This window comes from Janthinobacterium sp. FT14W (genome assembly GCF_009208755.1).
Taxonomy (GTDB): Bacteria; Pseudomonadota; Gammaproteobacteria; order Burkholderiales; family Burkholderiaceae_D; genus Janthinobacterium; species Janthinobacterium violaceinigrum.
In genome coordinates, this window is the sequence record NZ_WFLL01000006.1 from 57672 (window position 1) to 173014 (window position 115343).

At 62.6% G+C, this 115343-nt stretch carries 97 protein-coding genes, 4 tRNA genes and 1 pseudogene (2 of these 102 cut by a window edge); 64 read left to right on the top strand and 38 right to left on the bottom strand.

Annotation, left to right across the window (positions count from 1 at the left end; genetic code table 11):
* The 26 genes from GCN74_RS06365 to tatC form a co-directional block, all read left to right on the top strand.
* Positions 1-1813: the 3' end of a glutamate synthase-related protein gene (locus tag GCN74_RS06365; RefSeq protein ID WP_152255877.1), read on the top strand. The gene continues 2888 nt to the left of window position 1, outside the view; only the last 1813 of its 4701 coding nucleotides appear in the window; its start codon lies beyond the left edge, outside the window; it ends in the stop codon at positions 1811-1813.
* Positions 1814-1892: 79 nt separating this feature from the next.
* Positions 1893-3356, top strand: a complete 1464-nt coding sequence (locus GCN74_RS06370; protein ID WP_152255878.1) for a glutamate synthase subunit beta — start codon at positions 1893-1895, stop codon at positions 3354-3356.
* 259 nt (positions 3357-3615) lie between these two features.
* Positions 3616-4425 (top strand): ABC transporter ATP-binding protein, encoded by an 810-nt coding sequence (locus tag GCN74_RS06375; protein ID WP_086137632.1) that lies wholly within the window; start codon positions 3616-3618, stop codon positions 4423-4425.
* Positions 4422-5204 (top strand): lipid asymmetry maintenance ABC transporter permease subunit MlaE, encoded by a 783-nt coding sequence (gene mlaE, locus GCN74_RS06380; RefSeq protein WP_152255879.1) that lies wholly within the window; start codon positions 4422-4424, stop codon positions 5202-5204. Before GCN74_RS06375 ends, mlaE begins: the two co-directional genes overlap by 4 nt.
* A gap of 79 nt (positions 5205-5283) precedes the next feature.
* Positions 5284-5754 (top strand): outer membrane lipid asymmetry maintenance protein MlaD, encoded by a 471-nt coding sequence (gene mlaD, locus GCN74_RS06385; RefSeq protein ID WP_070219660.1) that lies wholly within the window; start codon positions 5284-5286, stop codon positions 5752-5754.
* A complete protein-coding gene (locus GCN74_RS06390) occupies positions 5751-6635 on the top strand; it encodes a VacJ family lipoprotein (protein ID WP_152255880.1) in 885 nt (294 codons plus the stop codon). The genes mlaD and GCN74_RS06390 overlap by 4 nt, the downstream gene beginning before the upstream one ends.
* 72 nt (positions 6636-6707) lie before the next feature.
* A complete protein-coding gene (locus GCN74_RS06395) occupies positions 6708-7343 on the top strand; it encodes a phospholipid-binding protein MlaC (protein WP_152255881.1) in 636 nt (211 codons plus the stop codon).
* Positions 7344-7395: 52 nt separating this feature from the next.
* Positions 7396-7743, top strand: a complete 348-nt coding sequence (locus tag GCN74_RS06400; RefSeq protein ID WP_152255882.1) for a lipid asymmetry maintenance protein MlaB — start codon at positions 7396-7398, stop codon at positions 7741-7743.
* Positions 7744-7953: 210 nt separating this feature from the next.
* Positions 7954-8871 carry an ABC transporter ATP-binding protein gene (locus tag GCN74_RS06405; protein WP_152255883.1) on the top strand — a complete coding sequence of 306 codons (918 nt, stop codon included), beginning with the start codon at positions 7954-7956 and terminating at the stop codon, positions 8869-8871.
* A complete protein-coding gene (locus GCN74_RS06410) occupies positions 8868-9629 on the top strand; it encodes an ABC transporter permease (protein WP_152255884.1) in 762 nt (253 codons plus the stop codon). Before GCN74_RS06405 ends, GCN74_RS06410 begins: the two co-directional genes overlap by 4 nt.
* Before the next feature lie 58 nt (positions 9630-9687).
* Positions 9688-9924 carry a BolA family protein gene (locus tag GCN74_RS06415; RefSeq protein ID WP_034753824.1) on the top strand — a complete coding sequence of 79 codons (237 nt, stop codon included), beginning with the start codon at positions 9688-9690 and terminating at the stop codon, positions 9922-9924.
* Between the two features lie 4 nt (positions 9925-9928).
* On the top strand, positions 9929-11179 hold the full coding sequence (gene murA / locus GCN74_RS06420; RefSeq protein WP_070257789.1) for a UDP-N-acetylglucosamine 1-carboxyvinyltransferase: 1251 nt from the start codon (positions 9929-9931) through the stop codon (positions 11177-11179).
* 21 nt (positions 11180-11200) lie between these two features.
* Entirely contained in the window at positions 11201-11881 is a 681-nt protein-coding gene (gene hisG / locus GCN74_RS06425) for an ATP phosphoribosyltransferase (RefSeq protein ID WP_035823105.1), read from the top strand.
* Positions 11882-11906: 25 nt separating this feature from the next.
* Positions 11907-13232 carry a histidinol dehydrogenase gene (gene hisD, locus GCN74_RS06430; protein WP_152255885.1) on the top strand — a complete coding sequence of 442 codons (1326 nt, stop codon included), beginning with the start codon at positions 11907-11909 and terminating at the stop codon, positions 13230-13232.
* Entirely contained in the window at positions 13229-14194 is a 966-nt protein-coding gene (locus tag GCN74_RS06435; RefSeq protein WP_413541529.1) for a DNA-methyltransferase, read from the top strand. Before hisD ends, GCN74_RS06435 begins: the two co-directional genes overlap by 4 nt.
* 33 nt (positions 14195-14227) lie before the next feature.
* The gene (gene hisC, locus GCN74_RS06440; protein WP_152255886.1) at positions 14228-15322 is read left to right on the top strand and encodes a histidinol-phosphate transaminase; all 1095 of its coding nucleotides are present in this window, start codon (positions 14228-14230) and stop codon (positions 15320-15322) included.
* A gap of 19 nt (positions 15323-15341) precedes the next feature.
* Positions 15342-15932 (top strand): imidazoleglycerol-phosphate dehydratase HisB, encoded by a 591-nt coding sequence (gene hisB / locus GCN74_RS06445; protein WP_010402123.1) that lies wholly within the window; start codon positions 15342-15344, stop codon positions 15930-15932.
* A 35-nt stretch (positions 15933-15967) separates the two neighbouring features.
* A complete protein-coding gene (hisH, locus tag GCN74_RS06450) occupies positions 15968-16606 on the top strand; it encodes an imidazole glycerol phosphate synthase subunit HisH (protein ID WP_152255887.1) in 639 nt (212 codons plus the stop codon).
* A gap of 55 nt (positions 16607-16661) precedes the next feature.
* Positions 16662-17435 carry a 1-(5-phosphoribosyl)-5-[(5-phosphoribosylamino)methylideneamino]imidazole-4-carboxamide isomerase gene (gene hisA, locus GCN74_RS06455; RefSeq protein WP_152255888.1) on the top strand — a complete coding sequence of 258 codons (774 nt, stop codon included), beginning with the start codon at positions 16662-16664 and terminating at the stop codon, positions 17433-17435.
* Between the two features lie 60 nt (positions 17436-17495).
* Entirely contained in the window at positions 17496-18257 is a 762-nt protein-coding gene (gene hisF, locus GCN74_RS06460) for an imidazole glycerol phosphate synthase subunit HisF (protein ID WP_152255889.1), read from the top strand.
* 34 nt (positions 18258-18291) lie between these two features.
* Entirely contained in the window at positions 18292-18726 is a 435-nt protein-coding gene (gene hisI, locus GCN74_RS06465; protein WP_152255890.1) for a phosphoribosyl-AMP cyclohydrolase, read from the top strand.
* Positions 18723-19094, top strand: a complete 372-nt coding sequence (locus GCN74_RS06470) for a phosphoribosyl-ATP diphosphatase (RefSeq protein ID WP_076569447.1) — start codon at positions 18723-18725, stop codon at positions 19092-19094. Before hisI ends, GCN74_RS06470 begins: the two co-directional genes overlap by 4 nt.
* A 16-nt stretch (positions 19095-19110) precedes the next feature.
* A complete protein-coding gene (locus GCN74_RS06475) occupies positions 19111-19482 on the top strand; it encodes a histidine triad nucleotide-binding protein (protein WP_152255891.1) in 372 nt (123 codons plus the stop codon).
* 80 nt (positions 19483-19562) lie between these two features.
* Positions 19563-19799 (top strand): Sec-independent protein translocase subunit TatA, encoded by a 237-nt coding sequence (gene tatA / locus GCN74_RS06480; RefSeq protein WP_152255892.1) that lies wholly within the window; start codon positions 19563-19565, stop codon positions 19797-19799.
* A 48-nt stretch (positions 19800-19847) separates the two neighbouring features.
* A complete protein-coding gene (tatB, locus tag GCN74_RS06485; protein WP_152255893.1) occupies positions 19848-20381 on the top strand; it encodes a Sec-independent protein translocase protein TatB in 534 nt (177 codons plus the stop codon).
* The gene (gene tatC, locus GCN74_RS06490) at positions 20378-21133 is read left to right on the top strand and encodes a twin-arginine translocase subunit TatC (protein WP_152255894.1); all 756 of its coding nucleotides are present in this window, start codon (positions 20378-20380) and stop codon (positions 21131-21133) included. The genes tatB and tatC overlap by 4 nt, the downstream gene beginning before the upstream one ends.
* 84 nt (positions 21134-21217) lie before the next feature.
* Here tatC and GCN74_RS06495 read toward each other — a convergent pair whose 3' ends face one another.
* From GCN74_RS06495 to GCN74_RS06515, 5 genes are all read right to left on the bottom strand, one after another.
* Positions 21218-21718 (bottom strand): hypothetical protein, encoded by a 501-nt coding sequence (locus tag GCN74_RS06495; protein WP_152255895.1) that lies wholly within the window; start codon positions 21716-21718, stop codon positions 21218-21220.
* Between the two features lie 171 nt (positions 21719-21889).
* Entirely contained in the window at positions 21890-23749 is a 1860-nt protein-coding gene (locus GCN74_RS06500) for a DUF885 domain-containing protein (RefSeq protein WP_152255975.1), read from the bottom strand.
* Positions 23750-23916: 167 nt separating this feature from the next.
* On the bottom strand, positions 23917-24405 hold the full coding sequence (locus GCN74_RS06505) for a hypothetical protein (RefSeq protein ID WP_152255896.1): 489 nt from the start codon (positions 24403-24405) through the stop codon (positions 23917-23919).
* A gap of 55 nt (positions 24406-24460) precedes the next feature.
* The gene (locus tag GCN74_RS06510) at positions 24461-28642 is read right to left on the bottom strand and encodes a DEAD/DEAH box helicase (RefSeq protein ID WP_152255897.1); all 4182 of its coding nucleotides are present in this window, start codon (positions 28640-28642) and stop codon (positions 24461-24463) included.
* Positions 28639-30582, bottom strand: a complete 1944-nt coding sequence (locus GCN74_RS06515; protein ID WP_152255898.1) for a prolyl oligopeptidase family serine peptidase — start codon at positions 30580-30582, stop codon at positions 28639-28641. The genes GCN74_RS06510 and GCN74_RS06515 overlap by 4 nt, the downstream gene beginning before the upstream one ends.
* A gap of 201 nt (positions 30583-30783) precedes the next feature.
* Between GCN74_RS06515 and hemE the strand changes: the two genes are divergently transcribed.
* Both hemE and GCN74_RS06525 read left to right on the top strand, forming a co-directional pair.
* Positions 30784-31869 carry a uroporphyrinogen decarboxylase gene (hemE, locus tag GCN74_RS06520; RefSeq protein ID WP_152255899.1) on the top strand — a complete coding sequence of 362 codons (1086 nt, stop codon included), beginning with the start codon at positions 30784-30786 and terminating at the stop codon, positions 31867-31869.
* A gap of 841 nt (positions 31870-32710) precedes the next feature.
* Positions 32711-34762 (top strand): primosomal protein N', encoded by a 2052-nt coding sequence (locus tag GCN74_RS06525; RefSeq protein ID WP_152255900.1) that lies wholly within the window; start codon positions 32711-32713, stop codon positions 34760-34762.
* A gap of 14 nt (positions 34763-34776) precedes the next feature.
* Here GCN74_RS06525 and GCN74_RS06530 read toward each other — a convergent pair whose 3' ends face one another.
* On the bottom strand, positions 34777-35667 hold the full coding sequence (locus tag GCN74_RS06530; protein ID WP_152255901.1) for an ArgP/LysG family DNA-binding transcriptional regulator: 891 nt from the start codon (positions 35665-35667) through the stop codon (positions 34777-34779).
* Positions 35668-35796: 129 nt separating this feature from the next.
* Between GCN74_RS06530 and GCN74_RS06535 the strand changes: the two genes are divergently transcribed.
* The gene (locus tag GCN74_RS06535; RefSeq protein ID WP_152255902.1) at positions 35797-37245 is read left to right on the top strand and encodes a dihydrolipoyl dehydrogenase; all 1449 of its coding nucleotides are present in this window, start codon (positions 35797-35799) and stop codon (positions 37243-37245) included.
* A 165-nt stretch (positions 37246-37410) separates the two neighbouring features.
* Positions 37411-38532 carry an HD-GYP domain-containing protein gene (locus tag GCN74_RS06540; RefSeq protein WP_226938905.1) on the top strand — a complete coding sequence of 374 codons (1122 nt, stop codon included), beginning with the start codon at positions 37411-37413 and terminating at the stop codon, positions 38530-38532.
* A gap of 113 nt (positions 38533-38645) precedes the next feature.
* Here the strand turns inward: GCN74_RS06540 and GCN74_RS06545 are convergent, their stop codons facing one another.
* Positions 38646-39131, bottom strand: a complete 486-nt coding sequence (locus GCN74_RS06545) for an SRPBCC family protein (RefSeq protein ID WP_152255903.1) — start codon at positions 39129-39131, stop codon at positions 38646-38648.
* A 209-nt stretch (positions 39132-39340) separates the two neighbouring features.
* Between GCN74_RS06545 and GCN74_RS06550 the strand changes: the two genes are divergently transcribed.
* The gene (locus tag GCN74_RS06550; protein WP_152255904.1) at positions 39341-41401 is read left to right on the top strand and encodes a UvrD-helicase domain-containing protein; all 2061 of its coding nucleotides are present in this window, start codon (positions 39341-39343) and stop codon (positions 41399-41401) included.
* A gap of 7 nt (positions 41402-41408) precedes the next feature.
* Here GCN74_RS06550 and GCN74_RS06555 read toward each other — a convergent pair whose 3' ends face one another.
* Positions 41409-41870 (bottom strand): addiction module antidote protein, encoded by a 462-nt coding sequence (locus tag GCN74_RS06555; protein ID WP_152255905.1) that lies wholly within the window; start codon positions 41868-41870, stop codon positions 41409-41411.
* A gap of 158 nt (positions 41871-42028) precedes the next feature.
* Here GCN74_RS06555 and GCN74_RS06560 point away from each other — a divergent pair, with 158 nt between their 5' ends.
* From GCN74_RS06560 to ahpF, 17 genes are all read left to right on the top strand, one after another.
* Complete coding sequence (locus tag GCN74_RS06560) at positions 42029-42247, top strand: SlyX family protein (RefSeq protein WP_070290273.1); 219 nt, start codon at positions 42029-42031, stop codon at positions 42245-42247.
* 169 nt (positions 42248-42416) lie between these two features.
* A complete protein-coding gene (locus tag GCN74_RS06565) occupies positions 42417-44561 on the top strand; it encodes a M3 family metallopeptidase (RefSeq protein ID WP_152255977.1) in 2145 nt (714 codons plus the stop codon).
* A 227-nt stretch (positions 44562-44788) separates the two neighbouring features.
* The gene (locus tag GCN74_RS06570; RefSeq protein ID WP_152255906.1) at positions 44789-46942 is read left to right on the top strand and encodes a M3 family metallopeptidase; all 2154 of its coding nucleotides are present in this window, start codon (positions 44789-44791) and stop codon (positions 46940-46942) included.
* A gap of 109 nt (positions 46943-47051) precedes the next feature.
* A complete protein-coding gene (locus GCN74_RS06575) occupies positions 47052-47264 on the top strand; it encodes a VF530 family DNA-binding protein (protein WP_152255907.1) in 213 nt (70 codons plus the stop codon).
* Positions 47265-47276: 12 nt separating this feature from the next.
* The gene (locus tag GCN74_RS06580) at positions 47277-47555 is read left to right on the top strand and encodes a DUF4404 family protein (RefSeq protein WP_152255908.1); all 279 of its coding nucleotides are present in this window, start codon (positions 47277-47279) and stop codon (positions 47553-47555) included.
* A 240-nt stretch (positions 47556-47795) separates the two neighbouring features.
* Positions 47796-50051 (top strand): YgiQ family radical SAM protein, encoded by a 2256-nt coding sequence (locus GCN74_RS06585; RefSeq protein WP_226938915.1) that lies wholly within the window; start codon positions 47796-47798, stop codon positions 50049-50051.
* A gap of 136 nt (positions 50052-50187) precedes the next feature.
* Positions 50188-51069: an EamA family transporter gene (locus GCN74_RS06590; protein ID WP_152255910.1), complete on the top strand. Its 882-nt coding sequence runs from the start codon at positions 50188-50190 to the stop codon at positions 51067-51069.
* Between the two features lie 208 nt (positions 51070-51277).
* On the top strand, positions 51278-52237 hold the full coding sequence (locus tag GCN74_RS06595) for a sugar ABC transporter substrate-binding protein (RefSeq protein ID WP_152255911.1): 960 nt from the start codon (positions 51278-51280) through the stop codon (positions 52235-52237).
* Between the two features lie 84 nt (positions 52238-52321).
* On the top strand, positions 52322-53875 hold the full coding sequence (locus GCN74_RS06600) for a sugar ABC transporter ATP-binding protein (RefSeq protein WP_152255912.1): 1554 nt from the start codon (positions 52322-52324) through the stop codon (positions 53873-53875).
* Between the two features lie 18 nt (positions 53876-53893).
* Positions 53894-54865, top strand: a complete 972-nt coding sequence (locus GCN74_RS06605) for an ABC transporter permease (protein ID WP_152255913.1) — start codon at positions 53894-53896, stop codon at positions 54863-54865.
* A 14-nt stretch (positions 54866-54879) separates the two neighbouring features.
* Positions 54880-55938 carry a LacI family DNA-binding transcriptional regulator gene (locus tag GCN74_RS06610; protein WP_152255914.1) on the top strand — a complete coding sequence of 353 codons (1059 nt, stop codon included), beginning with the start codon at positions 54880-54882 and terminating at the stop codon, positions 55936-55938.
* Entirely contained in the window at positions 55935-56843 is a 909-nt protein-coding gene (gene rbsK / locus GCN74_RS06615; RefSeq protein ID WP_152255915.1) for a ribokinase, read from the top strand. Before GCN74_RS06610 ends, rbsK begins: the two co-directional genes overlap by 4 nt.
* Positions 56844-56847: 4 nt before the next feature.
* Positions 56848-57240 carry a D-ribose pyranase gene (gene rbsD, locus GCN74_RS06620; protein ID WP_152255916.1) on the top strand — a complete coding sequence of 131 codons (393 nt, stop codon included), beginning with the start codon at positions 56848-56850 and terminating at the stop codon, positions 57238-57240.
* 194 nt (positions 57241-57434) lie between these two features.
* On the top strand, positions 57435-60227 hold the full coding sequence (locus GCN74_RS06625) for an EAL domain-containing protein (protein ID WP_226938907.1): 2793 nt from the start codon (positions 57435-57437) through the stop codon (positions 60225-60227).
* A 169-nt stretch (positions 60228-60396) separates the two neighbouring features.
* The gene (locus GCN74_RS06630; RefSeq protein WP_152255918.1) at positions 60397-60786 is read left to right on the top strand and encodes a DUF3597 domain-containing protein; all 390 of its coding nucleotides are present in this window, start codon (positions 60397-60399) and stop codon (positions 60784-60786) included.
* Positions 60787-60974: 188 nt separating this feature from the next.
* Positions 60975-61538 (top strand): alkyl hydroperoxide reductase subunit C, encoded by a 564-nt coding sequence (gene ahpC, locus GCN74_RS06635; protein WP_077398190.1) that lies wholly within the window; start codon positions 60975-60977, stop codon positions 61536-61538.
* 98 nt (positions 61539-61636) lie between these two features.
* Positions 61637-63232 (top strand): alkyl hydroperoxide reductase subunit F, encoded by a 1596-nt coding sequence (ahpF, locus tag GCN74_RS06640; protein ID WP_152255919.1) that lies wholly within the window; start codon positions 61637-61639, stop codon positions 63230-63232.
* A 67-nt stretch (positions 63233-63299) separates the two neighbouring features.
* Here the strand turns inward: ahpF and GCN74_RS06645 are convergent, their stop codons facing one another.
* The 8 genes from GCN74_RS06645 to GCN74_RS06680 form a co-directional block, all read right to left on the bottom strand.
* Positions 63300-63638, bottom strand: a complete 339-nt coding sequence (locus GCN74_RS06645) for a CzcE family metal-binding protein (RefSeq protein ID WP_152255920.1) — start codon at positions 63636-63638, stop codon at positions 63300-63302.
* 128 nt (positions 63639-63766) lie between these two features.
* On the bottom strand, positions 63767-64393 hold the full coding sequence (locus GCN74_RS06650) for an ATP-binding cassette domain-containing protein (protein WP_152255921.1): 627 nt from the start codon (positions 64391-64393) through the stop codon (positions 63767-63769).
* Positions 64384-65487 carry a hypothetical protein gene (locus GCN74_RS06655; protein ID WP_226938908.1) on the bottom strand — a complete coding sequence of 368 codons (1104 nt, stop codon included), beginning with the start codon at positions 65485-65487 and terminating at the stop codon, positions 64384-64386. The genes GCN74_RS06650 and GCN74_RS06655 overlap by 10 nt, the downstream gene beginning before the upstream one ends.
* Positions 65488-65646: 159 nt before the next feature.
* Positions 65647-65723, bottom strand: a tRNA-Asp gene (locus GCN74_RS06660).
* Between the two features lie 56 nt (positions 65724-65779).
* A tRNA-Val gene (locus GCN74_RS06665) sits at positions 65780-65855 on the bottom strand.
* A 231-nt stretch (positions 65856-66086) separates the two neighbouring features.
* Positions 66087-66163: transfer RNA gene (locus GCN74_RS06670), tRNA-Asp, on the bottom strand.
* Between the two features lie 54 nt (positions 66164-66217).
* Positions 66218-66293 (bottom strand) — tRNA-Val (locus GCN74_RS06675).
* 99 nt (positions 66294-66392) lie between these two features.
* Complete coding sequence (locus tag GCN74_RS06680; RefSeq protein ID WP_152255922.1) at positions 66393-68552, bottom strand: S9 family peptidase; 2160 nt, start codon at positions 68550-68552, stop codon at positions 66393-66395.
* Positions 68553-68737: 185 nt separating this feature from the next.
* On the opposite strand from GCN74_RS06680, the gene dinB reads away from it, so the two are divergent.
* Both dinB and GCN74_RS06690 read left to right on the top strand, forming a co-directional pair.
* Positions 68738-69922: a DNA polymerase IV gene (dinB, locus tag GCN74_RS06685; protein WP_152255923.1), complete on the top strand. Its 1185-nt coding sequence runs from the start codon at positions 68738-68740 to the stop codon at positions 69920-69922.
* A 118-nt stretch (positions 69923-70040) separates the two neighbouring features.
* Positions 70041-70937: a recombination-associated protein RdgC gene (locus GCN74_RS06690; RefSeq protein WP_152255924.1), complete on the top strand. Its 897-nt coding sequence runs from the start codon at positions 70041-70043 to the stop codon at positions 70935-70937.
* Positions 70938-71085: 148 nt separating this feature from the next.
* On the opposite strand, the gene GCN74_RS06695 is transcribed toward GCN74_RS06690, so the two are convergent.
* Positions 71086-73731, bottom strand: coding sequence for a TonB-dependent receptor (locus tag GCN74_RS06695; RefSeq protein WP_226938909.1), 2646 nt, complete (start codon positions 73729-73731; stop codon positions 71086-71088).
* Positions 73732-74338: 607 nt separating this feature from the next.
* The gene (locus GCN74_RS06700) at positions 74339-74824 is read right to left on the bottom strand and encodes an asparaginase domain-containing protein (RefSeq protein ID WP_034781194.1); all 486 of its coding nucleotides are present in this window, start codon (positions 74822-74824) and stop codon (positions 74339-74341) included.
* 176 nt (positions 74825-75000) lie between these two features.
* Here GCN74_RS06700 and GCN74_RS06705 point away from each other — a divergent pair, with 176 nt between their 5' ends.
* Positions 75001-75774 (top strand): L-asparaginase, encoded by a 774-nt coding sequence (locus GCN74_RS06705; RefSeq protein WP_152255926.1) that lies wholly within the window; start codon positions 75001-75003, stop codon positions 75772-75774.
* Here GCN74_RS06705 and GCN74_RS06710 read toward each other — a convergent pair.
* Positions 75762-76775 carry a D-2-hydroxyacid dehydrogenase family protein gene (locus tag GCN74_RS06710; protein WP_152255927.1) on the bottom strand — a complete coding sequence of 338 codons (1014 nt, stop codon included), beginning with the start codon at positions 76773-76775 and terminating at the stop codon, positions 75762-75764. The genes GCN74_RS06705 and GCN74_RS06710 overlap by 13 nt on opposite strands.
* Before the next feature lie 328 nt (positions 76776-77103).
* Between GCN74_RS06710 and GCN74_RS06715 the strand changes: the two genes are divergently transcribed.
* Entirely contained in the window at positions 77104-78975 is a 1872-nt protein-coding gene (locus GCN74_RS06715) for a phosphoenolpyruvate carboxykinase (GTP) (protein ID WP_152255928.1), read from the top strand.
* A gap of 211 nt (positions 78976-79186) precedes the next feature.
* Here the strand turns inward: GCN74_RS06715 and GCN74_RS06720 are convergent, their stop codons facing one another.
* From GCN74_RS06720 to uvrA, 3 genes are all read right to left on the bottom strand, one after another.
* Entirely contained in the window at positions 79187-80365 is a 1179-nt protein-coding gene (locus tag GCN74_RS06720; protein WP_152255929.1) for a hypothetical protein, read from the bottom strand.
* Between the two features lie 414 nt (positions 80366-80779).
* Complete coding sequence (locus tag GCN74_RS06725) at positions 80780-81994, bottom strand: hypothetical protein (protein ID WP_152255930.1); 1215 nt, start codon at positions 81992-81994, stop codon at positions 80780-80782.
* Positions 81995-82062: 68 nt separating this feature from the next.
* Positions 82063-84912 (bottom strand): excinuclease ABC subunit UvrA, encoded by a 2850-nt coding sequence (gene uvrA / locus GCN74_RS06730; RefSeq protein WP_152255931.1) that lies wholly within the window; start codon positions 84910-84912, stop codon positions 82063-82065.
* 392 nt (positions 84913-85304) lie between these two features.
* On the opposite strand from uvrA, the gene ssb reads away from it, so the two are divergent.
* Positions 85305-85814 (top strand): single-stranded DNA-binding protein, encoded by a 510-nt coding sequence (gene ssb / locus GCN74_RS06735; RefSeq protein WP_152255932.1) that lies wholly within the window; start codon positions 85305-85307, stop codon positions 85812-85814.
* 140 nt (positions 85815-85954) lie between these two features.
* Complete coding sequence (locus GCN74_RS06740; RefSeq protein WP_152255933.1) at positions 85955-87688, top strand: Ig-like domain-containing protein; 1734 nt, start codon at positions 85955-85957, stop codon at positions 87686-87688.
* Between the two features lie 100 nt (positions 87689-87788).
* Here the strand turns inward: GCN74_RS06740 and GCN74_RS06745 are convergent, their stop codons facing one another.
* The 3 genes and pseudogenes from GCN74_RS06745 to GCN74_RS06755 all read right to left on the bottom strand — a co-directional run.
* Complete coding sequence (locus GCN74_RS06745; RefSeq protein ID WP_226938910.1) at positions 87789-88205, bottom strand: hypothetical protein; 417 nt, start codon at positions 88203-88205, stop codon at positions 87789-87791.
* A gap of 181 nt (positions 88206-88386) precedes the next feature.
* A complete protein-coding gene (locus GCN74_RS06750; protein WP_226938911.1) occupies positions 88387-88716 on the bottom strand; it encodes a hypothetical protein in 330 nt (109 codons plus the stop codon).
* A gap of 62 nt (positions 88717-88778) precedes the next feature.
* Positions 88779-88913 (bottom strand): annotated as a pseudogene (locus tag GCN74_RS06755) (ABC transporter ATP-binding protein); the annotation flags it as partial.
* 278 nt (positions 88914-89191) lie between these two features.
* Here GCN74_RS06755 and GCN74_RS06760 point away from each other — a divergent pair.
* The gene (locus GCN74_RS06760; RefSeq protein ID WP_152255934.1) at positions 89192-89680 is read left to right on the top strand and encodes a GNAT family N-acetyltransferase; all 489 of its coding nucleotides are present in this window, start codon (positions 89192-89194) and stop codon (positions 89678-89680) included.
* 6 nt (positions 89681-89686) lie between these two features.
* Here the strand turns inward: GCN74_RS06760 and GCN74_RS06765 are convergent, their stop codons facing one another.
* Positions 89687-90535, bottom strand: a complete 849-nt coding sequence (locus GCN74_RS06765; protein WP_152255935.1) for a hypothetical protein — start codon at positions 90533-90535, stop codon at positions 89687-89689.
* A gap of 177 nt (positions 90536-90712) precedes the next feature.
* Between GCN74_RS06765 and GCN74_RS06770 the strand changes: the two genes are divergently transcribed.
* Both GCN74_RS06770 and GCN74_RS06775 read left to right on the top strand, forming a co-directional pair.
* Positions 90713-91285: a GNAT family N-acetyltransferase gene (locus GCN74_RS06770; RefSeq protein WP_152255936.1), complete on the top strand. Its 573-nt coding sequence runs from the start codon at positions 90713-90715 to the stop codon at positions 91283-91285.
* The gene (locus GCN74_RS06775; protein ID WP_152255937.1) at positions 91282-92019 is read left to right on the top strand and encodes a metallophosphoesterase family protein; all 738 of its coding nucleotides are present in this window, start codon (positions 91282-91284) and stop codon (positions 92017-92019) included. Before GCN74_RS06770 ends, GCN74_RS06775 begins: the two co-directional genes overlap by 4 nt.
* On the opposite strand, the gene GCN74_RS06780 is transcribed toward GCN74_RS06775, so the two are convergent.
* The 5 genes from GCN74_RS06780 to GCN74_RS06800 all read right to left on the bottom strand — a co-directional run bounded on the left by GCN74_RS06780 (position 92020) and on the right by GCN74_RS06800 (position 100642).
* Positions 92020-93363: a sigma-54-dependent transcriptional regulator gene (locus GCN74_RS06780; protein ID WP_152255938.1), complete on the bottom strand. Its 1344-nt coding sequence runs from the start codon at positions 93361-93363 to the stop codon at positions 92020-92022.
* Entirely contained in the window at positions 93356-95263 is a 1908-nt protein-coding gene (locus GCN74_RS06785) for a sensor histidine kinase (protein ID WP_152255939.1), read from the bottom strand. Before GCN74_RS06785 ends, GCN74_RS06780 begins: the two co-directional genes overlap by 8 nt.
* Before the next feature lie 246 nt (positions 95264-95509).
* Positions 95510-96502: a porin gene (locus GCN74_RS06790; RefSeq protein WP_152255940.1), complete on the bottom strand. Its 993-nt coding sequence runs from the start codon at positions 96500-96502 to the stop codon at positions 95510-95512.
* A gap of 106 nt (positions 96503-96608) precedes the next feature.
* Positions 96609-97922 (bottom strand): dicarboxylate/amino acid:cation symporter, encoded by a 1314-nt coding sequence (locus GCN74_RS06795; RefSeq protein WP_152255941.1) that lies wholly within the window; start codon positions 97920-97922, stop codon positions 96609-96611.
* Between the two features lie 386 nt (positions 97923-98308).
* Entirely contained in the window at positions 98309-100642 is a 2334-nt protein-coding gene (locus GCN74_RS06800) for a catecholate siderophore receptor Fiu (RefSeq protein WP_152255942.1), read from the bottom strand.
* Between the two features lie 292 nt (positions 100643-100934).
* On the opposite strand from GCN74_RS06800, the gene nudC reads away from it, so the two are divergent.
* Together nudC and folE are read left to right on the top strand one after the other, a co-directional pair.
* Positions 100935-101771 (top strand): NAD(+) diphosphatase, encoded by an 837-nt coding sequence (gene nudC / locus GCN74_RS06805; protein ID WP_152255943.1) that lies wholly within the window; start codon positions 100935-100937, stop codon positions 101769-101771.
* A gap of 77 nt (positions 101772-101848) precedes the next feature.
* Positions 101849-102415, top strand: coding sequence for a GTP cyclohydrolase I FolE (folE, locus tag GCN74_RS06810; RefSeq protein WP_034754386.1), 567 nt, complete (start codon positions 101849-101851; stop codon positions 102413-102415).
* A gap of 46 nt (positions 102416-102461) precedes the next feature.
* On the opposite strand, the gene GCN74_RS06815 is transcribed toward folE, so the two are convergent.
* Positions 102462-103280, bottom strand: coding sequence for an AraC family transcriptional regulator (locus GCN74_RS06815; protein ID WP_152255980.1), 819 nt, complete (start codon positions 103278-103280; stop codon positions 102462-102464).
* Positions 103281-103470: 190 nt separating this feature from the next.
* Between GCN74_RS06815 and GCN74_RS06820 the strand changes: the two genes are divergently transcribed.
* Entirely contained in the window at positions 103471-103908 is a 438-nt protein-coding gene (locus GCN74_RS06820) for a hypothetical protein (protein WP_152255944.1), read from the top strand.
* Here GCN74_RS06820 and GCN74_RS06825 read toward each other — a convergent pair.
* The gene (locus GCN74_RS06825; protein WP_152255945.1) at positions 103902-104267 is read right to left on the bottom strand and encodes a hypothetical protein; all 366 of its coding nucleotides are present in this window, start codon (positions 104265-104267) and stop codon (positions 103902-103904) included. The two genes, GCN74_RS06820 and GCN74_RS06825, sit on opposite strands and share 7 nt — an antisense overlap.
* Before the next feature lie 73 nt (positions 104268-104340).
* A complete protein-coding gene (locus tag GCN74_RS06830; protein WP_226938913.1) occupies positions 104341-104769 on the bottom strand; it encodes an EamA family transporter in 429 nt (142 codons plus the stop codon).
* Positions 104770-105056: 287 nt separating this feature from the next.
* Between GCN74_RS06830 and GCN74_RS06835 the strand changes: the two genes are divergently transcribed.
* A complete protein-coding gene (locus GCN74_RS06835; RefSeq protein ID WP_152255946.1) occupies positions 105057-106703 on the top strand; it encodes a methyl-accepting chemotaxis protein in 1647 nt (548 codons plus the stop codon).
* 16 nt (positions 106704-106719) lie between these two features.
* Here the strand turns inward: GCN74_RS06835 and GCN74_RS06840 are convergent, their stop codons facing one another.
* Complete coding sequence (locus tag GCN74_RS06840) at positions 106720-107145, bottom strand: hypothetical protein (RefSeq protein WP_152255947.1); 426 nt, start codon at positions 107143-107145, stop codon at positions 106720-106722.
* Positions 107146-107346: 201 nt separating this feature from the next.
* Here GCN74_RS06840 and GCN74_RS06845 point away from each other — a divergent pair, with 201 nt between their 5' ends.
* The gene (locus tag GCN74_RS06845) at positions 107347-108045 is read left to right on the top strand and encodes a glutathione binding-like protein (RefSeq protein ID WP_152255948.1); all 699 of its coding nucleotides are present in this window, start codon (positions 107347-107349) and stop codon (positions 108043-108045) included.
* Positions 108046-108060: 15 nt separating this feature from the next.
* Here GCN74_RS06845 and uraH read toward each other — a convergent pair whose 3' ends face one another.
* Positions 108061-108471, bottom strand: coding sequence for a hydroxyisourate hydrolase (uraH, locus tag GCN74_RS06850; RefSeq protein WP_152255949.1), 411 nt, complete (start codon positions 108469-108471; stop codon positions 108061-108063).
* A gap of 138 nt (positions 108472-108609) precedes the next feature.
* On the opposite strand from uraH, the gene GCN74_RS06855 reads away from it, so the two are divergent.
* Both GCN74_RS06855 and GCN74_RS06860 read left to right on the top strand, forming a co-directional pair.
* Positions 108610-109320: a heavy metal response regulator transcription factor gene (locus GCN74_RS06855; protein WP_152255950.1), complete on the top strand. Its 711-nt coding sequence runs from the start codon at positions 108610-108612 to the stop codon at positions 109318-109320.
* Positions 109317-110732: a heavy metal sensor histidine kinase gene (locus GCN74_RS06860; RefSeq protein WP_152255951.1), complete on the top strand. Its 1416-nt coding sequence runs from the start codon at positions 109317-109319 to the stop codon at positions 110730-110732. The genes GCN74_RS06855 and GCN74_RS06860 overlap by 4 nt, the downstream gene beginning before the upstream one ends.
* A gap of 132 nt (positions 110733-110864) precedes the next feature.
* Here the strand turns inward: GCN74_RS06860 and GCN74_RS06865 are convergent, their stop codons facing one another.
* Positions 110865-114203, bottom strand: coding sequence for a DEAD/DEAH box helicase (locus GCN74_RS06865; protein ID WP_226938914.1), 3339 nt, complete (start codon positions 114201-114203; stop codon positions 110865-110867).
* Between the two features lie 174 nt (positions 114204-114377).
* Positions 114378-115343, bottom strand: partial view of a methyl-accepting chemotaxis protein gene (locus GCN74_RS06870; RefSeq protein WP_152255953.1) — the 3' portion only. Its footprint extends 744 nt past the window's final position; 966 of the gene's 1710 nt are visible here — the last part of the coding sequence; its start codon lies beyond the right edge, outside the window; its stop codon occupies positions 114378-114380.

Here is a 115343-nt window from a genome sequence, read left to right on the forward strand (position 1 = left end):
TTCCATGCGTTCGCGCATCAAGCAGGTGGCGTCGGGACGTTTCGGCGTCACGGCCGCCTACCTGAACTCGGCCGACCAGATCCAGATCAAGATGGCGCAGGGCGCGAAACCGGGCGAAGGTGGCCAGTTGCCGGGCCATAAGGTGTCCGAGTACATCGCCAGCCTGCGCTTTTCCGTGCCGGGCGTGGGCCTGATTTCGCCGCCGCCGCACCATGACATTTATTCGATCGAAGACCTGGCGCAGCTGATCCATGACTTGAAGAACGCCAACCCGCGCGCGTCGATTTCCGTGAAACTGGTGTCGGAAGTGGGCATCGGCACGGTGGCGGCCGGCGTCACCAAGGCCAAGGCCGACCACGTGGTGGTCGCCGGCCACGATGGCGGCACGGGCGCCTCGCCTTTGTCGTCCGTGAAACATGCGGGCACGCCGTGGGAGCTGGGCCTGGCCGAAACGCAACAAACGCTGGTCTTGAACGGCTTGCGCAGCCGCATCCGCGTGCAGGCCGACGGCCAGATGAAGACGGGCCGCGACGTGGTCATCGCCGCCCTGCTGGGCGCCGACGAGATCGGTTTCGCCACGGCGCCGCTGGTGGTCGAAGGCTGCATCATGATGCGCAAATGCCACTTGAACACCTGCCCGGTGGGCGTGGCCACGCAAGATCCCGTGCTGCGCGCCAAGTTCTCGGGCAAGCCCGAGTATGTCGTCAATTATTTCTTCTTCGTCGCCGAAGAAGCCCGTCAATTGATGGCGCAGCTGGGCATCCGCACGTATGACGAGCTGATCGGTCGCGTCGACCTGCTGGACAAATCGAAGGCGATTTCGCACTGGAAGGCGCAGGGACTGGACTTCTCGGCCATCTTCCACAAGCCGGAAACCCCGGATGGCCAGGCCTGCCGCCACGTGGAATTCCAGGACCATGCGCTGGAAAAGGCGCTGGACCACAAGCTGATCGCGCAAGCGCGCGCGGCGCTGGAGAAGGGCGAGCGCGTCTCCTTCATCTCGCCCGTGCGCAACCTGAACCGCACGGTGGGCACCATGCTGTCCGGCGAAGTGGCGAAGAAATACGGCCATGCCGGCTTGCCGGACGACACCATCCACATCCAGCTGCAAGGCACGGCGGGCCAGTCGGCCTGCGCTTTCCTGGCGCACGGCATCACGATCGACCTGGTGGGCGAGGGCAACGATTACGTGGGTAAAGGCTTGTCGGGCGGGCGCATCATCGTGCGGCCGAATACGGAATTCCGTGGCTGGGCCGTGGACAACATCATCATCGGCAACACGGTGCTGTACGGCGCCATCGCCGGCGAAGCCTTCTTCAATGGCGTGGCCGGTGAACGCTTTGCCGTGCGCAACTCGGGCGCCACCACGGTGGTCGAGGGCCTGGGCGACCATGGCTGCGAATACATGACGGGCGGCACGGTCGTGGTCCTGGGTAACACGGGACGCAACTTTGCGGCCGGCATGTCGGGCGGCATCGCCTATGTGTACGACCCGGCGGGCGACTTTGCCAGCAAGTGCAACACGGCCATGGTCAGCCTGGACAAGGTCGTGTCCGCAGCGGAACAGCATGTCGACCGCGATGCCTGGCATACGCAGCACCGCGACGGCGTGCCGGAAGCGGATGAAGTCATCCTCAAGCGCCTGATCGAGCGTCACTTCAAGCACACGGGCAGCACGCGCGCCCGCGTCCTGCTCGACGACTGGGCCGCGGCGCGCGGCAAGTTCGTGAAAGTCTTCCCGAACGAATACAAGCGCGCGCTGATCGAGATGGCTGCCGATGCGGCCATGGAAGTGCAAGCCGTCGCCGCCTGAGCCAGCCAAACTCATTGCCAAAAATGTGACACGGGAGCGGCTTGGCCGCTCCCCGCCAGCCAAATACAAAGGAAACATCGTGGGTAAAATTACCGGCTTCATGGAATTCAAGCGCCAGGACGAGCACTATCTGGAGCCTGCCGCGCGTCTGAAGAACTACAAGGAATTCGTGCTGCACCTGTCGGACGCGCAAGCGACCGTGCAAGGCGCGCGCTGCATGGATTGCGGCATTCCCTTCTGCACCACGGGTTGTCCCGTGAATAACATCATTCCCGACTGGAATGACCTCGTGTACCGCGGCGCCTACCGCGAAGCGCTCGATATCTTGCATTCGACGAATAACTTCCCGGAATTTACGGGCCGCATCTGCCCGGCGCCGTGCGAATCGGCCTGTACCCTGGGCATCCACGAAGATCCCGTCGGCATCAAGTCCATCGAGCACAAGATCATCGACATGGGCTGGGAGCACGGCTGGGTCACGCCGCAGCCGGCAGGATTCAGCACGGGCAAGAAAGTGGCCATCGTCGGTTCCGGCCCTGCCGGCCTGGCGGCGGCGCAGCAGCTGGCGCGCGCCGGCCATGCTGTCACCGTGTTCGAGAAGAGCGACCGGGTCGGTGGCTTGTTGCGTTACGGCATCCCTGACTTCAAGATGGAAAAGTCGCACATCGACCTGCGCGTGAAACAGATGGAAGCGGAAGGCGTGGTGTTCCGCACCAGCGTGCTGGTCGGCAAGGATTTCCCGGCCAATGTGAACAACTGGGCCAAGGAAACCATTTTCCCGGAAGACCTGGAAAAAGAATTCGACGCCGTCATCATGGCCGGCGGCGCCGAGCAGCCGCGCGACTTGCCCGTGCCGGGCCGCGAACTGAAAGGCGTGCATTTCGCCATGGATTTCCTGCCGCTGCAAAACAAGGTCAACGCGGGCGACAAGCTCAAGGACCAGATCAAGGCCACGGGCAAGCACGTGGTGGTGATCGGCGGCGGCGACACGGGTTCCGACTGCGTGGGCACCTCGAACCGCCATGGCGCCGCCTCGGTGGCCCAGTTCGAACTGATGCCGCAGCCGCCGGAGCAGGAAAACAAGCCGCTGGTGTGGCCGTACTGGCCGACCAAGCTGCGCACCTCGTCCTCGCACGAGGAAGGCTGCGAGCGCGACTGGGCCGTGGCCACCAAGCGTTTCGAAGGCAAGGGCGGCAAGGTGGAAAAGCTGATCGCCTGCCGGGTCGAATGGAAAGACGGCAAGATGAGCGAAGTGCCGAACTCGGAATTCGAGATGAAGGCCGACCTGGTCTTCCTGGCCATGGGCTTTGTTTCCCCAGTGCAACAAGTGCTGGAAGCCTTCGGCGTCGATACGGATGCGCGCGGCAACGTCAAGGCGAGCACGGATGGCGCCGGCTGCTACCAGACCTCGGTGGCCAAGGTGTTTGCGGCCGGCGACATGCGCCGCGGCCAGTCGCTGGTGGTGTGGGCCATCCGCGAAGGGCGCCAGTGCGCGCGCGCCGTCGATGAGTTCCTGATGGGGGCATCCCTGCTGCCACGCTAAAAAACGAGCAATTGTTCGTTTTTTTCCAGGGCCACGGCGCGGATCGCGCCGTGGCCTTTGTTATTTTTATCCGCCAGGTCAACGGCCGTGCAAGTCATCGGAGGGGGCGGCGATGCGCAGGCCAAATTTCTAATACAATATCTGACTTTCGATTCATTAGTGTTGTATTCTTCCCCTTTCCGGGGCTGTCCCAAGGGGTGTCTCAGCAGAGGTTGGCGTTTCTGCACTACAATACGCCATTAAAATAGTGAGCTTCGTCGTGCCAAATCTTGTTGAAATCCGTGATTTACACTTTGCCTATGGAGAACGTTCGATTTTATCGGGCCTTCAAATGGATTTCCCACGTGGAAAAGTTGTGGCCGTCATGGGTGGCTCCGGCAGTGGCAAGACGACCGTATTGCGCTTGATCGGCGGGCAGTTGCGCCCCAGTTCCGGCTCCGTGAATGTCGACGGCCAGATCGTGCATACGCTGGGGACCGACCAGTTATATCAGTTGCGCCGCAAGATGGGCATGCTGTTCCAGCACGGCGCCCTGTTTACGGACTTGACGGCGTTTGAAAACGTGGCGTTTCCCCTGCGCGAACACACGGACTTGAATGAAGAGCTGATCCGCACCCTGGTGCTGATGAAGCTGCACGCCGTGGGCTTGCGCAACGCGGCGCAATTGAAGCCGGCCGAGATTTCGGGCGGCATGGGCCGCCGCGTCGCGCTGGCGCGCGCCATCGCGCTCGACCCCGAACTGATCATGTACGACGAGCCGTTCGCCGGCCTGGACCCGATTTCCATGGGCGTGACGGCCAATTTGATCCGCAATCTGAACGATGCGCTGGGCTCCACGTCTATCCTGGTATCGCACGATGTGAAGGAGTGTTTCGCCATCGCTGATTATGTCTATTTTCTGTCATCGGGCAAGATTGTGGCGCACGGCACGCCGGCCGAGATGGCCGTGTCGACGCATCCGTACGTCAAGCAGTTCGTCAATGCCGAGGCAGATGGCCCCGTGCCGTTCCATTATCCGGGCAAATCGCTGGCCGACGACCTGGGCTTGCACGCGGGAGCGGGCCGATGATCGCGCGTTTCCTGGCGGCGATCGGAGCATGGTTGCGCAATGCGGTACAAGACCTCGGCTTTGCCGTGCGTTCGTTTTTCATCATCATCGCCTCCTCGGGCGGCCTGTGGCGCCGTCCGCGCCTGGTGATCGAGCAACTGTTTTTTATCGGTAATCGCTCCCTGGTGATTACCGCCGTTTCCGGCCTGTTCGTCGGCATGGTGCTGGGCTTGCAAGGGTATTACACCCTGACCACGTATGGCGCCGAGCAGTCGCTGGGCTTGCTGGTGGCGCTGTCGCTGACGCGCGAACTGGGCCCGGTGGTCACGGCGCTGCTGTTTGCGGGCCGCGCCGGCACGTCGCTGACGGCGGAAATCGGCTTGATGAAGGCGGGCGAGCAATTGTCGGCCATGGAAATGATGGCCGTGAACCCGATCCAGCGCGTGCTGGCGCCCCGTTTCTGGGCCGGCGTGATCGCCATGCCGATCCTCGGCGCCATTTTTACCGCTGTCGGCATCATCGGCAGCTACCTGGTGGGCGTGGTGCTGATCGGCGTCGACGAAGGCTCGTTCTGGTCGCAGATGCAAGGCGGCGTGGATGTCTGGAAAGAAGTGGGCAACGGCACCATCAAGAGCCTGGTGTTCGGCATTGCGGTGACCTTCATCGCGCTGTTCCAGGGTTACCAGGCACAGCCGACGCCGGAAGACGTGTCCGGCGCGACCACGCGCACGGTGGTGATTTCGTCGTTGATGGTGTGGTGGCTCGATTTCATGATGACGGCGTTGATGTTTAGCAAGTAGTTGCCGATCAACGACAAACAGCGGGCCTGGGCAGGATGTTGCGCAGGCGGCAACAAGTAAAAATTATTTAGGATTGTTTATGCAACGTAAATCTTTGGATGTCTGGGTCGGCTTGTTCGTCTTGCTGGGTGTGGCGGCATTGATGTTTCTGGCGCTCAAGGCCGGCAATATGAGCTCGCTGTCTTTCAGCAAGACGTATACCATTACGGCCAAGTTCGACAATATTGGCGGCCTCAAGCCGCAGGCGCCCGTCAAGGGCGCCGGCGTGGTGGTGGGGCGCGTGGCGGAGATCCGCTTTGATGACAAGACGTATCAGGCGCTGGTGAAACTCGACATCGAAGATGGCTACAAATTTCCGAAAGACAGCTCGGCCAAGATTTTGACGGCCGGTTTGCTGGGTGAGCAATATATCGGCCTGGAAGCAGGCGGCGATCTGGCGAACCTGGCAGAGGGCGACAAGATCGCCCGTACTCAATCGGCCACAGTGCTGGAAGACCTGATCAATCAGTTCATCTACAGCAAGGCAGCGGAAGGAAAGGACAGCAAATGAGCGAGTCGACCATGAAATCCCAAGGCAGCCTGGCGCGTATCGGCCTGGCCCTGGCCATTGCCGCCAGCGTGAGCGCCTGCGCCACCGGCACCAATCCGCGCGACCCGCTGGAAGGGTATAACCGCGCCATGTTCAAGTTCAACGACACCGTCGACCAGGTGGCCCTGAAGCCGGCCGCCACGGCCTACAAGACGGTCACGCCGTCGTTCGTGCAAACGGGCGTGGGCAACTTCTTCGGCAACTTGTCCGATGTGTGGAGCGCCGTGAACAACTTGCTGCAAGGCAAGGGTGAAGCGGGCTTGCAAGACGTCGTGCGCGTCAGCATGAACTCGACCTTCGGCCTCCTCGGCCTGATCGACATCGCGTCGCAGGCGGGCATTCCCAAGCATAACGAAGACTTTGGCCAGACCCTGGGCTGGTATGGCGTGCAGCCCGGTCCCTACCTGATGCTGCCGCTGCTGGGTCCATCGACCGTGCGCGACACGGTGGCCCTGCCGCTCGACATCACGGGCGACCCATGGCGCTACAAGGAGCCTGTCTCGGTGCGCAATATCGGCACGGTGACGCGCGTGGTCGACAAGCGCGCCGCGCTGCTCGACGCCACCAATCTGATGGAAGCGGCCGCGCTGGACCGCTATGAATTCATCCGCGACGGCTTCCTGCAGGCGCGCGAAAGCAAGGTCTTCGATGGCGATACGAGCCGCCGCGACCGGAAAGTGCCAAAAAACGACACCAGCGATTACGAGCCGGAGTACGATGCGGCACCGCAGGCGGCCCCTGCGGAAACGCCGCCAGCCACGACAGCGGCCGTTGTTGCGCCCGCGGACCTCGTAACATCTGGTAGCAATACCGTTGCATCCGAGGCCAAGCCTCAGGAGTAAACTGCGGTAAAGAAACACCACGGCTGCGACCGACGCCAGCCGGTGCTTAGCAACACCATGAAAGGTAGAACCATGAAATTGATGAAACAACTGCTGGCGATGGCCACCATCGCCTTTGCCGCCGCCGCCCAGGCCGCCCCCGCTGTCGAAGCGCCGGACGTCCTGGTCAAACGCATCAGCCAGGACGTGATCGACACGGCCAAGAACGACAAGGCCATCCAGGCTGGCGATATCAAGCGCGTCACCGAATTGGTGGAAAGCAAGATCTTGCCGTACGTGGATTTCCAGCGCATGACGGCGCTGGCCGCCGGCCGCTTCTGGCGCGACGCCACGCCGGACCAGCAAAAGCAGCTGTCCAGCGAATTCCGCACCCTGCTGATCTACACGTACTCGGGCGCCTTGTCGCAGATCAAGAACGAAACCGTGGAATTCAAGCCCTTGCGCGCCGATCCGGCCGACACGGAAGTGGAAGTGCGTTCGCAAGTGAACGTGGCGCGCGGCGAACCCGTGCCCCTGAACTACCGCGTGGCGAAAACCCCGACCGGCTGGAAGATCTATGACATCAACGTGCTGGGCGCGTGGCTGGTGGAAACGTACAAAAGCAGCTTTGCCAGCGAGATCAGCAAGGGCGGCATCGATGGCCTGATCAAGACCTTGCAAGCGAAAAACAAGGCCCTGGCCAGCCGTCCCGCTGCCAAAGCCAAATAATCGGCTATCATATAGCTCCTGACCCAGCTCCAGACCAGCGCAGCCCGACGCCATGCCCGACTCTCTCGACACCTTGCAGTCCCTGACTTCCCTGACCGTGCACAATGCCACCTCGGCGTTGGAGCAGGGTCTGGACGCCATCCGCTCGGGTCAGACGAAGTTCGACCTGCGCAACGTCAAGGCTGTCGATTCGGCCGCCGTTTCCGTCATGCTGACGTGGCAACGCGCCGCGCAGGAAGCGGGCGGCGTGCTGGAGCTGAAAAACCTGCCGGACAACCTGAAAAACCTCACCAAGCTGTATGGCGTCTGCTCGCTCGTCTCGAGCACCCTGACGGCCGAGGACTGCGGCAGCGCCGGCGGCCACGCCGAACGCAGCCCGTCCGACCTGCATCATCATTGATCCTGTCCCACTCCCCGCATCAGCAGTAGCTTTCAAGCCGGCAGGCCAGCAGCGCCGCCGGATTGATCTCCAAGTGTTCCACGAAGTTTCCAACTATAATTGACTGTTGCGCCACCCTCTGCGGAAGGGGCGCCCTGCACCGGCCAGCCGGCCTGCATTGCACCGGCAACTGGCGCATCACACCAGACGCATTACACTTGAAACAAGCACATGACCGCAATTCAAATAACGAATGTAGAAAAGAGCTATAAATCGCTCAAGGCGCTGGGCGGCGTGTCGCTGGCCATCGAGGAAGGCGAGTTTTTCGGCCTGCTCGGCCCCAACGGCGCCGGCAAGACCACGCTCATTTCCATCATCGCCGGCCTGATACGCCCCGACGCGGGCACCGTCAAGATCCACGGCCACGACGTGGTCGGCGACTTCCGCAATGCGCGCCGCAACCTGGGCGTGGTGCCGCAGGAGCTGGTGTTCGACCCGTTCTTCACCGTGCGCGAAACCCTGCGCCTGCAGTCCGGCTATTTCGGCCTGCCGAATAACGACAAGTGGATCGACGAGGTCATGGAAAACCTGGACCTCACGGGCAAGGCCGACACGAATATGCGCGCCCTGTCCGGCGGCATGAAGCGCCGCGTGCTGGTGGCCCAGGCGCTGGTGCACAAGCCGCCCGTCATCGTGCTCGATGAGCCGACTGCCGGCGTCGACGTGGAACTGCGCCAGACCTTGTGGAAGTTCATCTCGCGCCTGAACCGCGAAGGGGGCCACACGGTCGTGCTGACCACCCACTACCTGGAAGAGGCACAGGCCATGTGCCAGCGCGTGGCCATGCTCAAGACGGGCAAGGTGGTGGCGCTCGACACCATGTCGGCCCTGATCCGCCGCATCGCCGGCTCGCAGCTGCAGGTGCACCTCAAGTACGGCAGCTTGCCGGCCGACCTGCAGCACCTGGTGCTGCACCCGGAAGAACAGCAGGCGCCGAACAAGTTCAGCCTGCGCGTCAACGAATACAGCGAAGTCGAGAAAATCCTCGCCCGCCTGCGCGAAGCGGGCGTCGAGATCGATGAAATGCAATTGCAACAAGCCGACCTGGAAGATATCTTCTTGCAGATCATGGATAAAGGTACCGTATGATTTCGACAGGATTCCGCACCCTCGTCTACAAAGAGACGCTGCGCTTCTGGAAAGTGGCGACGCAAACCGTGGCCGCGCCCGTGCTCACGTCGATGCTGTACCTGCTGGTGTTCGGCCATGTGCTCGACGGCCGCGTGGAACCGAGCCCCGGCGTCAGCTACACGGCCTTTCTGATTCCCGGCCTGGTGATGATGAGCGTGCTGCAAAACGCGTTTGCCAATTCCTCGTCCTCGCTGATCCAGTCCAAGATCACGGGCAACCTGGTGTTCGTGCTGCTCACGCCCCTGTCACACTGGGAAATCTTCTCGGCGTATGTACTCGCTTCCGTCGCGCGCGGCCTGGCCGTGGGCTTTGGCGTGTTTGCCATCACCTGCTGGTTCGCCAAGCTGTCGTTTGTTGCGCCCCTGTGGATCGTCGTCTTCGCCTTCCTGGGCGCCGCCATGCTGGGCACCATGGGCCTGATCGCCGGCATCTGGGCCGAGAAATTCGACCAGCTGGCCGCCTTCCAGAATTTCCTGATCATGCCGGCCACCTTCCTGTCGGGCGTGTTCTATTCGATCCACTCGCTGCCGCCGTTCTGGCAGTCGGTATCGCACCTGAACCCCTTCTTCTACATGATCGACGGCTTCCGCTACGGCTTCTTCGGTGTGTCCGACGTCAGCCCCTGGCTCAGTCTTTCCATCGTCGCCGGCTTCCTCGTGATCCTGGCGCTGGCGTCGATCCGCCTGCTGAAAAGCGGCTATCGTTTGCGACACTAATTGCGCCGTTGACTGCGGCACATCACATCACTACATTATTCAATATCAAGGACTTATCGTGACCACCACTCCAGAACTGATCCACGGCTATCTGTCGGCCGGCCTCGAATGCACGCACCTCGAAGTGGAGGGCGACGGCCAGCACTTCCAGGCCGTGATCGTCTCGCCCGCCTTTGCCGGCAAGCGCCTGATCCAGCGTCACCAGATCGTCTACGCGGCGCTGGGCGACCGCATGCGCGAAGAAATCCACGCGCTGTCGATGAAAACCCTGACACCTGAAGAATTCCAAGGATAAGCACATGGACAAGCTCCTCATCAACGGCGGCAACCGCCTGAACGGCGACATCGCCATCTCCGGCGCGAAGAACGCCGCCCTGCCCATCCTGTGCGCGGGCCTGCTGACCGCGGGCGACCTGGACCTGACCAACGTGCCGCACCTGCACGACGTGGCCACCATGCTGAAACTGCTGGGCCAGACGGGCCTGAAAGTGCAGCAGGACGGCGACCGCGTGGTCCTCAACGGCAGCGCCATCGACACCCTGGAAGCGCCGTATGAACTGGTGAAAACCATGCGCGCCTCGATCCTCGTGCTGGGCCCCATGCTGGCGCGCTTCGGCGAAGCCAAGGTGTCGCTGCCGGGCGGCTGCGCCATCGGTTCGCGTCCTGTCGACCAGCACATCAAGGGCCTCGAAGCGCTGGGCGCCGAGATCCGCATCGAAGCAGGCTACATCTACGCCAAGTGCGCCAAGCTGAAAGGCGCGCGCATCGTCACCGACATGATCACCGTCACCGGCACCGAGAACCTGCTGATGGCAGCGACCCTGGCCGAAGGCGAGACCATCCTGGAAAACGCCGCCTGCGAACCGGAAGTGACCGATCTGGCGCACCTGCTGGTGGCCATGGGCGCGAAGATCGACGGCATCGGCACCAGCCGCCTGGTCATCCAGGGCGTCGACGCGCTGCACGGCGCTTCGCACGCGGTGATCGCCGACCGCATCGAAACGGGCACCTTCCTGTGCGCCGTGGCAGCCACCGGCGGCGACATCACCCTGCGCAACGTGCGCACCGATATCCTCGATGCGGCCCTCGACAAGCTGCGCGCCATGGGCCTGACGATGACCTTCGGCGCAGACTGGATCCGCGCCGAGATGTCGGCCCGTCCGAACCCCGTCAGCTTCCGCACCACGGAATACCCGGGCTTTCCGACCGACATGCAGGCGCAGTTCATGGCCGTAAACACCATCGCCAATGGCGCCAGCCGCGTCACCGAGACGATTTTCGAGAACCGCTTCATGCACGTGCAGGAAATGAACCGCCTGGGCGCCGACATCACCATCGAGGGCAACACGGCCATCATCGCCGGCGTCAAGCAGCTGCGCGGCGCGCCCGTGATGGCGACCGACCTGCGCGCCTCGGCGTCGCTGGTGATCGCGGCCCTGGCCGCCGATGGCGAAACCCTGATCGACCGCATCTATCACCTCGACCGCGGCTACGACCGCATGGAAGTGAAGTTGTCGGCCGTCGGCGCGAACATCGTGCGCATCAAGTAAAAACAAGAAAAAGGAACGAGCATGAACGGATCGAACAACGGTGACAGCTCCCAGCTGATTCTGGCGCTGTCGAAGGGCCGCATTTTCGAGGACACCATGCCGCTGCTGGAAGCGGCTGGCATCAAGGTGCTGGAAAACCCGGAGACGTCGCGCAAGCTGATTTTGGCCACCAACGATCCGAACGTGCGCGTCATCATCGTGCGCGCCAGCGACGTGCCGACCTACGTGCAGTACGGCGCGGCCGATTTCGGCGTGGCGGGCAAGGACGTCCTGCTGGAGCATGGCGGCGAAGGCCTGTACCAGCCGATCGACCTGAATATCGCTTCCTGCCGCATGTCGGTGGCGGTGCAGGCCGGCTTCGACTATGAAAAGGCCGTGCACCAGGGCGCCCGCTTGCGCGTGGCCACCAAGTTCGTGCACACGGCGCGCGAGCATTTCGCCGCCAAGGGCGTGCACGTCGACTTGATCAAGCTGTATGGCTCGATGGAGCTGGCGCCTTTGGTCGGCCTGTCCGACGCCATCGTCGACCTGGTCAGCACGGGCAGCACCCTGCGCGCGAACAACCTCGTCGAGGTCGAGCACATCATGGAAATTTCCTCGCGCCTGGTGGTCAACCAGGCTGCGCTCAAGCTCAAGCGCGAGCGCTTGCAGCCGATTATCGAGGCGTTCGAACGCGCCTCGCAAACTGCTTCGCAAGCCTAGACATTCAAGTAGCAGAAAGCCGATTATGCCGATACAGATACGCAAGCTCGATTCAAGCCAGGATGGTTTCCAACAATCGCTCGATACGCTGCTGGCGTTCGAGGCGGGCACCGATGCAGCGATTGAAGCGTCGGTCGCCAACATCCTGGCCGATGTGAAAACGCGCGGCGACGCCGCGGTACTGGAATACACGAACCGTTTCGACCGCATCCCGCATGGCGGCGCGGCGGAAATGGCGGCCTTCGATATTTCGCAAGCCGAATTGCAGGCGGCCTTGAACGGCTTGCCGTCGGCCCAGCGCGAAGCGCTGCAGATCGCCGCCCAGCGCATCCGCGCCTTCCACGAACGCCAGCGCGAAGAATTGCGCGGCTTTACCTACACCGAGCCCGATGGCACGGTGCTGGGCCAGAAGATCACGCCGCTCGACCGGGTCGGCATCTACGTCCCGGGCGGCAAGGCAGCCTATCCTTCCTCCGTGCTGATGAACGCCATTCCCGCGCATGTGGCGGGCGTGGGCGAAATCACCATGGTGGTGCCGACGCCCGATGGCGTGAAAAACCAGATGGTGCTGGCCGCCGCGGCCATCGCCGGCGTGACGCGCGTGATCACCATCGGCGGCGCGCAAGCCGTCGGCGCCCTGGCCTACGGCACGCAGACGATTGCCGCCGTCGACAAGATCGTCGGTCCCGGCAACGCCTATGTGGCCGCCGCCAAGCGCCGCGTGTTCGGCATCGTCGGCATCGACATGATCGCCGGACCGTCGGAAATCCTCGTGCTGTGCGACGGCACGACGGACCCGGACTGGGTCGCCATGGACCTGTTTTCGCAGGCCGAGCACGACGAACTGGCGCAGGCCATCCTGCTGTGCCCTGACGCCGGCTACATCGCGCAAGTCGAGGAGAGCATCGCCAAGCTGCTGCCGACGATGCCGCGCCAGGCCACCATCAGCACGTCGCTGCAGGACAGGGGCGCGCTGATCAAGGTGCGCAGCATGGCGGAGGCGTGCGAGATCGCCAATGCCATCGCGGCCGAACACCTGGAAATCTCGGCGGAAAACCCGCAGCAGTGGGCCGAGCAGATCCGCCATGCGGGCGCCATGTTCCTGGGCCGCTTCTCGTCCGAATCGCTGGGCGACTATTGCTGCGGTCCCAATCACGTGCTGCCAACGTCGCGCACGGCGCGTTTCTCGTCGCCGCTGGGCGTGTATGACTTCCAGAAGCGCTCGTCCATCATTCACGTCAGCGAAGCGGGCGCGCAAACCCTGGGCCGCGTCGCCGCCACCCTGGCGTATGGCGAAGGCTTGCAGGCGCACGCGCGCAGCGCCGAACTGCGCTTGAAGCCGCAGCCATGACGAATATGGCGGAGCAGCCGGACTGGGTCAACCGGGTCTATTGCGAAGACGCGCTGGCGGGGCTGGCGCGCATTCCCGATGGCTCGGTGGACCTGATCCTGACGGACCCGCCGTACAACCTGGGCAAGGATTACGGCAACGCCTCGGACCAGCAGTCGGTGGCCGACTACCTGCGCTGGACGGAGCAGTGGATCGATGCGGCGCTGCCCAAGCTGAAAGCCAACGGCAGCCTGTATATCTTCCTGACCTGGCGCTATTCGCCGGAGATCTTCGTCATGCTGAAACAGCGCATGGCGATGATGAATGAAATCATCTGGGACCGCCGCGTGCCGTCCATGGGCGGCAGCGTGCGCAGCTTTTCATCGGTGCACGACACCATCGGCTTCTTCGTCAAGCGCAAGGATTACTACTTCGACCTTGACGCGGTGCGCATCGCCTACGACGCGGCCACCAAGAAAGCCCGTTCGCGCTCGATCTTCATCGGCGCCAAATGGCTGGAAGTGGGCTACAACCCGAAAGACTTGTGGAGCGTCTCGCGCCTGCACAAGGAACACCCGGAACGGGCCGACCACCCGACGCAAAAGCCGCTGGAAATCATCGAGCGCATGGTCAAGGCCTCGTGCCCGCCCGGCGGCGTGGTGCTCGACCTGTTCATGGGCAGCGGCACCACGGCGCTGGCGGCGAAGCGCTGCGGGCGCGATTTCGTCGGCTTTGAACTGAATCCCGATTACTGCGCCATCATCGAACAGCGATTGACGGCGCTCGCGCAGGAGCTGGCCGAACCGGCCGTGCCGACGCCCGTGAAAAAGGCGCCGGCCAAGCGCCGCGCGGCAGCCGCCGCGCCCAAGGCCGCCAAGGCGGCCAGCAAGAAACCGGCCGTGGCGAAAAAGCCGCCCGCCGTGAAAAAAGCGCCGGCCCGCAAGGCGCGCAGCGCCGCCGTGCCGGAAGACGTCGTCATTTAGTCTCCATCTAATTCCATCAGGAGTGTTTGCAGCATGTCTTTCCTCGATCAGTTAATCAGCAACACCGTGCGGCCCGATGTGCAGGCCGTTAAAAGCTACCAGGTAGCCGATGCCAGCGGTTACATCAAACTCGATGCGATGGAAAACCCGTATCCGCTGCCGCAGCGGCTGCGCGAGGAGCTGGGCGCGCGCCTGGCCGGCGTGGCGCTGAACCGCTATCCGCCGTCCTACGCCAGCCTGCAACAAGCCATCTGCGCCAAGCTGGGCGTGCCCGCCGGCTACGATGTCATGCTGGGCAACGGCTCCGACGAACTGATCTCCATCCTGGCCATGGCCTGCGCCACCCAGGAAGCGGGCAAGCGCGCCGTGCTGCTGGCGCCCGTGCCCGCCTTCGTCATGTATGCGCGCTCGGCGCAGTTTGCGGGCATGGACTTCGTCGGCGTGCCCCTGCAGGCCGACTTCAGCCTGGACATGCCGGCCATGCTGGCGGCCATCGAACAGCACCGCCCGGCGCTGGTGTTCCTCGCGTATCCGAACAACCCGACGGGCAACCTGTTTGCCAGCGCCGACATCGAGCGCATCCTCGCGGCCCTGGGCGACACGGGCATCGCCGTCGTCGACGAAGCGTATGAACCGTTCGCGCAGCACAGCTTCATGGGCCGCCTGCCCGAATTCGAGAACCTGGTGGTGATGCGCACCGTGTCGAAACTGGGCCTGGCCGGCATTCGCCTCGGCTATATGTCGGCCGCGCCGGCCCTGCTGGCGCAATTTGAAAAAGTGCGCCCGCCCTACAACGTCAATGTGCTGACGCAGGCGGCAGCCGAATTCGCGCTCGAGCACCTCGACGTGCTCAATGCCCAGGCGGACTTGCTCAACAGCGCGCGCGATGCGCTGGCGCTGCGCCTGGCAGAACTGCCGGGCGTGACCGTGTTTCCATCGAAGGCAAATTTTCTTCTGATTCGTGTGGCTGATTCCGACGATGTTTGCGCAAAACTGCTTGCCCACAGGGTTTTAATTAAAAATATGAGTAAAATGCATGCTGCGCTGGTCAATTGCCTGCGCATCAGCGTCAGCACCCCGGAAGACAATTCCCTTTTTTACGATGCCTTCAAGGCATCCCTCGTTTAGCCTACCGCCAGAGCCTCCCATGAACCGCACCGCAGAAATCACGCGCAACACCAATGAGACGCAAGTTCGCGTCGCCCTCAACCTGGACGGCACCGGCCAGCAAAAGCTCAATACGGGCGTGCCCTTCCTCGACCATATGCTGGACCAGATCGCCCGCCATGGCTTGATCGACCTCGATATCGAAGCGACGGGCGACGTGCATATCGACAACCACCATACGGTGGAAGACGTGGGCATCACCCTGGGCATGGCCGTGGCCAAGGCCATCGGCGACAAGAAGGGCATCCGCCGCTACGGCCACGCGTATGTGCCGCTGGACGAGGCGCTGTCGCGCGTGGTGCTCGATTTCTCGGGCCGCCCGGGCATCGAATACCACATCCCGTTTACGCGCGCCATGATCGCCGGCTTCGACGTCGACCTGACCCTGGAATTTTTCCGCGGCTTCGTCAACCATGCGGGCGTGACATTGCATATCGATAACTTGCGCGGCACGAATGCCCACCATCAGTGCGAAACCGTGTTCAAGGCCTTTGGCCGCGCGCTGCGCATGGCTGCCGAGCTCGACGAGCGCGCGGCCGGCATCATTCCATCGACCAAGGGCAGCCTGTAAGCGCCCGCGATACATTGCAGATTCCGAGATCAAACATGAATAAAATTGTGGTGGTGGATTACGGCATGGGCAACCTGCGCTCGGTAGCGCAGGCCCTGCGCGCCGTGGCGCCCGAAGCCGACGTGTGCATTTCCGGCGTGCCGGCCGACATCGACGGCGCCGACCGCATCGTCTTGCCGGGCCAGGGCGCCATGCCCGACTGCATGCGCAGCCTGCGCGAATCGGGCGTGCTCGAAGCGCTGCTGCGCGCGGCCGACAGCAAGCCCGTGCTGGGCGTGTGCATCGGTGAGCAAATGCTGTTTGAAGGCAGCGAAGAGGGCGATGCGGCCGGTCTGGGCTTGCTGCCAGGCAAAGTCGTGCGTTTCCAGCTCGACGGCCAGGTGCAGGAAGACGGGTCGCGCTTCAAGGTGCCGCAAATGGGCTGGAACCAAGTACGGCAAACGGCGTCCCATGTCATGTGGGACGGCATCGCCGACCATGCGTATTTTTACTTTGTGCACAGCTATTTTGCTCAACCTCAAGAGGCGGCGCACACGGTGGGCGAGACTATCTATGGCGCGCCGTTTGCGTGCGCCGTCGCCCGTGATAATATTTTCGCGACACAGTTTCACCCTGAGAAAAGCGCTGCCGCTGGCTTGCAGCTGTACAAGAACTTCGTTCACTGGCAACCTTGACGTTCACTTTCCGGCTTTTTTTCGCTCCTCACACTCACTCTAGACCACACTGACCATGCTGCTTATTCCCGCCATCGACCTGAAAGACGGTCACTGCGTACGCCTGAAACAAGGCGATATGGAACTTGCCACCGTATTTTCCGAAGACCCGGCCGAAATGGCCCGCCATTGGCTGACGCAAGGCGCGCGCCGGCTGCATCTGGTCGACCTGAACGGCGCCTTTGCCGGCAAGCCGAAGAACGAAGGTGCCGTGAAAGCCATCCTGAAAGCCGTGCAGGATTTCGCCGTGGACAACGACATCGAGGAAATCCCCGTGCAACTGGGCGGCGGCATCCGCGACCTCGACACCATCGAGCGCTATCTCGACGCGGGCATCACCTACATCATCATCGGCACGGCGGCCGTGAAAAGCCCCGGTTTCCTGCACGACGCCTGCAGCGCCTTCCCGGGCCACATCATCGTCGGCCTCGATGCCAAGGATGGCAAAGTGGCAACGGATGGCTGGAGCAAGATGTCGGGCCACGAAGTGATCGACCTGGCGAAGAAATTCGAGGCGTATGGCGTCGAGTCGATCATCTACACGGACATCGGCCGCGACGGCATGATGGGCGGCATCAATATCGAGGCCACCGTCAAGCTGGCGCAAGCCGTCAAGATCCCCGTCATCGCCTCGGGCGGCCTGCACAACATCGGCGACGTGGAAGCGCTGTGCGCCGTCCAGGCCGAAGGCATCGAAGGCGTGATCTGCGGCCGTTCCATCTATGAAGGCACGATCGACCTGGCGCAGGCGCAGGAACGCGCCGACGAACTGACCGACGCCGCCGTTTAAGCCTGTCCGGCCCGGGCGTGCGCGTGCATGCCCGGGACTGGCAACAATCTGGATACCATCATGCTTGCAAAACGTATCATCCCCTGCCTCGACGTGACCAATGGTCGCGTCGTCAAAGGCGTCAATTTCACGGAATTGCGCGACGCCGGCGACCCGGTGGAAATCGCCCGCCGTTATGACGAGCAGGGCGCCGATGAAATCACTTTCCTTGACATTACCGCTTCGAGCGACAACCGCGGCCTGATCTTCGACATCATCGAAGCGGTGGCGTCGCAAGTGTTCATTCCGCTGACCGTGGGCGGCGGCGTGCGCGTGGTGGAAGACGTGCGCCGGCTGCTCAACGCGGGCGCCGACAAGGTCAGCATCAACACCTCGGCCGTGACGAACCCGCAGCTGGTGTTCGAGGCATCGCAAAAGCACGGCTCGCAATGCATCGTCGTGGCCATCGACGCCAAGCAGGTGTCGCCTGGCAAGTGGGAAGTGTTTACCCACGGCGGGCGCAACGCCACGGGCCTGGACGCCTTCGAATGGGCGCGTAAAATGGAAAGCCTGGGCGCAGGAGAAATCTTGCTCACCAGTATGGACCGCGACGGTACCAAGGTGGGCTTCGACCTGGGCCTGACGCGCGGCGTGTCCGATGCCGTCAGCATTCCCGTGATCGCATCGGGCGGCGTGGGCGGCTTGCAAGACCTGGTCGACGGCATCAAGGTGGGCCGCGCGGATGCCGTGCTGGCCGCCAGCATCTTCCACTATGGCCAGCACACGGTGCAGGAAGCCAAGCGTTTCATGGCGCAGCAGGGCATTCCCATGCGCCTGGCGTAACGACAAGCAGTCAATACAGGCAGGATAGAAGAACATGCAAAACGGAACCATCGTAGCAAGCAATGCCAAGTGGCTGAAAAAGGTCAAATGGGACGAACACGGCCTGGTGCCAGTGATCGCGCAGGAAGCGGGTACTAACGACGTGCTGATGTTCGCCTGGATGAACCGCGACGCGCTGGCGCGCACGGTGGAACTGGGCGAAGCCGTGTACTGGAGCCGTTCGCGCAAGAAACTGTGGCACAAGGGCGAAGAGTCTGGCCACACGCAAAAGGTGCTGGAAATCCGCCTCGATTGCGATGAAGACGTGGTCTTGCTGAAAATCGAGCAAGCGGGCGGCATCGCCTGCCATACGGGCCGCCATTCGTGCTTCTTCCAGAAGTTCGAAGGCGACGAAAAAACGGGCGAATGGCAAGTCACCGACCCCGTGCTGAAAGACCCTGACACGATTTACGCGGAAACCAAGAAATGAGTGAAACTTTAAAGCGCCTGGCCGCCGTGATCGAATCGCGCAAGCTGGCCAATGGCGGCGACCCCGCCACCTCCTATGTCGCGCGCCTGTTTGCCAAGGGCGATGACGCCATTTTGAAAAAAATCGGCGAAGAAGCGACGGAAACGGTAATGGCCGCCAAGGATGCGCGCCGCGACAACGACCCGTCGAAGGTCCTGTACGAATGCGCGGACCTGTGGTTTCACTCGCTGGTGATGCTGGCGCAATTCGACCTGACGCCGCAGCAGGTGCTCGACGAGCTGGCGCGCCGCGAAGGCCTGTCCGGCCTGGAAGAAAAGGCGGCGCGCAAGGATGAGCTGCGCGATGCCGGCGAAGCCGACAAACACTGACCTGACCGGAGAACGCGTGGATAACTGTATTTTCTGCAAGATTGCTGCAAAACAAATTCCTTCTTCCATCGTGTATGAAGACGACGACTTGCTGGCCTTCAAGGACATCAATCCGGCCGCCCCCGTGCACCTGCTGTTGATTCCGAAGCAGCACGTAGCCAGCCTGTCCGACTGCGACGATAGCCATACGGAAATGCTGGGCAAGCTGCTGCGCCTGGCGCCGAAGCTCGCGGCCGAATTCGGCTGCGCCGTCAGCCACGACGCCGATGGCGTGCCCTCGGGCGGCTTCAAGACCATGATCAACAGCGGCCCGAACGGCGGGCAAGAGGTGTATCACCTGCACATGCACGTGTACGGCGGCCCCCGCCCCTGGCGCGGCCAGCACTGATTTCGCCGTGCGCCGGGTTCGCGTGTATACTACCGGCATTGGTTGACGCTATTCGGGCACCGTCCCGCAAGGAGAATGTGATGGGTTCATTGAGTATTTGGCACTGGCTGATCGTCCTGGTCATTGTGATGCTGGTTTTCGGCACCAAGAAACTGGGCAATATCGGCGGTGATATCGGCAAGGCCGTCAAAGGCTTCAAGGATGGCGTCAAGGGCGACGATGACGCCGCGGCAGCCAACACCCCTCCTGCTGCGCCATCGCAAGTGGCCGACAAAAGCACCATCGACGTCGAGACGAAAGAGAAAAACAAGTCCTGATAGCGTGGCGGGGCGCTTGCCTCGTCCGGTAACAGCCCTTGTCCGCTTATGATCGATCTCGGTCTCTCTAAAATCGCCATCATCGGCGTGGTTGCGTTGATAGTCATCGGCCCTGAAAAGTTGCCGAGAGTGGCGCGCATGGCCGGTACCCTGTATGGCCGCGCGCAACGCTATCTGAACCAGGTGAAATCCGAAGTCTCGCGCGAAATCGAGCTGGAAGAGCTGAAAAACCTGCAGAAGGAAGTGCAGGATGCGGCCCATTCCGTAAAGCAAAGCGTGGAAAAATCCATGCATGGCGTGGAAAACTCGATTTCCGGCAACCTGGCCGAGGTGGAAAACGCCTGGCGCGGCGATTCAAGCTCGTATGACGGGCATCACGACGCCCATGAAGCCATGCTGCGCGCCACCAACGACGACCTGGCCCGCAAGGCGCGCGAATTCCGCCGCAAAAAGCTGGTGCGCAATTCCGCCATCCCCGGCTGGTACAAGCAGCGCCATGGCGGCAAGCTGCACGTGCAGTCGGCGGCGGCCCGCGTGGCGCGCTTCCGTCCGCGTGCCAGTTCCTCCTCCTTTTACTCATGAGTAGCAAATCCCCGGTGGAAGAAACCTTTATCTCGCATCTGGTCGAGCTGCGCAACCGCCTGGTCAAGGCCTCGATCGGCTTTGCCATTGTCTGCGGCATCCTATTTTACTGGCCCGGTGCTTCGCACATCTACGATTTCATCGCCGCGCCCATGCTCGCTTCGCTGCCTGTCGGCTCCAAGCTGATCGCCACGGGCGTGGTGTCGCCGTTCCTGATCCCCATGAAGGTGACCTTGCTGCTGGGCTTTATCGTCTCCCTGCCGTGGGTGCTGTACCAGATGTGGGCGTTTATCGCGCCCGGCCTGTACACGCATGAAAAGCGCCTGATCGCGCCGCTCGTCATCTCTTCGTCGCTGCTGTTCATGGCGGGCGTGGCCTTCTGCTATTTCTTTGTCTTTGGCCGCGTGTTTCACTTCATTAGCAATTTCGCCCCTTCCTCGATCGCCGTCACGCCCGATATCGAAAACTACCTCGATTTCGTCATGTCGATGTGCCTGGCCTTTGGCGCCACCTTCGAAGTGCCCGTGGTGGTGGTGATCCTGGTGCGCATGGGCCTCGTTTCCGTCGCCAAGCTCAAGGAAGTGCGCCCCTACGTGATCGTCGGCGCCTTCGTCATTGCCGCCATCGTCACGCCGCCGGACGTGGTCAGCCAGTTCTCGCTGGCCGTCCCCATGTGGCTGCTGTTCGAACTGGGCTTGCTGGTGGCGCCCGTCTTTGTCAGGGCGACGCAGGCACCGGAAGAAGCATCCTAGACGGCAAGCCGGTACGCAGGCAAAAGCCACTGTCCTTCTTCGGGAGCAGCGGCTTTTTTTATGGCGGGCCATGTTGGCGAGCGCTCACTGCAGCATCAGTTTGCTGAGGATGCCCAGGTTCAGCAGGATCAGGGTGCTCATCATCCAGTAGACGTGTTTCATGTCCGCCCCGTGGCGCAAGTCCAGGCGCTCGAGGCGGGCGTCGAATTTCTGGTCCAGGGTATCGATCCTGGCGTCGAATTTTTGCTCCAGCAGATCGATCCGGGTGTCGAATTTCTGTTCCAGCGCATCGATCTTCGTGTCGAGCTTCAACTCCAGCGCATCGATCCGGGTGTCAAGTTTGAGCTCCAGTGCATCTATTTTCATATCCAGGGCATGCGTCCTGGTATCGACCTTTTGCGTCACCAGATTGATTTCCCCCAGCAGATTGCGCTCCAGCGCCGCCAGTTCGCCGTGCACGACGACGGCCGAGCCCAGCACCTCGCCCAAGGCCGCCGCATGGGCTTCGGCCTGCGGCGTGGGGACGCCAGCAGAGGCGAGGCGTTTGGCGTAATCGAGGGTGTCGAACTGGATGGGCATATGCATGGACGCTCCTGATTCCAAGCCTAGCAGAAAAATCGGCAATTGCCAGTGAGGAGAGCGGTGGCGCCTGCCTTCATGCCAGCTTAGGACATGGCGGGCGGGGCGCTTTGCGGCGGCGCAAGCGCATGCAAAAAGGGCGCCGCGGCGCCCTTTGCAAGCTGAGGATGCGTGCCCTTAATTCATCAATTCCTTGATGACTTTCACGGGCGCGCTGCCGTAGCTGAGGAATTGCTCATGGAAATCCTTCAGCACGAACTTGCTGCCCAGCGCCTGCTTGCGCTGTTCGCGCAAGTCCATGATTTCGCTGTAGCCGCTGAAATAGCTGGTCAGTTGCACCGAGCTCAGCTGCACGCGGCGCCATTTTTCCGTCGCTTCACGCTGGGTCTGGAAGGCCTGGCGCGTCAGCAGGTCCAGCGCCTGGGCTTCCGTCATGCCCAGCACGTGCACGCTGTAATCGAGGATGGTGTTGGTGACGCTGCGCAAGTTCCACTTCGAGTACATCAGCCACATTTCCGGCGCATTGTTGCCATAGCCCGATTCGAGCATCATGCGCTCGCCATACACGGCCCAGCCTTCGATCATGGCGCCGTTGCCGAAGATGGACTTGATCAGCGACGGCGACTTGTTGGCGTACACGAGCTGCGTGTAATGGCCGGGAATGGCTTCGTGGATATTCAGGATCTGCAAGATCCAGTGGTTGTACTCGCGCAAGCTGCTTTCCGCCTGCTCCGGCGTTTCGCCGTCGAGCGGCGTCACGTTGTAATAGGTGCGGTCCTGCGGGCGATACGGGCCGGGCGCCTCGATGCTGGCGCCAGCCACGCCGCGCTGGTAGGCGGGCGTTTCACGCACGACCAGGGGTTTTTTCGGGTCCATCGTCAGCAGGTTGTGGCTGGTCACCCATTCCTGCAATTCCGGGATCTGGCGGCGGATTTCCGGCACGAAATCGGCGGGCGCCACATGGTTGCTCGACAGCTTGTCGATCACCATGCCGATCTTCGCCGTGCGGTCCGCCGGCTTGGCCGTGGCGCCCATGGTTTTCACCCACAGTTCGTCGGACAGGCTATCCATGTGTTCGAGCAGCTTTTCGCGTGCGGCCAGGGCTTTCTGGTACATCTGCTCGGCGCTCACGCTGGCCTGGATATCGTAGGCAAATTTCTGTTCATACAGTTCCTTGCCGATGCGGAAGGAGCGCGCGTTGCCGTTCTGCGCCAGCGCGGCGTCCTGTTCCGTCAGCCAGGCGGCATAGCCTTGCACGGCCGTGCGGGCCGCGGCGATGCGGGCCGTGTACAGCTGTTTTTCCACCGGCGTCAGGATGGAAGCCTGTGCCGTCTTGTTCAGGTCGTCAAGCACGCTGAGCACGCCGGCGCTCTGGGCGATGGCCAGCTGCGTGTGTTCGCGCGTGGGTTGATGGATGCTGGCGCGCGCGGCCGCATAGTATTGCGGCACGGTGGCGATGCGCTTGAGCAAGGTACGCAGGCGCTGCGGCTGCGCCGCGTATTCCGTGTTCAGGATGAAGTCGATGGAGCCGGCCACGTTGTACTGGGCGGGATTCCATTCGAATTCGCGGAAGGTGGTCAGATACCAGCGGTCCGATTGCAGTTTATTCGTCAGCAAGGCCAGGTCGGTGCGTTGCTTGTCGGACATCTTGCTCGCATTCAGCTTGCCGAACTTGCCCAGCCATTCTTCGATGAAGGCCAGCTGTTTCTGGCGGCTGGCCGCGTCGGGGATGCTCAGGTTGGCGGCGCCGTCGTACTTGCCGACGGCAATCGCGCCTTCCGGGTCCAGGCGCCACAGGGCCGTGAGGAACTGGCCGCTCAGGTTATTCATCGCGCGGTCGCTGCTGTTCTCGCTGGCGACGGCTGCTGCCGTGGCTGCCGTCGCGGCCGTGACGACAGCCGCTTTCTTGGCGCCGGTTTTTTTCTTGCTGCTGCTGGTGCCGGCCTTGCCATTTTTCTGCGGCTTCTTGGCGGCGCTGGCCGGGGTCAGGGTAAAGGCCAGCATCAATGCGGCGAGCGCAATTTTATTTTTTGTCAGCATAGTTTATCTCTTGAATATTTTGCTATTTGTTCGAATCAGAAAATAATGAACTGATAATATAAGTAACAAACAACTATTGAAAGGTGGGCTTTGCTTGCCAGGGCGGCCAAAGATTAGCATTAATTGCTGCGTTTGCGCAGTTTTTTGCCCCCTTGCCAACCCCGCTAGACGACGATGGCGCTGCCGCGCAGCATCTCTTGGTGATGCACATTCAGCGCCGCCACGGCATCTTTGCCGCGCGCCATGCCGGTGGCGTGGATTTCCGTTTCCTGCGTGTAGCGCTGGCTGACTCTGACCGTGTAGGACTGGAACAGCCAGCTCCAGAAGTTCGTTTCATAGACGGCTTCATCCATGTCGCGCCATTTGACGCCCGTCAGTTTCTTTTTCCACGGCAAGATGCCGGATGCCAGCCACACGCCTGCCTCGTCGTAGTACAGCTGATAGCTGCGGATGGTCAGCAGGCGGTAGCCGACGATCAGGGCCGAGCCGATCAGCACCACGAAGGCGGCGCGCGCGTTGTACTTGAAGGCCAGCGGCAGGGCGGCAAAGAAGAGCAGCACGGCAATGATGAACGTGCTGACATAGGCGGTCCAGGATTTGCCGCACAAAAAGGTGGCGCGCTGGCCGGCGCTGGTGGCGATGTAATCGGTCATGGCGTGGGAGATAAACAGGGAAAAAGGATCATCGCATGGAACGCGGCTTCCCCGTTCATTTTTTCAATCCCTCCTGCAGCATGCCCAGCATGTCGCTGGCCGACATGCGCGCGGCCGCGTCGCTGCCTTCCAACAGACTGTCGGCCAGGTCGCGCTTGTGCTGGTGCAGTTCGACGATGCCTTCCTCGATCGTATGTTTCGCCACCAGGCGATAGATGGTGACGGGGCGCAATTGCCCCATGCGGTGGGCGCGGTCCGAGGCCTGGTCTTCCACGGCCGGGTTCCACCACGGGTCCATGTGGATCACGTAGTCGGCCGCCGTCAGGTTGATGCCCATGCCGCCCGCTTTCAGGCTGATCAGGAAGACGTCGCCTTCGCCCGCCTGGAAGGCGTCCACGCGGCGCTTGCGCTCCTGCATGGGCGTGGCGCCGTCGAGATACTGGTACGTCACGCCATGCTGCTCCAGGTGCTGGCGGATCAGGGTCAGGTGGTCGACGAACTGGCTGAAGACGAGCACCTTGTGGCGGTTTTCCAGCAAGCCCGACAGCAGTTGCGCGAAGGCGGCCAGCTTGCTGCTGGCCAGGCCCAGCTCGGGCGCCACCAGCTGCGGGTTGCAGCAGGCGCGCCGCAGCTTCATGATTTCCGCCAGGATCTGGATGGCCTTTTTCGACGCGGGCCCTTCCACCATGGCCAGCTTTTCCAGCGCTTCGCGGCGCAAGGATTCGTACAGCGCCGTTTCCTGCGGCGACAGCTCCACTTCCAGCACGATTTCCGTGCGCGACGGCAATTCCGACAGCACTTGCGTCTTCGTGCGGCGCAGGATGAACGGTGCGATCAGGCGGCGCAAGCGCAGGCGCGCGCCGGCCGCCGCCCGCTTGTCCTGGTCTTTCTCGATTGGCCCCGCAAAGCGCAGGTTGAACTGGTCGAGCGTGCCCAGCAAGCCGGGGTTGATGAAGCGGAACAGGTTCCACAATTCACCCAGGTGGTTTTCCAGCGGCGTGCCGCTGGCCACCATGCGGAAGTCCCCTTGCAGGGCCATCACGGCTTGCGAGCGCTTGGTGGCGCCATTCTTGATGGCTTGCGCTTCGTCGAGCACGATGGTATGCCAGTGCACGCCGGCAAACAGGGCCGCTTCCTGCTGCAGCAAGCCATAGCTGGCCACCACCACGTCGAAGGGCTGCAGGGTATCCAGCATGTCGGCGCGGTCGCCGCTGCCGAACAGTTTCACGTTCAAGGTGGGGGCGAAGCGCTTGGCTTCGCTGATCCAGTTCAGGCACACGGAGGTGGGCGCGACGACGAGGGTGGGGCCGTTCGGCGCGCGCGCCAGGATCAGCGCCAGCGCCTGCAAGGTTTTACCTAAGCCCATGTCGTCGGCCAGGCAGGCGCCCACGCCCCAGTGCGCCAGGCGCGCCAGCCACTCGTAGCCGGCCAGCTGGTAGTCGCGCAAGTCCGCCTGCAGGGTGCTGGGCAGCTGCTCCTGAAAATCGTCGAGGGCGCGCAGGCGCAGCAAGTGTTCGCGCCACAATTTGTCGGCGTTCACCCCGCCCGCGTCGTTGGCCAGCTCTTCCAGCGCGAAGGCGGCCAGCGGGTGGATGTGCACGCCATCGGCATGCGCCTCGCCATACGCGGCCAGCTCCGACAGGCGGCGGTGCAATTCGTCGCTGAGGGCGAGGAACTGGTTGTCGCCCAGGGCCACGAAGCGGCTTTTATTGTTCTGCATCAAATCGAGCAGGGCGCGCAAATCCATCACCTTGCCTTCATCGATCTGCACGTCGCCGCTGGCGGCAAACCAGTCCTTGTCGCTCTTGATATTCAGGCGCATCTGGCCGCTGTCGATGCGTTTCGACACGCGCATGGTTTCGCCTTCGGGCCAGGCCAGGACCATGCCGGCCGGGTCCAGCGCCTGCAATTCCACCAGCAGCTGCAGCGCCAGCGATGGCTGACCCAGCAGCCACTCGCCATGCTCTTCTTCCGCCTCTTCCAGCACCAGGCAGCGCCCGATGAGCTGGCGCTGCGCTTCGCGTTCCCCGTTCAGGTCGCGCCGCGCTTGCACGGCCCGGCCCGCCACGTCGGCAAACACGCTCTCGGCGCCGCTGCCCGGCGCGTAATAGGCGCCATTGTCGCGCAGCGGGCGCACCAGAATCTGCATTTTGAGACCCTGCTGGTAGGGCAGCAGGTGCACGTGCAGGCGGTGGTCGGCCGTGATGGCTTCCGCGTCCCCGGTGCCGCCGCCGATGTCCGATTGCACGGTGACCATGGACGAGATGGCGCCGATGGCCTGCATCACCTGTTTTTCCGCATGCAGCGGCACGGACAGGCCCAGGCCCACGATGGCGCCGATGCGCCGGTGCTCGTCGAGGATGTGCACCACGCGCAGGCGCGTCGGCGTCTCGCGCTGCACCACCACATTGCTGCCGCTGTCGGGCAGCGGCGGCTGCATGCCCAGCCACAACTGCCCTTCGTGCGACTTGATCAGCAGTTCAGGCGCGCCGGCGATCAGTTCCACGCGCGTGTCGGGGTGGTCGAGCCAGAACACGAGCGGGTGGCCCACCAGCAGCACGGCGGCCTTGTCCAGTTCCACTTCATAGCGGGGCGCCGACGAATAATACTGTTTGAAGGGCGCGATGCTGCCCGCCGCGCGCGCGTCCTGCGGCGTGAGGAAATCGATGTCGCCCGCCTCTTCGGCCAGGCGTTTCAAGCCCATGGCGCGGCCCTTGCTCCAGCCGCCCCGCGCGTCGCGTTTCTGCTCGCGCACTTCCACGGCCGTCAGGCCGAAGCGCGGGTCGAACGCCACCAGCCACACGAGGCGCGAGACGCCGCCGATGGCTTCGGCGGGTGCGTTCTGCTGCAGGTTGATCAGGGCGCTCAGCTGGCGCTGCCACGCTTCCTGGCGCTCGAACCACGGCGCCATGTCCGTCAGGCCGTGTAGCGCCCGCTTGGCCGTCGCATAGCGCTCCTGCTGCGGCTCGCTCATCAGGCCCAGCAAGCCGGCCGCCTGCGCGGCAATCAGGTCGTAGCCGGCCGCGTCCGCCTGCTGCACCAGCGATCGCAGCTGGTCCTTGCGTTCGCTCAATTGCGGTAGCGCCAGCCAGTAGTACAGCAAGGCCTGGAACAGCTGCGCCTGCAGTCCCGTTTCCCAGCTGCGCGTGGGGATGCTTTCCGCCTGCAGCACGCCGGCGCGCACCAGGCGCAGGGTGTTGAGCTGCTGGTAGACGATGCTGTCGTGATTCGGTTGCGCATGCAGCGCGATATCGAGGTAGGCTTCCGCATTTTTCAGCAGCTTGGCGTCGTTGCTGCGCAGCAGGGCCAGCACATACAAATGGCCGCCGATGCCCGTAAAGCACAGCTTGCGCTTGCCCGCTTCCTTGCGCAGCCCCTTCAGGGCCGTCTCGAAGCCCGCCACGGCGTGCGCATGTTCGCCGCGCAACAGGGCGATGCTGCTGTCGATAAACAGCACCTGCGGCCCCTGCTGGCCCGCCAGGTAGCGGGCTGCTGCGTCGAGTTCGCCGCACAGCAGGGCATCCTCGGCCAGGGCCAGCGGCAGGGCCGCGCCGATCTGGTCGCCGGCCGCCGCCTGGCGCGCATGGTGGGCGCGCGCGTACGTGCGGATGGCGTGCGCCGTGGCCGGCTCGCGGGGCGTATTGCTCAGCAGCACGGCGAGTATGTCGTCCTGCAATTGCGGCATGACGAAGGACAACATTTCCGACTCGAACGGGCGGCCGAAAATCTCGATCAGCGGATGCAGCTGCTGCGCTTCATAGCAGGCCATGCAGGCGGCCAGGATGGCGGCCACGTGGCGCACCTCGTCGTTGCGCAAGAGGGCGATGCGCAGGCGCGCCACGCCTTGCCGGTAGCTGCGCAATTCCACATAGCCATCCCAGTTGCGCCGCACGGGATTGATCAGCTCGATGGCCTGGCACAGGTCGCGAAACACCAGGTGCTCGATGGCGGCGCGCATGGCGGGCCAGCGTAGCTTCGCCTCGCAGGCAAAGCCGCGTCCCACGATCTCCGACGCCAGTGCCAGACGCGTCAGGCGCTGCAGCATGTGCGTCACCACCAGCAGGGAAAACGGCGTGCCGTCCGGCTCGACGATATTGGCGCGCTGCAAGTGTTCGTACACGGCATGCTTGCCCACCGGCTCGCCCGTGATCGCCAGCAAGGCCAGGATCATCTGCTCGTGCTGCTCCAGTGCGGCGAATTCGTCGAGCAGGTGCCGGTCGGCGTGCGCGTCGCTCATGCAGGCAGATTATCGATATGCACGGGCGGCTCGCCGGCCGCCACGGGCAGGCCGAACACGCGCTGGTAGAAATACAGTTCCGCGTCCAGGGTGCGCGCGATGTTTTCCGCCTTGCGGAAGCCGTGTCCCTCGCCTTCCAGCGGCACGTAGGCAACAGGCACGCCGCGCGCCTGCAGGGCGTCGACCATCAGCTGCGACTGCTGCGGCGGCACCACCTTGTCGTCGAGGCCCTGGAAGAAGATCATCGGGCGCGACAGTTTATCCGTGTGGTGGATGGGCGACCGTTCGCGGTACAGCGCTTCGGCTTGCGGCTGCGAGGCGATCAGGTAGTCGGTGTAGCGCGATTCGAACTTGTGCGAATCGTTGTCCAGGCCCTTCAGGTCGGACACGCCGTAATAGCTGGCGCCCGCCTTGAAGACGTCGTGGAAGGTCAGGGCGCACAGGGTCGTCAGGCCGCCCGCGCTGCCGCCGCGGACGATCAGGCGCTCGGGGTCGGCCAGGCCGTTGGCGGCCAGGTAGCGCGCGCCCGCGATGCAGTCTTCCACGTCGACGATGCCCCACTGGCCGCGCAGCGCGTCGCGGTATTCGCGGCCGAAACCGCTGCTGCCGCCATAGTTGACGTCGAGCACGCCGATGCCGCGGCTGGTCCAGTACTGCGTCGCCAGTTTCAAGGTATTGCTGGCCATGCTGGTGGGGCCGCCATGGCTGATGACGATGACGGGCGGCAAGGTGCCGGCCGGCGCCTGCACGTCATCGTTTTTCGGCGCATAAAAGAAGGCGTGGGCTGTGCGGCCATTGCTGCTGGCAAAACTCAAGCTGCGGGGCACGGACAGGTAAGCGAGCGCGGGCAACTGTCCGATCGACTGCGCCAGCACTTCCAGTTCATGGTTAGCCAAATCGATGCGCGCCAGTTCCAGTGCGATGGTGGGGCTGCCGCCCAGCAAGGCCACGAAGCCGGGGCCCACGCGCAGTTCGCGGATTTCCTGGTACGGGTGCGGTATCGGCTCCAGCTTGGCCGTGGCCACGTTCAATTGCGCCAGGTAGCTGATGCCGGCCTGGATATACGTGCAGACGATCTCGTCGCTGGACAGGAAACCGTACATGCTGCCGCCGAAAGTCCAGTGCGGCGTGGCAAATTCCGCTTCCATCGGGCACAGCGCCTCGATGTCGGCGCCGTGCAGGCGGTACAGATTCCACCAGCCGCTGCTGTCGGAAACGAAGTGCAGCAAGCCGCTGGGCGACCATTCCGGCTGGCAAATCGATTCGCGCGCGCCGCCGGCGATCAGGCGGGGCGAACCCAGGCTGCCGTCCGGGTGCACGTCGGCCAGCCACAGTTCCGTGCCTTGCCATGGCAGGCGCGGGTGATCCCAGCTGACCCAGGCCAGCTGGCTGCCGTCCGGCGACAAGCGGGGCGCCGCATAAAAATCGTGGCCCCGCGCCAGCACCGTTTCGCGCCCGTCGAAGCCGACGGCCGCCAGGCTGTTTTCCGGATGGGCATGGCCTTCGTCCGGATGCTGCTCGCGCACGGCGATCAGGCGGGAACGGGCCGCATCGACGACGAAGTCCGCATGGCGCGTGTTGCCGCCCGTGGTGAACGCTGCGGGCGCGCCGTCGCCGGCCACGCGGTACAGGCGGTTATCGGCGAAATGCGAGAAGTACACGGTATCGCCGGCAATCGCATACGCGCCGCCGCCGTATTCGTGCACGCGGGTGCGCACATTGAACGGCGCCGGCGTCAGTTCATCGACGCGCGCGCCGCGCTGGCGCAGCAGGGTATTGCGGCCCGCTTCGCTGGCGCGCCCGGCCAGCCAGTACACGTCGGCGCCATCCGCGCCCCCCAGGGCCAGTTGCGTCAGCGGCGAGGCGCCAGCGGCGACGATGGCCGCGCTGATCGGCGATGGCCAAATGCCATAAGGGGTGCTGGATGCGGTCGAGGTCATGCGGGCTCCGTGTCGTGGTGGAAAGAGGGGGCCTCCAGGCGGCGTCAGGCAGCGCGGCGGCGTGCATCATCATAATGGAAGGGCAGGCACAACGAAAGACATCGCTGTGCATGGCAAATGCTGCAAAGCGGCACCGGAATCAATGAAATGGCGGCGATTGGATGCGATAATACCGCTTCTCCAAGCTATTGATTGCCTTCCATGCCACAATTTGCTCCGCTCCAGAACGACACTTTCCTGCGCGCCCTGCTGCGCCAGCCGACCGAGCACACCCCTGTCTGGCTGATGCGCCAGGCGGGCCGCTACCTGCCCGAATACCGCGCCACGCGCGAGCGGGCCGGCTCCTTCCTGGGCCTGGCAAAGAATCCCGATTACGCGACCGAAGTGACCTTGCAGCCCCTGGAGCGCTTCCCGCTCGACGCGGCGATCCTGTTTTCCGACATCCTGACGGTGCCCGACGCCATGGGCCTGGGCCTGTATTTCGCCGATGGCGAAGGGCCGAAATTCGAGCGTCCGCTGCGCACGGAACAGGACGTGAAGGCGCTGCAGGTGCCGGACCTGGCATCGCTCGACTATGTTTTTAATGCCGTCACGCAAATCCGCACGGAACTCAACGGCCGCGTGCCGCTGATCGGTTTTTCCGGCAGTCCGTGGACCCTGGCCTGCTATATGGTGGAAGGGGGCGGCTCGAAAGAGTTTCATACCATCAAGAAGATGCTGTACAACCGCCCGGACCTGATGCACCACATCCTGGCCATCAACGCCACGTCCGTGGCGCAATACCTGAATGCGCAAATCGATGCCGGCGCGCAAGCCGTGATGATTTTCGATTCCTGGGGCGGTGCGCTGGCCGATGGCGCCTACCAGGAATTCTCGCTGGCCTACATGCAGCAAGTGGTGGCGCAGCTGAAGCGCGACAAGGATGGCGTCAAGATTCCCGCCATCGTCTTCACCAAGGGCGGCGGCCAGTGGATCGAGCAGATCGCCGACATCGGCGCCGATGCCGTGGGCCTGGACTGGACCGTCAACCTGACGCGCGCGCGCCAGCTGGTCGGGCATAAGGTGGGCTTGCAGGGCAACCTCGACCCCGCCATCCTGTTCGCCAGCCCCGAGCAGATCCGCGCCGAAGTGGCGAAAGTGCTCAACGCCTTCGGCGCGCCGTCGGCCGGCACGGGCCACGTGTTCAACCTGGGCCATGGCATTTCCCAGTTCACGCCGCCCGAATCCGTGGCAGCGATGGTGGAAGCCGTGCACAGCATGAGCCGCGCCATGCGCAGCGGCCAGTAAGGGCTCATTTCCCCTGGCGCAGGGGCAGACAAGGCAGGCTTTCCAGCGAAAGCCTGCCTTTTTCTTTGCTGCGCCCCAGCAAGAAATACCGACTTATGCACAATTTTTTTTGCTGCGGAAATAAGAGGCAGTGGAAAAGCCATGCCCGGGGAGGCTTTGCAAGTACTTGATTATTAAGACATAAAAAAGGCATTGTTCGGCGGATTTTGTGGCGATTGATATGATTATTCTTGCGCTGGCCCGTCTTGTTCCTTCATTGTCCACAAAGTTATCAACAGATTCTGTGGATAAAATTGAAAAGTAATTTGTTAACCGATACTTAGCGCAGATGTTCAGGTTTCACCTGAAGTGTATGTTGCAGCGCATGATAATTGAACAATGTTTCGTCACCCAACAGGCAAAAACGGACGCTTGCCCGGCAATTGTCAACTTTACCTCATGCGGCAGGCATTTTTGCCGATGGCGTGCATCAAAGCGGTGCTGATTCCTGTATAAAATAATCAGAAATGGTTCAGTTATGCACAGCCGGGGAAACGCTGGACGGATTTGCTGCTTCCCGGGCATCAATTTTTAAGTCATTGATTTTTAATAGTTAATTTTTCTTGCGTGCCCCTCTTGACGGCGATCAAAATTTTCTATCCACATTTTTCTGAAAGTTAATTTTGCTTTGTCCACAAAGTTATCCACAGAATTTTCTTCAGGCTCCCGGACTCGCTGTCGCGTCCGCCGTTAGGCATTTGACGGGCGAAACAAGTATCATGGCCCGCTGGCTTGACGCCTGACATCCTGCCGCGCCCTGCATCCTGCGGCGTGCTTTTTTATTGAGATAGGCCCTACCTCCATGTCGCAGTGCATTTTGACGTCGTGCATCCTGAAAATCGCGCTCGACACGCCCCTGAACGCCCTGTTCGACTACCGCTGGAACGGGGCGGCGGATGCCGGCGCGGATGCGCCGCTGCCGCAAGTGGGGCAGCTGGCGCTGGTGCCGTTCGGCCGGCGCGAAGTGATGGGCTTGATCGTCGGCGTGTCCGACAGCACCGACGTGCCCGCCGCGAAACTGAAGGATGTGCTGGCCGTGCGCAGCCAGCTGGCGCCGTTGTCGGAACAGTGGCTGGCGCTGGCCGCCTTTGCCGCCGACTACTACCAGCGCCCGCTCGGTGAAGTGGCGCTGCCGGGTTTACCGAAGAATTTGCGCGTGCTGACCACCGTGGCGCTGGACCGTGCCATCAAGAAGCTGGCCAAGCTGGCCGACGCGCACGACGGCAGGCCGCTGAACATGCCGGCGCTCAACCCCGCCCAGCAGGAAGCGGCCGATGCCATCGGCGGCGCCCAGGGTTTCAAGCCTACCTTGCTGTACGGCGTGACGGGCAGCGGCAAGACGGAAGTGTATCTGCAGGCGTGCGCCCAGGTGCTGGCGCGCGAGGACGATGCGCAAATCCTCATCCTGGTGCCGGAAATTAACCTGACGCCGCAGCTGGAGGGCAATATCCGCGCGCGCTTTCCCGGCGTCATGCTGGCCACCCTGCACAGCAGCCTGTCCGAAGGCGAACGCATGCTGCACTGGCTGGCCGCCCACCGGGGCCAGGCGCGCATCATCCTGGGCACGCGGTTGGCCATCCTGGCCTCGCTGCCCAAGCTCAAGCTGATCGTCATCGACGAGGAACACGACCCGTCGTACAAGCAGCAGGAAGGCTTGCGCTATTCCGCGCGCGACCTGGCCGTGTGGCGCGCCTGGCAATTGCAGATTCCCATCGTGCTGGGTTCGGCCACGCCGTCGCTGGAAAGCTGGCAGCATGCACAGACGGGGCGCTACCGCAAGCTGGAATTGCGCGAGCGGGCCGTCAAAAATGCGGTATTGCCACGCGTCAAGATCCTCGACATGGAACGCGACCGGCCGAAAGATGGCCTGACTTCGCATTTGGTAGCCGCACTAAAGCTGCGTATGGAGCGGGGCGAACAGTCGCTGCTGTTCCTGAACCGGCGCGGCTATTCGCCCGTCATCTGCTGCGAATCGTGCGGCTGGATCAGCAATTGCACGCGCTGCACCTCGTTCATGGTGCTGCACAAGCCCGAACACCGGCTGCGCTGTCACCATTGCAGCCTGGAACTACGCATTCCCCGCCATTGCCCCACGTGCGGCAACGTGGACCTGCAACCGCTGGGACGGGGGACGCAGCGGGTGGAAGAGGGCTTGCAGCAATTGTTTCCCGAGGCGCGTATCTTGCGCATCGATGCCGATTCCACGCGCAAGAAGGGCAGCGCGCAGGAAGCGTTCGACACCGTGCACCGGGGCGAAGTGGATATCCTGATCGGCACGCAGATGGTGGCCAAGGGCCACGATTTCAAAAAGCTGACCCTGGTCGGCATCCTGAATCCGGATACGGCCCTGTTTTCCCAGGATTACCGGGCCAGCGAACGCCTGTTTGCCCAGCTGATGCAGGTGGCGGGCCGGGCCGGCCGGGCCGCGCAGACGGAAGGGGGCAGCGTTTCCGAAGTGCTGATCCAGACGCGCTATGCGCGCCATCCGCTGTACGACGCCGTCGTCAACCACGATTACGACCATTTCGCCACGACCCTGCTGGAAGAGCGGGCCCAGGCGGCGCTGCCGCCGTATCTGTTCCAGGCCCTGCTGCGCGCGGAAGCCCCGGAGCTGGCCACGGCCATCGAGTTCCTGCAGGCGGCGAAAGAGTGCATGGCGCACCCGCAGGTGACCATCAATGATCCGATTCCCATGAGCATGACGCGCGTGTACAACGTGGACCGCGCCCAGCTGCTGCTGGAGTCCCCCTCGCGCCCGGCGCTGCAGGCGTTTTTAAAGGAATGGCTGGCGCAATTGCGCGCCATGAAGACGCGCGTGAAATGGTCGCTGGAAGTGGACCCGCTGGATATTTGAAATAATTCACTGAATTAGTTCAGATAATCGCGCGCGGACTTGACGATCTGTTCGGACAGCAGCTTGGTAAACGGCGTGTCCAGGGTCCAGGCGTGCCAGCTCAGCGGTACGTCCAGGGTACGGCCCGGCATCAGATCGACGAGCCTGTCCATCGCCAGCGCCTGCGCGGCCAGGCGCTGCGGCATCAGGCCGTAGGCCAGGCCATCGTGGACGCAGCTGCGGCGCGCCGCTTCCACCGGCAAGGTGTGGTGGGGGAACGGTTCACGCATGCTCAATTGTTCCGCGAGGAAACGCGCCAGCAAGCCGTGCTGGCCCACCACGGCCGGCGCCAGCTGTACCGCCTCGCTGCTGAAACCGTCGCCGAACCAGTGGCCCGCAAACACGGGCGTGGCCACGCAGACATAGCGCAAGGTGCCCAGCGGCGTGACGCTGGTGGCGGCCGCCGCGTCCAGCGCTGTGCCGGACTCGGCTGCCACGCAGCCAAACACGGAGCCGTCGCGCACCATCTGCAAGGCGCTGTCGCTGTCGGCCAGGCGCACGTCGAGCTGGCAGCGGGGCGGCGCCAGCAGGGCCGGCAAGGTGTCGGGAAACCACGTGACCAGGCTGTCGGCATCGATGGCGATGGCGATTTCCGGCATGCTGACGCTGTTGCCCAGGTCGATGTCGAGCGACGCTTCCATCAGCTTGACGTTGCGGTGATGCACGATCAGGCGCTGGCCCAGTCCCGTCGGCACGGCCGGCTGGCCACGGATGATCAGCAGGCGCCCGCTGGCGTCTTCCAGCGCCTTGATGCGCTGCGAGACGGCCGACTGGGTGATGCCCAGCGCCAGGGCAGCCTTGTCGAAACTGCCATGGCTGGCCACGGCGTCCAGCACGGCCAGCGCGCGATAATCGAGTGATCCCATTAGCTCAGCTTATAAATTTTGAAAATGATTAGTTATACTAATGCATATATTGCTGCAAAGTAAAACCTTATTTTCAGCAAACGGGTAGTATCGAATGCTGTGAGCAACCTCAAACGGATGGACAGCAGCATGAAGACGATACGAGTAGATGTGGCCGTGATCGGCAGCGGCACGGCCGGCATGACGGCGCATAGGGCGGCGCGCATGCAGGGCAAGCGCGTGCTGATGATAGAAAGCGGGCCGTACGGCACGACGTGCGCCAGGGTGGGCTGCATGCCCAGCAAACTCTTGATCGCGGCGGCCGAAGCGGCCCATGCGGTGGCTGCCGCGCCGGCTTTCGGCGTGCATCCGGGACCCGTGCGCATCGACGGCCGGCAAGTGATGGCCCGGGTGCGCAGCGAGCGCGACCGCTTTGTCGGCTTCGTGCTCGACGGCGTCAACGCCATTGCCGACGAAGAAAAATTGCGCGGCCATGCGCGTTTTATTTCCCCGGGTAAATTGCAGGTGGATGAACACACGATCGTCGAGGCGGCGAGTGTCGTGATCGCCACCGGTTCCACGCCCATCGTGCCGCCCGAGTGGCAGGCGGCGGGCGAGCGCGTCATCACCAGCGACGCCGTGTTCGAGTGGACGGACTTGCCCGCTTCCGTGGCCGTGGTCGGCAGCGGCGTGATCGGCCTGGAACTGGGCCAGGCGCTGGCGCGTCTGGGCGTGCGCGTGACCCTGTTTGCGCGCGGCAATAAAGTGGCGCAACTGACGGACCCGCTCGTGCTGCAGGAGGCGGGCGCCGTGCTGGCGCGCGAACTCGACATCCGCTTCCAGACCAGCGTGGCGCACGTGGTAACAAGTCCGGACGGCAGCGGCATCGTGCTGACCAGCCGCGATGGCGCGGGCCAGGAAAAAACCGAGCAGTTCGAGTATGTGCTGGCCGCCATCGGCCGCCGTCCGAACGTGGACAAGATCGGCCTGGAAACGGCGCAGATCGCGCTCGACCGCCACGGCATCCCCCTGCATGACCCGCACACCATGCAGTGCGGCAAGAGCGCGATTTTCATCGCGGGCGACGCCGACAACGCCTTGCCGCTGCTGCCCGAGGCGGCCGACGAGGGCCGCATCGCGGGCGACAACGCGGCGCGCTTTCCTGACGTCAAACCGGGTTTGCGCCGCACGCCGTTGACGATCGCCTTCACGGAGCCGCAGGTCGCCACGGTGGGCGCCACCTACCAGCAACTGTGCGTGAGCCATGCGGGCCGCTTTGCCGTCGGTGCCGTGTCGTTCGGCAACCAGGGCCGCAGCCGCGTGATGCTGCAAAACCAGGGGGTGCTGCGCGTGTATGCGGAGTTCGGCAGCAAGCGCTTTCTCGGCGCCGAGCTGATCGGCCCGCGGGCAGAACACCTGGGCCATCTGCTGGCCTGGGCATGCCAGGCGCAGCTGACGGTGCCCACCATGCTCGACATGCCGTTCTACCACCCCGTCGTCGAGGAAGGCGTGCGCACGGCCTTGCGCGAACTGGCGCTGCACCTGGAAAAAGATCCGGAACACGCGCCCGGCTGCGCCGACTGCACGCCCGGTCCCTGAAGGCAACTTTGCGATTTACATAATTTTGTAGACAAGCTCACATGATTGCGCGATCATCGCTGCCACATTGAAATATTGATTAAAAGCAAAAAATATTTCGATCGGTACATACCGCTGATGCCAGGATGGTAAAAACAGGCGGGTGCAGGCGATGATGGAGACGATGTGAAAATTCGGCGCATTTACGCAGGAGAACTCGCACTGGGCGTGGCCCTGCCCTGGGACGTGCATGGCGAAACGGGGGGCTTGCTGGCCAGGCTGGGCCATGTCATCAGCAGCGAGAACCAGATCGCCTTGCTGCTGGCGCGCGGCGTCATCGCCGATGCCAGCGCCGACGTGCCGCGCACGGCCACGGAAGCGCCGTCGGCCCTGCGCATGCTGAACCTGGTCACGGCAGGCCTGGCCCTTGTCTTGCCGACGATTGCCGCCGGGCAAGCGGGCAGCCACCTGCCGCTGGCCGCGCTGGCGCAACTGGTGGAAGAGGCTGTCGTGCTGGACGCCGACGTGGCGCTGGCCTGCATCTTGCACAACCAGGGCGCGGGCGATTTTGCCGTGCGCCACAGCGTCGACACGGCTGTCATCACGGCCCTGCTGGCGCGCGCCCTGAAACTCGATGAGGGAGTGATCCGCAGCGTGGTGCTGGCCGCGCTGAGCATGAATGTGGGCATGCTGGAACGCCATGCGGATTTCCAGCACAAGGCGGGTCCGCTGGATGCGCAGGAGCGCGCCTACCTGCGCGCCCATCCGCAAGCGGGTGTCGACTTGCTGCGCGCGGCGGGCGTGACGGACGCCGTCTGGCTGCAAGCCGTGTTGCAGCACCATGAAAATATCGATGGCAGCGGCTATCCGCTGGGCACGCAAGGCGAGGCGATCGGCATCGGCGCCCGCCTGATCATGCTGGCCGACCGTTATTGCGCGCGCGTATCGAAGCGCAGCTACCGCCAGCCCTTGCTGCCGAACGCGGCCCTGCGCGACATGCTGATGGCCGACAAGGCCATCCTAGATGCGCCGCTGGCCTCACTGCTGGTGCGCGAACTGGGCATCTACCCCATCGGCACCTACGTCAAACTGTTGAATGGGGAAATCGGCGTCGTCACGCGCAAGGGCCTGAATGCCACCACGCCCCATGTGCAGTCGCTGATCGGTCCCCGCGGCGCGCGCCTGGACGTGCCGCTGCGGCGCGACACGCGCGTGGACCTGCACGCCATCCGCGAGGAGCTCAGCGCGGAGCAGGCAGGGCTGCAGTTCCGGCCCGACCAGCTATGGGGCCGCAGCGCAAGAATTTAGAGCGCCTGGAAAGACGCCCATGGCGTTGTTGCATTGCCTAGTCGTACTTTCGTACTGCCTTCGGCAATGCGCCTAGCCCCGAGCGTTTTCCAGACACACTCTACATGAACAGCTTAATTCAGCAGACCCGCATCGAGCCGTCCCTCGAGCGCCAGTTCGCGCATGATGCGCACCGTGTCGATGTCGGATTCCTGGTAGGCGGAGCGGCGGAAGTCGTCGTACAGGGCGTTGGCCGCATCGGTGGCCGCGTCGTGGCCGTCGTCGTACTGGAAGCGCACCCACAGGCTGGCCTCGTCGGGCATTTCGATGGTCATCACCAGCGACGAGGCGCTGATGTCTTTCTGCGCCGGCACTTCGTAGCGCACCTGCATCTGCGGCACCAGCACCACCTTGTCGTTGATGACCAGCTCGCCATAGCGCAGGCTGCGCGCGAAACCGGCATCGCTGCGCTCGCTGATCTGGCACTCGTCCAGGTGGGGCACGAACAGCTTGGGCGACTCGGCGCGCAAGACCAGGCCGCGCCAGACTTGCTCCAGGGTCAAGGTGTCGATCAGCGGGTTCAGCGGATCATTGATTTCAATCAGGTGTTCAAATTTCATGGGACTGCCATTCGGTAAGTGGGCGCGCACGGGCGATATAGGCGGAATGGTACTCCAGGCGTGGCCGCGCCGCACGCATTGCATGGCCCGAGATGGCGTCATATGGCGATATATCAATGCCGTTGCCTGTTTTTCAGGCATGGCCCGCCATGCAATTGGCCCACGCGACGCTGTTACAATGGGCTGCTGTTCCCTGCGGAAATACCCTGATGTCCAAAGCACCACAGTTCGGTCTGAATGCGCCCCAAAGCGAAGCGGTTACCTACCTCGACGGCCCTTGCCTCGTGCTGGCGGGCGCCGGGTCGGGCAAGACGCGCGTGATCACGCAAAAGATCGCCCACCTGATCGAAGACCGGGGCTACGACCCGCGCACCATCGCCGCGCTGACCTTCACCAACAAGGCGGCGCTGGAAATGCAGGAGCGCATCGCCAAACTGCTCAAGCAGCCGCGCCAGGCCAAGCAGTTGACGGTGTCGACCTTCCACTCGCTGGGCGTGAAAATCCTGCGCCAGGAAGCCAATGGCGTGGGGCTGAAAGACCGCTTTTCCATCATGGACAGCGACGATTGTTTTTCCCTCGTGCAAGACCTCGCCATTACCACCGATAAACAGGTAATCCGCGGCATCCAGAACGCCATGTCCTTGTGGAAAAACGGCCTGATCGACCCGGACATGGCGCTGGCGCAAGCCAAGGACGAGGACGAGGCCAACGCGGCGCGCATCTACCGCAGCTATGTGGCCACCTTGTCCGCCTACCAGGCCGTCGATTTCGACGACCTGATCCGCCTGCCCGTGGAACTGTTCCGCAACAACGGCCCCGTGCGCGACAAGTGGCAGCGGCGTTTGCGCTACCTGCTCGTCGACGAATACCAGGATACGAACACCTGCCAGTACGAACTGGTCAAATTGATGGTGACGGGCATCGGCAAGAAGCCGATGTTTACGGCCGTGGGCGACGACGACCAGGCGATCTATGCGTGGCGCGGTGCCACCGTGGAAAATCTGAAAACGCTGGAGACGGATTTCCCCGATCTGCGCGTGATCAAGCTCGAACAGAATTACCGCTCCACCATGCGCGTGTTGAACGCGGCCAATGCCGTCATCGGCAACAATCCGAAACTGTTTGAAAAGTCGCTGTGGTCCGAGCATGGCCTGGGCGAGCCGATCAAGGTGCTGGGCATGCAGACGGACGAACAGGAGGCGGAGCAGGTCGCCATCATGATCTCGGCCGACCATTTCGAGCGCAAGAACAAATTTTCCGATTACGCGATTTTGTACCGGGGCAACCACCAGGCGCGCATCATCGAGCAGTGCCTGCGCAAGGAACGCATCCCGTACACGATTTCGGGCGGCCAGAGCTTCTTCGACAAGGCGGAGATCAAGGACATCATCAGCTACCTGCGCCTGCTGGCCAACGAGGACGACGACCCGGCCTTCATCCGCGCCGTGACGACGCCGCGCCGCGGCGTGGGCCAGTCGACCCTGGAGGTGCTGGGCGCGTTTTCGGGCCAGTGGCAGTGCTCGCTGTTCCAGGCCGTTTTCAAGGGCGGCATCGAGGCCAAGCTGACGGACCGCCAGCTGGGTCCCCTGCGCGACTTCTGTAACTTCATCAACGACCTCGAATCGCGCGCCAGCCGCCCGGGCGCGGCCGGCAGCGGAGATAATGCGGCCGAGGTGCTGGACGACATGATGAAGGAAATCCACTACGAATCGTATCTGTACGATGCCTTCGAGGAACGGCAGGCGCAAAGCAAGTGGCAGAACGTGCTGGAATTCGTCAATTGGCTCAAGGAACGGGGCCGGGGCGGCAAGGAGCGCGATGGCGAAGAAAAGAACGTGCTGGAACTGACGCAGATGGTGGCCCTGATGACGATGTTGGAGGGCAAGGACGAGGAGCAGGATGCCGTGCGCATGTCCACCCTGCACGCGTCGAAAGGGCTGGAATTTCCGCACGTATTCCTGGTGGGCGTGGAAGAGGGCATCTTGCCGCACAAGGGCGACGCGGACGCGCCCGCCGAAACCATCGCCGCGCGCATCCAGGAGGAGCGCCGCCTGATGTACGTGGGCATTACGCGGGCCCAGCGCACCTTGCACATCACGTGGTGCAAGAAGCGCAAGCGGGCGGGCGAGCAAGTGCATTGCGACCCGTCGCGTTTCATCAAGGAAATGCAACTGGACGTGGGCGACGCCGTGCCCACGGAAGCGGAAGTGATTTCTCCCAAGGAACGCCTGGCGCGCATGAAGGCCTTGCTGGCCGCGCCGAAAGGGTAGGCGGCGCTCAGGCTTCCGCGGCGCCGCCCGGCGTGGCCTTCGGCACGATGGCCAGTTGCATGCCCAGCGCATCGAGCATCTTTAAAATGGTTTCAAAGCGCGGCTTGCTGCCTTCGCGCAAGGCTTTATACGCGCCTTCGCGCGTGATGTCGGCCCTGGCCGCCACCTTGCCCATGCCGTAGGCGCGCACCACGTCGTTCATGGCCGACTGGAACAGTTCCGCATTGCCGGTGGCGACGATTTCGCTCATGTAGGCGGCCACGGCGGCCTTGCTGGTCAGGTGTTGCGTCGGGTCGAATTTGCTCAGTCCCAATGCTTCCAGGTCGTCGAGGTCGAAGGTGTCGTGGTTCATTTCTTTCGTGCTCCTGTCTATGGCCGCGGCCGCCACATCGTGCAGGGAATCTTCCCAGCGCCGGTATTCGGCCGTCTTGCGCGTGTCGATCAGGACAGGCAAAGTGGGTAGATCCATTGCAATCGTTTGTTCTCATTCGTCAAGCGGCTTGAACCCATGCAGGAAGAATAAACAGAAATCGGTGCCTGACCGCGGCCAATGGACGGAGTTTGTCCTGGCTCACGCCGCTGCGGCGGTAGAATGCCCCCTTTCAGTCAGGAATCACCGAGAGCACCATGGACAATGCAGAGCAGATGGAAACACGTTTCGTCGATATCGAGATCAAGCTGGCGCAGCAGGAGGACCTGGTCGAATCGCTGAACCAGATGGTGTACCAGCAGGGCAAGCGCATCGACCAATTGGAAGCGATGCTGCACAAGCTGGGCGAGCACGTGCGCGACGGGGCGCAGCAGGCAAATGGCGGGCTGGTCAACGAACGTCCGCCGCATTACTAAATCGGCATCGTGGTGCGGTGCGCAGGACAACCGTTCATCACCGGCTGGCGCGCTACCATCGGTAGTTGCTGGTGACGCAAGTGTTTCAGGCTGTTATTATTTCAGGCTGGCCCGCGACACAATCGCGGCTCTCTTGCGTTTCTTGAAAGAAGACATGACCCGTCCAACAATGCTCGTCATCGCCGCCAGCCTGATGCTGGCGCCAGCCGCTTTTGCCGCGACCGCCACCACCGCGCCAACCACTGCCGCTACCGCGGCCGCAGCCTTGCCCGTTTCCAACCCGTTTGCGCAAGCGAGCAGCCTGCCATTCAACTATCCGCCGTTCGACAAGGTGCAGGATGCGGACTACGCGCCCGCCTTTACGGCAGGCATGGCCGCCAACCTGGCGGAAATCAACGCGATTGCGAACAACAAGAAGCCGGCCACGTTCGACAACACCATCGTGGCCATGGAGCGCTCGGGCCAGTTGCTGAGCCGCGTGCGCACCGTGTTTTCCGTGATGTCCGGTTCGAACACGAATGACACGATCCAGGGCCTGGAACGCGAGCTGGCGCCGAAGATGGCAGCCCACAGCGACGCGATCATGCTCAACGATAAATTGTTCAAGCGCATCGACACCCTGTACGCCAAGCGCGACAAGCTGGGCCTCGATGCGGAATCGAAGCGCTTGCTGGAACGCTACCACACGGACTTCGTGCGCGCGGGCGCCAAGCTGTCGGCGGCCGACAAGGAAAAGCTGCGCGCCTATAACGGCCAGCTGGCGGCCCTGTCGACCAAGTTCGCGCAGAATGTGCTGAAAGAATTGAACGCCTCGGCCGTCGTCGTCGACACGCGCGAAGAGCTGGACGGCTTGTCGCCGGCCGCCATCGAAGTGGCTGCGGGCCTGGCCAAGAAGCGTGGCCTCGATGGCAAGTACGTGATCGCCCTCGTCAACACGACGGGCCAGGCGCCGCTGGCGCTGCTGACCAACCGCGCCTTGCGCGAACGCATCATGGCCGCTTCGCAAGCGCGCGGCAGCCGCGGCGGCGAGTTCGACAACACCCAGGAAGTGCTGGAACTGGCGAAACTGCGCGCCGAACGGGCTGCACTGATGGGCTACCCGAACTACGCGGCGTATTCGCTGGAAGACCAGACGGCGCACGACACCACGGCCGTGAACGCCCTGCTGGGCGAGCTGGCAAAACCGGCCGTCGTCAATGCACGCCGGGAAGCGGACGACATCCAGAAGATCATCGATGCGGGCAAGGGCGGCTTCAAGGTCGGCGCCGCCGACTGGGCCTTCTATAGCGACAAGGTGCGCGCCGAACGCTACAACTTTGATGAAAATCAGCTGAAACCGTACTTTGAAATGCACAGCGTGCTGACCAAGGGCGTGTTCTTTGCCGCTGGCAAACTGTACGGTTTGACCTTCAAGCAACGTACCGACTTGCCCGTCTACACGTCCGACATGCTGGTGTACGACGTCTTCAATGAAGACGGCACGCAGCTGGCCATCTTCACCTTGGACCCTTACGCGCGCAGCAACAAGCGCGGCGGCGCCTGGGCGAATGCCTATGTGGGCCAGTCGACTTTGCTGAACCGCAAGCCTGTCATTGCGAATAACCTGAACATTCCGAAGCCGGAAGCGGGCCAGCCGACCCTGATGACGTTTGACGAAGTCAACACCATGTTCCACGAATTCGGCCATGCGCTGCACGGCATGTTCTCGAACGTGAAATACCCGCGTTTTGCCGGCACCAGCGTGCCGCGCGACTTCGTCGAATACCCGTCGCAAGTCAATGAAATGTGGGCGCTGTGGCCGGAGGTGCTGCAAAACTACGCCAAGCACTATCAAACGGGCGCCGCCATTCCGGCCGAGCTGCTGGCGAAAGTGACGGCGGCCGACAATTTCAACCAGGGCTATAAAACCACGGAATACCTGGCGTCGGCCCTGCTGGACCAGCGCTGGCATCAGCTGACCCCGGCACAGATCCCTACCGACGTGCTGGCGTTTGAAAAAACCGCCTTGACGGACGCGGGTGTCGATTTTGCCCCGGCGCCGCCGCGCTACCGCACCACGTATTTCTCGCACGCGTTTGCGGGCGGTTATTCGGCCGGCTACTACGCCTACCTGTGGTCGGAAAAGCTCGATGCCGACACGGTCGAGTGGTTCAAGGAAAACGGCGGCCTGACGCGCAAGAACGGCGACTGGTTCCGCAGCAAATTGCTGTCGCGCGGCGGCAGCGCCGATGCGCTCGACATCTACCGCAATTTCCGCGGCCGCGATGCGAAGATCGAGCCATTGCTGGAACGCCGTGGCTTGAACGGCAAGTAATCCGCGTCATTCCCGGCCGTAAAGCCGGGTGCATGAAAATGGCTGCCAAGCAATTGGCGGCCATTTTTATTTGGGTTTTTTGATTGAAAACCGTGGTAAACCGCGCATTTGGCGGGATGCACCACAGGATCGCCCATGCTGGATGACGCCTGTGTGACAGGCTGCTATGATCTGCCACTGGCCCGCGACGCGATCGCGGTTCTTCCCCGCGCTTCCTGAAAGATGTCATGATCCGTCCACAACTGCTCGTCATCGCCGCCAGCGTCATGCTGGCCCACGCCGCTCCCTCCGCCCTGGCTGCCGCCACGGCCAACGCCGCACCTGCGGCCGCCGTCAGCGCCCAGAACCCCCTGCTGAAAGCCAGTCCGCTGCCGTTCCAGATGCCGCAATTCGGCCTGATCAAGGATGCGCACTACGCGCCCGCGTTTGCCGAAGGCATGAAACGCCAGCTGGCCGAAGTCAATGCGATCGCCAACAACCGCCAGGCGCCCACGTTCGAGAACACCATCGTGGCCCTCGAGCGTACGGGGCAGCTGCTGCACCGCGTGCAAAGCATCTTCAGCAACATGACGTCGACCAATACCAATGCCGCGCTGGAAGCGGTGGAAGTGGATGTGTCGCCGAAACTGGCTGCGCATGGCGACGCGATCACCCTGAATCCGAAACTGTTTACCCGCATCGACACCCTGTACGCCAAGCGCGACAAGCTGGGTCTTGACGCGGAATCGTTGCGCCTGCTGGAGCGCTATCACACGGATTTCGTGCGCGCCGGCGCCAAGCTGTCCGATGCGGACAAGGAAAAACTGAAAGCCTACAACGCCGAGCAGGCGGGCCTGGAAACGGCCTTCGCGCAAAACGTGCTGAAGGAAACGAATGCCAAGAGCATCGTCGTCGATACGCGCGCCGAACTGGCCGGCATGACGGACAGCGATATCGACACGGCCGCCACGGCTGCCAAGGAACGCGGCTTGAACGGCAAGTTCGTCATCGCCCTCGTCAACACCAGCGGCCAGCCGCCGCTGGCCGTGCTGACCAACCGCGCCACGCGCCAGCGCCTGATGGATGCGTCGCTGAACCGCGGCAGCCAGGGTGGCGAGTTCGACAACCGCGCCATCGTGCTGAAGCTGGCCAAGCTGCGCGCCGAACGGGCCACCTTGCTCGGTTACGCCAATTACGCCGCGTACTCGCTGGAAGACCAGACGGCCAAGACGACCACGGCCGTCAACACCCTGCTGTCGGAACTGGCCAAGCCGGCCGTCGCCAACGCGCGCCGCGAAGCGGCCGACCTGCAGCAAGTGGTCGACGCGGAAAAGGGCGGCTTCCAGGTGGCAGCGGCCGACTGGGCCATCTACACGGACAAATTGCGCAAGCAACGCTTCAATTTCGATGAAAACGAGCTGAAGCCGTACCTGGAATTGAATAGCGTGCTGAACAACGGCGTCTTCTTTGCCGCGAACAAGTTGTATGGCATCAGCTTCAAGCAGCGCACTGATCTGCCGGTGTACAACCCGGACGTGCGCGTCTACGACGTGCTCGATGCCAACGGCAAGCCGCTGGCCCTGTTCATCGCCGACTTCTATGCGCGCGGCAACAAGCATGGCGGCGCGTGGATGAATGAATACGTGTCGCAGTCGTCGCTGCTGGGCACGCACCCGGTGGTGGCCAACCAGTTGAATATTCCGAAACCGCCGGCCGGCCAGCCGACCCTGCTGACGTTCGACGAAGTGACGACCATGTTCCACGAATTCGGCCATGCGCTGCACGGCATGTTTTCAAACGTGAAATACCCGCGCTTTGCCGGCACCAGCGTGCCCAGCGACTTCGTCGAGTACCCGTCGCAAGTCAATGAAATGTGGGCGATCTGGCCGGAAGTGCTGCAAAACTACGCCAAGCATTACCAGAGCGGCGCGGCCATGCCGCAGGAATTGCTCGACAAGGTCACGGCGGCAAAGAAATTCAACCAGGGTTTCATGACCACGGAATACCTGTCGGCGGCCCTGCTGGACCAGCGCTGGCATCAGCTGGCGCCTAGCCAGATCCCGACCGACGTGCTGGCCTTTGAAGCGGCATCGTTGAAGGATGCGGGCGTCGATTACGCGCCCGTGCCGCCGCGCTACCGCACGGCGTATTTCTCGCACAGCTTCTCGGGCGGCTACTCGGCGGCTTACTACGCCTACCTGTGGTCGGAAAAGCTGGACGCGGAATCGGTCAACTGGTTCAAGGAAAACGGCGGCCTGACGCGCAAGAACGGCGACTGGTTCAGAGCCAAGCTGTTGTCGCGCGGCGGCAGCGTCGATGCGCTGCAGCTGTTCCGTGACTTCCGCGGCCGCGATGCCACCGTGGAACCCTTGCTGGAACGCCGCGGCTTGAACGCCAAGTAGGTCGTCCTCAGCCGAAGCTTGCGTTGCGTTGATCTGGCGCACGCAAGCTTTCTGTGCCGGCGGCGTAGAATTGAGTAAGATGTAAACAAGAAGGCAGTCGAAAGAGTATATGAGTCAGCAAGATTTGAATGGCATCACCCTGGAAGCGATTGTGACGCGCCTGCAAGCCCACTATGGTTGGGATGGCCTGGCCAAGCACATCGATATCAATTGCTTCATCAGCGATCCCAGCATCAAGTCGAGCCTGAAGTTTTTGCGCAAGACCCCGTGGGCCAGGAGCAAGGTGGAGCAGCTGTATCTGGATACGCAATTTACTGACTGACAGGAAAAAAACATGGATAGCAAACTCAAGGAATCGCTGCAACAGCTGCATTCGACACTAGCAACCAGCGGCCCCGTCGATGAGGAACTGCAGGGTTTGCTGCAAAAGCTCGATGTCGATATCAAGCTGCTCATGGAAAAGCGTGCCGCGCAGGAACAGGAAGAAGAGTCGACCACCTATGGCCTGGCCGAGCGCAGCCAGGAATTGTCGGCCAAGTTCGCCGTCAAGCATCCGAAACTGGAGCCTGCCTTACGCGAATTGGGCGAGATTCTCGCGAATATGGGGATTTGATCGGGGTCAGTCGCTACGCGATCGCAATGCACCCCACTGGGGCGCATTGCCCCCTCGGGTCTGACCCCAAGTAATTGAAAAATAAACGTTTTTTGTACTGAAATCCAACAGTAAAAAGCAGGCCGTCAGGTTGGAAATGGCCAATTCCGGTACAATCCGTACCCTATGAGCTCCCCTACCAATTTATTTGCGACCGTTCCCAAGCGGTCTGCCCGCGCTGCCGTGGCGCCTTTCCTGCCGATGTCGCGTGCCGAGATGGATGCGCTGGGCTGGGACCAGTGCGACGTCATCCTCGTCACGGGCGACGCCTACATCGACCATCCGAGTTTCGGCATGGCCCTCGTTGGCCGCCTGCTCGAAGCGCAGGGTTACCGCGTCGGCATCATCAGCCAGCCGGACTGGCTGTCGGCCGACGCGTTCCGCATCCTCGGCAAGCCGCGCCTGTACTACGGCGTGACCGCCGGCAACATGGATTCCATGGTCAACCAGTACACGGCCGACCGCAAGATCCGCTCCGACGACGCCTACACGGCCAACGCGGAACCGAATAAACGCCCGGACCGCGCCGTCACCGTGTACGCGCAGCGCGCGCGCGAAGCGTATCCCGACGTGCCCATCGTCATCGGCAGCATCGAAGCCTCGCTGCGCCGCATCGCCCATTACGATTACTGGTCGGACAAGGTCCGCCGTTCCGTCTTGCCCGATTCCAAGGCTGACTTGCTGATCTTCGGCAATGCCGAGCGGGCGCTGGTGGACCTGACGCACCGCCTCGCTGCCGGCGAATCCATCAAGGATATCCGCGACCTGCGCGGCACGGCTTTCATGGTGCCGTCCGGCTGGCTGCCCGGCGACGACTGGGGCGTGCACAATTCCACCCGCGTCGACGTGCCCGGCAAGATCGATCCGCACTACAGCCCGTACGAGATGGTGCAGGAAGACAAGACCGCCTGCGCGACCGAGAATGCGTCGAAATCGGCCGAAGTGATCAAGCCCATCCGCATCATGAGCCGCGAAGAGCGCCTGGCCATGGCCAAGGAAAAGCACGACAAGACGGTGGTGCGCCTGCCTGCGTACGACGTCGTCAAGGATGACCCCGTCATGTATGCGCACGCGTCGCGCGTGTTCCACCTGGAATCGAATCCCGGCAATGCGCGCGCCATGGTGCAGGCGCACGGCGAGCGCGACGTGTGGCTCAACCCGCCGCCGCTGCCGCTGGCCATGGACGAGATGGACGGCGTGTACGACATGAATTACGCGCGCGCCCCGCACCCCAGCTATGGCAAGGCGCATATCCCTGCGTGGGAAATGATCCGCTTTTCCGTCAACATCATGCGCGGCTGCTTCGGCGGCTGCACCTTCTGCTCGATCACGGAGCATGAAGGCCGCATCATCCAGAGCCGTTCGGAACCGTCGATCCTGCGCGAAATCGAGCATATCCGCGATAAAACCAAAGGCTTTACGGGCACCATTTCCGATATGGGTGGTCCGACGGCGAATATGTACCGCCTGGCCTGCAAGGAAAAAGAGATCGAAGTCTCGTGCCGCCGGCTGTCCTGCGTGTACCCGTCCATCTGCGTCAACCTGGGCACGGACCACAGCAAGCTCATTTCCCTGTACCGCAAGGCGCGCGCCATTCCCGGCATCAAGAAAGTCTTGATCAGCTCGGGCTTGCGCTACGACCTGGCCGTGCGTTCGCCCGAGTACGTGAAGGAACTGGTCACGCACCACGTGGGCGGCTTGCTGAAGATTGCTCCCGAGCACACGGAAGAGGGCACCCTGTCGAAGATGATGAAGCCCGGCATCGGCGCGTATGACGAATTCAAGGAAATGTTCGACCGTTTCTCGCTGGAAGCGGGCAAGAAGCAGTATTTGATTCCGTACTTCATCGCCGCGCACCCGGGTACGACGGACCTGGACATGCTGAACCTGGCCCTGTGGCTGAAGAAAAACAATTTCAAGCTGGACCAGGTGCAAACCTTCATGCCCACGCCGATGGCCATGGCCACGACCATGTACCACACGCGCAAGAATCCCTTGCGCAAGGTGACGGCGGACTCCGAAGTGGTGGAAACGGCGCGCAGCGGCAAGATCCGCCGCACGCACAAGGCCTTCCTGCGCTACCAGGACCCGGCCAACTGGCCGATCCTGCGCGAAGCGCTGGTCAACATGGGCCGTGGCGACTTGATCGGCAACGGCGACAAGCATCTGATTCCTGCCTGGACATCGTCGGAGTCGGGCGGCCTGGCCGCTGGCGAACGCAGCCGCCAGACGCATGGCGCCGGCACGCCGGACAAGTTCAAGGTGGCGCCAGGCAAGAGCCGCATCGCCCTCGGTGGCACGGCCGCTGCGCCCAAGGCCACGGCCGTCGAGTCGAAGGTGCGTCCTTCGATCCTGTCGACCATCAAGACCAAGGCCAAGCCCGCCGCCGCGCCCGTGGGTCGGGGCGGCAAGCCGCCGGCCAAGGGCGGCACGCCGGCACGCAGCGGCCGCAGGTAAGCCTGCTGCATCCAGAACCCGGCCTGCGCGCCGGGTTTTTTTATGGCCGCCAGCATTCTCCAGGCTAGCGTATTTATCTTGACATCAAGATAGTTTGCGCCCACACTCGGTTTTTATCTTGATGTCGAGATAGTTTATGCCCACCTCTGCTGTTCGCCCCGCCTGGAGCGATATCGTGCTCACGGCGCTGGGGCCCCTGATCTGGGGTTCCACGTATATCGTCACGTCCGAACTGCTGCCGCCGCACCGGCCCTTCACGGCGGCCCTGATCCGCGTGCTGCCGGCCGGTCTGCTGTTGCTGCTGCTGATGCGGCGCCTGCCCGCGCGGCGCGACTGGGGCCGCGTGCTGATCCTGTCCGCCTTGAATATCGGCGTCTTCCAGGCCCTGCTGTTCGTGGCCGCCTACCGCTTGCCGGGCGGTTTGGCGGCCGTGGTGGGGGCCATCCAGCCGCTGCTGGTGATGGGCCTGGCCTGGGGCGTAGAAGGGCGCCGCCCGGCCCGCCTGGCCCTGGGCGCCAGCGTGCTGGGCGTGGCCGGCATGGGCGTGTTGCTGCTGTCGCCGCGCACCGTGTGGGAACCCATCGGCATTGCCGCCGCGCTGGGCGGCACGGCCTGCATGGCGGCCGGCACCTATCTGACGCGGCGCTGGAAGCCGGATTTGCCCGTGCTGGCACTGACGGGCTGGCAATTGCTGCTGGGCGGCCTGATGCTGGCGCCCGTCGCCTGGCTGGCCGACGCACCCTTGCCCGCCTTGTCCTGGCAGCAAGTCCTTGCCTATGCCTACCTGTGCCTGGCCGGCGCCCTGCTCGCGTATGCGCTGTGGTTCCGCGGCATCGCCAGGCTCTCGCCCGTGGCCGTCTCTTCGCTGGGACTGCTCAGTCCCCTGATGGCCGTCGTGCTGGGCTGGGCCTTGCTGGGCCAGGCCATGACGGGCTGGTCGATGCTGGGCTTGCTGCTGGTGCTGGCCAGCGTGCTGGCGGTGCAGTGGGCGAGTGCCCGTCCCGCAACAAAATCCTGACTTCTGCGCATTTCTCTCAGGCAGGCCGATCGCATCGGCCTGCCTGCTTCCCCCTGGGCGTCCCTTTTTTGCTGCACCGCACATACAGTTTTGCTTGCACTGGTATGGGGCATTGAGGCACTATTCGCTTCGCGCAAACGTTTGCGCGCAATGAATTTCCTAAAAAGCATGCTGTACACGTGCTTGACCAACAACTCTGGAGACGCTCATGACATCCCGTATTCGCCTGAAAATGATTGCCGCCGCTGTCCTGGTGTGTGCCTTGCCTGCCGTGCCGGCCATGGCGCAGACGCCTGCAAAGCCGAAAGTGGCGCTGGTGATGAAGTCGCTCGCCAACGAATTTTTCCTGACCATGGAAAACGGCGCCAAGGCGCATCAGAAGGCCAATGCCGCCAAGTACGACTTGCTGTCGAACGGCATCAAGGATGAAACGGATACGTCGAGCCAGATCAAGCTGGTCGAGCAGATGATCGTCTCGCGCGTCAATGCGCTGGTAATCGCCCCGGCCGACTCGAAGGCGCTGGTGCCGGTGCTGAAGAAAGCCATCGACGCAGGCATCATCGTCGTCAATATCGACAACAAGCTCGACGCGGGCGCCCTGAAAGAGAAGGGCATCACCGTGCCGTTCGTGGGGCCGGACAACCGCAAGGGCGCCAAGGTGGTCGGCGACTTCCTGGCCCAGCAGATCAAGAAGGGCGACCCCGTCGGCATCATCGAAGGCGTGTCCACCACCTACAACGCGCAGAAGCGCACCCTGGGTTTCCAGGACGCCATGACGGCAGCCGGTGCGAAAGTCGTCAGCGTGCAGTCGGGCCAGTGGGAAATCGCCCCTGCCAACACGGTGGCGGCCGCTATGTTGAACGCCAACCCGAACATCAAGGCTTTGCTGTGCGGTAACGACAACATGGCCATCGGCGCCGTTTCCGCCATCAAGGCGGCCGGCAAGACGGGCAAGGTGCTGGTCGTCGGCTACGACAACATCAACGCCATCAAGCCGATGCTGGCCGATGGCCGCGTGCTGGCCACCGCCGACCAGTTCGGCTCGCAGCAAGCCGTGTTCGGCATCGACACCGTGCTGAAAGCCTTGGCGCAGAAGAAGAAACAGGCCGATCTGGGTGGCGTCATCGAAACCAAGGTCGAACTGGTCGCCAAGGGCGCCAAGTCCTGATCGTTTGATCCCGCCGGGGCCGGCGCCTGCTTGCTCACCGAGCAGGCGGTGCCGGCCCCGCCGCCACTACCGCGGAGTTTTATCATGCCTACCGACATCCCCCCGGCGCCCTCAGCCGCCCTTCCTCTATTGACCCTGGATAACATCGGCAAGTCCTATGTCGGCCCCGTGCTGGGCGGCGTGGGCTTGCGCTTTGCCCCTGGCCAGGTGCTGGCGCTGACGGGAGAGAACGGCGCGGGCAAGAGCACCCTGTCGAAGATCATCTGCGGCCTGGAGCAAGCCACCACGGGCACGATGCTGCTCGACGGCAAGCCTTACCAGCCCGCCTCGCGCGGCGCCGCCGAGGCGCTGGGCATCCGCATGGTGATGCAGGAACTCAACCTGATTCCCACCCTGTCGATTGCGGAAAACCTGTACCTCAAGAATTTGCCGCAGCGCTTCGGCTTCATCGACCGTGCGCGCCTCGAACGCGACGCGCGCGAGCAGATGGAGAAAGTGGGCCTGGGCGGCCTGGACCCGTGGACTTTAGTCGGCGAACTGGGCATCGGCCACCAGCAGATGATCGAGATCGCGCGCAACCTGATCGGCGCCTGCCGCCTGCTGGTGCTCGACGAGCCGACTGCCATGCTGACGCACCGCGAAGTGGAATTGCTGTTCCTGCAGATCGAGCGCCTGAAGGCCGAAGGCGTGTGCATCATCTATATTTCCCACCGCCTGGAAGAACTCAAGCGCGTGGCCGACCGCATCGCCGTGCTGCGCGACGGCCAGCTGGTGTGCGACGACGACATCGCGGGCCACTCCGCCGCCGACCTGGTCAGCCTGATGGTGGGCCGCTCGGCCGACGATGCCGTCGACCTGAGCGGCCGCAGCATCGGCGCGCCGCTGCTGCGCGTGCGGGGCCTGGCGCGCGGCAAGGTCGTCAACCCTACCTCGTTCGACTTGCGCGCCGGTGAAATCCTCGGTATCGCCGGCCTGATCGGCTCGGGCCGCACGGAATTGCTGCGCCTGATCTTTGGCGCCGACCGCGCCGATGCGGGCGAGGTGTTCCTCGGCGACAGCGCCACGCCTGCTGCCTTGCACTCGCCGCAGGCGGCCGTAAAAGCCGGCATCGCCATGATCACGGAAGACCGCAAGGGACAAGGCTTGCTGCTGCGTCAGTCCATCGCCGTCAACACGACCCTGGCCTCGCTCGATTCCGTCAGCGGCGCCGGCTGGCTCAACGACGCGGCCGAAGCGACGGTGGCCGACGACTACATCCAGCGCCTGGGCATCCGCTCGCGCAACAGCGGGCAAACGGTGGCGGAATTGTCCGGCGGCAACCAGCAAAAAGTGGTGATCGCCCGCTGGCTGTACCGCGACTGCCCCGTCATGCTGTTCGACGAACCCACGCGCGGCATCGATATCGGCGCCAAGTTTGATATTTATCAGGTGCTGGCGGAACAGGCGCGCCAGGGCAAGGGCCTCGTCATCGTCTCAAGCGACTTGCGCGAGCTGATGCTGATCTGCGACCGCATCGCCGTCATGAGCGCGGGCAGCATCGTCGACACCTTCGAGCGTGGCGCCTGGAGCCAGGACGCGCTGCTGTCGGCCGCCTTCTCCGGCTATTTGACCCCCACTTCCACCCCAGCTGCGGCCTGATCCGCCGGAAAGATTCCCATGACCACCAACTCCTCTCCTTCGTATCTGCAGCGCAGCCTGGCCGACCTGAAAAACTACGGCGGCCTGATCGGCGCCCTGCTGGCCATGTGCGTGCTGTTCTCGTTTGCCAGCGAAAACTTCTTTACCCTGGCCACCCTGAGCACCCTGTCGAACAACATCCCCACGCTGGTGGTGATGGCCGTCGGCATGACGTTCGTGCTGATCATCGGCGGCATCGATCTGTCCGTCGGTTCCGTGATGGCGCTGGCCGCTTCCGTGCTGTCCCTGGCCGTCGTGCACTGGGGCTGGCCCGTGTGGAGCGCGGCCCTGCTGGGCATGTTCGTCGCGGCCCTGTGCGGCGCCACCACGGGCCTCATTTCCGTCGGCTGGCGCATCCCCTCGTTCATTGTGTCCTTGGGCGTGCTGGAAATGGCGCGGGGCCTGGCGTATCAAGTGACCAATTCGCGCACGGAATACATCGGCAGCGCCGTTGACGGCATCAGCTCGCCGATCGCGTTCGGCCTGTCGCCTGCCTTCATCGCCTCGATCGCCATCGTCGTCATCGGCCACCTGGTGCTCACGCGCACAGTGCTGGGACGCCACTGGATCGGTATCGGCACGAATGAAGAAGCCGTGCGTTTGTCCGGCATCAACACGAAGCCGTCGAAAGTGCTGGTGTTTGCCTTGATGGGCTTTCTCGCCGGCGTGGGCGCCCTGTTCCAGGTGTCGCGCCTGGAAGCGGCCGACCCGAACGGCGGCGTGGGCATGGAATTGCAAGTGATCGCCGCCGTGGTGATCGGCGGCACCAGCCTGATGGGTGGTCGCGGTTCCGTCATCAGCACGTTTATCGGCGTATTGATCATTTCCGTGCTGGAAGCGGGCCTGGCGCAAGTGGGCGTGTCCGAACCCGTGAAACGCATCGTCACGGGCCTGGTGATCGTCGCTGCCGTGGTGCTCGACACCTATCGCCGCCGCGGCGAACGCGCGTAAGCGCCACATCGCCCATGGCAACCATCAAGCAAGTGGCGCAGGCGGCGGGGGTGTCGTTCACCACCGTGTCGCACGTCCTCAACAATACCCGCCCCGTCAGCGATGAGGCGCGCCGCGCCGTGCTGGCGGCGGCGGAGCAATTGCATTACGTGCCCAGCGCGCTGGCGCGTTCCTTGCGCAGCCGCAGCACGGGCACCATCGGCCTGATCATTCCGAATAATACGAATCCATATTTCTCGGAAGTGGCGCGCGGCATCGAGGACAGCTGCTACGCGGCTGGCTACAGCGTCATTTTGTGCAATTCCGATGACGATCCCGTCAAGCAGCGCGACTACCTGAACGTGCTGCTGACCAAGCGCTGCGACGGCCTGATCCTGTCCGCGCTGGCCGACAGCGATGGCGAATTGCTGCGCAAGATGAAGGTGCCGGCCGTGCTGCTGGACCGCGCGCCCAGCGACCTGTCCATCGATGCCGTGGCCGTCGACAACCGGGCCGGCGGCGTGCTGGCCGCGCGCCACCTGCTGGGGCTGGGACGCCGGCGCCTGGCCTGCATTGCCGGTCCCCGCGAAGTGAGCATTTCCAACGACCGCATCGCCGGCGCGCGCAGCGCCATGGCGGACGCGGGCGTGGCCCTGGCCGATGCGCTGTGCCGCCATAGCGATTTTACGAGTGCGGGCGGCTATGCGGCCGCGCTGGATCTGCTGGCGCTGCCGCCGGGCCAGCGTCCCGACGCCTTGTTCTGCTGCAATGACTTGATGGCGTTTGGCGCCCTGCGCGCCGCCGCCGAACGGGGCATCGCCGTGCCCGGCGAACTGGCCGTCGTGGGTTTCGACGATATCGACCTGGCCAGCTTCGTGCACCCGGCCCTGAGCAGCGTGGCGCAAAATACGCGCGAGCTGGGCCGCATCACGGCCGCCTGCCTGCTGGCACGCATCGCCGACCCTGCCTTGCCGCGCCAGCAGCGCAGCATCGCGCCCGCTCTGCACGTGCGCGGCTCCAGCGTGGCCGCCACAGTAACTTCTTCCGCACCTACTTCTTCACCTGCAACTGAACTGATGGGAATGACATCATGATCGTGGTTATCGGCAGCATCAATATGGACTTGGTCTTGCGCGTGCCGCGCATGCCCCTCCCCGGCGAAACCCTGACGGGCGGCGCTTTTAGAACCATTCCTGGTGGCAAGGGCGCCAACCAGGCCGTCGCGTGCGCGCGCATGAGCGGCAAGGTGGCGGGCGCCCAGCAAGTGGCCATGGTCGGCTGCGTGGGCGACGACGCGTTCGGCGCGACGTTGCGCGCGGCGCTGGTGGGCGACGGCATCATCGACAGCCACGTCACCACCTTGCCCGGCGTCGCGTCCGGCATCGCCTCCATTCTCGTCGACGACAATGGCCAGAACAGCATCGTCATCGCGGGCGGCGCCAACGATCTGTTGAGCCCCGCGCACATTGATGCGGCGCAAGGTTTGATCGAACAGGCCGATATCGTCGTGCTGCAGCTGGAAACGCCGATGGACACCGTCGTGCACGCCATCAAGCTGGCCCGTTCGCTGGGCAAGACCGTGGTGCTGAACCCGGCCCCGGCCGCCAGCCTGCCGGACGGCGTGCTGGAACTGGTCGACTACCTGATTCCGAATGAAATCGAAGCGGCCATGCTGGCCGGCGTCAGCCCGGAAGGCGCGGATGCCAAGGCGCTGGCCGCCGCGCTGCAAAAGCTGGGCAGCGACAACGTCATCATCACCCTGGGTTCCAAGGGCGTGCACGCGGCCCTGTATGGCGGCGATTACGACTTCCCGGCCGAAGTGGTGCAAGCCGTCGACACGACGGCCGCCGGCGACACCTTCATCGGCGGTTTCGTGGCGGGTCTCGCGTCCGGCATGGACGAGGCTGAAGCCATCCAGCAAGGCCAGCGCGCGGCTGCCTGGAGCGTCACCAAGCCTGGCGCGCAAACCTCGATTCCCCACTTGCACGAGCTGTTCTAAGACCATGAAAAAGACTCCGCTGCTCAATATCGCACTGTCGCAACTGATCGCCTCGCTGGGCCATGGCGACATGCTCGTCATCGGCGACGCGGGCTTGCCTTCGCAGCCAGGCGTGCCCCTGATCGACCTGGCCCTGACGCGCGGCATTCCCGGCTTCATCGATACCGTGAACACGGTGTTGAGCGAAATGCAGGTGGAATACCATCTGCTCGCCAGCGAATTGCCGCAGCACAATCCGGCCATGGCAGCGCAGGTGGCGGCCCTGGCTTTGCCCGATGCGCGCCAGGTCACGCACGAGGAGTTCAAGCAACTGTCCAGGGGCGCGCGCGCCATCGTGCGCACGGGTGAATGCAGTCCGTATGCCAACATCATTCTGGTGGCCGGCGTCGTGTTCTAACGCAAACAAAGCTCAGACTGTTTGCCAAAAACATCAAGATTGTTGTCCTCACTGAAATAGTTATCCTTCGGCAAAAGGGGCGGCTACAATAGCCTTATTCCTGCCAACTCGGCAGGTCCCTGTGGTGTCTTGCCATGCCGATGGAAGCATCTTGCGCTGTCCGCTGCCCCTTGTTGCCGAGCACAGGCAGGCGCGTGTTCGGCTGGCTGGCGCTGCTTGCCCTGCTGTATTGCTGCGCCACGCCAGCCCGGGCGCTGGAACCCGTCTCCCTGCAACTCAATTTCACGCACCAGTTCCAGTTTGCCGGCTATTACGCGGCCATCGAGCAGGGCTATTACCGCGAGGCAGGGCTGGAAGTCAGGCTGCTCGAAGGCGGCGGCGGGCCGCTGGCCGAGGCGGCCGTGCTGGGCGGCCAGGCCGAATATGGCGTGGGCAACAGCACCTTGCTGCTCAGCCGCCTGGCGGGCAAGCCCGTGGTGGTGCTGGCCGTGGTGTTCCAGCATTCGCCCAGCGTGCTGCTGATGCGTCAGCAAGGCGGCGCACCCGACGTGCGCAAGCTGGCGGGGGCGCCCGTGATGATAGGCGCGCCCGGCAATGTAACGGCCGCCTCCGACGAAGTGTCGCTGTTCCTGCAAAAAATGGGCGTCGCGCCGCGGCAGATGCGCCACTTGCCGCCCAGCTACCGGGTCGAGGATTTGATCGAGGGCAAGGTCGATGCCATCGCCGCGTATTCCACCAACGAACCGGACTACCTGGACCGGGCCGGCTTTCCCTATTACCAGTTTACGCCGCGCACGGCCGGCATCGATTTTTACGGCGACAACCTGTTTACCAGCGAGCAGGAATTGCGCCGCCATCCCGAGCGCGTGAAAGCGTTCCGCGCGGCCAGCCTGCGCGGCTGGCAATACGCGATGGCGCACCGCGAGGAAATGGCGCAACTGATCCATGCCAAATACAGCCAGCGCCACGACCGCGCGCATCTGCTGTACGAGGCGCAGCAGATGGAATTGCTGCTGCAGCCCGTGCTGGTGGAGCCGGGCTATATGAATCCCCAGCGCTGGCAGCACATCGCCGATACCTATGCGGCCATGGGCGTGCTGCCGCGCAATGCCACGGACAGCCACGCCTACAAGGGTTTCCTGTACCGCCCCGTGCCAGGCGCCGACCTGGGCTGGCTGTACCTGTCGCTGGGCGTGGCGGGCAGCCTGCTGGCCGTGTCGGCCGCCTTTCACTTCAACAACCTGGCGCGCGAGCGCCGCCGCACGGAGGACACCATCCGCCAGGGGGAATTGCGCTTTCGCACCATGTTCGAGGAAGCGCCCATGGGCATTGCCCTGATCGATACCGTGAGCGGGCAGTTTCTTGACATCAATCCGCGCTATCTGGCCATCGCGGGGCGCACGCTGGAGCACATGAAGCAAACGAGCTGGATGGAGATCAGCCATCCCGACGACGTGGCCGGCGAGCAGGTGCACGTGGCGCAGCTGCTGGAGCGGCGCATGCAGGGCTTCCGCCACGCCAAGCGCATCGTGCGGCCCGATGGCGGCGTGGTGTGGGTCGATGCCTCGGTGACGGCCATCGCCACGGCGCGCCACGGCGGGCCGCACCACCTGTGCATGCTGGAAGACGTGACGGACAAGCGGCAAACGGAAGCGCTGATCTGGCAGCAAGCCAATTTCGATACCTTGACGCAATTGCCGAACCGGCGCATGTTCCACGAGCGGCTGCGCCAGGCGCTGGCCCAGGGGCGGCGCGATACGAGCCGCGTGGCCATCCTGTTCATCGACCTCGACCATTTCAAGGAAGTCAACGACACCCTGGGCCACCACCAGGGCGATATCCTGCTGATCGAAGCGGCGCGGCGCATCCGCGTGGGCGTGCGCGAGACGGATACGGTGGCGCGCCTGGGCGGCGACGAATTCACGGTGATCCTGTCCGATCTCGATGACCTGCAGCAAGTCGACCGCATCGCGCGGCAGATACTCGACGGCTTGCTGGCGCCGTTCCTGCTGGGGCAGGAGCAGGCGTTCGTGTCGGCGTCGATCGGCATCACCCTGTATCCGGACGACGCGGACAATATCGAGGACTTGCTCAAGCATGCGGACCAGGCCATGTATGTGTCGAAAGGCGCGGGGCGCAACCGCTACAGCTACTTTACGCCCGCCATGCAGGTGGCGGCCGTCAACCGCATGCGCATGGGCGCGGACTTGCGCACGGCCCTGCGGGAACAGCAGCTGCAGCTGCATTACCAGGCCGTCGTCGAGCTGCATGGCGGCAATATTGTCAAAGCGGAAGCCTTGCTGCGCTGGAACCACCCGCAGCGGGGCCTCGTGTGCCCGCCCGACTTCCTGGCGCTGGCCGAAAGCAGCGGATTGATCGTCGACATCGGCGACTGGGTGCTGCGCACGGCGGCCGCGCAACTGCTGCGCTGGCGCACGCAGGGGCAGGCCATCGGCTTGCCGGGGCTGCAGCTGTGCCTGAACCAGTCGCCGCTGGAGCTGCAGCGCGAAGCCGAGGCGCCCGGCACCTGGCTGCGCCAGCTGATGGCGCTCGATGTACCGTCCTCGGCCATCGTGCTCGACATGCGCGAAGATGCGCTGCTGGGGCCAGGCGCCGGCAGCAGCATGGTGCAGCGGCTGCAGCACTTGCGCGAGGCGGGCATGCAGATCGCCCTCGACGACTTCGGCAGCGGCCATGCCTCGCTCACGCAATTGCAGCAATGCGGCATCGATTACCTGAAGATCGACGGCGTGCTGGTGCGCAAGCTGGCGGCCGGCGCCAGCGAACTGGCGCTGTGCGAAGCCATCGTCACCATGGCCCACAAGCTGGGCTTGCAGGTGATTGCCGAAGGGGTGGAGACGCCGGAGCAGCGTGCGCGGCTGCTGGAGATCGGCTGCGATTTCGCGCAAGGCGATCTGTTTGCGCCGCCGCTGGCCATCGAGGCGTTCGATGCGCTGCTGCGCGCCCAGCGGCCCTTGCGCCCTTGAAACAGGCATGGCCTGCCATCAGATCTGGCGCAAGCCTGCGGGACAGGGCTTCCGGCTTGAACGGGCTTATACTCGACCGGCTGGCGCCTGCGCCCGGCTTTGCTGTCATGGGTCCTGGACCTGGAGCGCAGGCAAATCTTCTTCCATTCACTCAACTCGAGGTGACCTCATGGGCATTTTCAGCAATATCTACAACAAAATCTTCCACCATTCGTCCGATGCCGCCCCGGCAGCCACGCCCGCTGCCGCTACCGACGCGCCAGCGGCCGCCGCACCGGCCGCACCTGCAGCTGCCGTGCCGGTGGTGGACGTGGAAGTGGTGCTGGTCGACCTGGCCAGCAAGAACGCGGAAAAACTCAATTGGCGCACGTCCATCGTCGACCTGATGAAACTGCTTCAACTGGACAGCAGCCTGGCCGCGCGCAAGGAACTGGCGCAAGAGCTGCACTTCACGGGCGACACCAACGATTCGGCCAGCATGAATATCTGGCTGCACCGCCAGGTGATGATCAAGCTGGCGGAAAACGGCGGCAAGGTCCCGGAAGAACTCAAAAATTAAACACCTGGCGGCGGCAGGGGTATCCACTGCTGCCGCTATCCAATCCCGCGGGAACTGCCTATGATGGAGTTCCCATGGTGTCATGATAGTTAAAACTAATTGAAACTATTGTGACAATCAATTTTGCATATGGAATAAAACCCCTTACACTAGAGTCTTACTGATTCACCACACGAGAGGAAATGACTATGTCGCTCATCAATACCCAAGTTAAACCATTCAAGGCAACCGCATACCACAATGGCAAATTCGTCGATCTGACGGAAGCGTCGCTGAAAGGCAAGTGGTCGGTATTCGTGTTCTACCCAGCCGACTTCACCTTCGTTTGCCCAACCGAACTGGAAGACCTGGCCGATCACCACGCCGAATTCCAGAAGCTGGGCGTCGATGTCTACGGCATCTCGACCGATACCCACTTCGCGCACAAAGCCTGGCACGACACCTCGGACGCCATCAAGAAAGTGCAATACGCACTGATCGGCGACCCGACCGGCGCCCTGTCGCGCAACTTCGAAGTCATGATCGAAGAAGAAGGCCTGGCACTGCGCGGTACCTTCGTCATCAATCCTGACGGCTTCATCAAAGTGCTGGAAGTGCATGACAACGGGATCGGCCGTGACGCTGCAGAACTGCTGCGCAAAGTCAAAGCCGCCCAGTACGTGGCGAACCACCCAGGCGAAGTGTGCCCAGCCAAATGGACGGAAGGCGCAGCGACCCTGACCCCATCGCTGGATCTGGTCGGCAAGATCTAAGGTGTGAAGCAGCAAGCAGCAAACAAGTAGTTACCGCGATGCCGGCCCGGGTGTCCGGCCCGGCATTCGCCTAAATATTTGTAGAAAAGGAAAAAATCATGTTAGACGCCACCCTCAAAACCCAACTGAAATCCTACCTGGAAAAAGTGGTGTATCCGCTTGAGCTGGTCGCTTCTCTCGATGACAGCGCAAAAGCCCGCGAGATGAAGGAATTGCTCCAGGAGATAGTCCTGTTGAGCGACAAGATCACGCTGGTCGAGCGCATTGAAGCTGGCGTACGGACCCCGTCGTTCAGCATCAACCGTGCAGGCTCCGACATCGGCGTGCGTTTTGCCGGTGTGCCGCTGGGCCATGAATTTACCTCGCTGGTGCTGGCGCTGCTGCAAGTGGGCGGCCACACCATCAAGTTCGACGATGCCGTGATCGAGCAGATCCGCAACCTCGACGGCGATTACGAATTTGAAACGTTTATTTCGCTCTCCTGCCATAACTGCCCGGAAGTGGTGCAGGCATTGAATGCCATGGCCGTGATCAACCCGCGCATCAAGGTCACCACCATCGATGGCGGCGTCTTCCCGCAAGAAGTGGAAGCGCGCCAGATCATGGCCGTGCCGATGATGTTCCTGAACGGTGAACACTTCGGCCAGGGCCGCACGAATGTCGAGGAAATCCTCGCCAAGCTCGATACCGACGCCGGCGCCCGCCAAGCCGAAGCGCTGAACAAGAAAGACGTGTTTGACGTGCTGATCGTCGGCGGCGGCCCTGCCGGCGCGGCAGCGGCCATCTACGCGGCCCGCAAAGGCATCAGGACGGGCGTGCTGGCCGAGCGTTTCGGCGGCCAGGTGCTCGATACCCTGGCGATTGAGAACTTTATCTCGGTCAAGGAAACGGATGGTCCGAAGTTCGCCGTGGCGCTGGAGCAGCACGTCAAGGAATACGAAGTCGACATCATGAACACCCAGCGCGCCGCGAAACTGACGCCGGGCAAACTGGTGGAGATCGAAACGGCGAATGGCGCCGTCCTGAAAGCCAAGACCGTCATCCTGGCCACCGGTGCCCGCTGGCGCGAAATCAACGTGCCGGGCGAGAAGGAATACCGCAACCACGGTGTCGCCTACTGCCCGCACTGCGATGGCCCGCTGTTCAAGGGCAAGCGCGTGGCCGTGATCGGCGGCGGCAACTCGGGCGTGGAAGCGGCGATCGACCTGGCCGGTCTCGTGAAACACGTGACCTTGATCGAGTTCGGCGCGGAATTGCGCGCCGATGCGGTGCTGCAACGCAAGCTGCACAGCCTGCCTAACGTGAGCGTGATCACGTCGGCGCAAACGACGGAAATCCACGGCGACGGCAAGATCGTCAATGGCCTCAGCTACACGGACCGCGTCAGCGGCGAGTCGAAAAAGGTCGAGCTGGAAGGCGTCTTCGTGCAGATCGGCCTGGTGCCGAACACGGAATGGCTGAAGGGCACGCTGGCCCTGTCGCGCCACGGCGAAATCGAAGTGGACGCCCGCGGCCAGACCTCGATTCCCGGCGTGTTTGCGGCCGGCGACGTCACCACGGTGCCGTACAAGCAGATCATCATCGCCACGGGCGAAGGTGCGAAGGCAGCCCTGTCCGCCTTTGACCACCTGATCCGCTCGGACGACGAGGAAGTGGTCGATGAAGCGGCAGCGAAAGAAGCATTGACGGCGTAACTGTCTACGCTGAAAAAAACCGGAACGGCCGCGAGGCCCTTCCGGTTTTTTTATGCGCAGAGGAAACTTAGCTGCCCGCGTACAGCGGGTTGCCGGCCACATACACTTGAATCCCGTCGACGGCCATGTCCTTCGGCGCGATCTCGCTCAGGGCAAAGACGGTCTTGTTGTGGAAGGTTTGCACGTGCCACGTAAAACGCTGGCCCGCGCGCGTGATGGTGACGGTTTCGCCGCGCGTGACGTTGATGTGGCGCGTGCCGGGCTGCAGGTCGATGCTGCGCTGGGCGGCGCCATGGTGGGCCGGGGTGCCATAGTCGGCGGCCGTGCCCGTGGGGCCGGCCGCGATGGCGGACGTCGCGAGGATGGCGCACAGGATGGCCAGGGCGCTGCGGTGGGTATTGAACATGCGGATCTCCAAGAATAGGCTGGGCGCGGTGAGTAAGCGCGCCGTTTTATCGTAGTGGCTGCACCGGGATCGCCGGTTTTGCAACACGGCATCCTAAGCGTTTCATGTCTGATCTGCAAAGTCCCATTTCACAGCTGCACCGTCGCCGCCAGCGGCACGTCCGGCGCCAGGTGGCTGGTCAGCACGATGCACTGGCGCGCCAGCCGGGCCGGTTCGGCCAGGCGCGCGCGCAGGTGGGCCATGGCAGCCGCATCGAGGCCATTGAACGGTTCATCGATCAGCAGCAGGCGCACGGGCAAGGCGAGGGCCAGCGCCAGTTGCAGCTTTTTATGCTGGCCCAGGGACAGGGCGGTGATGCTTTGCTGCAAGGTCGACGTCATGGCAAACGCGCCCAGTTCTGCATTCAGCAGGGCCTGGTCGGTGCCCGGATACAGGGCCAGGTGCAGGTCGAGAAATTCGTGCACCTGCAGCCAGGGCAGGGCGGGCGCGTCGCCGCCGCAATAGAAGGCGCGCGCGCGGTAGGCCAGCGGCATGCTACCGCTGTCGATGTCGTCCAGGCGGATGGCTCCGCGCGCGGGCAACAGGGCGCCGCCCGCCAGCTTCAGCAGGGTGGTCTTGCCGGCCCCGTTGGCGCCGCGCAGCCAGGTGATGCCGGGACCGAAGCGCTGGTTGAAGCGCTGGAACACGCTGTGCGTGGCAAAGTGGAAATCGAGCTGCTCGACGTGCAGCATGGGAGTAGGGGCAGTCAATTCCATAATTCGCTTCCGATGGCGCTCAAGGCTAGGATGGAGAAAACGACGAGGGCGACGCGGCCCCGCGCCGTCAGGCGGGGCAAGCCGACGATGGCCAGCAGGGCCGCGCTGGCGGTGACGGCGTAGACGCTGGTCACGCGCCGCTGCAGGGCGGCAGGATCGATGCAGTACAGCAAGACGCCAGCACCGAGCAGCACGGCAACGGCGGGCAGCAGGCTGGCGGCGCAGGCCAGGCGCGTCAAGGCCGTGCTGGCCAAGGGCCAGGCGTTCAGCGATGGAGATAGCAAGCCGATCTGTTCACGCACGGCCTTGTCGCCCCGGTCCGTCACAATGACGAGGCTGGCGCTGGCCAGCAAGCCGAGCAAGGGGGCGGGCACGAGGGGCGCGCGCAGCAGCCAGGCCAGCATGCTGGCGCCAGCGCCGGCCAGCAAGATGCTTTGCTGCCGGCCGACCACGTTCTCGTTGCGCCAGAACGGCAGCCAGAACAGCTGGCGCCACAGGAATGCAGTGCGCCAGCGGGGCAGCCGCGGCATGTAGACGGTCATCGTGGGCGGGCGGGCCCTTGATGCGGGACGCGGCATGCGCAGGCGCTGCGCCACGATGAGCGTCGTCAGCAGCCAGGCCAGCAGCCAGGCGGCGACGGTGGCGGCCATGCCGGGCGCGGCGATGGGGCGCAGCCAGGGCGGCGACTGCAGCAGCCAGATAGCGGCCGAGACGGCATAGGCGAGGCCCAGCGGCAGCATCAGCAGGCCGGCCACGGCGATATCGGCTTGCCAGCGCAAGCGGCGTGGCAAGGGCAACTGGCGCAGCCAGGCGGCAATGCTGGCCGGCAGCAGCCGCTTGCGCAGCAGCCAGGCGGGCAGGCAGGTCAGCAGGGCTTGCGCGCTGACGATAGCCAGGGCGGCGGGCCAGGGCAGGCTCATGGCGAGAAAGCCGGGCAGGGCGATGACGCTGAGTAAGCCCAGCAGGACGGGACCTGCCAGGAATACGAGGATTTCCATGGAACTGGCGAGGCTGGCGGCAAATTGCAGCAAAGCATGATGGGCCAGGCGCAAGCGCAGGGCGAGGTAGGGGGAAAGACTGCGGGACAGGCGCATCAGGCAGGAGCGGCAGAGTCGGCAAGAGCGCTGATTCTAACAGCCGGGGTCAGCCCCCCGGAGAAGTTAGCGTTGAGCTTGACGTTGGCGGTATTGAGGGTCTGCCCCCAAAATGGGAAAAGCCCTTTGGTTCAGAGAACCAAAGGGCTTTTCTTTTATTGGCGGAGCGGACGGGACTCGAACCCGCGACCCCCGACGTGACAGGCCGGTATTCTAACCAACTGAACTACCACTCCAAGCTCGTATGATCTGTGTTGCTGATCCATGAAGCACTGGATAATTTTCTGTTTGGTGGTGGGTGCTGAGAGGCTCGAACTCCCGACCTACGCCTTGTAAGGGCGCCGCTCTACCAACTGAGCTAAGCACCCGCATACCCAGAAAACTATCCCGACGTTTGTCACCACGTCTGGAAGAGGCACTATTATAGGGGGCGCCTTCCCCCTTGTGCAACTATTCTTGGGGGCTAAAAGCAGTTTTTTTTGCTGAAAAGCGCAAAAATGTTCAAGTGGGGGGGGAGGATGATGCCTTTTCCGGCGCATTTGTGGTCCCGGAATGGGAAAAGCCCTTCGGTTCAGAGAACCAAAGGGCTTTTCTTTTATTGGCGGAGCGGACGGGACTCGAACCCGCGACCCCCGACGTGACAGGCCGGTATTCTAACCAACTGAACTACCACTCCAAGCTCGTATGATCTGTATTGCTGATCCATGAAGCACTGGACAGTTTTCTGATTTGGTGGGTGCTGAGAGGCTCGAACTCCCGACCTACGCCTTGTAAGGGCGCCGCTCTACCAACTGAGCTAAGCACCCATTGCTTGTCTCAGAAAACCATCCCGACGTTTGTCACCACGTCTGGAAGAGGCGCTATTATAGGACGACGGAAATCCTTGTGCAAGCGCTTTTTTCACATTATTCAGTGATATTCCATTGCGACAGCATCCACGCCATATTGAACGCATTCTCGGCGATGGCGTTATAGCGGCCCGAAGCGCCGCCGTGGCCGGCGCCCATATTCGTTTTCAGCAGCAAGGGATTGCCATCCGTTTTATACGCGCGCAGCTTGGCCACATACTTGGCCGGTTCCCAGTACATGACCTGGCTGTCGTTGAGGCCCGTCGTCACCAGCATGGCTGGATAATTCTTGCGCGCAATGTTGTCGTAGGGCGAGTAGCTGAGCATGTAGTCGTAGGCCGCCTTCTGGTTCGGGTCGCCCCATTCCAGGTACTCGCCCGTCGTCAGGGGCAGGCTGGCGTCCATCATGGTGTTCATCACGTCGACAAACGGCACGGCCGCGTGCACGGCGTGGAACAGCTCGGGGCGCATGTTGACGACGGCACCCATCAGCAAGCCGCCCGCGCTGCCGCCCTGGATGATGAGGCGGTTCGGGCTCGTCCATTTTTCGCGCACCAGGTAGTCGGCGCTGTCGATGAAGTCATTGAAGGTGTTTTTCTTCTTCATCAGCATGCCGTCCTCATGCCATGCTTCGCCCATGTCCGTGCCGCCGCGGATATGCGCCTGCGCATAGATGACGCCCCGCTCCAGCAGGCTGATGCGGGACAGGCCAAAGCTGGCTTCCGTCGAGATGCCATACGAACCGTAGGAATACAGCAGCAGCGGCGCTGAACCGTCGAGCTTGACGCCCTTCTTGTAGACGATCCACAGCGGCACTTGCACGCCGTCGCGCGCCGTCACCCACAGGCGCTGCGTCGCGTAGCGGCTGCCGTCGTAGCCGCCCACGATTTCCTGCTGCTTCAGCACCGTGCGCTTGCCGTCCTGCATGCTGACGTCGATGACGGCGGGCGGCGTGACGGGCGACTGGTAAGACATGCGAAATTGCGTGGCGGAAAATTCCGGCGTGCCGGCCGCCGTGGCCAAGTAGACGGCATCGTCGAACTGCACGGTTTTCCAGTTTTTATGGGCGAAATCGTAGATGCGCGCGCGGTTCAGGGCGCGCGTCTTTTCCATCACCACCAGGTAGCCCTGGAAGGCGTCGATGGACTGGATCACGGCATCCTTGTTGTGCGGCACGAAGGGCTTCCAGTTCTTCGGCTGCGCAGCGTTCAATGGCGCGCTGACGATGCGGAAGTTTTTCGCATCCTTGTTGGTCCGAATGTACAGCTGGCCGTCGCGGTGCTCCACGTCGTAGCGGTGGCCTTTCTCGCGCTTCAGCACGGATTGGAAGCTGCCTTCCGGCTTGTTCGTTGGCAACAGCAGCACTTCGCTGGTATCGGTGCTGCGCGACGTGAGCACAAAGTAGCGATGGTCGCGCGTGCGGCTCACGCCGATGGCGAACTGTTCCACCGGCTCGTGGTAGACCTGTTGCGCCGTGCCGCCCAAGGGCAGGCGGAACAGGCGGTCCGCGCGCTTGGTGGTGGCGTCTTCCTGCGTCAGCATCAGGGTGGCATTGTCCGCCGCCCAGGCCAGCGAGGTGACTCTCGGCATGCTGTCGGTCAGCAATTTACCCGTCTTCAAATCCTTGACGTGCAGCTCGTACTGGCGAAAGCCCGTCGTGTCGGTGGTGTAGGCCAGCAACTGCGCGTTCGGGCTGATGGCAAACGCGCGCACGGCAAAGAATTTCTGGCCTTCGGCCAGCTGGTTCTGGTCCAGCAGGATTTCCTCGGCCGCCTGCGCATCGTAGGCGCCGCCGGCGCCGACGGGGCGGCGGCAGTGGACAGGATACTGCTTGCCCGCTTCCGTGCGCGTGTAATAGTAGAAATTGCCCTGGCGCGCAGGCACGGACAGGTCCACTTCCTGCATGCGGCCCTTGATTTCCGCATACACCTTGTCGGCCAGCGGCTGGATCGGGGCCGTGACGGCGGCCGTATAGGCGTTTTCCGCATTCAGGTAATCGATCACGGCGGGATCGGTCTTCTTTTGCAGCCAGCGGTAGTCGTCCGTGACGACGGTGCCGTGGCGCGTTTCCTGCCAGGCTGTCTTGGCGGCCACCGGTGCGGTGGCGAGGGGAGCGTCGGCGGCCAGCGCGGATGGCGCCAGCGTGGACAGCAGCAGGGCCGGCACGATGGATGAGCAGGCGGCCAGGCGGCGCAAGGCATGATGTGCTGTAGACAAGGCAACTCCTTTGAATAGTTGTGTCAGGATTGTAATCTTGCCATTGAGAAAAGCAACCGCTGATCGCCGCCATCGGGCCCGTGCGTTTCAACTTGCATCCCGGCCCATTTCCGGTAATACTGTATGCATGAACAGTATCTTGCCGCAACCGTTTGCCGGCAAGCCGATCCGCCGCGAGGTGTTTTTTGATTCCATCTGCCCCTACACTTGCCGAAGCACCCGCCGTGCGCCGCTGGATCGCCCACCTGGACATGGATGCCTTCTTTGCCTCCGTGGAACTGTTGAAATATCCGGAATTGCGGGGCGAGGCCGTCGTCATCGGCGGCGGGCGCCTGCAGCAGCCCGTGCTGCAAGCCGACGGCACGCGGCAGTTTGCGCGCATGCGCGACTACGTGGGGCGCGGCGTCGTCACCACGTCCACCTATGCGGCGCGCGCGTTCGGCGTGTTTTCCGCCATGGGCATCATGAAGGCGGCCAAGCTGGCGCCCGACAGCATCCTGCTGCCCGCCGATTTCGAGGCGTACCGCGAATATTCCGCCCGCTTCAAGCAAGCCGTGGCGCATCTGTGTCCCATCATCCAGAACGTCGGCATCGATGAAATCTATATCGACCTGACGGAGCACGGCGAGCAGGCGCCGGCCATGGCGGCGCGCCTGAAGGCGGCCGTATTCGAGGCGACGGGTCTGTCGTGCTCGATTGGCCTGGCGCCCAACAAATTGCTGGCGAAAATATGTTCCGACCTGGAAAAACCCGACGGCTTGACTATCTTGCAGCCCGAGGATATCGCAACGCGCGTGTGGCCCTTGCCGGCGAAAAAGATCAACGGCATCGGGCCGAAAGCCACGGCCAAGCTGGAAGCGCTGGGTGTCAATACCATCGGCCAGCTGGCGCAGGCCGACATGGCCATGCTGCGCACGCAGTTTGGCGACCTGTACACGGGCTGGCTGCGCCAGGCGGCGCTGGGCATCGACGAGCGGCCCGTGCAGACGAGCCGGGAAACCAAGTCCGTCAGCCGCGAAACGACGTTCGAGCGCGACTTGCAGGTGGTGCGCGACCGCGCCACCCTGTCGGAAAAGCTGGAAAGCCTGTGCACGCGCGTGGCGGGCGACCTGGATAAACAGTCGCTGGCGGGGCGCACGGTGGGCGTCAAGCTGCGCTTCGAGGATTTCAGCACCGTCACGCGCGACATTACCTTGCCCAGCGCCACGGCGGACGCGGCCGCCATCCTGCGCGCCAGCCGCGATTGCCTGCGGCGCGTGCCATTTGAAAAGAAAATCCGCCTGCTGGGCGTGCGCATCTCGACCTTGTCCGATCCGGCCGTCGTGACGCGGCAGGTGCCGGCTCAGGCGGAGCTGTTTCCCGCCCTGTAGCGGCATTCCCCACGCATCAACAACACCGCGCCAGTCCGCGCTTTTGACGGCATTCCCGTGTCGAAAGTGTAGAATGGCGTTCCCCTGGCACTACTGAAACAAACGGAAGACAAAAACTATGTGGTTCAAGAATCTTCAGATTTACCGCCTGCCCGCACCATGGGCTTATACGCCAGAACAACTGGAAGAGGCCTTGTCCTCGAACAAATTTACGCCGGCGACCAGCATGGATCTGATGCGCCAGGGCTGGGATACGCCACGCCCGAACGGCGGCCTGGTCCACGTGGTCAACAAGCAGATGCTGATCTTGCTGGGCACGGAAAAGAAATTGCTGCCAGCGACCGTCATCAACCAGGTGGCCAAGGCCCGCGCTGCCGAGATGGAAGAAGCGCAAGGCTTTGCGCCTGGCAAGAAAGCCATGAAAGAATTGAAGGAACGCGTGGCCGACGAGCTGCTGCCGCGCGCCTTCAGCATCCGCAGCAACGTCTGGACGTGGATCGACCCCGTCAATGGCTGGCTGGTGGTCGATGCCGCCAGCCCGGCGAAAGCCGATGAAGTCATCAAGCTGCTGTTGAAAGCCGTGGATAAATTGCCGCTGGAAAGCCTGCGCGTGCAGCGCTCGCCCGTGGCGGTGATGACGGAATGGCTGCAGGCCGACGACGCGCCTGCCGGCTTCACGGTGGACATGGACACGGAATTGCGCGCCACGGGCGAAAGCAAGGCCACCGTGCGCTACGTGCGCCACACCCTGGAAGCGGACGACGTGCGCCGCCACATCGCGGCCGGCAAGCAGTGCACGCGCCTGGCCATGACGTGGAACGACAAGATATCCTTCGTGCTGACGGAGTCCCTGGCCATCAAGAGCGTCAAGCCGCTGGACGTGATCAAGGAAACGGAATCGAGCACGAAGAACGACGAAGAACGTTTCGACGGCGACGTGATGCTGATGACGGGCGAGCTGAGCAAGCTGATGGCCGACGTGGTCGAAGCTCTGGGCGGCGAAGCGACGGTGTAAGCACGTCATGCGGTAACAAGAAAAGGAGCTGAGGCTCCTTTTTTTTCGCCTGCATAATGCGAGGAAGAGCGATGCGAGGAAGATAAAAAAGCGCCTTGCACGGTGAAGTGCAAGGCGCTTTTCAGACAAGCTAATTTAGGACGTCAAATTAGAACTTGTAGTTGCCGGTGATGTAGAACGAACGCATCATTGGATCGGCGTAGCGTGGGTCGAAACCGATCTGGTGGCCCGACGAAGAGCGCAGCGACAGCGGTGGTGCACGGTCGAACAGGTTTTTGATACCTGCGCGGATCGTGGTTTGCTTGTCAAAGGCGAAACGTGCTTGCCAGTCGAACGTGGTGTACGACGGTACTTGCAGGCGGAAGTTTTTCTCTTCTTTTTGGGCTGCCACGTCGTACACGGTAGCGGCTGCATCGGTGTAGCCGTTACGGTAGTTGACCGTGACCGTGTTGCTCAGGCGGCCCGTATCCAGGGTCGTCGTCAGCTTCATCAGGTTGCGGAACGTGACTTCGTTGGTGTCGCCGAAGAAGTCCATATTGCTGGTGTACACATTGTCGCTACCAGCTTTGGTGTAGTTGGCGTGCAACATGTGCGTACCGCTCAATTGGGCGGTCAGCTTGCCGAAGTCAAACTTGTGGTTGGCCGACAGATCCCAGTCGATACCACGGTATTCCTTCTTGCCGATGTTGACCGACAATTTCTTGAATGCGTAGTAGGTATTGCCGGTCGACGGTTCGATATATTGCGTGAAGCTCGTTGCGTACTTGACCGGATCGGCAAATGCTTGCTCTTCGGTGATTTCCGATACGGCATTGCGCAGTTTTACGTCCCACAGGTCGGCACCGAACGAGAAGGCCGCGCTAGGCTCGACACGGAAGCCCAGGGTGAACTGTTTCGATTTTTCCGATTGCAGGTCCGGATTGCCTTGCGATACGGCGTTGTATTGCGTCGCTTCTGCGCGGCAGAGTTGCGTACCTGGGTATGGGCAGTCGAATTTCTTGGCAGTAAAGCCGGCGTTGACCAGTGGCTGGGCAATGTCCAGCATGCTTGGCGCCTTGAAGCCCGTACCGTACGAACCGCGGATCAGCACGGTTTGTACTGGCTGCCAGCGTGCCGATACCTTGTAGGTATTGGCGCTGTCTTTCTTGCCGACCGTTTTGTTGGTCAGCTTGTCATCGATCGCCTTGACGGCATCGTAACGGCCGCCAACGGTCATTTCGAACGACTTGGTCAGCGGTGCCAGCAACTCGACGAAGGCGCCGTAGGTATCGCGGCTCAGGTCGTAGGCAGGCGAGGTGTTGAAGTTGTAGATATCCTTCGACGTGCCGTTGCTGTCTGGCGACTGCTCATAGCGGTAGGTGCGGTAGTCACCACCGATACCCAGGCTGGCCTTGCCGCCTGGCAGGTCGAACAGTTCACGCGAACCGTGCGTGTCGACGCCGCGCATCGTGGTCGATGCGGTACGGATCGAACCGACGAATTGCGCGCCAGCGATTTGCGACTGGATGGCAGGCGATTGCTTGCTCGCAAACGGGTTGAATTCCGGATTGGCGATCATATCCTTGAACGCCTGGTTTTTCGCGTAGCCGCCCGTGTAGCGCTCGTCGATCGCGTTTTGCGACCAGGTCAGGCCGCTTTCGAAGTTCCATGCGCCCAGTTCGCCTTCCACACCAACGACCATGTGTTTGGTTTCGGTGATGGTGTTGCTGGCGCGCAGGCCGAAGTCCGTCGTACGGTAGTTGGCGGTGACCGATTTGACATCGGCGCGTTGCGCTGGCGTCAGGTATGGCGACACATAGGTGTTGTACAGCGCGCTGTCCTTGGCGATCGAAATCGGGATCGGATTGGCGGCGATACGCGCGGTCAGGTCGAAGCGCGAGTAGGCGACTTCAGCGAACGCGTTCAGGTTGTCGTTCAGCTTATACGTGCCTTTGGTGAACAGGCTGTCGCGTTTCGATTGCGGTACGATTTCCACGGTGGAGCCGGTGTCGAAACCGCAAGCGCGTGCATTGCTGGTCGTTTTGTAGGAGTTTTCTGGGCATCCGCTGTTCATCAACAGGTAAGGCGTGAATGCGGTCGACTTGCTATCCGGGTTGTTATAGGCAACGGTGGCGCCAGCTGGTGCAGCCGAGGTGCTGGTGCGGTCCCAGATGTAATCCTTGCCGTTGCGGCTGAATGGCAGGAATGATCTTTTGGCGAACGTACGGTCGCTTGCCTTCAGTTTCGACTGCTCGTCGTGGCGGTACGAAATCAGCACGTTGAAACGGTCTTCTTCCAGGTCGCCGAAACCATAGGTGACGCTGGTATTCCAGGCGTTGCCGCCCTTGTCTTCCGGACCGCCATAGGTGGCTTCCAGGGTGGCGCCTTGCTGGTTTTTCTTCAGGATGAAGTTGACTACGCCGGCGATGGCGTCCGAGCCGTACAGTGCCGAAGCGCCGTCGGTCAGGATCTCGACGCGCTCAACGGCGCTCATCGGGATGGCATTCAGGTTGACCGTGGTGCCGGAACCTTGTGGCGCGATACGGCGGCCGTTCAACAGCACCAGGGTGTAGGTTTCGCCGATACCGTGCAGCGATGCGCTGGTATTGCCGCCCGAATTCGAACCAGCGGCGACGGCGCCGATGGTGAAGCCTTGCATGGCAGGCAGGGCCTGGATCAGGTCGGCTACCGAAGTGGCGCCCGATTTGGCGATCGCTTCTTGCGACAGGCGCTGCACAGGCAAGGCGCCTTCGACGGCGATACGCTTGATACTCGAACCGGTAATTTCAACTTTTTGAATTGCTTCGTCCGCCATGGATTGGCCAGAGAACAAGACGCTACCTGCCAGTACGGTCAGGGCCAGGCGTACGCTGCGTACGCCGATTTTTTCTTTAAATGCCATTGTAACAATTACTCCGTAGTAGTTTTAATAACGACAAGCGGTACACGAGCACGTATCTGGCTATCGGATAGATGACCAGAGTGCTCGTGTACGGTAGGCGGAACCACGTCGGTGGGAGGTGGAGGACTACTTAGCGCAATATTGTTATAAATGCACTTTTGACTTGTCGAGGCAAACATTATGTCGTCTCAGCAAGAAAAAATGCACCTCAACCGTGTCGGATTTGGCAATAAATTATGGATACAGAAGAATATTTAATTTTAATGTTAAATTACAGTTTTATATTTTTAAATATCGCCGTTTTAAAAAATGATCAATGGCGTTTTTTTACAACATAAAATTATTGTATTGGCAATTCGATGTTGTGCCGACAATAATTCGATGAAAAGTGTTGCTTTGCAGAATATGTGAAAGGTGAAAAAATGTAAAAAAGCCCGTTGAAAACGGGCTTTTCAAATTGTGACGGCGCGTCAGTCAGAGCATTTGCCGGCCTGCTGTCTGCGCCCTGCCAGCCAGCGGCTTACAAGGGCTGGAACACGCCGGCGGCGCGGTTCTTTTGCACATTGTCCCAGGCAAAGATCTGGCCATTCATGGCCACGTACACGCCGGCTGGCAAGGTTTGCGCCACGCCGCAGGCAAAGCCCAGGTTGAACAGGGCATCGGAGTTGTCGATTTCGTAGGGAATCATGGCGCCCGTCAAAATGACCGTTTGCTGCAGGTTGGCCGCGCCCAGCACTTGCGCCGTTTCGCGCATGGTGTCGGTGCCGTGGATGATGACGATGGCTTTTTCCTGTGCCGCGCGGCACGAGGCCAGCACGCGCTGGCGGTCCGCATCCTGCATGTCGAGCGAGTCCAGCAGTGGCAATTGCTCCAGCGCCACGGGTGCCGTCATGCGCGCGCGGGCTATCGCTGCCGGCAAATGACTGTCGGAAAAGCCCAGGGTACCGTTCAATTCGTTGTAGTGCTTGTCGAAAGTGCCGCCAGTGGCGAGTATGCGCAAAGTCATGATGTGGTCACGATGTCAGTGGAGAATGACGCGCATGATATCGTGGATTGGCACCGTTGCGTGAATGGCGCTGCAGATGGGGACGTGCTTGTCGCCCCGCGCTTGCGCCGCATCTGGAAAATCCGGCCATCTGTGAGTACACTGGTTTCTTTGTTTGCCTATCGACCCGACTCCGTATGAAAGCGCTCGCTCCCGGCACCGTCATTTTTCACCGCCACCGCGGTTACGGTGTGATCACGTCCGTCAATTTGCTGACGGGCTGGATCGCCGCCCGTTTCGGCAGCGAAGCGCGCACCCTGGACCTGAATCTGTCGACCGACGACGTGCAGTTTGCCGATGGCGAAGCGATCCTGTTTCGCCGCGCGCCGCCCGACCGCATGCCGCACGCGCGCCTGATGGCCATGGTGCGCGAGCTGCACCAGGCCGGTTACCAGAAACTGTATCTGTATTCCTGGCCGAAACCGTCGGGCCTGCACTGGCGCTGGCATTTGTTTACGGGGCCGCGCGACTGGATGCAGCGCCCTTGGCGCGAGGGGTGGTACGGTTCGGGCGCCGATTACAACGTCAACCCCGTGATGGGCTGGGGCGATACGCCAGGCGCCTCCACTGCGGAGCTGATCGATGCGCTGGCCCGTTTCGACCCGCAGGGGCTGGCGCAGGCGCTGGGGCGCGACGACGACCATAGCGAGTGGTTTGGCCGCGTCTGCGACGCCTTGCTGCCCGATTATATGTACAGCCTGGACATGCAGCGCAGCGATGGGGGCCCCTTGCCCGACATGCCGCCCGTGCCGGTGGTTGCCGTGCGCGCCGGCGTGGCGCCGTATGCGGGGCCGCAGATCGCCTGGCCGCCCGGCTGGGCCGGCCTGTGGCGCGGCCGGCACGTGCTGCCCGCGCCGGCCATCGGCATCACGGGCGAGCCGGACCTGCTGAAGGGCTTTCAGCGTTCCTGAGGCGTTTGGCGCGCGTGCTGCAGTGCCTGGGGATTGAGCAGGCGCGTGCATTGACCTTGCGTAAAATCGACGATGTTTTGCAAGGCGTAGCGGAAATACAGTTCATAGCTGTCACGCTCGACGTAGCCCAGGTGTGGCGTGGCCAGCACGTTCGCCAGCCGCAGCAATGGCGAGCCGGGCGGCAGCGGTTCGTCCGTAAACACGTCCAGCGCGGCGGCGCCCGGGCGTCCCTGCGGCAGCGCCGCTTCCAGCGCGCCATCGGCGACCAGCTCGGCGCGGCTGGTGTTGACGAACAGGGACGTTGCTTTCATGCGCGCCAGGTCCTCGGCCGTTACCAGTCCCCGCGTGGCGTCGGACAGGCGCAGGTGCAAGGTCAGCACGTCCGCCTGTGCAAAAAATGCCTCGCGCGATGCCGCCGCCGTATCGCCGGCCGCCACGGCCGCCGCGCGGCTCGCTTCGCTGCCCCATACGAGGATGTTCATGCCGAAGGCGCGGCCATAACCGGCGATCAATTGACCGATCTTGCCGTAACCCCAGATCGCCAGGGTGCGTCCCTTGAGCACCGTGCCCAAGGTGTTGCGCGCCGGCTCCAGCGACGCCGTCTGCCACAGCCCCTCCTGTAAATGTTGCGCGTACGGCACGATCTTGCGCTGCGCCGCCATGATCAGCGCCCACGTCAGTTCGGCCGGCGCCGTGGGCGAGCCGATGCCTTCTGCGATGGCGATGCCCAGTTCCGTGGCGGCCGGCACGTCGATGTGTCCGCTGACCTTGCCCGTTTGCGAAATCAGCTTCAGATTCGGCAGTTTCGACAGCAAGGCCCGGTTGAAACTGCTGCGTTCGCGGATCAGCACCAGCGCATCGAACGGCGCCAGGCGGATCGCCAGCTGGCCCAGGCCCCGCGCCGTATTGCTGAATACTTTGACCTCGTGGCCATCGAGCAACTGGAAGCAATCGAGGCCGCGCACGGCATCCTGGTAATCATCAAGTATGGCAATTTTCATGGTGGATGGCCGATTTTAGTAAGGATTTGGTAGGGAAATAACAGGATACGGGAAATGCTGAATAGCCTACTACATTAGTCAAGCTATTCTCCTACATTTTTGCGAGAATAGCTGTTACGCGGGTGTACAATCGCCGGCACTTTTGAAGCTTCCTGATTATAGTTATAGCGCAAACTGTTCCTGCAGCCTGGGTGCATGATCCAGGTAAACGACACCAGAGCCCTGCCCGCGTGAACACGCCGCCTGCAGTGAGCCGCAGCCACCTCTCGACGATGCTGCCTGTCTTGCCGGAACGACCAGAATTTCTTTTATTGGTATTGGAGGTAATATGAATCAGCCCGTCATGGGTGGCGTCGCCGCACTCAACGTCCCAGCTTATATTAAACAACAGAAACTGATCAACTGGGTGGCCGACATTGCCGCGCTCACCAAGCCGGACCGCATCTACTGGTGCGACGGCTCGCAGGAAGAGTACGAGCGCCTGTGCGCCGAGATGGTTGCCAGCGGCACCATGAAAAAACTGAATGGGGAAAAGCGCCCGAATTCCTACCTGGCCTGCTCCGACCCTAGCGACGTGGCCCGCGTCGAAGACCGTACCTATATCTGCTCGGCAACGAAGGAAGCGGCCGGCCCCACGAATAACTGGACCGAGCCTGGCGAGATGCGCCACACCCTGAACGGTCTGTTCGATGGCTGCATGCGCGGCCGTACCATGTATGTCGTGCCGTTCTCCATGGGCCCGCTGGGTTCGCCCATCGCGCACATCGGCGTGGAACTGTCCGACTCGCCTTACGTGGCCGTCAACATGAAGATCATGACCCGCATGGGCCGTGCCGTGTACGATGTGCTGGGTACCGATGGCCAGTTCGTGCCCTGCGTGCACAGCGTGGGCGCACCGCTGGCTGCCGGCCAGGCCGACGTGAAATGGCCGTGCAACAGCACCAAGTACATCGTGCATTTCCCGGAAACACGCGAAATCTGGTCCTTCGGTTCGGGCTACGGCGGCAACGCCTTGCTGGGCAAGAAGTGCTTCGCCCTGCGCATCGCCTCGAACATGGGCTACCAGGAAGCGCAAGCATCGGACAACAACCCGGGCTGGCTGGCCGAACACATGCTGATCCTCGGCGTGGAATCGCCGGAAGGCAAGAAGCACTACGTTGCGGCGGCTTTCCCTTCGGCCTGCGGCAAGACCAACTTCGCCATGCTGATTCCACCGGCAAGTTTTAACGGTTGGAAAGTGACCACCATCGGCGACGATATCGCCTGGATCAAGCCGGGCGCCGATGGCCGTTTGTACGCGATCAACCCGGAAGCGGGCTACTTCGGCGTGGCGCCGGGCACCAACGAAAAGACCAATTACAACTGCATGGCGTCCATGCGCGACAACACGATTTTCACCAACGTGGCGCTGACGGACGACGGCGACGTGTGGTGGGAAGGCTTGACCAAGGAAGCGCCTAGCCATTTGATCGACTGGCAGGGCAAGGACTGGACGCCGGCGTCCGGCACCAAGGCCGCGCACCCGAACGCGCGCTTCACTGTTGCGGCAACGCAAAACCCAGTGATCGACGCCGCCTGGGACGATCCGGCCGGCGTGCCGATCTCGGCCTTCATTTTCGGCGGCCGCCGCTCGACCACCGTGCCGCTGGTCACGGAAGCGCGCAACTGGGTCGAAGGCGTCTACATGGCCGCCACCATGGGTTCCGAAACCACGGCTGCGGCCGTGGGCCAGATGGGCGTCGTGCGCCGCGATCCATTTGCCATGCTGCCGTTTATCGGCTATAACATGAGCGATTACTTCCAGCACTGGCTGGACATGGGCGTCAAGGTGGGTAAAGTCAACCCGGCCGCCCTGCCGAAGATCTATTGCGTCAACTGGTTCCGTACGGACGAGGCAGGCAAGTTCGTCTGGCCTGGCTTTGGCGACAATATGCGCGTGCTGAAGTGGATGCTGGACCGCATCGAAGGCAAGGCCGGCGGCGTGGAAAACCTGTTCGGCACGACGCCGCAGTATGGCGACCTGAACTGGGATGGCTTGCCATTCACGCAAGAACAGTTCGACACCATCACCTCGATCGACAAGGCCGCATGGGTGGAAGAATTGAAATTGCATACGGAGTTGTTTGAAAAACTCGCGTATCATCTGCCGCAAGAATTGGCAGATAACAAGGCTGCGCTGGAAAAGCGGCTGAGTGCATAAGTAAGTTAACGTCAAGCAGCGCCTGACCAGCGTAGCGCACCGCGCAGCAGCTTGTCAGGTGTGGAGAGTTGTAGTGGGGGGAGAAACACGCCGGCAAAGACTGGCGTGCGATAAATGACACGCCGGCAACGACTGGCGTGCTGGCAAGAAGAGAAACGGCGCGGATTGCATGAGCAATCCGCGCCGTTTTTTATTGCGCCTTTGATGGTGGCTAGCCAGCCTTGGCTGGCACGACATAAATAGGGTAGAGCGGGTCCGGTATTTTGGGACATTGCCCGGGCTTTTCTGGGGGAAAGTGAATGGCGAGCGGCGCCGTCTCATGCAGGCTGTCTTCCACTTCCAGCACGCCCGCGTAGGCCTTGACCTGGCGTGGCGCAGGCGATTGGCAATCAGCGACAGCCAGTTCGCGCCCCCTGCCATGGAAACTGCTGCCATAAGCAATCTTGGTGCAGACCGTGGGCCAATATCGAAATGCCGTGAAACGTCCCGCTGCAGAGAATTGCTGCCTGTCCCGCTGCTCCAGTTTTTCCTGCATGAAGTACGTCAGCAGTGGCTGATAGGCATCGTACGCCGGTGGCAGCGCCAGGCGTAATGGCTGGCTGGCCAGCGTGACCAGCATGTCGCAACTACCGCCGCGGGCCATGCGGATCTTTTCTCGCCTGGCTGCACCGTCCACGCCTACAGTGAACGGTGTCTGGCCGTCCATATTCAGTGGCGTTTTTGCCATGCGCAGCTCGGCCGTCAGGCGCCGTCCGCCGTCGCGATAGACAATATCGTAGACCTTGCCAGGCTTGAACCCTTCACCTGCCTCGACCCGGTACAGGCCGTAGGCTGCATTGACCTCGTCACTGACCTCGCGTAAACCATGCTGTAGGGCAAATCGCTTCACCTTGTCGCTGGGGCCGTCCTGTTCCTGTTTCGACCAGTCCCAAGTCAACGATGCCAAAGTGCTGCAGAGTGGCGTGAGCGGCTGTTCTTGCTTTGCGCATTGCTGCATTCCGGTATTGGCCAGAAAGCTGCCCTTATCTTGCGAGCCCATCTGCTTTTCCACATGCAGCCGCACCAGTACCGGAGTCAGCTTGCGGCCCGTGCCGCGTTCCCGGAGTTGGAAGCGCGTTGCGGAGAGGGGGATCGGCGGAGCGACGATGGAATAGCCGTCCTCATCGCTGGCCAGCGTATCGGGATACTGCCCGGGAAGAAACAAGATGCCGCGGGCATTGGCGGGCAAGGTGACGGACGGCGGACGTTTGCCCTTGGCCGGCGCCAGGTGCAGGAATTGCCCAGGTTCGTCTAGCGGGCAAGAACAGGCCCATGCTGGCAGTGCGGCGCCAGCCAATGCCAGAGCGATGCCTTGGCGCGCCAATGTTACAAGCGATGATGCGATCGACAAACGGCCCTCGGGATGAAATGGCCGCAGGGCCGGGAAAACAGTTTCCCATAGAAAAATCCGCCGGGCAAGATTCTGGACCGGGGGATGTGGCGGGACGTGTTGTTTATTGCTTCAGCAGCGCTCCCAGGTATTTACCCGTCACGCTGGCCGGATTGATGGCCACGTCTTCCGTCATCTGCCGCAAGAATTGGCAGGCAACAAGGCTGCGCTGGAAAAGCGGCTGAGGCTGAGTGCATAAGTAAGTTAGCGTCAAGCAGCACCTGACCAGCGTAGCGCGCCGCGCAGCAGCTTGTCAGGTGTGGAGAGTTGTAGTGGGGGGAGAAACACGCTGGCAACGACTGGCGTGCTGGCAAAAAGAGAAACAGCGCGGATTGCATGAGCAATCCGCGCCGTTTTTTTTGTGGCTTTTGGGGTTCAGCGAAACATGGCCGGCACGAAATAGCGCAGATTTGCGTCATCTTTCATTTTCGGGCATTGGCCAGGTTTTGCTGCCGGAAAGGATACCGGCAGTAGCGTCGTTTCGTGCAGGCGGTCCTCTACTTCCAGCACGCCGGCAAACGCTTTCACCTGGCGTGGCGCGGGCGACTGGCAATCACCGATCGCCAGTTCGCGTCCTTCGCCATGAAAGCTGCCACCGTAGGCAATACTGGTGCACAGGGCCGGCCAATAATGAAATGGAGTAAATTGTCCTGTCGCCGCCATGTGTTGTTGATCTGCCTGCTGCAATTTTTGTTGCATGAAATATAGGAGCAGTGAGGCATGCCGCTCGTAGGACGGCGGCAGTGCCAGGCGCAATGGCTGGGTTGCTACCTTGATCCGCCTGCCGCAGCTGCCGTCGTTGCTCGCCATGGGCAGGATTTCACGCCCCGGTGGCCCCTGCGGATGGATCGCAAACGGAGCGGGCTGGTTCAGGCTCAACGGTAGCGATTCCATACGCATTGCAAGTTTCAGGCGCCGTGCGCCGTCGTGGTATTCAATATCATATTGTTTGCCGGGCTTGAAGCCCTCGCGGGCCTCGATCCGATACAAGCCGTAGGCTGCATCGACTTCTTCGCTGATGTCGCGCAAGTCTTGCTGCAGGGCGAAGCGCTTGATCTTGTCGCCAGTTCGTTGTTGCTCAGGTTCGCTCCAATCCTCGGTCGCGGCGTTCAAGCTGCGGCATATCGGCAGGGAAGCGTTTTTCTGTCCGGTGCATTGCTGCATTTCCGGGCTCGCCAGGTAATAGCCTTGCAGTTGTTGCCCCATTTGCTTTTCCACGCGCAGCCGTACCACGACCGGTGTCAGCTTTGGACCCACACCACGCTCCTGGATACGAAAATTCTTTGTGGACAGGGCGACGGGTTGCCTGACTATGCTATACCTTCCTTCATCTCTGAGTACGTAATCGGGATATGTTTCAGGGAGAAACAGGACACCGCGCGCATTGGCAGGCAAGCTGATGGTGGCGGAACTGGTGCTTGTCGCCGCTGATACATGCAGGAATTTTCCTTGCTCATCCGCCATGCAGGAACAGGCAAGTGCAGCGCCCGGCAGCAGCAAACACGTCAGCGCCACGCAGCGGGTCCAGGTACGTGACGATGGTCGGGTTGACATGGTCTCTCTCGAAGAAATGGCTTGATTACCGAGCAAGATAGTTTCCCATAGAAAAATCCCCCGGGCAAGACAACTGGCCGGGGGATCGTGGGGGAAATTGGAACTTACTGCTTCAGCAGCGGCCCCAGGTATTTACCCGTCACGCTGGCCGGATTGATGGCCACGTCTTCCGGCGTGCCCGTGGCGATGATTTGTCCGCCGCCGGCGCCCCCTTCGGGGCCCAGGTCGACGATCCAGTCGGCCGTCTTGATGACGTCCAGGTTGTGCTCGATGATGACGAGGGTGTTGCCCTGGTCGCGCAGGCGGTGGATGACCTTGAGCAGCAAATCGATGTCGTGGAAGTGCAAGCCCGTGGTCGGTTCATCGAGGATGTACAGGGTGCGGCCCGTGTCGCGCTTGGACAGTTCCAGCGACAGTTTCACGCGCTGCGCCTCGCCGCCGGACAGGGTGGTGGCGCTTTGTCCCAACTTGATGTAGCCCAGGCCCACGTCGAGCAGGGTTTGCAGCTTGCGCGCGATCAACGGCACGGGCTTGAAGAATTCATGCGCCTCTTCCACCGTCATGCCCAGCACTTCCGTGATGTTCTTGCCCTTGTATTGCACTTCCAGGGTTTCGCGGTTGTAGCGCTTGCCGTGGCACACGTCGCACGGCACGTACACGTCGGGCAAGAAATGCATCTCGACCTTGATCACGCCATCGCCCTGGCACGCTTCGCAGCGACCGCCCTTGACGTTGAACGAGAAGCGGCCCGCGCTGTAGCCCCGTTCCTTGGCCGTCGGCACGGTGGAGAACAGGTCGCGGATCGGTGTAAACAAGCCCGTGTAGGTGGCGGGGTTCGAGCGCGGCGTGCGGCCGATCGGCGCCTGGTCGACGGAAATGACCTTGTCGAAGTGCTCGAGGCCGCTGATCGAGTCGTGCGGCGCCGGTTCCGTCTGCGAACCGTACAAATGGCGCGACAGGGCAGGATATAAAGTATCGTTGACCAGCGACGACTTGCCGGAGCCGGACACGCCCGTCACGCACGTCATCAAGCCTACCGGCAAGCTCAGCGACACTTTCTTCAGGTTGTTGCCCGTCGCGCCAGTAATCACCAGCTGCTTTTCCGGATTGCTGGCGTGGCGCTTGGCCGGCACGGCGATCTTCAGCTTGCCGTTCAGGTACTGCGCCGTCAGCGATTTCTTGTTTTTGAGAATATCTTGCAAGCTGCCTTCGGCGATGATTTCACCGCCATGCACGCCCGCGCCGATGCCCATGTCGACGATGTAGTCGGCCGTGCGGATGGCGTCTTCATCATGCTCGACCACCAGCACGCTGTTGCCGATGTCGCGCAAGTGTTTTAACGTTTCGATCAGGCGGTCATTATCGCGCTGGTGCAAGCCGATCGACGGTTCATCGAGCACATACATGACGCCCGTCAAACCGGAACCGATCTGCGACGCCAGGCGGATACGCTGTGCTTCGCCGCCGGACAGCGTGTCGGCGCTGCGGTCCAGCGACAGGTAATCGAGGCCCACGTTGTTGAGGAATTTCAGGCGCGAAATGATTTCCTTGACCACGCGGTCGGCGATCTCTTTCTTGGCGCCCGTCAGCTTCAGTTTTTCAAAGAACTCCAGCGTTTCGCGCAGCGGTTTTTCCGCCACCTCATAGATGGCGCGCTGCTGCTTGCCCGTACCCACCTTGACGAAGCGCGCTTCCACGCGCAGGCGCGCGCCATCGCATGAGGGGCAGCATTTTTCATTGATGAACTTGGCCAGCTCTTCCTTGACGGCCATCGAGTCCGTCTCGCGGTAGCGGCGCTGCAGATTGTTGACCACGCCTTCGAACGTGTGTTCCTTGATGACGGTGCGGCCCCGTTCGTTCACATAGCTGAAGGGAATGACTTGCTTGCCCGAACCATACAGCACGGCTTGTTGCGCATTCAAGTCCAGCTGCTCGAACGGCATATCGAGGTCGAACTCGTAAAAGGCGGCCAGGTTCGTCAGCATCTGGAAGTAAAACTGGTTGCGGCGGTCCCAGCCCTTGACGGCGCCCGAGGCCAGCGACAGGTTCGGGAACGCGACGATGCGTTTCGGGTCAAAGAACTCAATGTGTCCCAGGCCGTCGCACTCGGGGCAGGCGCCCATGGGGTTGTTGAACGAGAACAGACGCGGCTCCAGTTCCTGCAGGGAATAGCCGCACACATTGCATGCGAACTTGTTGGAGTACACGTGTTCCTGGGCCGTATCCATTTCGTAGGCAATGGCGCGGCCGTCGGCCAGGCGCAGGGCTGTCTCGAAACTTTCCGCTAGGCGCTGCTTGATGTCCTGGTTCACTTTCACCCTGTCGATGACGACGTCGATCGTGTGTTTTTCCGTTTTCTTTAATTTCGGGAGGTCATCGACTTCATAGATCTTGGCAGCATGCGTGCCGCTTTGCACGCGGAAGCGCACGAAGCCCTGCGCCTGCATCTGCTCGAACAGGTCCACGTGCTCGCCCTTGCGGTTGGCGACGACGGGCGCCAGTATCATCAGCTTGGTGTCTTCCGGCATGGCCAGCACGGCATCGACCATTTGCGACACGGACTGGGCCGCCAGCGCGTTTTCCGGGTGGTCGGGGCAGTACGGCGTGCCGACACGCGCGTACAGCAGACGCAGGTAATCGTGGATTTCCGTCACGGTGCCCACCGTCGAGCGTGGGTTGTGCGAAGTTGCCTTTTGTTCGATGGAGATGGCGGGGGACAGGCCCTCGATCAGGTCGACGTCCGGCTTTTCCATCAGTTGCAGGAACTGGCGCGCGTAGGCCGACAGCGATTCGACGTAGCGGCGCTGGCCTTCCGCGTACAAGGTGTCGAAGGCCAGCGAAGACTTGCCGGAGCCGGACAAGCCGGTAATCACGATCAGCTTATTGCGCGGCAAATCGAGACTGATATTCTTGAGGTTATGCGTGCGAGCACCGCGAATGCGGATCTGTTCCATGTGATTGCCTTGCTTTCAGTGAGTGTGCGGCCGGCGTATCGGGCCAGGATACGGATGAGTGGCCACAAGGGGTCAACCTGTTACTATAGCCGGGTTTTGTTCTGCATGCCTGAGGCGCCCTTGGGCGGATTGCGCCGCCAGGGGAACGTGCCCCGATAAAGTTTGATACAGATGCGTGCAGAGGGTTAAACACTGTATATAATACCAGTATTCAATCTTGCTGTTTTTCCCGCAGCAGAAAAAATTTATACCGTGCAACGTTCAATGCATGGCAAGACCTGTGCCTGAAACGGAAGTCGCATTGCGCGGGCGACTCGCTTATAATCGTCGTTTAGTAAAAAATCTAACGCGCGCGAGTTTTGGCTCCCGCCGCAGTTCATCAGGAGTTATTCATGGCATCAGTCAACAAAGTCATCATCGTCGGCAATCTGGGCCGTGACCCGGAAATCCGCTACATGCCTAGCGGCGACGCGATCGCCAACATCGCCGTGGCCACTTCGTACAAATCGAAGGACCGCAACACGGGCGAACAAAAAGAATTGACAGAGTGGCACCGTATTTCGTTCTTCGGCCGCCTGGCGGAAATCGTCGGCCAATACCTGAAGAAAGGTTCGTCCGTCTACGTCGAAGGCCGTTTGCAAACCCGTAAATACACGGACAAGGACGGCGTCGAGAAGTACGCAACCGACATCATCGCGGAACAGATGCAAATGCTGGGCGGCCGTTCCGGCATGGGCGGCGACGCCGGCGGTGGCGATGACAGCTACGGCGGTGGCGGCGGCTACGAAGCCCCGGCCCCACGCCAGGCGCCAACCCCGCGTCCAGCCCCGGCACCGGCGCCACGCCCGGCACCGAAGCCGGCACCGAATTTCTCGGACATGGATGACGATATTCCATTCTGATATCCAGTCATTCGACGTTTGTCATCAAAGCCCTGCAAGTTCATTACTTGCAGGGCTTTTTTTTGCGTAAAAATACATTTTTTTGCATTTGATAAATATGTATAATTTTGCAATCAAAAATCTTCTCATGACAAACAGATATGGCTCAACGTGCATTGGCTGTAACCTTGATTCTGGCGCTGTTCTTCCTGGCCGGTTGCGGTGGCGCAGGGAGTTCAACGCCGCCGGACGCGCCGCCGCCACCGCCTCCCCCACCACCCGTCATCACGCCGCCACAGCCGGCGTTTGCCGTGTTGTCCGGTACGCCCGTCGATGCTGCAACAGAGGTACCGCGCGGCAGCGGCCTGGCCGCGACGCTCAGCGTGGCGCCCGATCCTGTTTCGATCCATGCCAGCAGCGTGAGCTTGCTCGGGCCGCAAGGCAACCCTGTGCCCGGCACGCTGTCCGTATCCGGCAATGAAATCAGGCTGCAGCCTGCGGTGGCACTGCCTGGCGGTACCCAATACACGCTCAATTTTGCCACCGGTATCAAGGACGTGGCGGGCCGGCCCCTGAGTGCGGCCGTTAGCCGCTCGTTTACGACGGCTGCGCAAACCTGGGGGGCGACGAGCCGCCAGCTTGCAGAGATGCCGCATTTCACGGGGGGTGTCGTACCCACGGTGGCAGTCGATAAAGCCGGCGATGTGACCGTTGTCTGGCAGCACAATGTAAGCGGCATTGCGACTGTCTTTGCCGCTCGCATGGATCACCGGACGGGTAACTGGAGCGCACCAGTGAGCATCCACTCGGCCGCGAACATGTTTGGGGGGATGGGCCCAGTGAGTATGGTGGCCGACGGTAGCGGCAATGTGTACGTGCTGTGGTGCGATACGGCGGACCCTCGGCAGTCAGTCTGGATGGCGCGTTATGTGGCGGCGGCATCGGCGTGGCTTGCTCCCGTCGCCATCAAGGGCTTGCCTGGCGGAACATCTTTCAATGCCGTCCTTCCTGTCGTCGATGCGAAGGGTATCTTGACGGTGGTGCTGCGTTCGTATGTGTGGGATGGCTTGTATGGCATGCGCTACGATGTTGCCTCTGGCGCATGGAGCGTGCCGCGTGAGATATTGCCGCCAAGCGCTGATAACTTTGTCCACAATCTCGATCTGGCGGTGGATGGCGTCGGCAATCTTTTCCTGGGATGGGTACAGCGTGGCTACATCGGCAATGCCTCCAATGGCTTGAATGTGGTGCGCTACAGCGCGGACACGGGCAACTGGAGCGCGCCCCATGTGCTGGACGATAATCTGACCTCGGAGCCCTATGCCTTGGTGGCGGATGCGCAGGGCGGCGCCACCATCGCCTGGACGCATGGTTCGGGCATCATGGATACGCCCGCCATTCATGCTGCCAGGTTTGATACCCGCGCCATGGCCTGGGGCCTGCCGGTTGTGCTCAGCATTACCGCGGATGGCTTAGGCGCGAACAGTCCCGCGGTGGCAATCGACGCCAGCGGTATCGCCACAGTGGTCTGGGCACAGCAGCGCGGCATTTATGGCGTGCGTTCCTCTCGTGCGTCTGCCGCTTGGACAGTGGCCCAGCGTCTCGGAACAGCAATACCCGGCAACGCGCGCTTTGCCATCACAGCCGATATTGCCGGCAATGTTGCATTGCTGTATGAGCAGGATGGCGCCATCTTGGCGATGCCATATTCCGCGACGCAGGCGCAGTGGATGACACCCACGGCCATCGCTAGCCCGGATGGCGGCCAGAACGTGTTTGCCAATGCGCCTATTGCTGTCAGGGATGCCAGCAGCAACGTGACGGTCGTCTGGTTGGCGCAAATTTCCGTGGGCGGCATACCGCGTTACATTGTTGCCAGTAACAGTCTTCGCTAGGAGCCGTTAGACCCTTGCTGTCCGTTCTTGTCGTCTCTTTTGTCGCCCCGCATGTTGCTGGCCTGGCCACGCAACTGCCGGGGCCTTCTGCGCCGCGGCCTCAGTCGCGCAAGACCAGCTCCAGGCTATAGCTGGCCACCGCATTCCGGCGCGCCGCATTGCGCATCAGATATACCTGTACCGTGTACTCGCCATCGGCCGGCAGTTTGGCCTGGTAACTGTTGCCGCTGCTCGAGCCGGTGAACAGGGCGTCATCGCGGCCAGCCTGGCGGATGTTGAAGTAATTCGACGGCTGATTGGTTTTCAGCTTGACGCCGAGGGTCTGGCCCGCCTTGCCGGTCACCGTGTATTCGGCCGTGGCGTAGCCCTTGATCTTGCCTTTCACGCTGCGCGCGGTTTTGTCTGCCGCCAACTCCACTGTTTCCTTGTGGACGGGGTCCGCGCTCCAGGCCGGCGTGGTGAAAACGAGTGCCGCCAGCAGCAGGCTGGCGCGCATGGGCAGGTGACGATGCGGCATATGCTATTCCCCTTTATATGTGGGTCAAAATCAGTCGATGGTGCTGCCATCCATCTTACGCCAGCTGCCGCCATGGGCCTGTACGGCAGCGTGCGCATGGCCAGTATTGCTCACGCTTCAACACAAAAAAAACAGGCCGCGCACTCCTGGAATGGGCGGCCTGTTTGCGTTAACTCAAGGTTTAATTGAACGTGATTTCCTTGCGGTTGTCGCGCGGGACGCGGTCGATCATCTTGTTGTAGGGATCGACGCCCACTTCGAACGGTTTTTCCTTCACCGTCATCGGCACCACCGGGGCGCTGCCGGACAACACGCGCTTGTCCGTGAACAGGACTTTTTCGTCTTTCTCCTTGGTGCCCGGCGCGCGCGCGAAGATGGCGCTCTCCACCGGCTCGTCATAGGCGCGCGGGCTTTCCTTGCCCTTGCTGTCGGATTCCAGCTTGGCCAGGTGCAGCTGCATGGTGACATCCCATTGCCCATCCTTGCGCTGCGCGGCCGTCGCCTGCGTCACGCGGTTGTCGTAGAAGACGATTTTCTCGAACAGGTCGGTGATCAGCGCCTGCTTGTCCTGCGGCGGATCAGCGAGGACTTGCCCGCACCATTCGGCCCCAGCAAGCCGAACATTCCGTTGGGAATTTCCAGGCTGATATTGTTGATGGCCTTGACGCCATTCGCATACGTTTTGTTCAGCTGTTTGATCGATAGCATGCAGCACTCTCCAGGATGTGGGTCTAAAAGCCGGCAGAGGCGTGTCTGCCGGTCTGTGGAAGGGAATCCCCTTGTTTTCTATCAACCGCAATGGCGGACGTTCATGAAAGGGGATGGTATATAGGCAACTTGAGGGAAAAAACGGTTTGGCGACCAAGGAAGGAAATGCCGGGATGAAATACCGGAGGGGCGGGATGACTGCCCCGGTGCTACACTCGCCAGCTTCAAGGACGCCATGGTGCGGAACGGATGGGGATATGCGTGCAACGCCGCTAAACATGACTTTGCGCGCCATCGTGCCTGGCGACGAGGCAGCGCTGGCACGGCTGTTCCAGCTGTATTGCTACGACAATACGGGCTGGAGCGGCGAGGCGCTGCTGGCCGATGGCCGCTATGACGTGTGCGACGAAGGGCTGGCGTCGTATGTGCACGCAGCCGGCCACACGGCCAGCTGGATCGAGGTCGCTGGCGAATTGGCCGGCTTTTTCCTCACGGAACCTGGCATGGCGGGTAAGCTTGCCGTGCAGGAGTTCAGCGACTTTTTCATCTTGAAGAAATACCGGCGCCGGGGCGTGGCGCTGGAAGTGGTGCGCAGGGTGCTGCTGGACAGCGCGCAACCGTGGCTGGTGGCGACATTCCGCGACGATGCCGCTGCTTGCGCGTTCTGGCGGCAGGCGTTTGCGCGCCTGCCGTTTGCCAGTGTCGAGGCGTACGACGATCCGGCCCTGCCGCAGTTTCAGCTGACTGTGCTGAAACCGGCGGCCTGAACTGTCTTAAAAGCGGACCTTGACGTAGGCGGAGGGGCCCGTCAGGCGGATGTTCAGGTCGGCATCGCGTTCGCTGTCGCGGTGCAGCTTGATTTTCGAGATGCCATAGTCGGCCACGAAACCGATGTTCTTGAACGGAAACCATTCCACGCCGACATTGCCGCCGTAGATGTGGCCGTTGATGCGTCCGCCGTTTTTCTTGATGCCCGACGCTTCCGCATACATGCGCAAGTCCGGTGTAAACGCGTGGCGCCAGCCCACTTCCAGCAGCGGCGCAAACGCGTGCTCGCCGATGGAATCGCGCGCCGTGGCCGTTTCGCCATTGACGATGCCCGTGGCAGTGCCGTTCAGGTTGGCGTGATAGTAGGCGGCGCCCAGTCCGATGCCGAAGGTGTCGTTGCCGCTGCCCAACCACCATTTATAGGCGAGCTTGGCCAGGTCCAGCTTCAGGTCGGCATTTGCCGTGGCCGTGCCCGTGACGGGCTGGCCATTGATGATGGTTTCACCTGTCAGGCTTGGCGTGTAGGATTTGTCGTAGCGGTAGTAGTCGAATGCCAGGCCGTGGCGATCGCCGATCAGCAAGTCCGCCTTCACGCGGGGAATGGTGGTGTGGCTCTGCTTCGATTCGGGCGCATCGATGCGGCCAAACTGCGTGTCGGCGCCGATATTGATGCGCGGATCGGCGGAAAATGCCCCCACCGAGAGGCTGACGCGATCCAGCGCGGGCGACGGCTCCGCCCGCGCGGTGGCGGCGGCCGTGGCGACGCCCAGCACGCCCAGCATCATGGCGCTGCGCAAGGCAAGATGGCGCACACGTGGCGGGGACAGGCGGGCGGGGACGGGCGTGGCAAACATGGGGCTACTCCTCAAAATAAAGTGAACGAGCCGCGACGTCGGGGCGGCTGGCCTTATGCGGTAATGCAATGAGGAAATGGTAGCAATTGTTACTTTTGAATTACGTAGCCGCACGACGCCACTGGTCGTCGGACTTGTCCTACCCGATGTGACCGCCAGTCAAGAGAGGAAAAACATATGCAACAGATCATCGAATTGACGACGCCGCGCTTGTTGCTGCGCCAATGGGGCGACAGCGACCTGCTGCCTTTTGCCGCCCTGAATGGGGATCCCCGCGTGATGGCCTGCTTTCCCGCTACCCTGTCGCGCGAGGCCAGCGACGCCATGGCGCAGCGTTGCCGCGGCCTCATCTCCGAGCGGGGCTGGGGATTGTGGGCCGTGTCCTTGCGCGACAACGCAGCCTTCATCGGCATGACGGGACTGCATATCCCCGACGCGCAATTGCCGTGCTCGCCGTGCGTGGAAATCGGCTGGCGCCTGGCCTTCGATTACTGGGGAAAAGGTTACGCGCAGGAAGCGGCGCAGGCCGCCTTGCAGGCGGGTTTTATACGCTTGCACCTGCCGGAAATCGTCTCGTTTACGGCCTTGCCCAACGTGCGCTCGAGCGCGCTGATGGCGCGCCTGGGCATGCATCTCGATGCGGCCACGTTCGAGCATCCGGCCCTGCCGCCGGGCCACCGTTTGCGCACGCATTGCCTGTATCGGCTGACGCGCGCAGAATGGTGCGCACGGGAGGGAATCACACCATGAAAATTGCCGCCATTTCTGATATCCACGGCAACCTCGACGCGCTCGAGGCCGTGCTGGCCGACATCGCCCTGCGCGGCGTGGACGTCACCGTCAACCTCGGCGATATCGTCTCGGGCCACCTGCAGCCGTGCGCCACGGCGGCGCGCCTGATGGCGCTGGACTTGCCCACCATCCGCGGCAACCATGAGCGGCAATTGTTCGGCGACCCTGCCCGCATGGGCGTGTCGGACGCCTTTGCGCGCGCGCAACTGTTACCTGAACAACTCGCGTGGATAGCGGCGCTGCCTGCCACCTTGCGCCTGCGCAAGGATGTGCTGCTCGTGCATGGCACGCCGCAAAGCGACCTCGTATATTTTCTCGACAGCGTCACGCCGCAAGGCAGCCGCGCCGCCACGCCGCTTGAAGTGGCCGAACGCGCGGGCACGGCCGATGCGGCCCTGATCCTGTGCGGCCACACGCACATGCCGCGCCAGCTGCGCCTGCCCGATGGACGGCTGATCGTCAACCCGGGCAGCGTGGGCTTGCAAGCCTACGACGACGATCATGGTTATCCGCACGTGATGGAAAACGGCACGCCCCACGCGCGCTATGCCATCGCGGAACGGGGCGCGGACGGCGCCTGGACGGCGCAGTTGCATGCGGTGGCGTATGACTGGGAAAAGGCGGCCCGGCTGGCGCTGGCGAACGGCCGGCCCGACTGGGCCGTACCCTTGCGCACGGGCCGCGTGGCTTGATTACCTGAACTCTTCGGCCACCAGGTTGTATTTCTGCATCTTGTGATACAAGGTCTGTTTCGGCAAGCCGAGCACTGCGCTCACTTCGCTGACGTTGCCAGAATATGCGCGAAGTTCCTGTTCGATCAGTGCGCGTTCAAAGCCATTGACCTGTTCCGCCAGCGACAGCGGACTGGCTTGGCCGCCGGCCAGCAGGCTAGACGCGCCACCCGCGATACCGAGCACGAAGCGGTCGGCGATATTGCGCAGTTCGCGCACATTGCCGGGCCAGGAATGGGCCATCAGGTTGCGCATCTGCGCGCTGGAGACGACGGGCGCGGCGCGGTTGTAGCGGGCCGCAGCGGCCAGCACGAAGTGCTCGAACAGGATGGGGATGTCCTCGCGCCGTTCGCGCAGGGGCGGCAAATGCAGCACGATCAGGTTCAGGCGGTAGTACAGGTCGCTGCGGAATTTCTGCTGCTGCGACAAGTCTTCCAGGTCCAGCTTGGCCGCCGCGATCACGCGCACGTCGACGGGCGTGGGCACGTTCGAGCCGAGCCGTTCGATATAGCGTTCCTGCAGCACGCGCAGCAACTTCACTTGCAGGGACAGGGGCAGGCTTTCGATCTCGTCGAGGAAGAAAGTGCCCTGGTCCGCATGCTCGATCTTGCCCACCTGGCGCTTGGCCGCGCCCGTAAACGCGCCCGGCTCGTGGCCGAAGACTTCGCTTTCAAAAATGCTTTCGGGAATCGCGCCGCAGTTGACGGCGACGAAGTTGTGCTTGCGGCGATGGCTGAAGTCATGCAGGCAGCGGGCCACCATTTCCTTGCCCGTGCCCGTATCTCCATAGATCAGCACGTCGGCCGGTTCGTCGGCAACGTCGAGGATCAATCGCCGTATGTCGCGCATCGCCACGGAATTGCCCAGCAAGCGCGCTTCGATGCCGCCGCCGTCCTCGAGCTGGCGGCGCAGGCTGTGCACTTCCAGGGTGAGGCGCCGCGTTTCCAGCGCGCGCAGGATGACGTCGACCAGCTGCTCGGACGAATAGGGCTTTTCGATGAAGTCGTAGGCGCCCGTGCGCATGGCGTGCACGGCCATGGTGATGTCGCCGTGGCCCGTGACGAGGATCACGGGCAGGTTGGCATCGAGCGTCTTGACCGCCTGCAGCAATTCCAGGCCGCTCATGCCGGGCAGGCGCACGTCGCTGACCACGATGCCGGGGAAATCCGGCGTCAGCAGTTTATAGGCCAGTTCGGCCGAGTGGAAGGCCAGCACGTCCAGGCCGGCCAGCTGCAGTGCCTGCTCGCTGCCTTCGCGTACGGTGGGGTCGTCCTCGACCAGCAAGACCTTCAAGCCGTCAAACATGTTTTTCCTCCTGCGTTGCAATCTGTAGTTCGATGGTGAAGATGGCGCCGCCGCCGGGCGCGTTTTCGGCCCGCAGCACGCCGCCGAACTGGCGCGTGATCTGTTCGGAAATGGCCAGTCCCAGACCCAGTCCCAGGCCTTGCGGCTTGGTGGTGAAGAACGGTTCGAACAGGTGTTCGTATACTTCCGTCGACAGGCCCGGTCCCGTGTCGGCCACGTGGATCAGGACGTGCTCCGGCGTGCATTCGACGGCCACGCGCAGGCTGCGCACGTCGCTGCCGTTCATGGCGTCGAGCGCGTTGGCGTACAGGTTCACCAGCACCTGCTCCAGGCGGTTGCTTTCGCACATGGCGAAGATGTCTTCGGGCGGTAATTGCAGGGTGAAGCGCACGTTTTCAACCTGCAGGCGGCGTTCGACCAGGAACAGGGCGTTGCTGATCGCCGTGGGAATCGACACGGAGGTCAGGCTGGTCGTCGACTTGCGCGCAAAAATCTTCAATTGGCCCGTAATGGTCCCCATCCTGGCTGCAATTTGCGAGATCTTCGCCAGGTTGCGCCGCGCGTCGTCGAGCCGTCCCCGCTCCAGCAGGATGACGGCATTGTCGGACATGGTGCGCAGCGCCGTCAGCGGCTGGTTCAGTTCATGCGTGATGCTGGCGGACATTTGCCCCAGCACGGCCATCTTGCCCGCTTGGAAGAGTTCGTTTTGCGTGATGTGGAGTTTTTGCTCGGCCTTGCTGCGCACGTCGATTTCCTGGCTCAGGCTTTGCGTCATGGCATTGAGTTCCGACGTGCGTTCCTCGACCATGGCTTCCAGGTTGTCGTACGCATGTTGCAGGTCTTCGCGGGCGCGCAATTTTTGCGCCACGGCCGCGCGGCGCTGGCGCAGGTAAAAGAACAGCAGCATGAAAAAGCCCAGCAGCACGCAGGAGAAGGCGGCCGCCGCGCGCGCGCTGGCCTTCGCTTGCGCCAGGTCGGACAAATAAATGAAGGTCCAGCCTTGCGGCGACTTCAGCTTGATCTGCGTCATCACGCTGGAGCTGGTCTTCGGCGGCGTATCGGGGTGTTCCTGCTCGCGCACGCTGATCACGCGCGCGCCGTTGCCCAGTTGGCGGTCGGAAACAAAGGGGATCGGTTCGAGCTGCTTCGAGTAATACTGGCGCGTGCGGTTGAGTTCTTCGACGATGGCGGGCGACAGCGGGGCCAGGGTGCGGTATTTCCAGTCGGGCATGGAGCTGAGGAAGATCACGCCGTGCTCATCGGCCAGCATCACCTTGTCGGCGCCCTGCACCCAGCGTTTTTCCAGGTTTTCCAGGTTGACCTTCACCGTTGCCAGGCCCAGCATGTGGCCATTCTGGTAGATGCCATGGGCAAAGAAATAGCCGGGTTCCAGCCGCGTCGTTCCCACGCCATAGAAGCGGCCCGGCGTGCCGCGCAGGGCGTCCTGGGCATACGGGCGGAATGAGATATTGTCGCCAATGAAGCTGTCCGGTCCTTGCCAGTTGCTGGCGGCCCGCGTGTTGCCGTCGAGGTTGCTGATGAAGATGGTCGAGGATTTCGCCTGGGCATTCATCTGCTCGAGATAATGGTTGACCGTATCGACCAGCACCGGGTCTTCCGGATGCTGCAGCAGGCGGATCACGTCGCGGTTCAGCTCCAGGGTCTTGGGCAGGAAGTCGTATTTCTCCAGCGCATTTTCCAGGCTGCTGACATACACCTCGAGGCGCTGCGCGCCGCTGGCCTGCAGCTTGCCGATGGCGATGCGCTCGGTCCAGAAATACACGAGCCAGACGGTGGCCAGGCAGGCGGCCAGCACCACGCCCCAGGCCAGCGTTTCGCGGCCCGAGCGTTGCGACAGGCGCTGGCGCCAGGAAAGAGGTGGTTTGCTGCTGCTATTCATAAAATCAGGTGCCAACTTGCAAGAACCCACAGTATCGCATCTTGATGTACCTCAACATAAAAAAAGCCGCCGGAAAGTAATCCGGCGGCCTGCAGCGTACTTGACGCATATTCCACAAACATCACGACGTCCGACAAAATCGTAGCGAGCGGCAGCGATTTGTGGCCGAGAAGCGCAACCGTACTTTAGTACGGTGAGCATCGCCGGCCGCAAAGCGCGCCGCGCAGTAGATTTTGGCCGACGTCCTTAGAATGTATGGCGCATGCCCAAGTTAAAGCCGCTGTTGCCGGTGCCATTGTCCGTGGCATTGCCGACGACGAAGGTGGCACCGTTCTTGTTGCTGATGTGACCGTAACCGGTGTACAGGTCGCTGCGCTTGGACAGGGCGTAGTAGGCGCCGATGGCCCATTGCTGGGCGTCACGGTTCAGGTTGCTCTTGTCGTTGTGGCGGATGTAGGACGCGACCAGCTTGGTGGCGCCGAACGGGGCGCTCAGGCCGACCAGCAGGTCGTTGCTCTTGCTGTTGTCGAGGGCGCGGTTGTCGGCATAGCCGAAGTTACCTTGCAGCACGCCGAAGTCGTAGCGGGCGGCCAGCAGGGTGTTGCGCGTCTGCTGGGTGGCCAGCGCGTTTTCCTTGCGGTGGTGCGTCAGGGTCACGTTCAGCGGGCCGTCGATGTAGTGCACGGCGCCGCCCAGGCTGCGGTTTTTCGCATTGTCATCGGCCACTTCGCCGAAGCCATATGCGAAGTCGGCCGACAGGTGGCTGTAGGTCGGCGTGGTGTATTGCACCATGTTGTCGACGCGGATATTCGTCACCATCAGGTTCGAGGCCGTGCCGGCCAGGCCGATGACGAACGGGTCGGCCACGTCGCGCAGGGCCAGGTAGTACGGCGAGTACTGGCGGCCCAGGGTGATGGCGCCGGCGCTGCCGGACAGGCCTACATACGCCTGGCGGCCGAACAGCAAGCCGCCCTGGCCCGAGGTGCCCGTGTCGATATTGAAACCGCTTTCCAGCACGAAGTTGGCGTACATGCCGCCGCCGAGGTCTTCCTTGCCCTTGAAGCCGATGCGCGAGCCGGAGGCCACGCCCGAGGCGACGCGATTGACGCGCTCGCCTGCCGCATCCTTGTCGAGCACCAGGCCGGCATCGGCCACGCCATAGATGGTCACGCTGGATTGGGCCAGCGCGCCGCCGGAAGCTGCGCCAAGGGCCAGCAGGGTAAACAGGACTTTTTTCATGAGAATCTCTCTAGTAAGGGGGATAACTACTGATCGCACTACCTGACTGCTTGTTACTCAACAATGAAAACAAATAAATGGCCCGCTTGTGGCGGGCCATGGCGCCTTAGGCCTTGCTAGCGTGGTCCGCTTCGCCCCAGTGGCTTTCCGTGTTCTGGCTGGCCGCGTTGGCCGCGGCTGCTTCTTCTTCGGTGGCCAGGCCGCCTTCCCACTTGGCGACGACGGCCGTGGCGACGGCATTGCCGACCGCGTTGGTTGCCGAACGGCCCATGTCGAGGAATTGGTCGACACCCATCAGCAGCAGCAGGCCCGCTTCTGGAATATTGAATTGGTTCAATGTAGCGGCAATCACCACCAGCGAGGCGCGCGGTACGCCGGCCATGCCTTTCGAGGTCAGCATCAGCAGCAGCAGCATGGTGATCTGCGTGCCGATCGACAGGTCGATGCCGTAGGCTTGCGCGATGAACAGCACGGCAAAGGTGCAGTACATCATCGAGCCATCGAGGTTGAAGGAGTAGCCCATTGGCAACACAAAACTGGAAATCTTGCGGTCCACGCCGAACTGGTCGAGCGCCGTCAGCAGTTTTGGATACGCCGCCTCCGAGCTGGCCGTCGAGAATGCCAACAGGAAAGGTTCGCGGATCAGGCCGACCAGCGTGAAGACGCGGGGGCCGATGACGACGAAACCGGCGGCGATCAGCAGGGCCCACAGGCACATCAGGCCCAGGTAGAAGCCACCCATGAACTTGGCAAACGTGACCAGCACGCCCAGGCCGTGCGTGGTGATGACGGAAGCCATCGCGGCGAACACGGCCAGTGGGGCCAGGTTCATGATGGTGCCCGTGATGCGCAGCATGACTTGTGCCAGCTGGTCGACGACGGCCGTCAGGGTCTTGCCCGATTCGCCCAGGCCGGCCAGTGCGCCGCCGAAGAAGATCGAGAACACCAGCACTTGCAGGATCTCATTGTTGGCCATGGCCTCGATCGGCGATTTCGGCACCAGGTGCGTGAAGAAATCTTTCAAGGTGAAGGCGGCCGTTTTCAAATTGGTCGACGCATGTACGTCCGGCAATGGCAGGCCCAGGTTGGTGCCCAGCTGCATCAGGTTCGACAGCACCATGCCCAGCGCCAGCGACACCAGCGAGGCGACCACGAACCAGCACATGGCTTTCAGGCCGATGCGGCCCGCCGTCTTGCCGTCGCCCATGTGGGCGATGCCGACCGTCAGGGTGGAGAACACCAGCAGCGCAATGATCATCTTGATCAGGCGCAGGAAGACGTCGGTAACGATGGAAATATTGCCAGCGATCTGAGCGCTGAGCTTGGCATCCGGGAAGGCGGTGTTGCATCCATAGCCGACGGCAATGCCGAGGATCATGGCAATCAGGATGTACAGGGTTAATGGCCGTTTCTTTTTCATTTTGACTCCTCCAAATGAAGCGCCGCTGTGAGCGGATTATTGATAGCGAGCAACTCAAGCTTGGAGTCAATATTTCTCAAAAACAAGCCCTTGCGTGCTGGCGATTATTTGCAGCAAAACCTGTACATAGCAAAGGATATGCCTGAAATTGAAATTCGGTACGTAACTTCTTAAGTTGTTGATTTAAGGAAGCTTTTTTTGTTGCTAAGAAGTCGCAACCAAGCCCGCTTGCGCGAAATATTGGACGCGGCAGGGCATCGCTGTATGACTTTTCATACGCTAGTCACGGCAGGGGCGCGGTGCGCCAAAAAGGCAAGATTATCAGGACAATAAAAAAGCCCCTCCGGAGAGGGGCTTGATATTGCGCAATACCTGTTTGCTGGAGGTCAGAACTTGATATTTGCCGTCAGGCTGAACGAACGGGGCTGGCCCGGGGTGTAGCGGAAGCCGGACTTGTTGATGGCCGCCACATAGGTCTTGTCGGCCAGGTTGTAGGCGTTCAGCTGCAAGTCGAGGTTCTTGTTGACGGTATAGGTTGCCATGGCGTCGAAGACCCAGTAGGCATCCACGCGGGCCGGCGTGCCGACGGCGCCATCGGTGCCGCGCAGCATCTCACCCACGTAACGCGCGCCGCCGCCGATCTTCAGGCCAAACGGCAGGGTGTACGAAGTCCAGCTGGTGAACGCCTGTTTCGGTGTGTAGCTGAGGTTATTGATGCCGCTGGCCGTGACCACCTTGCCCGACTCGACCTTGGTATTCATGCGCGTGTAGCCGGCGCTGACCAGCCAGTTCGGCATGATCTCGCCCACCACGCCCAGTTCCAGGCCTTCCACGCGCTTCTTGCCGGTCTGGTAATACAGGGTGGGGATGACGGGATCCTGTTCCACTTCATTCTTGACGGTGGTCTGGTAGACGGCGGCCGACAGCGACAGTTTTTGCTTCAGGAAGTCCCATTTGGTGCCGATTTCCTTGGTGAGGGTTTCCTGTGGGTCATAGCTCGGGTTTTGCGCGCTGCTGGCGCCGCTGCTCAGGGCGAAATTGACGCCAGGCGGCGCTTTCGACGTGGCCAGCAAGGCATACACGCTGCTGTCCGGCGTCGGCTTGTACATGGCCGAGATCTTGCCGTTGGCCAAGGTGTCGCTCAGGGTCAGGTGGGTGGGAATCGGCGTGCCCACCGGCAATGGCTGTACGGCGGGAGGCGTCACGGCCGCTTGCAGGGCGACGGCATCATACGTGGTGTTGAAGTGGTCGAAACGCACGCCGCCGTTGAAGATCCACTTGTCGCCGAACTTGACGGTGTCGAATACATACAGGCTTTGCGTGTTGACTTCGCCTTCGGTGTAGGCGCCGCTGCGCACGGGGTTGTGACCGGTGACGGTATCGCGCGGGTTCGGCCGGTACAGATTGGCGTCCGGCAAGGTGCCCAGGCTGGCGGGCACATAGCTGTAGTTGGTCTGCTTTTCGCTGGTGAATTCGGCGCCGGCCACCAGCGAGTGCTTGAGCACGCCCGTGTCGAATTGCGCGCTGACCACGGTCTGGTTGGTCAGGATCGTGTTTTCCTGGTCCTTGACGGTGCGCAGCGAGCGTGCCAGGGTCCAGGTCGACGGATCGGTGGCGACCGGCGTCTTCAGGTTGGCGGTGCTGCCCATGAATGCCGTCAGCAGATAGTCCTGCTTGGTCTTGCCGTAGCGCGTGGTGTTTTGCAGCTGCACATTGGGCGAGAAATCATGGTCGATGCGCAAGGTGCCCATGTCGGCCTTGATCTTGTCGTAGTCCGAGGTGGAGCCGTAGAAATTCTTCGGGTCGACCCTGGCCGCGCCGTTCAGGAAGGTGCGGATGACGGGGTTAGTCTTCGTGATGGTGTCCGGCGTCGAATAGCCGGGCAGGCCGATGGTGGGCACGCCGCCGTCGGGCACGTTGTCCTGGTCCACGTGCAGATAGCTGGCCGTGATGCGCGTCGGCTTGCCGATGCCGAAGGTGACGGTGGGCGCGAAGGCCCAGCGCTTGTTCTTGACTTCATCGCGTGCCGGGTTGCCGCTGTCCTGCGTCATCAGGTTCAGGCGCAAGGCCGTGCCCGAGTCGGTGTCGAGGATGCGGTTCCAGTCGGCCGTGGCACGCTTCTGCTTGCCGCTGCCCGCCGTCAGCAGGGAGTTGAATTTGTTTTCCATGGTGGCCGTCTTGCTGACCAGGTTGATCGAACCGGTGGGCGAACCGCGGCCGCTGTCCGTGCCCGCCGGGCCCTTCAGCACGTCGATCTGTTCGATGTTGAAGACGTCGCGCGAGATGGAGCCCACGTCGCGCACGCCATCGACATAGATGCTGCCCGACGAGTCGAAGCCGCGCATGTAGACGGCGTCGCCCGTGTTCGTGTTGCCGTTTTCACCGAGGAAAAAAGTACCCACGCCTGGCGTGTTGCGCAGCGCGTCCGTCAGGGTCAGCGCGCCTTGCTGTTCGATCAATTCCTTCTTGATCACGACGATGGTTTGCGGCGTATTGACCAGCTCTTCCGTGTATTTCGGCGACGAAGCTTTTTCGGCCTTGAAATCATTTTCCTTGGAGCCCACGACCTTGATTTCGTTCAGGGTTTGCTGCGATGCGGGGGCGCTTTGGCCGGCCGGATCGGCCGCCTGGGCGGCGACGGGCAGCAGCATCACGGCCAGGGCGGCGCCGATGTGCTGGTTGAAACGGTTTGGGGCGTGTTTGCGGCTCTTGATTGCCATCTTGCTCTCTCGATAAGGTCAGGGTAGTGGTTCCTGGCTGGCGCTGCGCGCGGTGCAATTGCAGGCGGACAAGTGGCTGGCGGTGGAGACGGGTTGTGCGACATTGTAATAATTGGGCGCTATTCCGTAAATGAGAATCGTTATCAGTATCGTTTACGCAACGGATTACGGGTATCGGAAAAAAAACACTGTGATGCCGCATGAATGCTTGCTTTGCAGGCCGGCCGCTGCTACGCGCGCAGGCGCCTGGCAGCGGGAGTATGATGAGCAACCTTTACAATTGACTGCCAGCATGCTCCACACTCCCGATGCCTTTGTCCCCCTGATCGATGCGCCTGAACCGGCCCCGGCCGCCGACCAGGCGCTCACATTTGTGTTTCACCGGGGGCGGCTGCTGTTGCGTGCGCCCCAGTTGCTCTTGCCCACTGCCGCCGAGGTGGCGGCGCTCGGTATGGACGTGCGCCGCGCCCAGCCCGTGGGCCTGTGGCAGGGCCGCTATTGCCAGACCGTCTGGGCCGATGAGGAAGCGTTGCCCGCCGATGGCGGCCTGGGCTGGCACGGCATGCGCAGTTTGTTCAATGCCGTCGACGACGGTTTCCTGGGCTTGGCCAGCCGCGCCGCGCAGCTGGCCGAATGGGCGCGCACGCACCGCCATTGCGGCGTGTGCGCCACGCCCATGCAGCGCACGCGCGGCGAGCGCTGCTTCACGTGCGCCGCCTGCGGCATGCTCGCGTATCCGCGCATTTCGCCTGCCATGATGGTGTTGATACGCAAGGGCGACCAGGTGCTGCTGGCCATGCACAAGCACTCGCCGTCGCAGCGCTTCAGCCCGCTGGCCGGTTTCCTGGAAGCGGGCGAATCGATCGAGGAAGCCGTGCACCGCGAAGTGATGGAAGAGGTGGGCTTGCGCGTGCATAAGCTGCAGTATTTCATGAGCCAGTCCTGGCCGTTTCCCCATTCGCTGATGATCGCGTTTACGGCCGATTACCTCGATGGCGACATCCGCCTGGACGAGAACGAGATCGCCGAGGCGCGCTGGTTCGGGCCCGGCGACGCGTGGCCGGAAGCGACGTCGAGCGTGTCGATCTCCGCGCTGCTGGTGCAGGCGCACCGACCGCCGGCGCAGTAGGAAAGCAGCGGCTGCTCAGGCAGCCTGCCACATTTTCTATATACTGGCGGCAATTGCAAATTTTAGGGTGTTTTAGCATGTCTCAAGAAGAATTCTCCGAAAACGACTGGCGCCGGCTGATCAGCAGCTTTGGCGAAGACCCGCAGCGTCCTGGCTTGCTGGAAACGCCGGCGCGCGTGGCCAAGGCCTGGAAGCACTGGACGTCGGGCTATGGCCAGGACCCGGTCGATTTGCTGAAAGCCTTCGAAGACGGCGCGGAGCAGTACAACGAGCTGATCGTCGTGCGCGGCATCCCCGTCTACAGCCATTGCGAACACCACTTGGCGCCGTTCTTCGGCAAGGCCACCATCGGCTACGTGCCCAATGGCAAGATCGTCGGCCTGTCGAAGCTGACGCGCCTGGTCGATTGCTTCTCCAAGCGCCTGCAAGTGCAGGAACGCATGACGATGCAGATCGCCAATGCGCTGATGGAAGTGCTGGAACCGAAGTCGGTGGGCGTGGTCGTGCGCTGCCGCCACCTGTGCATGGAAAGCCGCGGCATCCGCACGCCGGGCGAAGAAACCATCACCTCGGCCATGCTGGGCGAGATGCAGCCGAATCTGGCGCTGCGCACGGAATTCCTGGCCCTGGCGCGCGAAAGCTGATTTTTGGCGACGATGCAGGACGAAGGCGGCTGATGCCGCCTTTTTTTTATGCTCTGCCGGATTCCCGTTCCGCCAGGTAACGCGCCGGCGGCTTGCCCACGGCCTTGCGGAACATGGTGACAAAGCCACTGGTGTTTTCGTAGCCGAGTTCCAGCGCCACCGCTTTCACGCTGTGGCCTTGCGCCAGCCGCTGCAAGGCCAGGATGACGTGCAATTGCCGGCGCCAGCGGCCCACGCTCATGCCCATTTCCTCCAGGGACTGCCGGGTCATGCTGCGTTCGCTCATGCCGATGCGGCCGGCCCATGCGGCCAGGGTGCTTTTATCGGCCGGCTGCGCCAGCAGCAGCGAAGCGAGGCGGCGCAGGCGCGCATCGCGCGGTATCGGCAAATGCAAGTCTTCCACGGGCGCGGCCGCCAGCTCGTCGAGCAGGGTGGCCACCAGGCGTTCCTGCGCGCCGTGCAGCGCGTACAGGGTGGGAAAACTGGCCGCCTTGGCGATCAGTTCGCGCAGCAGGGGCGAGACGGCCACGGTGCAGCAGACGGCAGGCAGGGCCGGCGCCATGGCTGGCTCGACAAACAGGCAATAGCATTCGGCTTCGCCCACGCCCTGCGCCGCATGCATCAGGCCGCCCGGTATCCACACGGCGCACTGGGGCGGCACGATCCACACGCCGCTTTCTACCTCGCAATGAATCACGCCCCGCGTGGCATACAGCAACTGCCCCTTGCGATGCTGGTGCGGCGCCTGCTCCGCGTCCTCGGGCACGCTGGCCAGGCCCACGGCCAGCAGCGGGCGCAGCACGCCATCGACGTCGAAATCGATGATGGAAGCGCCGGTGTCCAGGCCCAGGTGGGCCGTCAGCATGCTGGGCAGTAATGGATGAGGCATGGGGTGTTGGCTGGATTGAATAATATTGTGGCTATTTTATGCAATGACGTGCAATGCCGCCAACGGTATCGTGTGCACATCCGCAGCCCCGCTTCAACGGCAACCGCCGCCGCCAGTGTTCTGATGAAGGTGAGGAGGAACGGCAACCCCTTGAAGGAGTGATCCCATGCAACTCGATTTTTCCACATTTCCCCTCGTCTGGATGCGCCGCGACAGCGCGTCCAGCTTCCAGGCCGATGCCTTGTTCGCGCAATTCGACGCGCTGCTGGCGCGCCGGCAGGCGTTTGTCATCCTCAGCGAGGAAGGCTTTGACGAAGACGGGCATGGACACCCGCAGGAGGAGCGCAAGCGGGCTTCACTGTGGATGAAGCAGAACAAGGCCGCCATCCGCGCCTACATCCAGGGCATGGTGCTGGTCGAACCGAGCGCCGCCAAGCGCCTGGCCGGCAAGGCCTTTGCCGTTTTGTTCGGCAAGTTCTGGGGCTATCCCCTGCATTTCGGCACCAGCCGCGACGACGCGCTCGACATCGCCCAGCATTTGCTCAAGGCGTGGCTGCCGCCGCAACTGCCGCCGGGCGACGGCAGCACGGCCGCGCATCAGTAGCGGTATTCGCTGACCAGATGCTTGGTGAAGTTGTACTTGCTGCCGCCGTCGAGCAGGTCGACCAGGCGTTTCGGCGCCGAGGCCGACATGAAGGCGTCGGCCGCGCCGCCCGTGCTGCGGAATTTCATGCCGGGGCTGAGGATCTGGTTGGCGCCGATCTTCAGGTGCTGGAAGCTCTTGGTCTTTTCATTGTTGAGGATGAAGTGCAATTCCTGCTTGAAGGTCAGGAAGGGAATCTTCAGCCACCAGCCTTCGTCCGTGCCATAGCTGGCGACGCTGGCAAAGTGCGTGTTCTTGTCCGTCAGCGTGGGTTTGCCCAGGCGGTCGTTGATGCGTTTCATGGCTTCATTCTTGGTCATGCTGTTCTTTCGTGTGTCGATCTATGCGGCGTGCATTCTGACACAGGCGCGCGGCCGCGTGCCGGAGAATGCATCACAGTAGCAAAATCAGCGAGCCGAGCACGATCAGGCCGCCGCCGGCCGCCGCTTTCAGGGTGAACGGCTCGCCCAGCACCAGCCAGCCGGCCAGCATCACCAGCGCCACGCTGAGCTTGTCGACGGGCGCCACCAGCGAGACGGGGCCCAGCTGCAGCGCGCGGAAATAGCATAGCCACGACAGCCCCGTGGCCACGCCCGAGGCGATCAGGCAGGTCCAGCCCACCCAGTTGCCGCCGCTGGGGCGCTGCCACTCCGCGCGCAGCGAGATGATGGCGGCCGTCACCAGCAGGATGACGCCCGTGCGTATCAAGGTGGCCATATTGCTGTTCAGGTGGGCGACGCCCAGCTTGCCCAGGATGGCCGTCAGGGCCGCAAACACGGCCGACAGGATGGCAAAGCCTTGCCAGCTCATGGTGGTCGACATGGAACTCCTTGCGCGGTGGGGAATGGCAATGACTGTAGCGTAAAAGAGCGACGGCCGCTGCCCCATTTTTATTGCAACGCAACATCAATTCTCATCAATTGTCGCAACGCATTAACAACACCGGGCAAAATTCATTGCTTCCCAGCATTGTAAATATTGGTCGTTCGAGCGTATGCTGAAGCAGTCTGAACGGTGCCGCCAGAGCACCGTCGCCGCCGCATTCCTGGCCTGCAGAGCTGGAAGCGGGCCACGCCCCATCGCCGCATTTAGATAGTTGGAGACACAGCATGAAGAAATTGACGTTCCAGCAGAAGTTATGGATTCCCCTGATTTGCAGCCTGTTGTGCATCACCGTTATTTTTGTCTATAACGCCCTGGAAATTCGCAAGATCCGCATCGAAGAGCGCAGCGCCGACCTGAGCAATGCCGCCGACCTGGGCCTGGGCGCCGTCAAGATGTTCGGCGACCTGGCCGCCAGCGGCGCCCTGACGAAGGAAGAGGCGCAAAAGCAGGCCACGGCCGTCATCAAGAGCATGCGCTTTGGCGAGACCGGCTATTTGTCCATCATCAACCTCGATGCCGTCGTCGTGATGAATCCCGCCGCGCCGCAAACCAACGGCAAGAACATGTCGGATTTCAAAGATGCCAACGGCACCTATCTGTACCGCGACATCGTTACCGTCGGCAAGAGCGATGCGGGCAAGGGCTTCGTCCACTATTATTTCCCCCGTCCTGGCCAGAAGAATCCGGAACCGAAGATGAGCCGCGTGGTGGCCTACAAGCCGTGGGCCTGGACCCTTGTCGTGGGCGTGTACATGGACGATATCGACGCGGCCTTCCGCCAGTCGCTGATCACCTCGCTGGGCGTGCTGCTGCTGGTGTGCGCCTTGCTGGCCGCCGTCGTCGTGGCCATCAACCGCAGCCTGCGCCATGCGCTGGGCGGCGACCCCGAGTATGCTGCCGACGTGGCCGAAAAGATCGCCAACAACGATTTGAGCGGCGCCGTGCGCACGCACGCCAACGACCGCCACAGCGTGCTGTACGCGATGAAAACCATGCAGGCCAACCTGGTCGACGCGATCAGCGAAATCCGCCACAGCGCCGAGACGATCGCCACGGCATCGAGCGAGATTGCCAGCGGCAATATGGACTTGTCGGCGCGCACGGAAATGCAAGCCAGTTCGCTGGAAGAAACGGCTGCTTCGATGGAGGAACTGACCTCGACCGTGACGCAGAACGCGGGCAACGCCGTGCAGGCAAATGAGCTGGCGCAGTCCGCTTCCGCCGTGGCCCGCCAGGGCGGCGCCGTGGTGGCGCAAGTGATCGGCACCATGGACACCATCAACGCTTCGTCGCGCAAGATCGTCGACATCATCGGCGTCATCGATGGCATCGCCTTCCAGACGAATATCCTGGCCCTGAACGCGGCCGTGGAAGCGGCGCGCGCCGGCGAACAGGGCCGCGGCTTTGCCGTGGTGGCGTCGGAAGTGCGCAATCTGGCCCAGCGGTCCGCTGGCGCGGCGAAGGAAATCAAGGAACTGATCGGCGCTTCCGTCGACAGCATCGCGGCCGGCAGCACCCTCGTCGCACAGGCGGGCACGACCATGGATCAGGTGGTCGCCTCCGTCTCGCGCGTAACCGACATCATGGCCGACATCACGGCTGCCTCGCACGAGCAAAGCACGGGCATCGGCCATGTGAACCAGGCCATCACGGAGATGGACAGCGTGACGCAGCAAAATGCGGCGCTGGTGGAAGAGGCGGCTGCGGCGGCGTCCAGCATGCAGGACCAGGCGGCCGTGCTGGCGCAGCTGGTGGCGCGCTTCAAGCTGTCGGCGCAGGAATCGGGGACGGCGCCGCGCCTGGCGGCCGCTTCGGCTGCCGCGCCGCGCGCCGTGGCAAGAAAGCCGCTGCGCAGCCTGGCGGCGCGCTAGGCGTTTCGCTCAGGACTTACTGGGCGGGCGGCGCCGCTGGCGGCGCCGGCTCGAATTCCAGCTTGTCGTCGACGACCACGAATTGCCCGACCGGCTGGCCCAGGTCGGCTTTCGGGTCGTTTTCCATTTCCGTCAGCTCATTGCAGGTATTCGTTTCCGCCTGCCACAGCTGCTTGCCCATGCGGATATTCCACACGCCCTCGCCGGCCGCAAACAGCTCCACCTTGATGTCGGCTGGCGCATCCGTCGACAGCGTATGCAGGCGCTGGCATTGCGGCAGATTGGTGGCCATCAGCTGCACTTCCACGGTATCTTGCCAAAAATAACGTTGCTGGCGGCGCACGGTCAGCGAGTGGTCCTGGCCGTCGAACAGATAGATGGCGAAGTCCTGGACACAGCCTGACAGCAGGACGGACAGCATGACGATCAGGAGTTTGCGCATGGTCGGCTTTCTTTGTTTGTACTCTGGATTTGTGCTCTGGAATATCGGGATGCCTGCGTGACGGCGCGAGTGGGCGCTTGCCTCGCTTGGGCGCCGTCTTGTTTTTCGCTTACGTGGCATTATATCCATGCACACCAGTTGCGGCGCGACAATAGTTATGCGGAGCTCGCCTGCCCTACTTATCTACCTGGAAAGACCACGATGATCGACCTCTATTACTGGACCACGCCCAACGGGCACAAAGTGACGATGTTCCTGGAAGAAGCGGGCATCCCCTACAACATCATTCCCGTACATATCGGCAAGGGCGAGCAGTTCAAGCCCGAGTTTCTCGCCATCGCGCCGAACAACCGCATCCCCGCCATCGTCGACCAGGCGCCGGAAGACGGCGGCGCGCCCCTGTCCCTGTTCGAGTCGGGCGCCATTCTGCAATACCTGGCCGAGAAAAGCGGGCAATTCCTGCCGGCCGACGTGCGGGGACGCGCCGAGGTGATGCAATGGCTGTTCTGGCAAATGGGGGGACTGGGCCCCATGGCGGGACAGAACCACCATTTCGTGCAATACGCGCCCGAGCCCATCGAGTATGCGATCACGCGCTACGTGAACGAAACGAACCGGTTATACGGCGTGCTGAACAAGCGTCTGGCGGACCGCGCATTCGTGGCCGGCGACAGCTATTCCATCGCCGACATGGCGATCTATCCGTGGATCGTGCCGCATGCGCGCCAGCGCCAGAAGCTGGAAGATTTCCCGCACCTGGCGCGCTGGTTCGCGGCCATTGCCGCCCGTCCCGCCACCGTGCGCGCGTATGCGCGGGCGGCCGAGATCAATGTGCAGCCCACCGTCAGCGAGGATGCGAAAAGCGTGCTGTTCGGCCAGACGGCGAAGACGCTCGCTTAGGTTTTAGATGTTCCCTCAGTTACCCCGATATGTGGAAAAACCGAAAGGACTGAGCAGCAAGGGAATGTGATAGTGCTGGTCGGTCTTTTCCACGTGAAATTGCACGGGGATTTCCGGGAAGAAGGTTTCCTGTTTCAGCCGTGCATAGTGTTCGCCTGTTTGAAACACGATGCGGTAGTCGCCCGCCTGCATGGGCGCATCAACGGGATACATGGCTGCGATGCGCCCCTGCGCATTTGTTACGGCGCTGCTCAATTGCTTCCAGTCATCTCCCTTCTTTTGCTCCAGGGTCACCGTCACGCCCGGCGTCGGCTGGCCGCTTTGCAAGTCGAGGATGTGCACGCTGAGCGGATTGGCGGCCACGGCCAATGTGCAGGCGCCTGCGTAAGCCAGCAGCAGGATGCTGCGGAAAAAAACATGTTTCATGTGCTGCTCCCTGAATGTGATGGCGCCAGTATGGTGGGTGTTGCACTACGAGAAGATGATCGCCGCATGACATTTTTATCATCCGCGGCGCCCGGCGCGCGGCGTAGAATGGTCTGATATTCTCTTTGGAAAGCCCCCATGCGCATCCTGGTCATCGAAGACGAACCGAAGACGGGCGACTATCTGCTGCGCGGTCTGGCCGAATCCGGCTTTACGGTCAGCCTGGCGCGCAATGGCCGCGACGGCCTGCACATGGCCGGCACGCAGGCGCCCGATTTGATCGTGCTCGACGTCATGCTGCCCATCATGGATGGCTGGCAAGTGTTGCGCGCGCTGCGCTTGCAGGAGGGCGGCGCGGATGTGCCCGTCATCTTCCTCACGGCGCGCGACGAGGTGCAGGACCGCGTCAAAGGGCTGGAACTGGGCGCCGACGATTACCTGGTGAAACCGTTTGCGTTTGCGGAACTGGTGGCGCGCATCCGCACCCTGCTGCGCCGGGGACCGCCCCGCGAAGACGACGTGATCCGTATCGGCGACATGGAAATCGATGTGATGAAACGCAAGGTCAGCCGGCAAGGCCAGCGCATCACCCTGACGGCCAAGGAATTCGGCCTGCTGCATCTGCTGGCGCGGCGCCAGGGCGAAGTGCTGTCGCGCTCCATCATCGCCTCGCAAGTGTGGGACATCAATTTCGAGAGCGATACCAACGTCATCGACGCGGCCATCCGCCGCCTGCGCAGCAAGCTCGACGACCCGTTCGAACCCAAGCTGATCCACACCTTGCGGGGCATGGGCTATGTCTGCGAATTGCGCGCGCCCAGTGCACCCGACGAGGGCGCGGCCGCATGAAGCTGGCGCAACTCCGCCGCTCGCTGACCCTGCGCGTCACGCTCGTGTTCGTGCTGATCGTGGCGCTCGTGTCGGCCGGGCTGGGCATGCATCTGTACCGCTCGTTCGTGGCGGAAATCGAACGCCGCGACGACATTTTATTGCTGGGTAAACTGCGGCAGATCCAGCAGCTATTGGGCAATGCGGGCACCTTGGACATCATCCGCGAGCGACCCCAGTATTTCCGCGACACCATGAGCGGACAAGAGAATTCCCTGGTCCGCATCGTGCGCGCCGATGGCACCCGTTTGATCGATGTCAACCCGCACGGCGAGGCGGTGGCGCATCCTGTACCCGTGGCCGTCGATGCACCCGTCACGGCCGGCGACATCGTCAGCTGGACCAGCCGCGACGGTTATCCGGCCCGGGTCGTGGCGGCCAGCGCGCGCATCGGCGATCCTGCGCAGATGGCCGATATTTCCGTTGCCCGGGTCTACGGCGACCGCACGGCCATGTTTGCCGCCTACCGCTGGCAGATCGTCGTGTCGGTGGCCGTCAGCGCGCTGGTGGCGGCGATATTGGCCAGCGTGATGCTGTTGCGGGGACTGGGGCCGCTGCGCAATATCGCCGCCCATGCGGCACTGGTGCGGCCGGGCAAGCTGGGCCAGCAACTGGAGGCACGTGGCGCGCCCACGGAACTCCTGCCCCTGATCCAGGCGCTCAATGCCATGCTGGCGCGGCTGCAGGAAGGGTATGCGCGCCTGTCGCAGTTTTCCGCCGACCTCGCACATGAATTCCGCACGCCCGTTACCAATCTGCTGGGACAAAGCCAGGTCATGCTGGCCCGTCCCCGCAGCGCGCACGAGTATGAACAGCTGGTGTCGTCGAATGTGGAAGAGCTGGAACGGCTGTCGCGCATGATCGACAGCATGCTGTTCCTGGCGCGCGCGCAGCAAGATGAAATGGTGCTCGTCAAGCAAGCCTTGCCCGTGCAGGACGAGTTTGTGCGCCTGGCCGATTTCTTTGAAGGCTTGACCGAAGAGCGGGGGCTGGCGCTGGCCTGCCACGGCAGCGGCGAAGTCACGGCCGAACCGCAACTGCTGCGCCGCGCGCTGGGCAATCTGCTGTCGAATGCGATCCGCCACGCGGCGCCGGGCAGCACCATCCTGCTGCGTTCGCACGCGACGAACGAGGGCGTGGAATTGAGCGTGAGTAACCTCGGTCCCGCCATTCCCGCGCGCCACTTGCCGCACCTGTTCGACCGCTTCTACCGCGCCGACCCCGCCCGCAGCGATTCGGCCGCTTCCACGGGCCTGGGCCTGGCCATCGTCACGGCCATCATGCAATTGCACGGCGGCAGCGCGACGGTGGCGTCCGATGCGGCCGCCACGACGTTTACCTTGATGTTTCCGCTCCAGCAGCGCGGCGCGTAGGTCGGATTAGGCGGGGCCGCCGAGGCCAAGGGCCGTAATCCGACGCAGTGTTGGCGGCAGCGGAGATGTCGGATGACGCGCGGCGTTGCCGCGCTAATCCGACCTGCGCAGCAACGCATGGTCATGTGGCCGTCAGCCCATCTCCACCAAAAACTCATGCATGCCCGTATGCGGCAATTGCGCGCAGGCGGAGGTAAAGTGCGGCAACCGTCCCCACAGCAGCGGGTTGCCGACGACGTACACATGATGCTGGGCGCGCGTCAGGGCCACGTTGAGCAGGTTCGGCGTGGCGGCCGCCCATAGTGCGGCGCCGGCCGTGCTGTCGTCGGCACCGAGGACCAGCATCACCACGCTTTGCTCCTTGCCCTGGAAGGTGTGCACGGTGCCCACCATCTGGCTGCTCCACTGGCGCAATTCGCGCGCCGTCGGCGCCTTGCCATAGCCGAGGCGGCGGTCCCAGTCCATGTCGACGATGCGCGAGCGCAATTCGTTGCGCACGGCCTTGAATGGCGTGATCACATACATGTCGGGCAGCTTGCCGTCGCGGCGGTACAGTTTCAGCAGCACTTCCAGCACGAAATCGAGCTGCACCGGCACCACCTGCTTGTAGCTGACGGGGCCGGCGACGTCGATCCAGCGGCTGGGGCCCCGCGCGAGTCCACGCGCGCCGGCCGGCGGCGTGCGCTCAGCTAGCCCGTAGACCATCTTGTCTTCGTAGGCGATGCTGTTGGCCAATGAGAACATCGGTTCCACGCAGCGGCGGTGCACGCGCAGGGGGCTGCCTATCCACAAGGGTTTTTCGCTGTGGGCGCCGACGACGGCGCCATAGCGGTTGGCCTTGTCGGCCAGGGTCTGCACGGAAACGGCGGTCGGCGCGTAACTGCCATCGCGCGTGTGCGGCGACAGGGCGGACAAGGTCTGCACGAGGCGGCCCGGCACCGTGAACACGGGTTCGATCTGCAGCGGGTCGCCCACGACGACGGCGCGCTTGGCGCGCCACAGGCTGCCCAGCGCCGCTTGCGGCACGGCCTGGCCTGCTTCATCGATGAACAGCCAGCCCAGCGATTCGGGGCCCATGCCCTGGAACTGGCGCGCGAACGAGGCGAACGTGGTCGACACGACGGGCACCACCATGAACAGGCTGTGCCACACCATGGCGATGTGCGACTGGTCGTAGGCGCGCTTGTTTTTCAGCAATTTGGAGACGGCCAGCAAGTTGCCGCCAAATCCAGGTCCGCCCTTTTTCGCCACCTCCGCCAGCCAGGCTTCGTGCAGGGCCAGGGCCTTGGCGAACAGGCGCGAGCGCAGGCGCGCCAGCGCCGGTTCATGCCACAGGCCGCCAATTTGCAGGGCGTCGCCGTCCAGCTCGTCCAGGGTGGCCGGCGCCATAATGGTGGGAAAGCGCATGCGCGCGCGGCGCAGCAGTTCCGTGCTGTCATCCCATTCGCGCTGGCGCGTCTGCGCCGTGCGCAGGGCGATGTGCAGGCTGTTGCGGGCGCGCTCGCAGCGGGGCTCCAGTTCGCCTTTCAGCAGCAGCTTGATGGCGGACACGTCGCGCGCAGCCTGGCGTTGCGCTTCGGCATTGGCCACGACGGCGTCCTTGTAGGCGCGCGCCGGTGCCGTGCGGAACAATCGGGCAAAGAAACCGGGCTGCGTCAGCGCCACCAGGCGTTCTTCTTCCAGCAATTCCTTCTTGCTGGCAAGCAGGGTGTCCTGCTGCGCCAGCGCGCCGGCCAGGGCGCCGTTGGCCGCATCCATTTCTTGTTCTGCGGCAATCAGCGCGTGCTGGCTGGCCTCGATGAAATCGTCTTGCGTGCACGTGCCCACGGCTTGCCACAGGGCAGCGTACTGGGCATGCTCGGCCAGGGCCTTTTCCACCACGTGTTCCGTTTCTCGAAACTCGCGGGCCGCCTGGGCAAAGCTGACGCCCTGGTAGCTGGCCAGCCATTGGCGGATATTCTGCGCGTTCGGCGTCTTGCGCGGCGTGCCCTTGTCCCAGTCGTCGTCATAGAAATTGCTGACGAAGCGGCGGCGGTTCGCGTTATTGCCCAGTGCACAGGACATCAAGCCCCATGGCGCGTCCTGTTCGGCCAGGGCGCGGTTGGCGCCATTGCCATCGGCCACGACCCGGCGCGCCACGCTTTCGAAATAGCGCGTGCGCGCCCATTCCTTGCCCAGTTGCTTGGGCTTCGGTAAATCGCCGGAAATATTTTCCACCGCCGCATTGTTCGACGAGGCGACGACCATTTCAAAGCCCGTCAGTTCCGGGCGCAAGCGGGCGATGGTGATGGGGTCGCGCACGCCTTCGAAGGCCACGGCCACCTTGCCGATGAAGGCATCGGCAGCGCGGTCCAGGCAGGACAGCACGGCGGCGCGGCGCACGATGTTGTCGGCGAACAATTCACGCAATAACGTCGTCTTGCCCGTGCCCGGCGGGCCGTTGACGGAAAAAATGCCCCGTTCGTGCAAGGCCGTGCGCGCGCCGTGGATGGCGAACTGCTGCATCAGGCTCATGGCGTAGCTGGCGTCTTCCAGCCAGTGTCCGCGGTTCATGTTGGCGGGATTGAGCATGGCGGCCAGCGCCTGGCGTCCGGCCGGGCTGTACAGGTCGATGCGCTCATCCTGCGCCAGCGGCGTCAGATAGGCGGCCACGGTGGCTGGCAGCTTGCCGCCGCGCAAGGCGCGGATGATCTGTTCCAGGTCGTCGAGGTAAAAACTGTTGAGGATATCGATGCTTGGTTCCACCGCGTCGCCAAAGTCCAGGGTGCGGTTCTGGCTCGTTTCCGCCAGGTCGGCTTCCGTCACGGCCGCGCGTTTCTTGCGCGTGCGCAATTCCAGTACGGCCAGCGGCTGGCCTGCCGACGGGTGGAAGCCGGCCCAGTCGCGCAGCAGGTCGGCCAGCGCGGCGATCTCCATGCCGGACAGGGGAGATGAGACATTGCCGGCTTCGTCTGTTATCTGCTGCGCCGCGCGGCTTGCCGCGAAGTTGCGCAGGCTGTCCTGCAGCGCCAGTTGGCTGTCGCTGAAGGCGTCCAGGCTCAGGCCCGACCAGTCCGGCGTGCGGGCGCGGCCCAGCGCCCACGGCAAGGTCGACACGGATACGGGATCGAACTGCGGTTCGCCCAGCGCATTGAGTGACAGGCGGGCAAAGCACGAGCGTCCCAGCAATTCTGTTTTTTCTGTTTCGGCAATGTTTTCCGGTCCGGCGGGGGCGGGACAGGCCTTGTTGATTTCAGCCTTGTCGAACACGCCGAGGAACAGGCTAAAGCCGTCGATTTCGCGGTCGGACGGTACTTGCCATTGCGTGGCGAACTGCGGCGGCAATTGCGCCAGCTGTTCGCGGTGGAGGAGACGCACGGCGGACTGGTCTTCAACGTCCGTGATTTGATTCAGGTCAAACGGGATAAAGAATTCGATCTTGTGCCAATACTCCAGGATAGCCAGGAGGCGCTGCTGTTCTGCCTGATTCATGATGACCAATATTTTGTAAAGCGAGCGAGGATTGTAAAGCGTATGCGCGGTGCACGTTTTGCACTTTTGTCTATTGCGCGGGCTTTGCCGCAAAAAAAGTGGGGTTTGCAGACGAAAAAAAGCCAGGCAGCAACTTCCTGCCTGGCTGGCGCGTCGAGACGATGTGCTTATTGCTTAAAACTCTTCCCATTCGCTCTCGGCGCCGGCAGTGTTGCGGCGCGCCGGTGCGGCGGCCACGGCCTGGCGCACGGGTGCCTTGCGGGCCACGGGACGCGCCGGCGCGGCGATACGGCTGCGGGCGGCGGCCAGTTTGACGGCGGGTTGATGTGCGGCAACGGCGTTGCCCGTCTTGAAGAAGCCCACCACGTGCGCCAGCTCGCCCGCCTGTTCCTGCATGCTTTGCGAAGCGGCTGCCGCTTCTTCCACCAGGGCCGCGTTTTGCTGCGTCACTTCATCCATCTGGGCAATGGCCATATTGATCTGCTCGATGCCGATGGTCTGCTCGTGCGTGGCGGACGTGATCTCGCCCATGATGTCGGTGACGCGCACGATGCTGTCGACGATGTCGCCCATGGTCTGGCCCGCTTCATTGACGAGGCGCGAACCCGTGTCCACGTTGGCGACGGAGGCGGCGATCAATTCCTTGATTTCCTTGGCGGCCGAGGCCGAGCGGTGCGCCAGGTTGCGCACTTCCGTGGCCACGACGGCAAAGCCACGGCCCTGCTCGCCTGCGCGCGCCGCTTCCACGGCCGCGTTCAAGGCGAGGATGTTGGTCTGGAAGGCGATGCCGTCGATGACGCCGATGATGTCGACGATCTTGCGCGACGATTCATTGATGGTGCCCATGGTGTCGACCACTTGCGAGACGATGCTGCCGCCGCGCACGGCCACTTCCGACGCGCTTTTCGCCAGCTGGTTCGCCTGGCGCGCATTGTCCGCATTCTGTTTCACGGTCGACGTCAGTTCTTCCATCGACGATGCCGTTTCTTCCAGCGAACTGGCTTGCTCTTCCGTGCGCGACGACAGGTCGAGGTTGCCGGCGGCAATTTCGCTCGACGCCGTGGCGATGGCATCCGTGCCGTGGCGCACTTGCGCCACCACGCCCAACAGGCTGTCGTTCATGGCTTTCAGGGCGCCCAG

Bases quoted from the DNA above. Each gene is read 5' to 3' on its own strand.
- GCN74_RS06710 (WP_152255927.1), bottom strand. From the start codon at position 76,775: ATGAAAATTGCCATACTTGATGATTACCAGGATGCCGTGCGCGGCCTC.
- hisC (WP_152255886.1), top strand. From the start codon at position 14,228: ATGTCTTTCCTCGATCAGTTAATCAGCAACACCGTGCGGCCCGATGTG.
- GCN74_RS06495 (WP_152255895.1), bottom strand. From the start codon at position 21,718: ATGCATATGCCCATCCAGTTCGACACCCTCGATTACGCCAAACGCCTC.
- GCN74_RS06525 (WP_152255900.1), top strand. From the start codon at position 32,711: ATGTCGCAGTGCATTTTGACGTCGTGCATCCTGAAAATCGCGCTCGAC.
- hisH (WP_152255887.1), top strand. From the start codon at position 15,968: ATGAATAAAATTGTGGTGGTGGATTACGGCATGGGCAACCTGCGCTCG.
- GCN74_RS06820 (WP_152255944.1), top strand. From the start codon at position 103,471: ATGCAACTCGATTTTTCCACATTTCCCCTCGTCTGGATGCGCCGCGAC.
- folE (WP_034754386.1), top strand. From the start codon at position 101,849: ATGTCTCAAGAAGAATTCTCCGAAAACGACTGGCGCCGGCTGATCAGC.
- GCN74_RS06530 (WP_152255901.1), bottom strand. From the start codon at position 35,667: ATGGGATCACTCGATTATCGCGCGCTGGCCGTGCTGGACGCCGTGGCC.
- GCN74_RS06655 (WP_226938908.1), bottom strand. From the start codon at position 65,487: ATGCGCCTGTCCCGCAGTCTTTCCCCCTACCTCGCCCTGCGCTTGCGC.
- hisG (WP_035823105.1), top strand. From the start codon at position 11,201: ATGAACGGATCGAACAACGGTGACAGCTCCCAGCTGATTCTGGCGCTG.
- hemE (WP_152255899.1), top strand. From the start codon at position 30,784: ATGCCACAATTTGCTCCGCTCCAGAACGACACTTTCCTGCGCGCCCTG.
- GCN74_RS06815 (WP_152255980.1), bottom strand. From the start codon at position 103,280: ATGCTGACGGCCCACCTGGGCCTGGACACCGGCGCTTCCATCATCGAT.
- GCN74_RS06595 (WP_152255911.1), top strand. From the start codon at position 51,278: ATGACATCCCGTATTCGCCTGAAAATGATTGCCGCCGCTGTCCTGGTG.
- GCN74_RS06650 (WP_152255921.1), bottom strand. From the start codon at position 64,393: ATGGAATTGACTGCCCCTACTCCCATGCTGCACGTCGAGCAGCTCGAT.
- GCN74_RS06470 (WP_076569447.1), top strand. From the start codon at position 18,723: ATGAGTGAAACTTTAAAGCGCCTGGCCGCCGTGATCGAATCGCGCAAG.
- GCN74_RS06565 (WP_152255977.1), top strand. From the start codon at position 42,417: ATGCTCGTCATCGCCGCCAGCCTGATGCTGGCGCCAGCCGCTTTTGCC.
- ssb (WP_152255932.1), top strand. From the start codon at position 85,305: ATGGCATCAGTCAACAAAGTCATCATCGTCGGCAATCTGGGCCGTGAC.
- GCN74_RS06760 (WP_152255934.1), top strand. From the start codon at position 89,192: ATGACTTTGCGCGCCATCGTGCCTGGCGACGAGGCAGCGCTGGCACGG.
- mlaE (WP_152255879.1), top strand. From the start codon at position 4,422: ATGATCGCGCGTTTCCTGGCGGCGATCGGAGCATGGTTGCGCAATGCG.
- GCN74_RS06840 (WP_152255947.1), bottom strand. From the start codon at position 107,145: ATGCGCAAACTCCTGATCGTCATGCTGTCCGTCCTGCTGTCAGGCTGT.
- GCN74_RS06795 (WP_152255941.1), bottom strand. From the start codon at position 97,922: ATGAAAAAGAAACGGCCATTAACCCTGTACATCCTGATTGCCATGATC.
- GCN74_RS06630 (WP_152255918.1), top strand. From the start codon at position 60,397: ATGGGCATTTTCAGCAATATCTACAACAAAATCTTCCACCATTCGTCC.
- tatC (WP_152255894.1), top strand. From the start codon at position 20,378: ATGAGTAGCAAATCCCCGGTGGAAGAAACCTTTATCTCGCATCTGGTC.
- GCN74_RS06550 (WP_152255904.1), top strand. From the start codon at position 39,341: ATGTCCAAAGCACCACAGTTCGGTCTGAATGCGCCCCAAAGCGAAGCG.
- GCN74_RS06780 (WP_152255938.1), bottom strand. From the start codon at position 93,363: ATGTTTGACGGCTTGAAGGTCTTGCTGGTCGAGGACGACCCCACCGTA.
- hisA (WP_152255888.1), top strand. From the start codon at position 16,662: ATGCTGCTTATTCCCGCCATCGACCTGAAAGACGGTCACTGCGTACGC.
- ahpF (WP_152255919.1), top strand. From the start codon at position 61,637: ATGTTAGACGCCACCCTCAAAACCCAACTGAAATCCTACCTGGAAAAA.
- GCN74_RS06705 (WP_152255926.1), top strand. From the start codon at position 75,001: ATGAAAGCGCTCGCTCCCGGCACCGTCATTTTTCACCGCCACCGCGGT.
- uraH (WP_152255949.1), bottom strand. From the start codon at position 108,471: ATGAAACATGTTTTTTTCCGCAGCATCCTGCTGCTGGCTTACGCAGGC.
- GCN74_RS06600 (WP_152255912.1), top strand. From the start codon at position 52,322: ATGCCTACCGACATCCCCCCGGCGCCCTCAGCCGCCCTTCCTCTATTG.
- GCN74_RS06535 (WP_152255902.1), top strand. From the start codon at position 35,797: ATGAAGACGATACGAGTAGATGTGGCCGTGATCGGCAGCGGCACGGCC.
- GCN74_RS06410 (WP_152255884.1), top strand. From the start codon at position 8,868: ATGATTTCGACAGGATTCCGCACCCTCGTCTACAAAGAGACGCTGCGC.
- GCN74_RS06835 (WP_152255946.1), top strand. From the start codon at position 105,057: ATGAAGAAATTGACGTTCCAGCAGAAGTTATGGATTCCCCTGATTTGC.
- GCN74_RS06865 (WP_226938914.1), bottom strand. From the start codon at position 114,203: ATGAATCAGGCAGAACAGCAGCGCCTCCTGGCTATCCTGGAGTATTGG.
- GCN74_RS06770 (WP_152255936.1), top strand. From the start codon at position 90,713: ATGCAACAGATCATCGAATTGACGACGCCGCGCTTGTTGCTGCGCCAA.
- GCN74_RS06715 (WP_152255928.1), top strand. From the start codon at position 77,104: ATGAATCAGCCCGTCATGGGTGGCGTCGCCGCACTCAACGTCCCAGCT.
- ahpC (WP_077398190.1), top strand. From the start codon at position 60,975: ATGTCGCTCATCAATACCCAAGTTAAACCATTCAAGGCAACCGCATAC.
- GCN74_RS06605 (WP_152255913.1), top strand. From the start codon at position 53,894: ATGACCACCAACTCCTCTCCTTCGTATCTGCAGCGCAGCCTGGCCGAC.
- GCN74_RS06775 (WP_152255937.1), top strand. From the start codon at position 91,282: ATGAAAATTGCCGCCATTTCTGATATCCACGGCAACCTCGACGCGCTC.
- GCN74_RS06505 (WP_152255896.1), bottom strand. From the start codon at position 24,405: ATGACCGATTACATCGCCACCAGCGCCGGCCAGCGCGCCACCTTTTTG.
- GCN74_RS06510 (WP_152255897.1), bottom strand. From the start codon at position 28,642: ATGAGCGACGCGCACGCCGACCGGCACCTGCTCGACGAATTCGCCGCA.
- GCN74_RS06860 (WP_152255951.1), top strand. From the start codon at position 109,317: ATGAAGCTGGCGCAACTCCGCCGCTCGCTGACCCTGCGCGTCACGCTC.
- GCN74_RS06800 (WP_152255942.1), bottom strand. From the start codon at position 100,642: ATGGCAATCAAGAGCCGCAAACACGCCCCAAACCGTTTCAACCAGCAC.
- murA (WP_070257789.1), top strand. From the start codon at position 9,929: ATGGACAAGCTCCTCATCAACGGCGGCAACCGCCTGAACGGCGACATC.
- GCN74_RS06390 (WP_152255880.1), top strand. From the start codon at position 5,751: ATGAGCGAGTCGACCATGAAATCCCAAGGCAGCCTGGCGCGTATCGGC.
- GCN74_RS06585 (WP_226938915.1), top strand. From the start codon at position 47,796: ATGTCGCGTGCCGAGATGGATGCGCTGGGCTGGGACCAGTGCGACGTC.
- mlaD (WP_070219660.1), top strand. From the start codon at position 5,284: ATGCAACGTAAATCTTTGGATGTCTGGGTCGGCTTGTTCGTCTTGCTG.
- hisI (WP_152255890.1), top strand. From the start codon at position 18,292: ATGCAAAACGGAACCATCGTAGCAAGCAATGCCAAGTGGCTGAAAAAG.
- nudC (WP_152255943.1), top strand. From the start codon at position 100,935: ATGCTCCACACTCCCGATGCCTTTGTCCCCCTGATCGATGCGCCTGAA.
- GCN74_RS06590 (WP_152255910.1), top strand. From the start codon at position 50,188: ATGCCCACCTCTGCTGTTCGCCCCGCCTGGAGCGATATCGTGCTCACG.
- rbsK (WP_152255915.1), top strand. From the start codon at position 55,935: ATGATCGTGGTTATCGGCAGCATCAATATGGACTTGGTCTTGCGCGTG.
- GCN74_RS06830 (WP_226938913.1), bottom strand. From the start codon at position 104,769: ATGTCGACCACCATGAGCTGGCAAGGCTTTGCCATCCTGTCGGCCGTG.
- GCN74_RS06765 (WP_152255935.1), bottom strand. From the start codon at position 90,535: ATGTTTGCCACGCCCGTCCCCGCCCGCCTGTCCCCGCCACGTGTGCGC.
- GCN74_RS06580 (WP_152255908.1), top strand. From the start codon at position 47,277: ATGGATAGCAAACTCAAGGAATCGCTGCAACAGCTGCATTCGACACTA.
- tatB (WP_152255893.1), top strand. From the start codon at position 19,848: ATGATCGATCTCGGTCTCTCTAAAATCGCCATCATCGGCGTGGTTGCG.
- hisB (WP_010402123.1), top strand. From the start codon at position 15,342: ATGAACCGCACCGCAGAAATCACGCGCAACACCAATGAGACGCAAGTT.
- GCN74_RS06690 (WP_152255924.1), top strand. From the start codon at position 70,041: ATGTGGTTCAAGAATCTTCAGATTTACCGCCTGCCCGCACCATGGGCT.
- GCN74_RS06405 (WP_152255883.1), top strand. From the start codon at position 7,954: ATGACCGCAATTCAAATAACGAATGTAGAAAAGAGCTATAAATCGCTC.
- GCN74_RS06790 (WP_152255940.1), bottom strand. From the start codon at position 96,502: ATGAAAAAAGTCCTGTTTACCCTGCTGGCCCTTGGCGCAGCTTCCGGC.
- GCN74_RS06645 (WP_152255920.1), bottom strand. From the start codon at position 63,638: ATGTTCAATACCCACCGCAGCGCCCTGGCCATCCTGTGCGCCATCCTC.
- GCN74_RS06435 (WP_413541529.1), top strand. From the start codon at position 13,229: ATGACGAATATGGCGGAGCAGCCGGACTGGGTCAACCGGGTCTATTGC.
- rbsD (WP_152255916.1), top strand. From the start codon at position 56,848: ATGAAAAAGACTCCGCTGCTCAATATCGCACTGTCGCAACTGATCGCC.
- GCN74_RS06560 (WP_070290273.1), top strand. From the start codon at position 42,029: ATGGACAATGCAGAGCAGATGGAAACACGTTTCGTCGATATCGAGATC.
- GCN74_RS06555 (WP_152255905.1), bottom strand. From the start codon at position 41,870: ATGGATCTACCCACTTTGCCTGTCCTGATCGACACGCGCAAGACGGCC.
- uvrA (WP_152255931.1), bottom strand. From the start codon at position 84,912: ATGGAACAGATCCGCATTCGCGGTGCTCGCACGCATAACCTCAAGAAT.
- GCN74_RS06845 (WP_152255948.1), top strand. From the start codon at position 107,347: ATGATCGACCTCTATTACTGGACCACGCCCAACGGGCACAAAGTGACG.
- GCN74_RS06515 (WP_152255898.1), bottom strand. From the start codon at position 30,582: ATGACCTCGACCGCATCCAGCACCCCTTATGGCATTTGGCCATCGCCG.
- GCN74_RS06395 (WP_152255881.1), top strand. From the start codon at position 6,708: ATGAAATTGATGAAACAACTGCTGGCGATGGCCACCATCGCCTTTGCC.
- GCN74_RS06855 (WP_152255950.1), top strand. From the start codon at position 108,610: ATGCGCATCCTGGTCATCGAAGACGAACCGAAGACGGGCGACTATCTG.
- GCN74_RS06400 (WP_152255882.1), top strand. From the start codon at position 7,396: ATGCCCGACTCTCTCGACACCTTGCAGTCCCTGACTTCCCTGACCGTG.
- GCN74_RS06570 (WP_152255906.1), top strand. From the start codon at position 44,789: ATGATCCGTCCACAACTGCTCGTCATCGCCGCCAGCGTCATGCTGGCC.
- GCN74_RS06545 (WP_152255903.1), bottom strand. From the start codon at position 39,131: ATGAAATTTGAACACCTGATTGAAATCAATGATCCGCTGAACCCGCTG.
- hisF (WP_152255889.1), top strand. From the start codon at position 17,496: ATGCTTGCAAAACGTATCATCCCCTGCCTCGACGTGACCAATGGTCGC.
- GCN74_RS06825 (WP_152255945.1), bottom strand. From the start codon at position 104,267: ATGACCAAGAATGAAGCCATGAAACGCATCAACGACCGCCTGGGCAAA.
- GCN74_RS06740 (WP_152255933.1), top strand. From the start codon at position 85,955: ATGGCTCAACGTGCATTGGCTGTAACCTTGATTCTGGCGCTGTTCTTC.
- GCN74_RS06695 (WP_226938909.1), bottom strand. From the start codon at position 73,731: ATGGCGGACGAAGCAATTCAAAAAGTTGAAATTACCGGTTCGAGTATC.
- GCN74_RS06745 (WP_226938910.1), bottom strand. From the start codon at position 88,205: ATGCCGCATCGTCACCTGCCCATGCGCGCCAGCCTGCTGCTGGCGGCA.
- tatA (WP_152255892.1), top strand. From the start codon at position 19,563: ATGGGTTCATTGAGTATTTGGCACTGGCTGATCGTCCTGGTCATTGTG.
- GCN74_RS06610 (WP_152255914.1), top strand. From the start codon at position 54,880: ATGGCAACCATCAAGCAAGTGGCGCAGGCGGCGGGGGTGTCGTTCACC.
- GCN74_RS06700 (WP_034781194.1), bottom strand. From the start codon at position 74,824: ATGACTTTGCGCATACTCGCCACTGGCGGCACTTTCGACAAGCACTAC.
- GCN74_RS06785 (WP_152255939.1), bottom strand. From the start codon at position 95,263: ATGAATAGCAGCAGCAAACCACCTCTTTCCTGGCGCCAGCGCCTGTCG.
- GCN74_RS06575 (WP_152255907.1), top strand. From the start codon at position 47,052: ATGAGTCAGCAAGATTTGAATGGCATCACCCTGGAAGCGATTGTGACG.
- hisD (WP_152255885.1), top strand. From the start codon at position 11,907: ATGCCGATACAGATACGCAAGCTCGATTCAAGCCAGGATGGTTTCCAA.